Raw genomic sequence first — 115078 nt, 5'->3', positions numbered from 1 at the left:
ACAAGGCATACGACCAGGGCCTCGCGCTCCTGGCCGAGCCACAATCCGATGCCTTCAAGGGCGTCGTGGCGGACCGCCGCGGCGACCTGCTCGCCGCCCAGGGCAAGCGCGACGACGCGCGCGCGGCCTACAAGCTCGCGCTCGACTCGCTGTCGAACAGCGACAGTTCGGCGCGCCAGCTGATCCAGTTCAAGCTGGATGCGCTTGGCGGCTGAGCGTCCCGCGCGGCGCGCCGCGAGCCACGACCGCAAGGCGGTCTCCTTTAATCCAATTTCCTGAATGCTTCGTCCACCGATGAATCTGCTGAAACGTTACGCCGTGCCCGTTATCTGTGCGATGACCGTTCTCACGCTGGCGGCTTGCTCATCCACGAAAGACGAGCGCCGTGTGCCGACGCCGCTCACCGAGTTCAAACCCGTGCTCGACGTGCAGCAGTCCTGGTCGGCGAGCGTCGGCAAGGCGGGCCGCTACCTGTTCTCGCCGGTTGCGCTCGGCAATGCCGTGTATGCTGCCGGCACGAATGGCACGGTCGCCAAGATCGACGCGCAAACGGGCAAGGACGTGTGGCGCGTCAAGTTGCACGATGATCTGTCGGCGGGCGTCGGCAGCGATGGCACGCTCACCGCGGTCGGCGGCTTGAAGGGCGACGTGTACGTGCTAGGCGCGGACGGCAAGCAGCTGTGGACCGCGAAGGCGCCGGGCGAGATCATTACGCCGCCGCTCGTCGGCAACGGCCTCGTGATCGTGCGCACGATCGACGGCCAGATCGTCGCGTTCAACGCGCAAACCGGCGAGCAGAAGTGGAACTTCCGCAACCGCGCGGTGCCGCTGAACCTGCGCGTGTCGTCGGGCATGACGTTCGCAGGTGACGCGGCCGTGCTGGCCGGCTTCCCGGGCGGCTCGTTCGCCGCGATCAACTTGCAGACGGGCGACGCCTACTGGCAGACGCCGGTGTCGTATCCGAAGGGCGTGACCGAGGTCGAGCGTATCAACGACGTGACCGGCCCGCCCACGCTGGTGGGTTCGGAGACCTGCGCGGTGACGTTCCAGGGCCAGATTGGCTGTTTCGACGCCAACTCGGGCCGCGCGCTGTGGGGCAAGCCGTTCTCGAGCACGACCGGCCTCGCGCAGGATGAGCGCAGCGTGGTCGCCGCCGACGACTGGTCGGTCGTGTCCGCATTCGACGTGAACAACGGCTCGGTGCTGTGGAAGAACGACACGCTGAAGAACCGCGACCTGAGCGTGCCGACGCTGCTCGGCCGCGCGGCCGTGTTCGGCGACTACAAGGGCTTCGTGCATTTCCTGTCGACCGTCGACGGCACGCTCGTCGCACGAGTGAAGACCGACGGCAGCGCGATTACCGCGGCGCCGGTGCTGGCTGGCGACACGCTGGTCGTACAGACGCGCGACGGCGGCCTGTTCGGCTATCGTCCGCGCTGATCGCGATAGATGATGTCAGGCGCGCAGGCCGGCTTTGCCGGCCGCGCGCTTTTTAATTGAAGTCTGCGCCGGCTTTGGCGTGCGGCTCCTGCGTCGGGTTGCCATGCTGCCCGTCGCGTGATCGGGCAGGCTCAATAGAAAAAATCGCCGGACGGGGCTGGTCCGGCAAGTCGGATCGAGGCTGTGGCCGCCGGCATGCAAGGCGGCGCGTGCGCTCCGTCGACGGCCTTGCAAATTAAAGACGCCCTCGAACACGAGCGCGTCAGCCGTCGAGCAGCCCGGTCTGAAGCAGGCGCCCCCGGCGGCGTCTGTGCAGCCCACGCCCGTCCGCCTGGATGCGCATATCGATCGCGCATCCGGAGCAGGCTGAATTCGTGATAATTTCGTCAGAACGCCACCCCGTGGCGCCCGCCTGGCGTCGCTACGCGCGCGATCGGTTGCGATCCCGCGTTTCACCGTGAACAACATCAGATGAAACCCGTTATTGCCCTCGTTGGGCGCCCCAATGTGGGGAAATCCACGCTGTTCAACCGCCTTACGCGTTCGCGTGATGCGCTGGTTGCCGACCTGCCCGGTCTCACGCGCGATCGCCATTACGGCGAAGGACGCGCCGGCGAGCGGCCGTATCTGGTCGTCGACACCGGCGGCTTCGAGCCGGTCGCGAAAGACGGCATCCTGCACGAGATGGCGCGCCAGACCCGCCAGGCGGTCGAAGAGTCGGACGTCGTCGTGTTCATCGTCGATGGGCGCAACGGTCTCGCGCCGCAGGACAAGTCGATCGCCGACTATCTGCGCAAGGTCGGCCGGCCGATCTTCCTCGTCGTGAACAAGGCCGAGGGCATGAAGTACGCCAACGTCGCGGCCGACTTCTACGAACTCGGTCTCGGCGATCCGCGCGCGATTTCGGCCGCGCACGGCGACGGCGTCACCGACATGATCAACGAGGCGCTCGAAGTCGCGTATGCCGGTCAGCCGGAAGAGAGCGAGGAAGACAAGGAAGCGCGCGGCGTGAAGATCGCCATCGTCGGCCGGCCGAACGTTGGTAAGTCGACGCTGATCAATGCGCTGGTCGGCGAAGAGCGCGTGATCGCGTTCGACATGCCCGGCACTACGCGCGACTCGATCTACGTCGATTTCGAGCGCAACGGCAAGCCGTATACGCTGATCGACACGGCCGGCCTGCGCCGCCGCGGCAAGGTGTTCGAGGCGATCGAAAAGTTCTCGGTCGTGAAGACGCTGCAGTCGATCTCCGATGCGAACGTCGTGATCCTGCTGCTCGACGCGCGTCAGGACATCTCGGATCAGGATGCGCACATCGCTGGCTTCGTCGTCGAGCAGGGCCGCGCGCTGGTGGTTGGCGTGAACAAATGGGATGGTCTCGATCCGCATGTGCGCGAGCGCACCAAAGCCGACCTCGAACGCAAACTAAAATTTCTGGACTTCGCCAAATTCCATTTCATTTCCGCCGCGGAAAAAACCGGAATCGGGCCGCTGATGCGTTCGGTCGACGACGCGTACACGGCCGCGATGTCGAAGCTGCCGACGCCGAAGCTGACGCGCGCGCTGATCGAGGCGGTCGAATTCCAGCAGCCGCGCCGTCGCGGTCCAGTGCGTCCCAAGCTGCGTTACGCACACCAGGGCGGACAGAATCCGCCGATTATCGTGATTCACGGCAATGCGCTCGACGCGATCACCGACACGTATAAGCGGTACCTCGAAAATCGCTTCCGGGAAACTTTCAAGCTGACGGGGACTCCATTGCGAATAGAGTTCAGATCGTCGACGAACCCTTACGCGGACAAAGGCTGAAGCAAGCTGAAGCTGGTCTTAAACCTGGGCTGAAACCCGCGTGTATGCTGGGTTTGGCCGGGGGTCCCGGGCCCGCGCGTCGAAATGAAAATCAGCTATAGTGTAGCGGTTGGCGGCGGATCTCTTTTTCTTCGCCGTCAATTCAGTCAACCTGCAAAAAAATACGGAGTTTGCTATGAGCAACAAAGGGCAATTGTTACAAGACCCGTTTTTGAACGCACTGCGTAAAGAGCATGTGCCGGTGTCGATCTACCTGGTCAACGGCATCAAGCTTCAAGGGAACATCGAATCGTTCGACCAGTACGTCGTGTTGCTCCGGAATACGGTCACCCAGATGGTCTACAAGCACGCCATTTCGACGGTCGTGCCTGCCCGTCCGGTGAATTTCCACCCGGATTCCGAACAGTCCTAACCCTCGCCGCGGCCGGCACACTGTCGCCCGTTGGCGATCATTCCCGGCCGCGTCATTTTGATATCCTCCAATTTGATCAATGCAGCGCTCGTTGGCATCGACTTCGGCAAGATCGATTTCGAAGCCAGTCTCGAAGAACTCAGCCTGCTCGCGCAAAGCGCGGGCGCGAACCCCCTGGTCACCCTCACCGGACGCCGTTCCAGTCCCGACGCGAAGATGTTCGTCGGCAGCGGCAAGGCCGAAGAATTGCGCCTTGCGTGCGAAGCAAACGACATCGAACTCGTGATCTTCAACCATGCTCTGGCGCCTGCGCAGCAGCGCAATCTGGAGCGGGCGCTTAATCGGCGCGTGGTCGATCGCACCAGTCTGATCCTCGACATTTTCGCGCAGCGCGCGCGCAGCCACGAAGGCAAGCTGCAGGTCGAGCTCGCGCAGCTGCAATATCTGTCGACCCGGCTGATTCGCGCGTGGACCCACCTCGAACGTCAGAAGGGCGGTATCGGATTGCGCGGTCCAGGCGAAACGCAGCTCGAAACCGACCGCCGGCTGATCGGCGAGCGCATCAAGGCGCTCAAGATCCGCCTCGACAAGCTGCGCCGCCAGCATGGCACGCAACGCCGGGCGCGTAATCGCAACCAGACGATGTCGGTGTCGCTCGTCGGCTACACGAACGCCGGCAAATCGACCCTCTTCAACGCGCTGACCAAGGCGCAGGCGTATGCCGCCGACCAGTTGTTCGCCACGCTCGATACCACCTCGCGGCGCGTGTATCTGGGCGACGAAGCGGGGCAGGTGGTGGTGTCCGATACCGTCGGTTTCATCCGCGAGCTGCCGCACCAGCTCGTCGCCGCGTTCCGCGCGACGCTCGAGGAAACCATTCACGCGGACCTGCTGCTGCATGTCGTCGATGCATCGAGCGCGGTGCGGCTCGACCAGATCGATCAGGTCAACGAGGTGTTGCACGCGATCGGCGCGGACACGATCCGTCAGGTGCTCGTGTTCAACAAGATCGACGCGGTGCCAGAGCTGGCAGCCCGTGGCGACGCGGTCGAGCGGGACGAGTATGGTAATATTTCGCGCGTCTTTTTGAGCGCGCGCACCGGGCAGGGGCTGGATGCATTGCGCGCTGCCATCGCCGAAATCGCTACAGCCGAACCGCTTGCCGACATGCCGTTCGATGCGTCGCAAGATGACCGCGCGGCGCAACTGCGCGACGACCACAAGGTTCCAGAACTCGGGCACTGACCCGTTCCAATTGCACTGACCCGCTGTCTACTCTGGTGAACGAACACAGGTGAACGATTACAACGAGCGGAGTATCTGGCTGCGTATGCGCGCCTTGCTTTCACTGAACGATCCGCGTTGGGGCCGGGGCGACGGCAACGGCGACCGGCAACGGCCGAACGATCCGAAGCGACCGGCACGCGACGGTGAAGGTCCGCCCGATCTCGACGAAATGTGGCGTGATTTCAATCGCCGTCTGTCCCGGATTTTCGGGCGCAGGGGCGGCGGTGTCGGCGGTGGCCGTCCTGACAACGGCCGTGGCGCGCGCATCGGCGTCGGCATCGTGATCGGCGTGCTGATCGCGATCTATCTCGGCAGCGGTGTGTTCGTCGTGCAGGATGGCCAGGCGGCCGTCGTGCTGCAGTTCGGCAAGTATCGCTATACCGCGGCGCCGGGCGTGCACTGGCGTCTGCCGTTTCCGTTCGAGTCCCACGAGTTCGTCAATGTCGGGCAGATCCGCCAGGTCGAGATCGGCCGTAGCAATGTGGTGCGTCTCGCGAACGTGAAGGACGCGTCAATGCTCACGCACGACGGCGACATCGTCGACGTGCGCTTCGCCGTGCAGTACCAGGTGCGCAAGCCCAACGACTTTCTGTTTCGCAGCGTCGATCCCGATCAGAGCGTGATGCATGCCGCGCAGGCGGCGGTGCGCGGTATCGTCGGCGCGCAGAGCACTAGCGATATCCTCGATCAGGATCACGAAACTTTGCGCCAGCAGCTGATCGCGGCGATCCAGCAATCGCTCGATCAGTACCAGTCCGGTCTGGCAGTCACGGGCGTGACGATCCAGAGCGTGCAGGTGCCCGAGCAGGTGCAACCCGCGTTCGCCGACGCTGCGAAGGTGCACGACGAAAACGAACGCGCGAAACGCGATGCGCAGGCTTATGCGGCCGATCTTCTGCCGCGCGCGCAGGCCGACGTCGATCGTCAGGTCCAGGAAGCCAAAACCTATAGCCAGACCACGGTCGCGCAGGCGCAGGCCGAGGCCGAGCGCTTCAACCAGGTCTACGCCCAATACGCGAAGGCGCCGGCCGTCGTGCGCTTCCGCCTGTACATGGAAACCATGCAGCAGATTTACGCGAACGCGACCAAGGTGTTCGTCGACGCGAAGAACGGCAACAACGTGCTGTATCTTCCGCTCGACAGGCTCGTCGAGCAGAACCGCGAACGCCAGGCCGCGGCGGCGGGCGCCGCCGCTTCGGGTCCTGCTGTCGCGGGCGCGCCGCAAGCGGCGAGTGCGGCCGCGCCGTCGGCCGCGTCGGCCGCTGAGACCGGTGCCGCGGCAGGCTCCGCAGCCGCTGGCGCATCCGCACCCGCCGCTTCCGCGCCTGCGCCAGCGAGCCGGCCGAGCGCCGCGTCGCTGCGCTCGCGCGAAGCGTTCCGCAATCGCATGCGCGAAGACGACGTTCAATAAGGAGCGCACAAGAATATGAACCGAATCATTGCGCTCGTCGTCGCGCTCGTCATCGTGCTGTTCGCGGCAACGTCGATGGTGTTCGTCGTCGATCAACGGCATATGGCTGTGTTGTCCGCGCGCGGCGACGCGACGCCCACGCTGCTCGGCCCGGGGCTGCACGTGAAGCTGCCGCCGCCGCTGCAAACGGTCGCGTTCGTCGACAATCGCATCCAGTCGCTCGACGCACCCGACGAAGATCATTACGTCACGTCCGACAAAACCGATCTGCTGGTCAACCCGGTGATCAAGTTCCGCGTGACCGATCCGCTGAAGCTGATCGCCGAAACGAAGGGTGATCCGCAGAGTCTGCCCGACCGGCTCGCGCTGCTGTCGCGCGGCGCGCTCGGCGACGCGTTCGGCAAGTTCACGTTGTCCGACGCGCTCGCCAAACAACCGGCGATCGCCGAACAGGCCCGCGGTGCGATGGACAAGGGCGCGGCATCGCTCGGCGTATCGGTCGTGGATGTGCAACTCACGCGCGTCGATTTCCCGGCAGCGGTGGCCGACTCGGTATTCAAGCGCATGATCGCCGCGCGCCAGCAGGTCGCGGCGGACGAGCGAGCGAAGGGCGCCGCCGAAGCGAACCAGATCCGCGCGGACGCGCTCGCGAAGCAGCAGGCGGTGCTCGCCGACGGCCTCGCGCAGGCGCAGGGCATTCGCGGCGAAGGCGATGCAAAGGCCGCGGAGATCGCTGCCGAAGCGTTCGGCAAGGATCCGCAGTTCTACCAGTTTTATCAAAGCATGCAGGCGTACCGGAAGACCTTCAAGCCGGGCGACCTGATCGTGGTCGACTCCAGTAGCGAGTTCTTCCGCTTCATGCGTAGCCCGACCGGCGGCGTCGCCCCGGACGCTTCCGCGCCTGCTGCGCGCAAACGCTGATTACCGAAGGCCGCGGCATCCGCATCGCGGCCGCTTCACTCGCATGGATATAGCTGGTTCGTTATTGCTCGCGATCGCGCTGATGCTGATTATCGAGGGGATGTTTCCGTTCGTTTTTCCAACCGCCTGGCGCGACACGTTCCGTAAAATAGCGGAACGACCGCCGCATCAGATTCGTGTCGGAGGGCTCATCGTGATGTTGCTCGGGCTGGTTCTACTGTTCATCGCGACCTGAAGCCGGCTTGCTTGTCTGATGAACGCCGCGTGTTGCGGCGTGTTTTGCCGGCCCGAGCAAAACGCGTACTGACCTGCCACGCCGCCGCGCGTCGCGCGCGTGCCGCAAAGCGCCGCCCGAGCGTCTGTGTCAGCCGCCAGAATCAAGCCGCTCTACGTCATTCACACTCATCATCGGCGCTGCAAGACGCCGTGTTCAACGCCGTAGGACTGTATCGATGTCGACCTGGTTGCTTCCTGAGAATATCGCCGACGTGCTGCCGTCGGAGGCCCGCAAGATCGAAGAATTGCGGCGTCATCTGCTGGACCGTTTCCGCTCGTACGGCTACGAGATGGTGATGCCGCCGCTGCTCGAATACCTCGAGTCGCTGCTGACGGGCGGTGGGCACGATCTGAATCTGCGCACCTTCAAGCTCGTCGATCAGCTGTCGGGCCGCACGCTCGGTCTGCGCGCCGACATCACGCCGCAGGTCGCGCGCATCGACGCGCATCTGCTGAACCGCCAGGGCGTCACGCGTCTTTGCTATGCGGGCAACGTCGCGCATACGCGCCCGCGCGGCCTGCATGCGACGCGTGAGCAGATCCAGATCGGTGCGGAAATCTACGGCCACGCAGGGCTCGAAGCGGACCTCGAAATCCAGCAGCTGATGCTCGACGCGCTGCGTCTCGCCGGCCTCGCGAAGGTGCGTCTGGACCTGTGTCACGCGGGCGTGCTGGCGGCGCTGATCGAAGCCGAGCCGGCCGCCGAGGAACTCGGCCAGGCGCTCTACGACGCGCTGGCCGGCAAGGACGTGCCGCGCCTGGTCGAGATGACCGCGCAATTCTCGCCGGTGATTCGCGATGCGCTGCGCGCGCTGCCGACGCTGTACGGCGACGCGTCGGTGCTCGAAGAGGCCCGCGCGCGTCTGCCGAATTCACCGGCGATCGCCCGCGCGCTCGACGACCTCGCGTTCCTCGCGAGCCAGGTCGACGGCGCCGAAGTGATGATCGACCTCGCCGATCTGCGCGGCTACGCGTACCACAGCGGCGTGATGTTCTCCGCTTACGTGGACGGCGTGCCGAACGCGGTCGCGCGCGGCGGCCGTTACGACCACGTCGGTCAGGCCTATGGCCGCGCTCGCGCGGCAACCGGCTTTTCGCTGGATCTGCGCGAAGTCGCGCGGATCTCGCCGGTCGAAGCGCGCAGCAGCGCGATCCTCGCGCCGTGGCGGCACGACGAAGCGTTGCGCGTGGCGGTCGCGGCATTGCGCGATGGCGGTGAAGTGGTAATCCAGGCGCTGCCTGGCCACAAGCACGATCTCGATGAATTCGCGTTCGACCGGGTGCTGGTCGAGCGCAATGGCGCATGGGTGGTTGAACCGCGCGCTTGAGCCGCGCGTTCCGATCTACGCTGCCGGGGACCCGTCCCCCGACGTTCGCCCGAGGGCGGCGCAACCACCGCCCGAATCGCGCGCGGTCGAGCGACTCTGCGCGGCCGCGCATCCCTTCCAATACTCAACATAACGTGCATACCGTTGAGCGGAAACGGAAAAATTCCGGAAGCTTCCGCGAACCCAGGTAAAATACGTTTTTAACCAGCTTACGAAACAACATGTCTGCCAGCGCAGTGAATGTGAACCCCGGGCGCAACGTCGTCGTCGTGGGTACCCAATGGGGTGATGAGGGCAAGGGCAAGATCGTCGACTGGCTGACGGACCACGCTCAGGGCGTCGTTCGCTTCCAGGGCGGTCACAATGCCGGTCACACGCTTATCATCGGCGGCAAGAAAACCATCTTGCGTCTGATTCCGTCGGGCATCATGCATCCCGGCGTCGCGTGCTACATCGGCAATGGCGTCGTGTTGTCGCCGGAAGCGCTGTTCAAGGAAATCGGCGAACTCGAAGCCGCCGGCATCGACGTCCAGAAGCGCCTCTTCATTTCCGAAGCCACCACGCTGATCCTGCCGTACCACATCGCGATCGACCAGGGCCGCGAAGCGCGCCGCGGCGCGAGCAAGATCGGCACGACCGGCCGCGGCATCGGCCCGGCCTACGAAGACAAGGTCGCGCGCCGCGGCCTGCGCGTGCAGGACCTGTTCGACGCGCCAGCCTTCGCCGAGCGTCTGCGCGAAAACCTCGACTATCACAACTTCGTGCTCACGCAGTACCTCGGCGCTGCCGCGGTCGACTTCCAGCAAACGCTCGACACGATGCTGAGCTACGCCGACCGACTGAAGCCGATGGTCACCGACGTGTCGCGCCGTCTCTACGACGTCAACGCGAACGGCGGCAATCTGCTGTTCGAAGGCGCGCAGGGCACGCTGCTCGACATCGACCATGGCACCTATCCGTTCGTCACCTCGAGCAACTGCGTCGCGGGTGCCGCGACGGCGGGCGCGGGCGTCGGTCCGCAGAAGCTCAACTACATCGTCGGCATCACGAAGGCGTACTGCACGCGTGTCGGTTCGGGCCCGTTCCCGAGCGAACTGTACGATGCGGACAATGCCTCGCGCCAGGACCCGATCGGCCTCGAACTCGCCACCGTCGGCAAGGAATTCGGCTCGGTCACCGGCCGTCCGCGCCGCACCGGCTGGCTCGACGTCTCCGCGCTGCGTCGCTCGATCCAGATCAACGGCGTGACGGGGCTGTGTATGACCAAGCTCGACGTGCTCGACGGTCTCGACGAAGTGAAGCTGTGCGTCGGCTACACGATCGACGGCCACAACGTCGATCTGCTGCCGCGCGGCGCGACGGAAGTCGCGCGCTGCGTACCGGTCTACGAAACCTTTGCGGGATGGAAGGAAAGCACGGTCGGCATCAAGGAGTGGGACAAGCTGCCCGCCAACGCGCGTGCGTACCTGACGCGCGTGCAGGAAGTCGCGGGCATTCCGATCGACATGGTCTCCACCGGTCCGGACCGCGACGAAACGATTCTGCTGCGTCATCCGTTCAAGGTCTAAGCGATGCAAGGTGTACCCATGATCGCGATGAAAGATCCGCGCAACGACGACAAGAACCTGTGGGTCGGCTGGGACGAATATCACCGGCTGATCGAGATGCTCGCACTTGCCGTGCACGAATCGGGCTGGAAGTTCGACAAGATCCTGTGCCTCGCGCGCGGCGGTCTGCGCGTCGGCGACCAGCTGTCGCGCATCTACGATCTGCCGTTGGCGATTCTGGCAACGAGCTCTTATCGCGAGGCAGCGGGCACGCAGCAGGGCGAACTCGACATCGCGCAATACATCACGATGACGCGCGGCGAACTGCACGGTAACGTGCTGCTCGTCGACGACCTCGTCGATTCCGGCGTCACGCTCGCGCGCGTGCAGCAGCATCTGAAGGAACGCTATCCGGCCATCACCGCGGTGCGCTCGGCCGTGCTGTGGTACAAGGGATGCTCGAAGGTGAAGCCCGATTACCACGTGCAGTATCTGCCGACCAACCCGTGGATTCATCAGCCGTTCGAGGAGTGGGACACGGTGCGTCCGCATAACCTCGGCGCGTGGATCAAGCGCGGCATCGCCCAGGCCGATGAGGCGTCGGGCAATTGACGCGAAGCCGCGCGCCTCACGCTTTGTCGCATCGGATCTCGTGCGTCATCGCGGTGTCACAAAACGGAGCCCAGTCGGGCTCCGTTTTTTTATGCGTCACGCGCGGCGCCAGGACGTCCGCACCGCGGCAGGCGCGTCCATATCGCAGTGCTACACTGCGCGGACATCCACGTGGCGTATCCACAACAAGCCGGGCGGTACCGGATGGGCAGTTTAAAATAGCGGTCGTTTTTTCCGCCCGGGAACGGATTTCCTCGCGTCCATGACAGATAACAATCACGTACACAAACAGCCACTGCCTTCCCTTGCGATTGCCGCGATCGGAGTGGTGTTCGGCGACATCGGTACGAGCCCGTTGTACGCGCTGAAGGAAGCCTTCAGTCCGTCGCACGGCATCCCGTTGACCGATCAGTCGATCCTTGGGGTTATTTCGCTGCTGTTCTGGGCGATCGTGATCGTGGTCGGCGTCAAGTACGTGCTGTTCGTGATGCGCGCCGACAACAACGGCGAGGGCGGCGTCCTCGCGCTGATGGCGCTGGCGATGCGCTCGGTCGATCAGAAATCGAAAATGGCCGGCCTTCTGATGATGCTCGGCATCTTCGGCGCCTGCATGTTTTACGGCGACGCGGTGATCACGCCGGCAATCTCGGTGATCTCGGCGGTCGAAGGTCTCGAAATCGCCGCGCCGCATCTGGCGCATCTGGTGATTCCGCTGACCGTCGTGATCCTGATCGTGCTGTTCTGGATCCAGCGGCACGGCACGGCCACGGTCGGCCGTCTGTTCGGGCCGATCATGACGCTTTGGTTCCTCGTGCTCGCCGTGCTCGGCCTGTGGCACATCATGCAGTCGCCGAATGTGATCCAGGCGCTCAATCCCTACTACGCGTACACGTTCATGGCCGCGCACGTGCTGCAGGCCTACGTGGTGCTCGGCTCGGTCGTGCTGGTGCTGACCGGCGCGGAGGCGCTGTACGCGGACATGGGCCACTTCGGCGCGCAGCCGATCCGCATGGCGTGGTACGTGCTCGTGATGCCTTCGCTCGTGCTGAACTACTTCGGCCAGGGCGCGCTGCTGATGCACGACCCAAAGGCGATCGAAAATCCGTTCTTCCTGCTCGCGCCGGACTGGGCGTTGTTGCCGCTCGTCGTGCTGTCGACGGTCGCGACGGTGATCGCGTCGCAGGCGGTGATTTCGGGCGCGTACTCGCTGACGAGCCAGGCGATCCAGCTCGGCTACGTGCCGCGCATGAAGGTCCTGCACACGTCCGAACTCGCGATCGGGCAGATCTATGTGCCGGTCGTGAACTGGATGCTGCTGTTCATCATCCTGTGCATCGTGATCGCGTTCAAGAGCTCGGACAATCTGGCGGCCGCGTACGGTATCGCGGTGACGGCAACGATGGTGATCACGACGATCCTTGCCTGCGTCGTGATGGTGAAGGTGTGGAACTGGAACAAACTGCTGGTTGGGCTCATCATCGGCGTGTTCATGGTGGTCGACCTGGGCTTCTTCGGCGCGAACCTGCTGAAGGTCGAAGAGGGCGGCTGGTTGCCGCTGTGCATCGGCGGCCTGCTGTTCTTCCTGCTGATGACGTGGTTCAAGGGCAGGATGATCGTGAAGGAACGCACGGCCGCCGACGGTATTCCGCTGATGCCGTTCCTGCAAGGCCTGCTCGCGCATCCGCCGCATCGCGTGTCGGGCACCGCGATCTATCTGACCGGCAGCGATTCGCTCGTGCCGGTGAGCTTGCTGCACAATCTGAAACACAACAAGGTGCTGCACGAGCGCACGATCTTTCTGACCTTCGTCACGCGCGACATTCCGTACGTGAAGGACGCCGATCGCGTGACCGTGAAGGACATGAACGGTGGCCTGTGGCTGGTGAAGGCAGCCTACGGCTTTAACGAAACGCCCGACGTGAAGGCGGTGCTGCTCGACGTCGGCCGCACGCACGACATGAGCTTCGAATTGATGGACACGTCATTCTTCCTCGCACGCGAAACGGTGGTGCCGACGCAATTGCCGGGCATGTCGGTATGGCGCGAGCGTGTGTTCGCGTGGATGCATCAGAACGCCGCGAAGCCGACTGACTTCTTCAGCATCCCGGCTAACCGGGTCGTGGAACTGGGAACGAAGATCGAGATTTGACGGCTCGCGCGTGACGTGCGGGAGCGCAAACAAAAAGCCCACGCATTGCGTGGGCTTTTTGTTCATGCGCGCGTGCAAGCGGTTGAGCGCGCGACGCAGTCATGTCACGGACCGGAGCGCGTGCGACGACGTGCTCCGGTCCGTGACGCTCACTTCTGCTTGAGCTTCGCAAACGCAGCCGCCATCGCGCCGCCCGGCTCCGGTTCGCGCGAGCGTTGCGGCGCACCGCGTCCCGCTCCGCCGCGATTGAAGCTGCCGCCCGAGCCACCGCGATCCTGCTGCGCACCGCCGCCGCTGCGCGCGGCCGCTGCACCGGGTTCGTCGTCGAGACGCATCGTCAGTGCGATACGCTGGCGCTTCACGTCGACTTCGAGCACCTTGACCTTGACGATCTGACCGGCTTTCACGACCTCATGCGGGTCCTTCACGAACTTTGTCGACATCGCCGACACGTGCACGAGGCCATCCTGATGCACACCGACGTCGATGAACGCGCCGAACGCCGCGACGTTCGTCACGACGCCTTCGAGCACCATGCCCGGGATCAGATCGCTGACCTTCTCGACACCTTCGCGGAACGTCGCGGTCTTGAACTCGGGACGCGGATCGCGGCCCGGCTTCTCGAGTTCGACCAGGATGTCGCGCACGGTTGGAAGACCGAAACGCTCGTCGACGAATTCGGTGGGTGACAGTCCGCGTAACGCGTCGCGATTGCCGAGCACTTCGCCGACCTGCTTACTGATCTTCGCGAGGATGCGCTGGACGACCGGATACGCTTCCGGGTGCACCGACGAACGGTCGAGCGGATTCTCGCCGTTATTGATGCGCAGGAAGCCGGCAGCTTGCTCGAAGGTCTTGTCGCCGAGACGCGGCACCTTGCGTAGATGCTCGCGCGACGGGAACGGCCCGTTCGCATCGCGATAGTCGACGATGTTGCGCGCGAGCGTTGCGTTTAAACCCGACACCCGCGCGAGCAGCGCGACCGACGCGGTGTTCGCATCGACGCCGACCGCATTCACGCAGTCTTCGACGACCGCGTCGAGCGAGCGCGCGAGTTCGCGCTGGTTCACGTCGTGCTGATACTGGCCGACGCCGATCGCCTTGGGCTCGATCTTCACGAGCTCGGCGAGCGGGTCCTGCAGACGTCGCGCAATCGACACGGCGCCGCGCAGCGACACGTCCATGGCGGGGAATTCCTTCGCGGCAAGCTCGGACGCCGAGTACACCGACGCGCCGGCTTCGGACACGACGATCTTCTGCAGCTTCAGCTCCGGATGACGCGCGATCAGCTCGCTCGCGAGCTTGTCCGTCTCACGCGACGCGGTGCCGTTGCCGATGCTGATCAGCTCGGCCTGCGTTTGCGCGGCGATTCGCGCGAGCTTCGCGAGCGAGCCGTCCCAGTCGCGGCGCGGCTCGTGCGGGTAGATCGTGTCGGTCGCGAGCACCTTGCCGGTGCGGTCGACCACCGCCACCTTCACGCCGGTGCGCAAGCCCGGATCCAGACCGATCACGGCCTTCGGACCAGCCGGCGCCGCGAGCAGCAGGTCCTTCAGATTGCGCGCGAACACGCGGATCGCTTCGTGTTCGGCTTCGTCGCGCAGATTGGTCAGCAGCTCGTTTTCGAGGTGCGGCTGCACCTTCACGCGCCAGCACCAGCGGCACACGTCGGAGAGCCACTTGTCGGCGGGGCGGTTCTGATTGGCGATGCCGAAGTGCCGCGCGATCAGCGCTTCGCCCGGGTGCGGCACCTGCGCGTCGAGCTCTTCGCCGAGGCCGAGCTTGATCATCAGCACGCCGGCATTGCGGCCGCGGAACAGTGCGAGCGCGCGATGCGACGGCACCGTGCGGATCGTTTCGGCGTAGTCGTAGTAGTCGCGGAATTTCTCTTCTTCCGCCGTTTCCTTGCCTTCCACGACCTTCGACGACACCACGCCCTGGTTGAACAGATAGTCGCGCAGCTTGCCGAGCAGTTCGGCGGTCTCGCCGAACTGTTCGGAAAGGATGTCGCGCGCGCCGTCGAGCGCGGCCTTCACTTCGGCGACGCCTTTGTCCGCGTCCACGTACGCCGCGGCTTCGGCTTGCGGATCGAGCAGCGGATTGCCGAGCAGCGCGTCGGCGAGCGGCTGCAAGCCGGCTTCGCGCGCGATCTGCGCGCGCGTGCGGCGCTTCGGTTTGTATGGCAGATAGAGGTCTTCGAGCACCTGTTTGCTGTCGGCGCCTTCGATCGCGCCGCGCAGCTCGTCGGTGAGCTTGCCCTGTTCGTCGATGCTCGCGATGATTGCCGCGCGCCGGTCTTCCAGCTCGCGCAAATAGACTAGGCGTTCCTCGAGATTGCGCAGTTGCGTGTCGTCGAGATTGTCGGTCACTTCCTTGCGATAACGGGCAATGAACGGAACGGTCGCGCCTTCGTCGAGAAGTTCCACTGCGGCCGCGACCTGGCGCGGCTGGACGGACAGTTCGGTGGCGATGCGTTGGACGATCTTGAGTGCTACGGTTTCCGTCATAAGGTCTTGGTGTTCCTGCGGACTCAGTGATGGGCCGCGCGCGGGCGGCAAATCGGGGCAGGCCGGGCGTGCGCCGCGACCAGGTTGCTAGAGCGGGGCATTTTGCCATAAATGCCAAAGGGCTCAACCGTGGGGTGTTAGAATTTCGGGCATGTTCCGTTGACCCTCTACGACGTTGCCAATCTCCTTGTCCCTCAACCGCCTGGTCTCTTCGCTGGCGTCAGGTTCACTGCCGGGTTCACCGCCGGGTTCGTCTCAATTGCCGCTGGTTTCTTTGCGCTCGTTCGGTCGGTCGGCTCTAACGGCTGCCGCGTCGTGCGTGATCGCCGCAGCGCTCGTCGTGCCGGTGTCGGCCGTGGCGCAAAGTGCGACGCCGGCGCAAGGTACGGCGCCCGTCGCGGGCTCGGGCCCGCAAGCCGCCGCAACCGCCGACGGCCCTCAAAGCGCAAGTGACGTAGCCGTGCTGGACAAGTCGTTCGACGAGCGGCAACAGGTGCTCAATCAGCGCACCGACGACAACAACTATCAATTCGCTGTCGCGCAACACAACTGCTACAGCCGCTTCTTCGTCAATCACTGTCTGAACCGCGCGCGCGACGCGATGCGCAGCGTGCAGGCGGACATCCGCAAGGAACAGCTCGCGCTCGACGCCGAGCAGCGTGCGCAGCGCGCCCGTGAACGCGACGAACGCACCGCGTTGCGGCGCGCGCAAAACGAGGCGGAAGCGCCGCAACGTGCCGCCGAAGACGCGCGCAACGAGCAGGCGTATCAGGAAAAGCAGCGTCAGCACGCGCTCGATCAGGCGCAGCACAACGCCGAGGCGCCGCAGCGCGAAGCCAATGCGCAGGCCTACGCGGAGAAGCAACGTCAGCACGCGCTCGATCAGGCGCAGCGCAACGCCGCGGCACCGCAGCACGAAGCCAATGCGCAGGCCTACGAGGAGAAGCAGCGCCAGCACGCGCTCGATCAGGCGCAGCATGGTGTCACGCCTGCGCAGGCGGCGGCCAATCAGAAGGCCTACGACCAGAAGCAGAGCGACTACCAGCGCAAGCTCGAGGAAGCGCGTCGGCAGGGTGCGCAAAAGGCCGCGGAGCGCCAGCAGAAACAGGAGACTTTCGAGCGGAAGCAGGCCGAGGCCGCGCAGCACAAGCTCGATGTCGAAGCACGTCAAAAGCAGGCCACCGAGAAGGCCGGGCAGAAGCGTCAGGACGAGTTGAAGCAGCAACAGCTCGAAGAGCAGCAAAAGCAGCAACAAGAGCAACAGTAAGCGTGCTGTAGTGGCTGTATCGTAGAGTAAGCCGTGGCGGTCGTGGCCAGGGCCGCCGTAGTCGCCGTAATGCGTTTTGAGGCGGACAGCAACCTCAGGCATCGGACCGCGCGCACGCGGTTCGTGCCGCCGACCAGAGGAGGCGAGCATGCGCGATCGTCATCACGTCATCGACGCAAACACACTTCGCGACCGCATTCTGCAACTGGAATCGGAGCATAGTGGACTCGACCGGTTGATCGACCGGATGTCGGATGAACCCGGCATCGACGACTTCGAGTTGCAGCGCCTGAAAAAGCGCAAACTTAAAGTCAAGGACACCATCATCTTGCTGCAATTGCAGCTCGAACCGGACGCGCGCGCCTGAGTTCGCGGCCTGGCAGGCGCCGGGCGCGCAGCGCGCGAGCCGGACTTAGCAGGAACGCTTGCCTTGAATTCATCGCATGACACTTCATCCCGGGCCGCGCCGGACAACGCATCTGCTTCGGGCACGCCCGCGCCGCGCGCGGCAGCACCGGTGCCAGGTGTGTCGCTGAATGGGCGCCGCGCGAGCGAGCTCGACGACATCTTCGCCGACAACGGTCTGCTCGCACGGCAGATCGACGGTTATCGGCCGCGTGCGTCGCAGATCGAGATGGCGCGCGCGGTTGCCGCGGCGATGGAGGCGTCGGGCCGCGCGATGCCCGAGCCCGCGATGTTCGAGACGCAGAAGCGCCCGGCGCGGCGCCTGCAGCAGACCGGCGCTGAAGCCGTCTCTGAGTCGACCGGGAGCAACGCGCAAGCCGATGGCGTCGACGGTGGTGAGAATACGCTGATCGTAGAGGCGGGTACCGGCACCGGCAAGACCTATGCGTACCTCGTGCCGGCCATGCTGTGGGGCGGCAAGGTGATCGTCTCGACCGGCACCAAGCATCTGCAGGATCAGCTGTTCCAGCGCGACATTCCGACCGTGCGCGACGCGCTCGCGGTGCCGGTGTCGGTCGCGATGCTGAAGGGCCGCGCGAACTACCTGTGCCATTACTACCTGCAACGCACCGCGGACAACGGCCGTCTGCCGTCGCGCCAGGAGACCTCGTATCTGCAGGACATCGTGCGCTTCGCGAAGATCACGCGCACCGGCGACAAGGCCGAACTCGCGAGCGTGCCGGAAACGGCGCAGGTGTGGTCGATGGTCACGTCGACGCGCGACAACTGTCTCGGCCAGGAGTGTCCCCACTACAAGGACTGCTTCGTGATGCAGGCGCGCCGCGAAGCGCAGCAGGCCGATATCGTGGTGGTCAACCACCATCTGTTTTTCGCCGACATCATGCTGCGCGATACCGGCATGGCGGAGCTGCTGCCGACTGCGAATACAGTCATCTTCGACGAAGCTCACCAGTTGCCCGAAACCGCGACGCTGTTTTTCGGCGAGACGCTATCGACCGCGCAGTTTCTCGAACTCGCACGCGATTCGGTGGCCGAGGGCCTCGGTCACGCACGCGATGCGGTCGATTGGGTCAAGCTCGGCGCGACGCTCGAGCGCGCCGCGCGCGACGTGCGGCTCGCGTTCAAGGAAGACTCGGTGCGTCTGTCGATCGGCCAGCTGCCCGACGATCACCCGCTGTTCGCCGCGCTCGAGACGCTCGAGGCCGAGCTCGACGCGTTGGCCTCGGCGTTGGCGGGCCAGGCCGAGCGAGCCGAATCGCTCGGCGCGTGTTTGCGTCGCGCGCGCGAGTTGCAGGACGTGCTGAGCGGCTGGACCACGCCACCCACGAGTGCAGAACGCGACGCGGTTGCGACCCGCGAGGGTGACGCCAGCGCGGAGCGCGCCGATCCGAATGAAAAGGTGCGCTGGATCGAGGTGTTCTCGCACACGGTGCAACTGCACGAAACGCCGTTGTCGGTCGCGCCGATTTTCGCGAAGCAGCGCGCCGGCGTGCCGCGCGCGTGGATCTTCACATCGGCGACGCTGTCGGTGCGCGGCGACTTCACGCACTATGCGGCGCAGATGGGCTTGAACTCGAAGCGCTCGATGACATTGCCGAGCCCATTCGACTATCCATCGCAAGGACTTCTGTACGTACCGCGCAATCTGCCACAGCCGTCATCGCCGATGTTCACCGACGCCGTGTTCGATGCCGCATTGCCCGCGATCGAAGCCTCGGGCGGCGGCGTCTTCATGCTGTGCACGACGCTGCGCGCGGTGGATCGTATCTCGGCGAAGCTGCGCGACGCGATCGAGTCGCGCGGCTGGGACTATCCGCTGCTCGTGCAGGGCGATGCGAGCCGCACCGAACTGCTCGACCGCTTTCGCGCCTACGGCAATGCGATCCTGGTCGGCAGTCAGAGCTTCTGGGAAGGGGTGGACGTGCGCGGCGACGCGCTGTCGCTGGTCGTGATCGACAAGCTGCCGTTTGCGCCGCCGGACGATCCCGTGCTGGCCGCGCGGCTCGACGCACTGACGAAGAAGGGCTTGAGCCCGTTCGCCGTGCATCAGCTGCCGCAGGCCGTCATCACGCTGAAGCAGGGCGCCGGCCGGCTGATTCGCGCGGAGACCGATCGTGGCGTGCTGATGATCTGCGATACACGTCTCGTCGATAAACCTTATGGCCGCCGCATCTGGCAGAGTCTGCCGCCGTTCAAGCGCACCCGCGAGATCGACGTGGTGCGTGAGTTCTTTGAGGAGAGCGCTGGGCCAGCGGCGCCGGTTCGATAGGGGGATGTGTTCCACACATGCGACGAGCTCCGCAGCGGAAAGCGGCCCTGAATGACAAAACGCCACGGATGTGAATCCGTGGCGTTTTTCTTTGCCCGTTTGCGGCCCGCGCCGTTTCCGGCCAGCCTCCAAACGTTTCGTGCGCAGGCGCTGTAGCGGGAGCGCCGCTACAGCGCCGAACCGTTGCGGCTTACTGGCTTGCGCCTGCTGCCGGCGATGCTGCTTCAGCCGGCGATGCTGCCTCGGCCGGCGATGCTGCTTCGGCCGGCGATGCTGCTTCGGCCGGCGATGCCGCAACTGCCGGCGATGCTGCTTCAGCAGGCGATGCTGCCGCCGGTGCGGACGCAGCTTCCGACGGTGCAGCAGCCTGATCGTTGCTCTTGTTGCATGCAGCGAGTGCCACAACTGCCAACAGGGATGCTACGAGGAGGGATTTCTTCATGATCACGTCCTTTTATGGTTTAAAGGTAAGCAACAGCGCAAAATAAAACCGGTAATGTGCTCCAACACCGACCTGGGCCGCTGGTGGAGATGCTCTTTTGACGAGCTGGAATCTTCCCTACGGCTTGGGCGGAAATTATATGCACTTTCGTACTGACAGTCGATAAATGCGGGTCAATACGTTGTCTTTCTCATACAAAATTTCACCGTACGGTATAACAGGCGGGCAGAGTTACGCAATCTCGCCTACCTGTATCCAGCCCGCACAATACCACTCGTGTAGCAGTGCTGTCACCGATGAATCGTGTGATAGTGTTACAAAGCGTATCGCACTCATGCACCGCAGATTTGCGAGTTCAAACAGCCATTTTTTCACGCCGGTCCACGATATTTCTTCTCCATTTACGAAGAAAAAACGTCGTTCATACAACAGGTTAGTCTTGCGATCGAGCCGTAGACCGGATCTCGACGCCGCGCCGATGAAACGGGCTTCGTTGAGCGGCCGTTGCGGCGGATCGAAGACGACACTCGGCTTGGGTTCGCTGAGGTACGTGCCAAGGAACGACGCAATGTCCTGCTCATTCCATCGCACTTTAGCAAGCATCGCGCCCACCCGTTCGACGAGCGCCGCGGGCAACTCGGCCGGCTGTTCGACGGCGGCCTGCCGTGGGTCGCGATAAAGGGCGCCCGCCTTGCCCGTGGCCTCTCCGCGCTCGGCCAGGTGGTACAGGAACTGCGCGGTCAGCTCGCTTTCGGAGGGCGCGCGAAAACCGATCGAGCAGGTCATGCATTCGCCCTCGGCGATGCCGTCGTGCGCGATGTGCGGCGGCAGGTACAGCATGTCGCCGGGCTCGAGTACCCACTCCTGTTCGTGCTCGAAGTGCTGTAAAACCTTCAACGGCAAGCCGGGCTGCAGCGTCAGATCTTTCTGCGCGCTAATGCGCCAGCGGCGCTTGCCTTTTACTTGCAAAAGAAACACATCGTAGGAATCGAAGTGCGGGCCGACGCCGCCGCTATCGGTCGCATACGAAATCATCAGGTCGTCGAGACGCGCGTCCGGCACGAAACGGAAACGGTCGAGCAACGCGCGCGCGCGGTCGTCCTGCAGATCCACGCCCTGCACGAGCAGTGTCCATGCGCGCTGTTTGACGGACGGCAGTTCGTCGGGCGCGAACGGGCCGTGCTCCAGCTGCCATTTGTTGCGGAAGTGCGTGATCAGGCGCGCTTCGACGTCGTCCCGATCGGCCAGCTCGAACAGCTCGTCGCGCGACAGCGGCGCTTCGATGTCCGGAATCGCCTGACGGATCAGCAGCGGCTTTTTCTGCCAGTAGCGGCGCATGAATTGCGACGGGCTCAGATGGCCGAGAAGTGCGGTCGGAACGTCGGGCGAGGGCGGAAGAATGGGCCGCGTGGCCGGCTTTGCAGCAGACGGCGAATTGCGTGCCGAACCTGCATCGGCCGGGAGGTGGGTGGGCCGCCTGGGCATCGTATAATGTGAGTTGTATTCTGGAGAATCGAATGAAAATCGCAAAGAACACCGTCGTGTCGGTCGCCTACAAGCTGTCGGATGCGCAGGGCAATCTGATCGAGGAAAGCGAAGAGCCGATGGTCTATCTTCACGGCGGCTATGATGGCACGTTCCCCAAGATCGAGGAAGAGCTCGACGGCCACGAGGCTGGCTTCGAGACCCAGATCCAGCTTGAGCCGCAAGACGCGTTCGGCGAATACGATCCTGACCTTGTGAAGATCGAGCCGCGCGATCGCTTCCCGGAACCGCTCGAAGTCGGCATGCAGTTCGAAGGCACCCCCGAAGATGGCGACGAGGAAATCGATGCGCTGGTGTACGTGGTGACCGACGTCGCGGAAGACAAGGTCGTGCTCGACGGCAATCATCCGCTCGCCGGCATGGCGCTGCGTTTCGCGTTGACCGTCAAAGACGTGCGTCCGGCAACTGAAGACGAAATCCAGCACGAGCACGCGCATGGCGCGGACGGCCTCGAAGTTCTCGACGACGATGAAGACGAGGACGAAGAAGACAGCTCAAAACCGACCCTGCACTGAGCTTGCGGGCATGCGCGGTGTCGTCGCGGGGGCAGACGGCACCGATGCGGGCAACGCAGGCGAGGCTGGCAGTATCGAACCCGGCGGCATCGAGATAGCGGGCCCATAGTCGCCGCCGCCCTGGTCGGACGGGATGCGCGGCTGCTGCTCCTGCGACTCTCCAGGCGTCTGCAATACGGGCGGCAATTCCGACGCCGGCCCGAAACCTTCCACATTCGGCATCTCCGGCGCAACCGGCATCGACGCGCCGGATTCGTCGCGCGGCGATGCGGGCGGCAAGACCGGCGGCGTGGTGGGCAGCGGCATCTGCTTCGGCACGTCGCGCACGCTGACTCTGAACGGCGGCTTCCTGCCGAAATCCGCTTCTATCTGAATCCATTGGTTGAGACGATCATGCGGCGCGAGCGCAATGCGCGTGAGGTTCGTCACGACCATCCCCTTGTCGTTGCGTAGCGGCTGATCGATGACGAAACCGCCGGCCGGCCGGTCCTCGTCTGCATGAATGACGACCACGGGTCCGGGGAAAATCTGCGCGAGCTTGAGCAGACTGCGCTTGAATTCCAGAAAGCCGTCGCGGCGCGAGCTATGTGCGAAGTGCAGCCAGGCGAACCGTTCGGGTCGCTCGTAGCGCTCCGGGTCGAAGTCGCCTTGAATGAACACGACGATCGCGCGCGCGTCGCGGCGCTTCGCGTATTCGGCCGCGTGCTCGAGCCAGAATGCGTTGGCGATCACGCGATCTTCGAACTCGCCGTTGCGGCCGCCCGCGCTCAGGTAGCGGTTGTTCGGACCCGGCGCGTTCAGGCCGATGAAGACGATGTCGCCGGCTTTGGTGTTCGCTTTGTCGTTCGTTTTTTCGTTGACCACCCAGCGCACGTTTTCACGGAACGGGCGGAAGCGCGACACCTCGCTCTCGCGCGTCAACGCGATCGGGTTCTGCCCCATCGACGTTGGATCGGCGAACAGCGTTTGCCGCAACTGGTCGAGCCGCTCGACCGGATCGAAGCCGCCGGCTTCCGCCGTGCCGCAATCGACCCAGTCATGCTGGCCGGGGATAAAGAAGAGGGCAGTGCGCGAGCTGTCGAGCAGCGCGTGGCGGCGCTCGAACAGCGCGTCGCGGCAAACTTCCTTCGGCCCCTTCAGATTGCCGTCGTAGACGATGAAGCGCACGTCGCGCTCGCGGCCGATCGCCTCGAGCAGCCGTTGCGTGGCGGCTTCGTCGGCGGGGCTGTGCATCGTGCCGGAAATCACCGCGAACGCGAAGCGCGAGGCCTCAGCGTGCGCCGGCGCGGTCCATGCGCACACTGCCACGAGCACGACGATGCCGCCTGCCGGTGCGAGCACGTGGCGCAGCGCCGCGCGAAGCCCGCGCGGGCGCGGCGGGTGTCCCGGCGTGTCAGTGGTCCGCATCCAGCGCGACGGCCAGTTCATGCAGTTCGTACAGCAGATCGAGCGCTTCGCGCGGCCGCAGATCGTTCGGATCGATGCCGCGCAGACGCTCGACGAGTGTCTGCATCGCGGGCGACGCAGGCGACGCGGGCGTTGCGTCGCTCGCCGCCTCGTGGTCGTCGTCCGAGTCTTCGGCGAGCATGGCAGGCTGCGTGGCGAACAGATCGAGTTGCGGCGCGGGCTGCGCGGCCGATTGCTGCTCCAGATGCGCGAGATGCTTGCGTGCCGCGCGGATCACCGCGTTCGGCACGCCGGCGAGTTGCGCGACCTGCAGACCGTAGCTCTGATTGGCGGGCCCTTCGTTGACCGCGTGCAGGAACACGATGCCGTGCCCGTGCTCGACTGCCGACAGATGCACGTTGGCCGCGTGCGGAAACTCCGCGGGTAGTTGCGTCAGCTCGAAATAGTGCGTCGCGAACAGCGTGTAGCAGCCGTTGTGGGCGAGCAGGTGGCGCGCGATCGCCCACGCGAGCGCGAGGCCGTCGAACGTCGACGTGCCGCGGCCGATCTCGTCCATCAGCACGAGGCTTTGCGATGTCGCGTCGTTGAGGATCGCGGCGGCTTCGGTCATCTCCACCATGAAGGTCGAGCGGCCGCCGGCGAGGTCGTCGGCCGCGCCGATGCGCGTGAAGATGCGGTCGATCGGTCCGAAGGCCGCGCGCCGCGCTGGTACATAGCTGCCCACGCAAGCGAGCAGCGCGATCAGCGCGGTCTGCCGCATGAAAGTCGACTTACCGCCCATGTTGGGACCGGTGATCAACAGCAGCTTGCGCTCGGTCGCGAGTGAGCAATCGTTGGCGATGAACTGCTCGACTTGCGCCTCGACCACCGGATGACGACCCTGCTCGATGTCGATACCCGCGTTCGCCGAGAACGTCGGCGCAACCCAGTCGAGCGCGCGAGCGCGTTCGCCGAGCGCGGCCAGCAGATCGAGTTCGGCGAGCGCGAGCGCAACGCGCTGACAGTCGGGAATGAACGGCAGCAACGATTGCAGCAACGCGTCGTACAGTGCGCGTTCGCGCGCGAGCGCGCGTTCCTGCGCGGACAGCGCTTTGTCCTCGAAGGTTTTCAGCTCGGGCGTGATATAGCGCTCGGCATTCTTCAGCGTTTGCCGACGGCGATAGTCGTCCGGCACCTTGTCGGTCTGGCCGCGCGTGACTTCGATATAGAAGCCGTGCACCTTGTTGTACTCGACGCGCAGATTGCTGATGCCGGTGCGCGCGCGTTCGCGTGTTTCGAGATCGATCAGGAACTGTCCGCAGTTCTCCGAAATATCGCGCAGTTCGTCGAGCTCGGCGTCATAACCACGCGCGATGACGCCGCCGTCGCGCACCATCGCGGCCGGCTCTTGCGCGACCGCGAGCTTCAGCAAATCGGCGCACGCGTGCGGCGGTTCGAGCGCCGCGTCGATGCGCGCGAGCGAATCCGCGTTCGAGGCCACCGCTGCGAGCTGCGCGCGCAATGCAGGTAGCGCGATGAAGGTATCGCGCAGGCTCGACAGATCGCGCGGCCGCGCCGACAGCAGCGCGAGACGTCCGGTGATCCGTTCGATGTCCGAAATCTGCCGCAATGCGCTGCGCAAGGTATCGAGATCGGCGCCCGGCGGCGCGTCGAGCAACGCGCCGATCGCCTGCTGACGTGCCTGCGCCACCGCCGAATCGCGCGGCGGATGATGCAGCCAGTGCCGCAGCAGGCGGCTGCCCATCGTCGTGCAGCAGGTGTCGAGCAGCGAGCACAGCGTCGGCGATTCGGTGCCGCGCAGTGTCTCCGTGAGTTCGAGGTTGCGGCGCGTGGCGGGATCGAGGCCGATGTATTCGGATTCGTATTCGACCTTCAGGCTGCGCACATGGCGCAGTTGCTGGCCCTGCGTGGACGCCGCATACAGCAGCAACGCGCCGGCCGCCCCGCACGCGCAACCGAGCGAATGCGCGCCGAAGCCGTCGAGGCTCGCGACTTCGAGCTGGTCGCACAGGCGCTTCGTGCCCGAGGTGATATCGAAGTGCCAGGCCGGTACACGCTTGAGCGCGCTGGCGTTGACAGGCGGTGTCCAGCTGGTCGAATCGGCGGTGGCGTCGGCGACCAGAATTTCCGCGGGACGGATGCGCTCCAGCGCGGCGGCGACCTGATCGGGCGCGACTTCGGCGAGGCGCAGCGCGCCGCTCGCGAGATTGAGCCATGCGAGACCGACGCTCGTGGCGACACCGCGGCGATTGTGCGCGACGCCCAGCGCGAGCAGATAGACGTCGCTCTTGTCGGACAGCAGCGCGGCGTCGGTCAGCGTGCCAGGCGTAACCACGCGCATGACCTTGCGCTCGACCGGGCCTTTCGAGGTGGCCGGGTCGCCGATCTGTTCGCAGATCGCGACCGATTCGCCGAGCTTCACGAGCCTGGCCAGATACTGTTCGACAGCGTGATGCGGCACGCCGGCCATCTTGATCGGATTGCCCGCCGACGCGCCGCGCTGCGTGAGCGTCAGGTCGAGCAGGCGCGCGGCTTTTTCCGCGTCGTCGAAAAAGAGTTCGTAGAAGTCGCCCATCCGGTAGAACACCAGCGTGCCCGGATGCTCCGCCTTGATGCGCAGGTACTGCTGCATCATCGGCGTGTGTTGTGCGACGTCGTTGGCCGCTGCGGTTTGAATACCCATCCTTCGTGTCTTCTTGCGGTAGATGCTCAGGGCGTGAGTTTAACCCGCCGGCGCGGCGAGCGGACCCTGGCCGAACGGACGATGCCCAACACAAGAGCTGAATGTCAGCATGACCGATTCGATCAAAGCGGGGGGTGCGCGCCGTCGCGGCGGGTTACGGCCGTCGAGCCGAGCCTCGCGCTGTCATTGCTGGAGCACCGTGATGCATTCATTCCTCGATCATCGCCCGCATGTCCACCCTGCGTTCGTTCGCCGCGCTGCGGCGTTTCGCGAGCCACATCAGCAGCGTGATGAAGGTGCCGAACACGACGATGATCCACTGCGCGGGCATCTTCGCCGTGAGCAGCAGCGCGTACACGCCGAGCATCAGCAGCACCGCGAGGTTCTGGTTGAAATTCTGCACGGCGATCGAGTGACCGGCCGACAGCAGCGTCGCGCCGCGATGCTGCAGGATCGCATTCATCGGCACGATGAAAAAGCCCGACAACGCACCGAGCACGATCATCAGCGGATAGGCCAGCAGAATGTAGTAGGGCGCGACGTGCGTGCCGAAGCGCAGGCCCGCGCCCGCCGGGAACAGGTCCTTGTTGTAAAAGGCCATCGCGATCGCCACCGCGCCCGTCAGCACGCCGACCGGCAACACCTTCAGCGAGTGGCGCAATGGAATCAGCGCGGCCGCGCCCGCCGCGCCGATCGCGATGCCGAAGCCGGTCACGCCTTGCATCACCGCCGCCTTCGACAACGACAGCCCGAGGTTCACGTTCGCCCATTTGAGCACCAGCAACTGCATCGTCACGGCGGCGCCCCACATCAGCGTGGTCACCCACAGCGCGATCTGCGCGAGCTTGTCGGCCCACAGCACCCGGAAGCAGTGATGGAAATCGCCGACCAGCTTATTCGGCTCGGTCAGCCGGTTCGGATAGCGCGCGCCAGTGTCCGGAATGAAGATGTTGATCGCGGCGGCGATCGCGTAGGTGAGCATGACCGCGCCCATCGCGAGATCGGCGGCCGAGCGGATCAGCGGCATATGCGCACGCGTGACGAAATGCTCGAAGACGGTGCTGATCAGCGCACCGCCTAGCATCGTGCCGGCGATCGTCGACAGCACCGTCGCCGATTCGAGCCACGCGTTCGCCTGCACGAGCTTTTCGGCGGGCAGCAGCTCGGTGAGGATGCCGTACTTGGCGGGCGAATACGCGGCTGCGCCGAAGCCGACCACGCCGTAGGCGATCATCGGATGAACGCCCAGAATCATCATCAGGCAGCCGCTCGCTTTCAGCGCGTTGGAGATGAACATCACGTGACGCTTCTGCATCGAATCGGCGAACGCGCCGACGAACGGCGCGAGCAGCACGTACGAGATCGTGAAAAAAATCTGCAGCAGCGGCGTAACCCACGCGGCCGAGCGCATCACGGAAAGCAGGGCGATGGCGGCGATCAACAGCGCATTGTCGGCCAGCGACGAAATGAACTGTGCCGCGATGATCGTATGGAAGCCTTTTTTCATGGGGCAGATTGGAGGCTGCGCCCGGGGCGAAAGTCGGGCAGGGTCAAAGCGGCATGGAGCAGGGAACGGTCCCGGCCGAGTACCGCCCCGAATGACTTCCCGCTTTTTAGCACGACGCTCCGGACACTGGAGCGCCGCCAACAGAAAAGCGGCCGAAGCCGCTTTTCTTTGCAACCGTTATGCGTTGCCGCGGACCGGCCGCGGCGGCGCACCTTACGCCGACTGCTGACGCGTGCGGCTGTAGCGCGACAGGATTGGAACCATCTGCGCGTAGACCTTCGGGTTGCCCGCGACGACTTCGCCGACGTGCAGGAACTCCGAATCACCGGTGTAGTTGCCGACCAGGCCGCCGGCTTCGGTGATCAGCAGGCTGCCCGCCGCGACGTCCCATGCGTTCAGGCCCTGCTCGAAGAAGCCGTCCATGTGGCCGGCCGCGACGTTGGCCAGATCGAGCGCGGCGGCGCCCGGACGGCGCAGGCCGGCGCAGGCTTCGGTCATCTCGGCGAACTGACGGCCGTACGATTCGAGGCTGTCCTGCGCGCGGAACGGAAAGCCGGTGCCGATCAGGCAGTCGGCCAGGCGGTCACGCTTGGCGACGCGGATGCGGCGATCGTTGAGAAACGCGCCACGGCCGCGCGATGCGGTGAACAGATCGTTGCGGGTCGGATCGTAGACGACGGCCTGCGTGACGACGCCCTTGTGCGCGAGCGCGATCGACACGCAGTAGTAAGGGAAGCCGTGGATGAAGTTGGTGGTGCCGTCGAGCGGATCGATGATCCACTGGTATTCGGAATCGTGGTCCGACTTGCCCGACTCTTCGGCGAGGATGGCGTGATCGGGATAAGCGGTCTTCAGCGTTTCGATGATCGCCGCTTCGGACGCTTTGTCGACCTCCGTGACGAAATCGTTGTGCTGCTTTTTGCTGACCTGAATCAGATCGAGATCGAGCGATGCGCGGTTGATGATCTGAGCTGCGCGGCGCGCGGCCTTCACAGCGATATTGAGCATGGGATGCATAAACTGATCCTTGTGCCGGGGCAGCACGGCTGCCGGCCGGTAAATAAGCGCGAAACTGCGCTGACGGGCGCCGCAACGACGCAAAAACAGCACGGAACAGCAGACCGGCTATCAAACCGGAGAGCATTCCGTCGACGGAGACGAATTGAATAAGAACGGTGCGACCGGTTCGACGCAAGCTTCAGCAAACGTCGGCGCCGGACGCGAAAAGCGGTATTTTACCTGAGTCCGGGCGCCCTCGCGCATGCTCGCTCACGTGCGGCTGATGTACCGCACAGGCGCCCGCCGGTGCCGGTCCGATGCTGCGCCCTCGTCCGCGCGCGTGGCTCGCGCGTGCGCCTGATTCGGCATAAGTGCCCGTTGGCGCTACCATACGCGTCTTGAGTCCTAGCCAGCCGAGTTTCATCGTGGATCACACCCACCATTCCTCCGACCCCGCCGTGGCCGATTTGCGCGGCGGCTTCACGTCGACGCGTTTCGTGCTGGTCGAGCCCAGCCATCCGGGCAATGTCGGCGCCGCGGCGCGCGCGCTGAAAACCATGGGCTTTTCGCGGCTCGTGCTCGTGTCGCCGCGCGTGCCGAACGTGCAGAACGACCCCGAAGCGATCGCGATGGCGAGCGGCGCCGATGACGTACTCGCCTCCGTGCACGTGGTGCCGTCGCTCGCCGATGCACTGACTGGCGTGCACTGGTCGATTGCGCTGACCGCGCGGCTGCGCGAATACGGTCCGCCGCAATGGACGCCGCGTGCGGCTGCCGCCGCCGCTCACGCAGAGGCGATGCACGGCGAGATCGCGCTGGTGTTCGGCAACGAGCGCACGGGCTTGTCGAACGAGGACGTCGAGCGATGCAGCGCGATCGCGCATATTCCGGCCAATCCGGCCTATAGCTCGCTCAATCTCGCGCAGGCGGTGCAGGTGCTCGCCTACGAGCTACGCACCGCGTACCTCGGCGCCGACGAAGCGAGCGACGGCGCACCCACCGCGGGAGCACACGCGGCGCCGGCCGAATCCGCCGCTCCACGCGCGCAGATGGCGGCCAGCGACGAGATCGAGAGCATGTTCGCGCATCTGGAAAGCGCACTGGTCGCGCTCGAGTTTCTCGATCCGGCCAATCCGAAGAAGCTGATGTCACGGCTGCGGCGGCTCTTCGCGCGCTCGGGCCTCGAGCGCGAGGAGGTCAACATCGTGCGCGGCATCGCCAAGCACATCCTGCTCAAGACCCGGCGGACCGGCTGACGGTCCGTTGACCAGCCCGTGACGGCGCACCTGATGCGCCGCCTTCGTCTGACGACAACCTTGCAGGTGACGGGGACTTCCGGCAGGTTTCGCGCAATCGCCCTACAATCCACGAAACGTTAGAAGCAAAGCTGCCGCCGTGCTAAGCGGCAGCGATGCCGTTAGCTATGGCGCGAAACGCAGAGTCCCGCATGCGCAAACCGCGCGGATTCGCTCACGCAGACGGTTTTCCCCCAACAATACAGTCCCTGCCATGTTCACGAGACTTCGCGAAGATGTTGCCACCATCCGCGAGCGCGATCCCGCCGCCCGCAGCGCATGGGAAGTGCTTACGTGTTATCCGGGGCTGCACGCGCTCGTGCTGCATCGGATCGCTCACGCGTGCTGGCGCGCGAAGCGCCGCTGGCTCGCGCGTTTCGTGTCCCAGATGGCGCGCTTCATGACCGGCATCGAGATTCATCCGGGCGCGAGCGTCGGGCGGCGCGTGTTCATCGATCACGGCATGGGCGTCGTGATCGGCGAGACCGCGCAGATCGGCGACGACTGCACGATCTACCAGGGTGTGACGCTCGGTGGCACGTCGCTCACGCGCGGCGCGAAGCGGCATCCGACGCTCGAGCGTGGTGTGATCGTCGGTGCGGGCGCGAAGGTGCTCGGCGGCTTCACCGTCGGCGCGGACGCGAAGATCGGATCGAACGCGGTCGTGACGAAGCCGGTGCCCGCGCGTGGCACGGCGCTCGGCAATCCGGCGCGGATCATCGTGCCGGCCGCGGCGGCTGCGAACGGTGCGAACGGTGCGAACCCGAATGCGAACAACGCCGCGCGTGACGCGAAGCGCGGCAGCGAAATCAGCGCGTTTTGCGCATACGGCATCACGCCCAACGCGGACGATCCGGTTTCGCTCGCGATTCACGGTCTGATCGACCATGCGGCTACTCAGGCGCGACGTATCGATGAAATCGTCGATGCGCTCGAGCGGCTCGGCACGAGCCTCGAAGGTCTGCAAGGCGCGGATGCGGCGTTGCTCGATTTGCGGCGGCTATCGGCGGCGATCGCGGGGAAGGTGGAGGGGCTGGCGGGGGAGCGCTAGGTATCGGCGCCTCGGCAGCGCGAAGCGCACGCCGTACCCACGAGGTCAATCCAGCGGCAACGCTCGAATCCCGTCGGCATCGATCTTCAGATAGCCGCCCCGGCGCTCGCCGTGATCGAGATCCCAGTCGGGCAGAACCCAGCGCGTGCCGCCCGGCTCGCGATGCCGCGCGGGCAGATGGGTATGCCCATGAATGATCGTCGCGGTCTTCGATTTCCTGAACAGCGCGGCGACACCTTGCGGGGTCACGTCATACTTGATCGGCATCGGCCGCGTGCGGCCATGCTCGCTCTTCGAGCGCATGTTCTCGGCGAGCTTGCGACGCCAACGAAACGGCCACGCGAGAAACAGAATCTGCGCGAGTCGATTGCGCGCGAAACACCTGAACAACTGATAGCCGCGATCCGCGGTGCACAGACCATCGCCATGGGCGAGCGCAATGCGCGTGCCGAACGCGGTAATCACGAACGGATCGGGCAGCCAGATCGCGCCGGCCGCTTTCATGAAGCGCTTGCCCAGCAGAAAGTCGCGGTTGCCGTGCATGATGTAAAGCGCGATGCCGCGCTCGGACAGCGTGTGCAGCAGCGCCGCAATATGGGCGACGAACGGCTCGCTCAGCATGTCGTCGCCGACCCAGTACTCGAACAGGTCGCCGAGGATGAACACCGAGTCGGCCGCTTCCGCGCTCACGCCGATGAAATGCTCGAACGCGGCGACCGTGCGCGGAATCGCCTCGCTCAGATGCAGATCGGAGAGGAAGAAAAAAGGGCGCGCGGCGTGCGGGCGTTGGCCCTCGCCTGGCACGCCCGCGGCGACGCTTCGCAGCGGCGTCTCTTGCAGCATTGAAGGTGCCTGATTTCAGTTCAAAGGAGTCGACGCCCGCATGAGGCGCGACTCACTCACGGTTTAGCCGACGACGACAGCTTTTTCGATCACCACATCATCGACCGGCACGTCCTGATGGAAGCCCTTCGAACCGGTCTTGACCTTCTTGATCTTCTCGACCACGTCCATGCCTTCGACGACTTTGCCGAACACCGCATAGCCCCAGCCTTGCGGCGTCGGCGACGAGTGGTTCAGGAAGTCGTTGTCGTTCACGTTGATGAAGAATTGCGCGGTCGCCGAATGAGGGTCGTTGGTACGCGCCATTGCGATCGAGCCGTTCTCGTTCTTCAGACCGTTGTTCGCCTCGTTGGTGATCGGCTCGGCCGTCGGCTTCTGCTTCATACCGGGTTCGAAGCCGCCGCCCTGGATCATGAAGCCGTCGATCACGCGGTGAAACACCGTGTTGTCGTAGTGGCCGGCCTTCACGTAGTTCAGGAAGTTCTCGACCGACTTCGGCGCCTTTTCGGCATTCAGCTCGAGTTTGATGAGGCCGTGGTTCGTATGCAGTTCAACCATGATGGAATCCTTTGATGAACAGGTGGATAAAAGGCGCGGCGCGTCGTCATGTGCTGACGACCGGCCGCGCCGGGGCGTTGGTTGGGGCCGGACTTCGGCCGCGCGGGTTCGCTTGCCCGTTCGTTTTTACTTGCTCACCACCGTCGCCGACTGGATCACGACCGGCTTCTGCGGCACATCGCTCATCGGGCCGCGCGTGGTGGTGGGCGTGGCTTCGATGCGTTTCACGACGTCCATGCCGCTCGTGACCTTGCCGAATACCGCGTAGCCGTTGCCGTCCGGATTCGGGTAGTCGAGATTGGCATTGTCCACCGTGTTGATGAAGAACTGCGCGGTGGCCGAATTCGGGTCGCTGGTGCGCGCCATCGCGATCGTGCCAGCGGTGTTCTTCAGACCGGTGCGGCTCTCGAGCGGAATCGGCGCGCGCGTCGGCTTCTCGACGAAGCTCTGCGTATAGCCGCCGCCCTGGATCATGAAGCCCGGAATCACGCGATGGAAGATCGTGCCGCTATATTGGCCGGCTTTCACGTAGTCGAGGAAATTGGCGACCGTCTTTGGCGCTTTCTCGGGATACAGCTCGACGCGGATGTCACCCTCCGACGTCTTCAGCAGCACGGAAGGATGAGCGGCCTGCGAACCGGACTGCGCAAAGGCGGGTGCGTTTGCGATCAGGGCGGCGCTGCCGAGCGCCAACATCAACCATTTCATGAAAGTCCTCGGGGTTGGAGAAAACTTGCGGCAGGCAACGAGCCCGGCGCTCAGCGCGACGGCGCCATGTACGGCGGCATGGCGAGCGAGCCATTCGGGCCGCCGAACTGGAAGCTCGGGCTGTCCGTGATGTTCGACGTGGGGTGCGCGGCGGGCACGGTCGTCTGCTCGGCGGCAGGCTGTGACGCCGCGGCAGCGGGGGTTGCCGGCGACACGACCTTCTGGATATCCGCGAGACGCTGCGCGGTCCTCGGGCTCGCCTTGCCGAGGCTCTCCGCGCGACGGTACGCGGCATCGGCGAGGCGCAGATAGAGGTCACCGAGGTTCTCGAACGCGAGGCCGTAGTTCGGATTGACCTGGGTGGCCATCTCGAGCGCCGCGCGCGCTTCGGTCAGACGGCCTTGTCTCGCGAAGAGTGTGGCGAGGTTGTTGTACGGCTCGGGCAACTCGGGATACAGCTGCGTGAGTTCGGTGAACGCCGTGATCGCTTCGTCGTCGCGATTCAGATGCACGAGCACGTTTGCGCGTTTGAACTTCGCTTGTGCGTCGCGCGGATTCGCGGCGACGCGCGCATCGAGTTGGGTCAGCGCGGCTTGCCAGTTTTTCTGCGCGATCGACGCGTCGATTTCCGGCGTATTGTCACGCACGGCGGGGCCTTGCGGCATCACCGCGGTCTTCTGCGCATAAGCGCTCGCGACCGGCACCGCGGCAAGTGCGGCAACGACGGTGACGCGCCACGCGAGGGCACGCGCCGCTTCGAAAGTAACGCCACCGACAACGTTGCCAAACGCAGTCGCGGCGAGGGTCGCAGCGCTGTGCGCGCGGCCGCTTGAGTGTTTCATAGGCTCAGGTCTGGATGTTATACTCCGAGCCATTCTAACAAAAGGTCTGCGCGTTCCGTCGAACCGCCGACTGTCTTTTCGCCACTCGTGGCCGTCTCCGCCCGGTTCGCAGCCTGATCGCCGCACGAGGTGCGCCGGTTTCAGCTGTATGCGATGCACCCGTTATCCTGTTCGTTTCGCGGGTCGCGGCGCGCATGAAGCACAATGCGGACTTCTTTCGGCCCACGCACCGCTCTCTATGGAATCTCTGCGCATTTACAACACGCTCGCGCGTGACAAACAGACTTTCGTGCCGCTGCGCGAAGGTGTCGTGCGGATGTACGTCTGCGGGATGACCGTGTACGACTATTGTCACGTCGGTCATGCGCGCGTGATGGTCGTGTTCGACATCGTGCAGCGCTGGTTGCGTGCGCTTGGCTACAACGTGACTTACGTGCGCAACATTACCGATATCGACGACAAGATCATCAAGCGCGCAGTCGAGAACGGTGAAACCATCAAATCGCTGACCGATCGCTTCATCGCCGCGCTGCATGAAGACGCGGACGCGCTCGGCATCGAGCGTCCGGACATCGAGCCGCGCGCGACCGACTTCATTCCGCAGATGCTCGGCATGATCGAGACGCTCGAGAAAAACGGCTACGCCTACCAGGCGAGCGACGGCGACGTCAACTACGCGGTACGCAAATTCGCAGGCTACGGCAAGCTGTCGGGCAAGTCGCTCGAAGACCTGCGCGCTGGCGAACGCGTGGCGGCCAACGACGCGAAACAGGACCCGCTCGACTTCGTGCTGTGGAAGCAGGCGAAGCCCGAGGAACCGGCCGACAGCGGCTGGGATTCGAAGTACGGGCGCGGTCGTCCCGGCTGGCACATCGAGTGCTCGGCGATGGGCTGCACGCTGCTCGGTGAACAGTTCGACATTCACGGTGGCGGCCAGGATCTGCAGTTTCCGCACCACGAAAACGAGATCGCGCAAAGTGAGGCCGCGACCGGACAAACATTCGTCAATTACTGGATGCACAACGGCTACGTACAGATCGACAATGAGAAGATGTCGAAGTCGTTGAACAATTTTTTTACGATTCGCGAAGTGCTCGCGCAGTACGATGCAGAGGTGGTGCGTTTCTTCATCGCGCGCGCGCATTACCGCTCGCCGTTGAACTACAGCGACGTACATATCGACGACGCGCGCAATGCACTCGCGCGTTTGTACACGGCGTTGAAAGACGTGACGCCCGATAGCGCCGTGCTCGACTGGAACGAAGCGCACGCGCAGCGTTTCCAGGCGGCAATGAACGACGACTTCAACACGCCGGTGGCCGTGTCGGTGCTGTTCGAGCTGGCCACCGAAGTGAACCGCACGCGCGACCCCGCGCTGGCCCGTCAATTGCGCGCGCTTGGCGCGGTGCTCGGGCTGCTCGGACGCGAACCGCGTGCATACCTGCAGCAGGCAGCGGGTGCTGCAGCCGAAGGCGCGCTCGAGCCCGTCGCGATCGAAGCGAAGATCGCCGCGCGCATCGCCGCCAAGCAGGCAAAGGACTATGCGGCAGCAGACCGGATCCGGGCCGAATTGCTCGATGCCGGCGTTGCCCTTGAAGACAAACCCGGCGGGTTGACCGAGTGGCGGCGCGTGTGAGCGCACCTCGTACTTCCCTCTGAACGACTCGCCAGGCAGGAGGCAGGATGGCAACGGCCACGAAGACGCCGGCTAAACGCGCGGCGTCTCAAACCAGTGCGGCAGCCGCGGCATCGGCTGCCGCAGCATCGGCTGCCGCAGCTCAGTCGACTCGTGCGGGCGGCGGCGCGGTAGACAAAGCGCCCTCGAAAGCGGGCGGGGCGGCGGCGAAAGCCGACTCGGCCGCGGCAAAGAAGAACGCGGCCAAACGCTCGCTCAATGGCGCGGGCACTGAAGCTGCGCACGCGCCTGCGAAACGCGCGAAAACGGCGTCGCGGGCGAAGGGCAACGGTGCGTTGCCGGCCAAACTCGCGGCCGAGCTCGCCGGCGACGTGCAGGAACTCGCGCGCGACAAGAACGCGGGCGAAGTCGTGCGCAAGACGCGCGTATCGGCCACCTCGGCGAGCACGGAAAGCGCGGGCGGCGAAGCGGCCGGTGTCGCATCGCTCGCGAACGAAGTCGCGGTGCCGGTGCAGATCGGCGGTCTCGCGCCTGAGGTCACGCGTCCCGCGTATTGGGACAAGGCGTGCGCGGATCTCGTCAAGCGCGATCGCATTTTGAAGAAGCTGATTCCGAAGTTCGGCCCCGTGCATTTGCTGAGTCGTGGCGATCCTTTCGTCACGCTTGCGCGCTCGGTGGTCGGCCAGCAGATCTCGGTCGCGTCGGCGCAGGCCGTGTGGGCGAGGGTCGAAGTCGCGTGTCCGAAGCTCGTGCCGCAGCAGTTCATCAAGCTCGGTCTCGAGAAGCTGACCGCGTGCGGTTTGTCGAAACGCAAGGCCGAGTACGTGCTCGATCTCGCGAGGCATTTCGTGTCGGGCGCGTTGCACGTCGGCAAGTGGACGTCGATGGACGACGAGGCGGTGATCGCCGAACTCACGCAGATTCGCGGCATCGGCCGCTGGACCGCGGAGATGTTCCTGATTTTCAACCTGTCGCGTCCCGATGTGCTACCGCTCGACGACCTCGGCCTGATCCGCGCGATCAGCGTCAACTATTTCAGCGGCGAACCCGTCACGCGCAGCGAAGCGCGCGAGGTTGCCGCGAATTGGGAGCCGTGGCGCACGGTGGCGACCTGGTACATGTGGCGTAGTCTCGATCCGTTACCGGTCGACTACTAAAGAAGAACAGGAAACGAAGCCGTTTCAGAGACTATCGCGTATATGATATCGATAGTTGAGAAATGGTTTTGACATCGGCGCACGCGGTTAGAATACGCGCTGCCCGGTAAGTCCAAGGATTACAACCAATGAAGACCACGTTTCTGGATTTCGAACAGCCGATCGCTGAACTCGAAGCGAAGATCGAAGAATTGCGCTTCGTGCAGGACGACTCGGCCGTCGATATTTCGGAAGAGATCGAGCGGCTGTCCAAGAAGAGCCAGCAGCTCACCAAAGATCTGTATGCGAACCTCTCACCGTGGCAGGTTTCGCAAATCGCCCGTCATCCGCAGCGTCCGTACACGTTCGATTACGTAAGCGAGCTGTTCACCGACTTCCATGAACTGCATGGCGACCGCAACTTCGCGGACGATCTGTCGATCGTCGGCGGTCTCGCGCGGTTCAACGGCCAGGCGTGCATGGTGATCGGTCATCAGAAGGGCCGCGACACCAAGGAGCGCGCGCTGCGCAACTTCGGCATGCCGCGTCCGGAAGGCTATCGCAAGGCCGAGCGGCTGATGCGCCTCGCCGAGAAGTTCGGCCTGCCGATCTTCACGTTCATCGACACGCCGGGCGCGTACCCAGGCATCGGCGCGGAAGAGCGCGGCCAGTCCGAAGCGATCGGCCGCAATCTGTACGTGATGGCCGAGCTGAAGACGCCGCTGATCGCGACGATCATCGGCGAGGGCGGCTCGGGCGGCGCACTCGCTATCGCGGTGGGCGACAGCGTGCTGATGTTGCAGTTCTCGACCTACTCGGTGATCTCGCCGGAAGGCTGCGCATCGATCCTGTGGAAAAGCGCCGCCAAGGCACCGGAAGCAGCGGAGGCGCTCGGCCTGACCGCGCATCGTCTGAAGGCGCTCGGTCTGATCGACAAGATCGTCAACGAGCCGCTCGGCGGCGCGCATCGCGATCCGAAGGGCATGGCGGCGATGCTGCGCCGTGCGCTCGCCGATTCGCTGCGCCAGTTCCAGGGTATGAGCACCAACGACCTGCGCGAACGCCGTTTCCAACGGCTGATGGCGTACGGCAAATTCAAGGAAACGACGCCGGGCGCATAAGCCCGCGCGTTGGCCTGTCTCTTTCGTCCACCGGCGCTTTCCGCGCTAACGACGTGACCACCACCGCCGACTCATCCGCCGAGCGCCTCGTGATCGAGGCGCTCGGCGCCGCGCTGTCCGGGCTCGATTCGAACGCGCGCATTGCGGTGGCATTCAGCGGCGGCGTCGATTCGAGCGTGCTCCTCGATGCGGCGGTGCGCGTCGCGGGTGCGTCGCGCTGTATCGCGCTGCACGTGCATCATGGTTTGAGTCCACATGCCGATACGTGGCTCGCGCACTGCGAGGCTTTCGCGCGCGAACGTGGCGTCGAATTCGACGCGCGACGCGTGGATGTTTCGCGCGCGCCGGGCCTGAGCATCGAGGCCGCGGCACGCGACGCGCGTTATCGCGCGCTCGAAGCGATGTGCGCAACGCACGGCATTGGCACGCTATGGCTCGCGCAGCATGCGGACGATCAGGCCGAGACCGTGCTGCTGCAACTGCTGCGCGGCGCGGGGCTCGCGGGTCTCGCGGCGATGGCGCCCGGCTCGCTGCCGACAGGTGCGTCGACGACACGCGTGCGGCCGCTTTTGCATCTGCTGCGCGCGCAGCTCGAACACTATGCGAGCGCGCGCAAGCTGCGCTGGATCGACGACGAATCGAACGCGGACACGCGTTATGCGCGCAACGCCTTGCGTCATCAGGTGATGCCGGTGCTCGCGGTGCACTTCCCGGGCTATCGCGATGCGCTCGCGCGCACGGCCGCGCATTCGGCATCGGCGCAGCGATTGCTCGACACGCTCGCGCGCGCCGACATGGAAAGCGCGTCGCGCGATGAAGGACGCGCCCTCGCGCACGACGTGCTGCTCGCTCTCGACGACGATCGCGCGCTGAATCTGCTGCGCTACTGGATGCGTACGCTCGGCTTCGTCGCGGCATCGAGCGCGCGTGTCGCGGATGCACTGCGGCAGTTGCGCGAAGTGGCAGCGGGGCAGGACGGACATCGGCTGCGCATCGATCATGCGGGGCATGCGTTGCGCAGCTATCGCGGCCTCGTCTACTGGGAAGCCGGCGATAGCAGCGAACCCGCCGACGAAACCGCGCTCGTCGAGCGCGAGATCAGTGAACTCGCGTGGCAAGGGCAAGAGATCTGGCATTTGCCGCAATGGCGCGGCACGTTCGTGTTCGCGATGGTGGATGCAGCCGCTGCTTCCGACGTAGCCGACGCAGCGCACGCAGCACCACGTAACGAAGCATGCGACATGGTTCCCGTCAGCGTCCTGCAACGAGCCTCTCTAAGCGTGCGGGCGCGCCGCGGCGGAGAACGCATGCGCATCGGTGTGCCGAACACGCCCAGCCGCACGCTGAAGAACCTGTTTCAGGAGCGCGGCATTCCCGCATGGAAGCGCGACGTGCCATTGCTTTACGTTGGCGATGAACTGCTGTTCGTGCCGCTGATCGGCATGAATCGCGGGACTGTGCGCGACGCATCTCCGGAGCGCGAAGCGTGCGTGAAAATCGTCTGGCGCGAGGATCTGCTGATCGCCTGAGCGCCGGTCGGACAGTCGCGCAAGCCGTGCGTGCAGATGTCGAAAGCGTGAAACAGGGCGCAAATCAACGATAAAACAGGGCATTGCAGGCCTGATTCGACGCATTTGAGCGCTCGTTGCGTCTTGTCTTTTTGCCCCTAATCAGGTACTTTAGCTTGTTTGCCCGACCCGATTTCGCCGTCGCTTTTGTCGCTATCGGTCGTTAGTGCCGGCAGGCGTGCGTGATCCGTCGTCGCCGTTCAATTCCGATCAGCCATTTGCGATTTCATCCCGGGCAAATCCGCGCGTGCTGCACGCGTGCTGCATCTACGCCGCCACACACTTTGCCGCCGTTCACGAGACGTTGCGCCCCTGTGCTTTCTGTGCGGTCGTCTCCAGCGCGCCAGCGCGGTTTCTCTTCCAGTTCAGAACGACAATGGCACTCATCGTACATAAATACGGCGGCACCTCGATGGGCTCGGTCGAGCGCATCAAGAACGTCGCCAGGCGCGTCGCGAAATGGCACAAGGCCGGCCATCAGATGGTCGTCGTGCCGTCGGCAATGTCCGGCGAAACCAATCGCCTGCTTGGCCTCGCGAAAGAAATCACGACTCAACCGAGCCCGCGTGAACTCGACATGATCGCCGCCACCGGCGAGCAGGTCAGCTCGGGTCTGCTCGCGATCGCCCTGCAGGAAGCCGGCGTCGAAGCGGTCAGCTACGCAGGCTGGCAGGTGCCGGTCAAGACCGATAGCGCGTTTACGAAAGCGCGCATCAGCGACATCGACGGCGAGCGCGTCATGCAAGACCTCGCAGCCGGCAAGGTGGTCGTGATCACCGGCTTCCAGGGCATTGACCCGGACGGCCACATCACGACGCTCGGCCGCGGCGGCTCGGACACGTCGGCAGTCGCGGTCGCGGCCGCGCTGAAGGCCGACGAGTGCCTGATCTACACGGACGTCGACGGTGTGTACACGACGGACCCGCGCGTCGTTGAAGAAGCGCGCCGGCTCGACCGCGTGACGTTCGAAGAAATGCTGGAAATGGCCAGCCTGGGTTCGAAGGTGCTGCAGATCCGCTCGGTGGAATTCGCCGGCAAATATCAGGTGAAAACGCGCGTGCTGTCGAGCCTGACCGATCCGCTGATGCCACTCGACGAAGAAATGAAGTCGGGCACCCTGATTACTTTTGAAGAAGACGAGACCATGGAAAAAGCAGTCATCTCGGGTATCGCGTTCCAGCGCGACGAAGCTCGTATCGCCGTGATGGGCGTGCCCGACAAGCCGGGCATCGCGTATCAGATTCTCGGCCCGGTGGCGGACGCGAATATCGATGTCGACATGATCATCCAGAACCAGAGCGTCGAGGGCAAGACGGCATTCACGTTCACGGTTGGCCGCGGCGACTATGCGCGTGCAATGGAAATCCTCACCGGCACGGTAAAGGCGCACGTCCAGGCCGAGCAGGTGCTGGGCGACCCGAAGGTGTCGAAGGTGTCGGTGGTCGGCGTCGGGATGCGCTCGCACGTCGGCATCGCCAGCAAGATGTTCCGCACGCTGTCGGAAGAGGGCATCAACATTCAGATGATCTCGACCTCGGAGATCAAGATTTCGGTGTTGATCGACGAAAAGTACATGGAGCTCGCGGTACGCGCGCTGCATAAGGCCTTCGAACTCGATCAGGCATAAGTGGCGGGAAAAACGGGGCGCTCTAGAGCGTCCCGTTTGTTTTGTGGCGTTCATGTGAATGAATTGCGTGGTGAGACGCCACGTTGGCACAAATATGTTCGTCAGACATTGACCTTATCGGCCCGGCCCGCTATGATCTTGCCTTCGTCGCACTGACTCCCTGTGCGACAGAAAGTTTGGGAGACGTGGCCGAGAGGTCGAAGGCACTCCCCTGCTAAGGGAGCATCTGGGCCAAAACCTGGATCGAGGGTTCGAATCCCTCCGTCTCCGCCAGGAGCACCTCCCGGGGCATCTCACAATGTCCCGGACCAAACCCCGGAAGGCCGCCACATGGGCCTTCCGGGGTTTTTTCTTGTGCCGGACCTTCCCGCTCCATACCACCCAATCGCAAACAAAAGTATGGGTAGTAGTATGGGTAGAAAGGAGGCAGTCATGAGCACGATTTCACGCTCCATCCACCGTCTTTCCGCGCTCGGCGTCGCACGTCTGAAGCAGCCTGGCCATTACTGCGATGGCGGTGGTCTGTACCTTCAGGTGTCGGTGGCGCGTACGCGCTCATGGGTCTACCGCTTCAGGCGCAAGGGCCGGTTGCGTGAGATGGGCCTGGGGCCACTGCATGTCGTCTCGCTTGCCGATGCACGCGAGCTCGCAGCCCGCTACCGGAAGATGCTTTTCGAAGGTGTCGATCCGATCGAGGCGCGCCGTGCCGAACGCGCGCAGCAGCTTGCGATGGCCGCACATAACAAGACGTTTGATGAGTGCACCAAGGCATTCATCAAGGCCAACCGTGCAGGGTGGAAAAATGAAAAGCACGTGACGCAATGGGAGAACACCCTGGCCACTTACGCTTCTCCATTTTTCGGCCAGCTTTCCGTGCGCGATATCGATACAACGCTCGTCGTGAGTGTTCTCGAACCCATCTGGGAGGCGAAGCCCGAGACGGCCAGTCGCGTGAGGGGGCGCATCGAGTCGGTGCTTGACTGGGCAACCGCGCACAGGTATCGGGAGGGAGAGAACCCGGCACGATGGAAAGGCCATCTCGACAAAATCCTGCCTGCGCGCATCAGGGTGCGCAAGGTTCGGCACCATCCCGCGTTGCCCTTCGGCGAAGCGCCCGCATTCATGAAGGCTCTCAAGGCTCAGGATGGTCTCGCAGCACGCGCGCTGGAACTCGTGATTCTCACTGCGGGCAGGACCAACGAAGTGATCGGCGCGATACGCAGCGAGTTCGATCTCGATGCCGCGACGTGGACAATCCCTGCGGAGCGGATGAAGGCTGAGCGCCCGCATCGGGTTCCGCTGTCCGCGTCGGCTCTTGCGCTGGTTCGCCGCCTGCTTGATGAGACGGACGGAGAACTGGTCTTTCCGGGCGCGAAGAAGGGTAAGCCGCTGTCGAACATGGCAATGCTTACCGTCCTTCGCCGCATGAAGCGCGCCGACCTCACCGTGCACGGCTTTCGTTCGACCTTCCGCGACTGGGCCGCCGAATGTACGACGTACCCCAACGAAATGGCCGAAATGGCGCTCGCTCACGCGGTGGACGACAAGGTTGAGGCCGCCTATCGTCGAGGGGACATGTTCCAGCGACGCAGGCAGATGATGGATGACTGGGTGGCTTACTGCAGCCCGAAAGCGAAAGCAGCCTGATGTCGTGCGCGGATTGTCTGAGGCCTTGTCGGCGCGGCCGCTGCGAACAGGTAGGTTTCCTGGCGCACGCATCTCTCAGGGGCCGCAAGGATTAGTTTCGGGCAAATCGCGAAGTTTCGCTCTCTGGTGGCTTGCCGGTGGGAGGATTGCCCCGTCGTCCCTGGAGAGTGGGAACAGCAGGGAATCCAGGGGAAATCGCCTTCGGAGTGTGGCTCCGGATTTCCGCAATCCTGTTCCTCATCGCAAGTTTGCAGCGCCTTCTGCGACAAGCTAGATTGGCGATGTCCGGGGTTATCCGGACGTAGTCGGGAGGGCCAGAACAATGGACGAACAGATTGCCGAACGCGCTGGCGCGAGAGTGCGCCTGATTCGCCTTCGCGAGGTACGTACCCGCGTTGGCCTCGGTGCAAGCACTGTATACCGGTATCTGGCGGTCGGGAAATTTCCACGGCCGGTGGAGATTGGCGGCGGCAGAGTAGCATGGCTGGAAAGCGAGATTGACGCATGGATCGCTAACCGCATGGAGGCGGGACGGCGCGGGCCAGGATGAAGTGGCTTATTCTGGTAGTCCGAGTGCGATGTTGTCATCCGTGCAATAAACGTACCGTGCGTCGTACTGCCAGGTATTTTATGCGGGACGCCACCGACGCACGCAGTTGCTTGCTAGTCAAACAAAGGCGCCCCGGTTCTCCAGTACGGTATGGAACCATAGTGAACGGTAAGGGCACGCCCCAAGCGGCCTCACGAGCTTGATTCGTAAAGGCATTGAGCTTTCCTTCGCTGTACCTTGCTCCCATTCTAGGGTGATTCGTGTAGTTCGTCTGGCATTGCAAATTTCGCTACGAGGATTTGACGGTACACCAGCCCTCGGTCTTCGCGAGACAGGTGATATCACTCCTTCCAGACTTGGTTCGGTGCTGTTGCAGTGAGGTGGCGCTCCAGTTGATTGGGAACCACCGGCAAATTGTGGCTGATTGCGCCACGAAATAGGACAGTGCTAAGCTAAGTCATTACTTGTCGGAACGCGAATTGTTTCATAAAGCTTTCGAACATGACAAATGTAATCTCCGAACTAGGTTTTGTTTGCCCTAAGTGCGGCGTCCCGATGGAAGACTGTTGGGAAGTGCTCGCTGCGGGGGAGATTCACCGCCTAACTTGCCAGTGCTGCGGCACCGAGTATGACGGTTTGATTGTCGAATGTCTCGCTTGTGGATCTGAAGACTTTATCACGAGCGTCTCGATAATCGATCCCGAAGGGATCGCCTGCTCTTCGTGTGGTCATCGCAATCGCCCTGCCGGAGCCGATGATGAAGAGTCTTGTTTTTGAGCGCGGGCTCAATCTCGGTGGGGAACACGTCGTGCTCAGCCTTTTCCAAACGGCGCGCGGTTTTTCGCTTGAACGGCGGCTTATTGAAAGGGATCAAACAGCATCTGTCCAAGTGCTGCCGATTTCTGCGTTAGGCGATCTACACCGATTTGCAGACGCGGACCCGTATTCGGAGGAACTGGCTCCGTTGTATTACGAAGTTCGGCGTCACCTCGTAGAAAATCGCGTGGCCGAATAGCTACGCAAGCGCCTGAAGGGGTTGAGGAGGGTGAGGAAATGATTGCCCAACAGGCGCCCCCTGAAGTTGGCAGTCTCTTCGAAGAGCTCATGGTCGCCAAGGACGACTCTGAACTGGCAAGTTGCGTCAAATCAATCGTCACAGCGCTTGGCGGTGAGTCGTACGTGTTCGTTTCACTCCATCCCAGCGCGACAACGGCTATCCGTGCGACGCATCGCTTTCTCATTGGCTGCCGCCCGGAATGGTGTCAGATGTATAACGCCAATAAATGGTACATGACTGACCCGTTTCTAGAGTATGCGCGAAGCAACACCGCTCCAATAACGGGGTCCGAGATTGTCGCCGAAACACAAGGCCAGCGCGAAATGCTCGTCGCGGCAAGCAAACACGGCTTCAGAAGCGGGATCGTGGTGCCGGTCCACGCCAGCGCCACAGAGCGTATGGGTGTTCTGTACATCGGATCAGACGATAGCCAGGCTGTCGGGGAAAAGAGGCTGACCGTGCACCGATTGTATTTCAGAGCACTTGCCATGGAATTGCTCGATTGGTCCATCCGGATGACAAGACGCGAGATCCTTGAGGCGCATGGTATTACTGAAATGGATCTCCGCGTAGTGGGCTACCTTAAAAATGGATTTACTGCGGAAGACATTGCTCGCGAGATGGACATCTCCGTTCAGACCGTCTACGTAAACTATAGAAAAATAAAGGACAAGATTGGTGTTTCGCATATCTCAGAAGCGGTTAAGTTCGCGGAAATGAATGACCTTCTGGCGTAACTCGGGTAGAGCGTTTTGGCTCTCGCTCACTTTACCCACGGCTGCAGGCGCCCTCTTCTTTGTCGGACGCCCTTGGACATTTGTGGCTGTGGTCCTGTTCGTTGTTCCTGCGCTGGACGCAACGATAGGGCGAGGAGCTCCCAAGTCGGGACAAGCCATCGAGAAAACAGATGAAGATCAGGTACCTGCCTGGTTTGCTTTCTCTTGGGCCTTGGCACTCGGAATCGGTGCGTACCGTGCGTCAACTGCATCATGGGTGGAACTGGTCGGACTTGGTGTCGCGTGCGGAGTGTTAAGCGCTACCGCAATGGCACACCTGCATGAGCTTACGCACCGACCAGCCAGAATATGGCAGCACGTTAGTGACCTGGCATTCGTCGTTGCCGGCTATCCGCATTACCGGGTTGCGCACCAATTGCATCATCGACATGTTGGAAATCCGCAATTCGGTTCGACTGCTTCATTGGGCACGACGGTATGGTGTCATGTTGGACGCTCCTATGCAGCGGGGTTGCTCTCGTCGTTTTCGCGGCGTTCCCATCCGGGGGGAAAGGTACCGTATAGCCTTTTTCGAAATGCACTTTTCGCAATATTGTTGCTGGGCTTCGCCGCGCTTCTGCAATGGAAGATTGCGCTTTTCTACATCGGATACGCTGTTGTGAGCGTGTTTGTCGTTGAGGCAGTCGGGTACATGCAGCACTACGGATTCGATGCTGACATTTCGCGCACTGCGCTTACGTCGTGGGATGTTGACTTTTGGTTGTCGAACTGCCTACTCGTGAACAACGGCTTCCATAATGCTCACCATCAGGACGGTGAAACGCCATATCAGAGTCTCACCGCGCAACGAACCACTTTGCCGGGTGGCTACTTTCAAATGCTTTGGTTGACGCTTCTCTCGCCGTTCTGGTTTTCGATAATGAATCGACGAACGAAGGTCTTACTCAGGCGGAGGCGACGTCAGAGCGTCACTCTCAGAAATCAAACGTCTTGCGACGTTTGCGAGATACGATGAGTCAAGCGTTTCAAGTTGTATCTTGATGGCGTGCTCCGTATGCAAATAATTTTGCTTCGTCGAGCGAGTGTACGCAGGGTCGTAATAGTCGACCATGATGCTCTCGAAGAGAGCTTCGATCTCGCGGCGTTCAGCCATCGACGCCCACTTCTGTAGTGTCGCCCCGCTTACGAGTGCTTTTAGGTGGCCAAGTTGTGTGACTAGGCCCGTGGGGTCTCTTTCGAAGTGGGGATACTCGCGACGCCACATTGCAATTCTTTCGCGCATCGGGGTCTCGACGGCGAATAAACGTCCGCCATGCATTCTATGGAACAGCGCAGTCGGCAATTGGACGTGACCGATTCGCTTGCTTTCACTTTCGATCCAGATCTGCTTTGCCGAGTCCAGACGACTTATCTCGGCAAGCAAAAGGCTGTCAAAAAATTTCTGGCTTGGTTGGGCTCGCCCTGGAATTGCCCCAATGATCGAGCCGCGGTGCGAGGCAAGGTCCTCTAGATCGATGACCTGTGCACCTGCCGTCCGTAGCGCGAGTAGCAGTCGAGTTTTTCCGCATCCGGTGGGGCCAGAGAGCACATTGAACTGCAAGTGCGCGGGGACCTCTTCGAGAGTCTGACGCACCCAATTTCGATATCCTTTCCAACCAGTCGGCAGCCTGTCGACCTTGTAGCCGATGGTTTCCAGAGCGTCTGTCCAAAGTTTGCTTCGCTTCCCACCACGGAAGCAATAAACCAGGACTGACATTCGTCGATCGCTCCGAAAAAACGGAAGCTCGAGGTGCCGGGCGATGTTCTTTAGGGAGTAGGCGACACCGATCTGATACGCGCGCATCGGATTGGTGCGATGAGTAGTACCGACTTCCGCATACTCATCGTCGAAGACGACCGGAAGGTTTATGGCCCCAGGCAGATGGTCTTCGGCAAATTCGCGCGGGCTTCGTGCGTCGATAATCAGGTCAAATTTCTTGAGAGCATCCAAATCATACATATTTCGCCCTCTCTAGCATGGTATTTTGGAAAAGTCAATGCAAAATGGCATCGCCCCGATGCTAGGAGTGACGGATTAAACTCTCGCTTACTGAGTTTGTGAAGATAAGCCGATTTTACGTCGGTGGGACCAAAGCGTCACCCAACAAGAAAAACGCAGGGCGCGTCATTGCACAACAGGCCCAAGCCCGTCGATGAAGGAGACGGCCCATCTGGTCATGCGGGAAAGTTTTGAGCGGACCCGTCGGGGGGCAGAGAGTGATGCGGCATAACGCTGCAGCCAATGAGGACGATCATGGATCACTCACATAACGCGTGCCAGGCACCAGGCGCTTGCGACGGAATCGTCTCAAAGGCTACCTTCAACACATTGCAGCGGCGCGTGGACCGGGCCGAGGCCGATGTCCGCCGGCTAACCGAGCGGTTGCGAGAAAAGGATCGACAATTAGCTGAGATGGGGAAGGCGCTGCTGCGCACGGTAGCGTTGCATCATGCAACCGAGGAAGGGCTGGAGGAGGAAATTGACTCTCTACGTGCGATAATTCCAGTGTGGAAAGCCTGCCTGTACACGAGTGCGGGGCCGTCGGAGCAGTCCGACGGAATCACAATTCACCTGCCGTTCATCACCGAAATTCTGTCCGGGATGTTCGATATCATGCACACGTTCTGGTCGAGCTATGACGAGAACAATCCGCCCAAGTCGTCTGTGGTCGCGCATGCGATCGACAAACGATTAAACCTAAAGGGCCAGCCCAATGGAGAAGCGTCGCGCAGCGGACAGACGTACGCTTCTGCGATTCGGCCTGACTGGCTAAAAGAAGCTGATAGTCGTCATCACACGCGACCACGATCCTGACGGGGCGCTCTGACGGTAAGACGGGTTTGCCCGTCGCTTGATCCACTTGCTTGAATGGTCCCCGTAGTTCGCAGCTCTTGCTGGCGAAAGCACCGGGGTTCGTCATGGGCGAAACGGTACCATGTAGAGCAGGGCAGGCCAACTGCAGCGCGAATGGGTTGTACTTCGTGGGGCCGTTTCCGCGGCGGCCACCGTCCAGAGCCTTCATACGGCGTCGCTCTTTCCCAACGGCGTGACGGGAGAGGACCGCGTGGCTCCGGAAGGGGACCGGTTACGGGCAGCGCAGTTCTACGTCCAGTACGAACGGGTGGCAACAATGATCTTACGGACGATTCATACAGGTGGGGGCGAGTCCACAGGTCGGAGCAGGCAGCGTGTTGGTGTCGTGGGCGGGAATCCGTCGGCGGCCCTTAGGTACGACTACTACTTTCGAAGCGAATCGACGTTTACGCTGCACGGCGTTACGATGCAATAACACAGCGTGTCGTCAGGCAACACTTGGGCGCTGGTATGAGGACGAAGTTCTGGCGTCCCTGTCGATCCGCTGGTGTCTTGGCACGCTTGCCCGTTCGGCCGGCGCCAGTGAGGCGGAAAAGTCAAGCCTGTCGACTACTTCGTCGGCCGGATTTGTCCGGCCACCGTCTGCATCGGCCAGGCCGCGGGTATCGAGGCATCGAGCGAGGCGGGCTACGTCTCGCGATCCCGGATGGAGCACACGCCTTCGCGACCCATCTCACTTTGAGCCGTATCACCCGGACTCGACGAGCTGCGCAACGTAGCTTTCGAGCTATTGTCCCGGATCGGCACCGATCATCGTCGTTTCTCCTTCGTAATGCACCTATCCTGAATCGTTTAGTAACTCTTAAAGATACCGACTGGGGTTCGTCTCACATGGTGACCGGTCAGGCTTTCACGACGGTGCCTCCCGACGATAAGACGGGTTTGGCTGACGGACGCAATCGCTGCTTGAATGCCCTCTGTGGTCCGGCCATCCGGGCCGGAAAGAAAACACAGGAGGGCAGTCATGTCCGTCGAAGACAACGAATCTCGGGCGATATTGCGCCGCCGGCAGGTCGAAGCGAAGACGGGGCTATCACGCTCAACCATATACCGGCGCATGCGGGTCGGCACGTTTCCGTCGGCAATATCACTGGGGGGCCGGATGGTAGGTTGGCGCGCAACTGACATCGGGCAGTTTCTCGCGAATCCGGCGCGTTATCGGGCACCGGAGCCGGAACACCGGGACGATGCGGAGTCGTTGCCATGAGCCGCGACCTCGCCGAGGCGCCCCTCGCCCGTCGACTTGAGAACTGGGGAAATGTGTCACGCGGTGCCTATGATCCGATCGATGCGGCGCTGGTGACGAAAGCATGGCAGACGTTGCATCCGTCGCATCGGGAAATACTGAGGATGGTCTTTCTGTGGCATGCCGATCGCGAGGTTGTTTGCCGACGGCTGCGCATAGCCCGGCGGCCGGCGCAACGCTTCGACCTAGAACTCGCGGCAGCGCGTTTAGCGCTCGCGCAAGCCCTTGCCGGCAGGATGAAGGAAGTTGGTGCCAGCGGGCTACCTCCCGCCGAAGAAACATGAAACGCGCGAGCCTGTTTTCGGGCGATAGTGCCCCGGGCGGCCGGCATTTTACTGCGCGGCGTCGTTCCGCTGGAGGGTGTCGGTGTCGAAGCTCCAAGATGTGAAATTTTTTTGGGAACACGAGAGAACTCCATGGAACACGTGGGTAGATGGATAGGCGGAGACGCTCTCCCGGGCGCTTGCATTGCGTCTTGGGCTGAACTAGATTGAAGCCAACAATCTGATCCGGTCAACGTGCCCCGCACGACCGAGTACGCGTTAGCGGCCCCTCAGTTCGATGTCTATGCGACGACGTGGTGTGCCGTGACGCATTCGCAAAAAGCCTGCATCTGCAGGCTTTTCTGCTTTCTGGCGCTGATGCAATGATCCCCCGTTGAGCCCGCGGTCAGCCTCTCTGGCGCCGCGGGTTCCTTTTCTTCGCAGGTTCATCGACAGCGGGCGCGGCTGAGGACGATGAACCATGAAATCGCTTCTGATCATTTCGGCAAAGAGTAACTCGGGCAGGACGATGCTGACCTGCCTGCTTGCCCGTCACCTGCATCGCGTCAATCACTGGCGCGTGCTGGTACTGGACCTTGCCGAGCCGCCGCGCTGCGCACAGATGCTCGCCAGCGGGCAGCATGACGCGATCGGGTCCGGCAACCCGGTGCCGGACCCGCCCGGGCGCGCCCGACCCGCACCCGGCGGCTGCGTTCGCGTGTTCAGCGGCGACGCCGTCGACGGTCTGCGCTCGCGTGACGATCCCGCCCGCACCCGCTACTACGCGAACCTTCGTCATCTGCTATGCGTGGTGGCGCCGCGGTTCGACGTGTGCCTGATCGATACTCCCGTGCTGCCCGACCTGCGCGCTGTCTGTGCAGAGGCGCTGGTGGACGCGGTACTGAGCCCCATAGCGATGTCGCCGGAATGCGTCGACTGCGCCTCGGAAATCATCAACGGCACGTACGGGATCCGCAACGTCCGGGCGCGACTGAATCCGGCACTGCACTTTGTCGGGCTTCTGCCCGTCGTCGCAATCCCTGGACCGATGGAAGAAGCGTGGGTGAAGGTGATGGAAACGACGCTGCGTGAATGGCTGATCGCAGACCAGGCTTTTCCCCACGGATACGCCTGGCTGCCCCGCCTGACAGCTGTCGGGCGCGCCGCGGGTTCCTCAGTGCCGCGCGGCCGGCCAGCCGCGCAGGATGTCCGGGTAGCCGAATCCTCGCGGACAGTAGTCGCCTGTCTGGAGGTCCTCGCTCGCCGGCTCGATGCAATCGGGAACGGTGCAATGCCTGCCCTTCGTCGTGCAGAGGTGTGCGATGCATGACGCAGCCATCTCATTCGACATTGCCATCGCCGGCCGCGGGCTGCTGCGGGTGTTGCGCCGCTGGTTGATTGTCCTCGCCGCATTCGTCGGTGCATCAATCCTGGCGCCTGGCACTGCCCATGCCGACGACTGGGGTTGCCAGGTGATCCTGTGTCTCTCGAATCCCGGTGGCCCTGAGCAGTATGGCGAGTGTGTCCCGCCGATCGAGAGGCTGTGGACAGCCTTGCGCCAAGGCGATCCTTTTCCGGCGTGTGACTTCGGTGCAGGTGGCTCGCAGGGGACGTCGGCGGTGAACATCTTTGCGGGCACCGGGTACTGCCGCGAGGACCTGCTGTACTGGGGCGGCCCTAAGCAGAGTGAGCTGCTATGCAATGCGCGCGGCGCAATCAATGTCGAAATCGACGGCGCCCTGTACACGCGGGTGTGGTGGGACGCGGGAGGCGCAGACCGCACGATCACTGAGTTCTACGGAGCCGGCAGTACCGCTATCCCGTACGAGCCGACCCAGTCCGCACGTCTCTTTCTGGAGCGGGAGTACGAAAGCTCGGGCGGTCAGGGAGGTGGCGAATGATTCCACTCACCGCATTCCTGGCCCTGACACAGCAGTGCGCGCCGGCCGTGGCACCCGCCACGATGGCAGCCATCGTGCGGGTCGAGTCGGGTTTCAACCCGTACTCGATCGGGGTTGTCCATGGCCGCCTCGAGCGCCAGCCAGCGAACCTCAACGAGGCCGTTGCGACGGCGCGCGCGCTGGAGGCGGCCAGGTGGGATTACAGCGCAGGTCTCGCGCAGGTAAACCGGGCGAACTGGATCCGGTTCGGCCTGACGCCGGAGATCGTCTTCGATCCGTGCCGCAATCTCGCCGCCGGCGCGGCCATCCTCCAAGGCTGCTTCGAGCGCGCGCGGCACGAGTATGCAGGAGCGCAGGACGCATTGCGCGCGGGGCTGTCGTGCTACGCGAGCGGCGACTTTTCCACGGGATTTCGCACGGGCTATGTGCAGAGGGTCGTCGCCGAAGCTGCGCTCCCTGATCCGGTGGTTCCGGCGACTGCCGCCGACGTCCCGCCCATTCGCGTCATTCCGTCCAGTCCGCAGGGTGCGCGTTCCGGTCCGTCGCGCATCCCGGATGGAACGCCTTCGACCACCGGCCGCAGACGAAATCGCCAGACTGGTCTACCCGGCGACATGGCGCAGGAAAGCGCGGTCGTCTTCTGACCAAGCGAGACCCATGTGTGTAACAGGAGCAGCCCATGAAATCAGGACTACAAATCAAATGGAGAAATATTCCACGGGAGACGTGGATGCGTGGGTCGGCGCGAGCCGTCCGGCGCGGGCTCGCGATTGCGCCCCTGCTGGCACTGACGGTGACGCCGGCATATGCGCAGCTCTCTCAGGTCAACACTCTGCTGACAACGATCCAGACCACATTACTCAGCGTGGGTGCGGTGGTGTGCTCGATCTCAATCATCTGGGCGGGCTTCAAGATGATGTTCCAGCACGCGCGCTTTGGCGATATCGCCAACGTGTTCATCGGCGGCCTGTTCGTGGGCTGCGCCACGGTGATCGCAGCGATGCTGATCCCGACGAGCTGATCCGGAGGCGCACATGGACCAGCTCAGGGATCCCGTCTTCAAGGGCTGCACACGACCCGCGATGCTGTGGGGCGTGCCGCTTGTGCCGTTCCTGATGATGGGCGGCAGCATCCTGATTCCGGCGATCTGGGCGCTGCTCGCAAGCCCGCCGGTGGGCGTCGGCATCGTGCTGCTCCTCGTTCCGGTGTTCGTGACGATGCGTTCGGTCACGCGGCACGACGACCAGCGGCTTGCGCAGTGTGTGCTGTGTGTTCGTATGGCGTTTCGCCAGCGTAATCGCCGCTTGTGGGGCGCGCACACCTACGTGCCGGTTCGCGTCAAGAGGAGGGGCTAACATGGCTGCGCAACCGCACCTCATCGATGTGGCCGAACGCGAGGTCGTGCTCGCGGACTTCGTGCCGTTCTCATCGCACGTGACCGACCACGTGATCCGCACGCGGGAAGGCGACTATCTGCGCGTGTGGAAGATCGCCGGCATTGCCTTCGAGGCGGCCGATCCAGGTGACATCCTGGTGCGTCACGAAGGGTTCAACCAGCTCGTGCGCAGCCTGCCGGGTGGCCATGTGGGACTCTGGTCCCATCGGCTCCGCCGGCGCGTGACTGACCACTTCGCCACGCCTTACGGCAACCCGTTCTGCCAGGAGCTTGCCACACGGTACTACGCGAGCTTTGCGGGCTACCGGATGATGTCCAACGAGCTGTACCTGACGGTCGTCTACCGGCCGCACCGCACACGTCTGGGGCGCATCTTCAGTCACGCAGCCCGTCGCACCGCCGACGATATCAGGCGGGACGTGTATGAGGCGCTGAAGGTGATGGCGGAACTCGCCGCGCAGGTCGAATCGGGCCTGAAACCGTGGGATCCGGTGGCCCTTGGCGTCTACAGGAACCAGGTTCGCGACGCGAAGCGGATCCACCACACGCAGCGGCCCGTGCGTTTCTCGGCGGCACTGGCGTTTCTGGGTTATCTCGTCAACGCCGCCTGGGAGCCCGTGCCGGTGCCGTCAGGCCGCATTGCCGAGGCACTGCCGACGTCGAGACTTTTCTTCCGCACCGAGAAGGTCGAGATCCGCATGCCGGGCGCAACGCGCTACGCGGCGCTGCTCGACCTGAAGGACTACCCGGAAGAAACGGAGCCCGGGATGCTCGACGGTCTGCTCTACGGCGACTTCGAGTACATCGAGACGCAGAGCTTCACGATCCTTGACCGTCCCACGGCAAAGGAAGCGCTTGAGCGACAGCGCAACCAGCTGATTGCCGGCGAGGACGTCGCGGTGTCACAGGTCGAGGCGATGGACCAGGCGCTGAACGACCTGATCAATGGCGATTTCGTCCTAGGCGAATACCATTATTCGCTTGCCGTGCTCGGGGACCGCCCGGACGAGGTAGCGCGGCACGTGGCGAAGGCGCGCACGCAGCTCGCGGACGTGGGCGTCCAGACCGCGCTCGTCGACCTCGTGGCGGACGCGGCGTGGTTCGCGCAGCTGCCCGGCAACTGGCGCTACCGGCCACGGGAGGCGAAGCTCACCTCGCGCAATTTCTGTGGGCTCGCGAGCCTGCACAACTTCGCGACGGGCAAGCGCGACGGCAACCCGTGGGGCGAGGCAATCACCATTGTCAAGACGCCGAGCGGCCAGCCGCTCTATCTGAACTTCCACGCGACTCCGGAAAAGAAGGAATCGGCCGACGAGAAGGCACTCGCCAACACCCAGATCATTGGGCAGGCGGGCGGGGGCAAGACGGTACTTGAGCTGTTTCTGCTTGCCATGGCGATGAAGTATGGCGTCACGGGCGTTGTCTACGACAAGGACCGCGGTACCGAGATCGCGATCCGCGCGGTGGGCGGCCGCTACACCGTCTTTCACCGGGGTGTCCCGACGGGGCTCAATCCGTTCCAGCTCGAACCGGACGAGGCGGTACTGGATTTCTGGGAGCGCCTCGTGCACCGGCTCGTCGACACGGGTGCACCGCTTTCGGCCAGGGATGAGCTCGACGTTTCGCGTGCCGTGCGGGAAGTGGCCCGCATGGCACAGCCGCTTCGGCGCCTGTCGATGGTGCGGCAGCTGATGCCCAACGTGGGCGAGAACAGCCTGCATGCGCGACTGACCAGGTGGTGTGCGGGCGGCCGGCTCGGCTGGGTGCTGGACAACCCGTCGGACCTGCTGGATTTCAGCCACAACCAGCTCTTCGGCTTCGACGATACAGAACTGCTGGACGATCCGGAGGTGTCGACGCCGGTGACGATGTACCTGCTGCACCTAACCGAAAGCCTGATCGACGGGCGGCGCTTCATCTATGTGATGACCGAGTTCTGGAAGCGCCTCGGGGACCCGGTATTTACGGATTTCGCGAACAACAAGCAGAAGACCATCCGCAAGCAGAACGGTCTGGGCATCTTCGACACGCAGTCGCCGGCGGACGTCCTGCGCAGCCCTATCGCGCGGGCGCTCATCGAGCAGACCGCGACATTCTTCTTCCTGCCCAATCCGCGGGCGGACTACGACGACTACGTGCACGGCTTCAAGCTCACCGAGGCCGAATTCAATATCGTTCGCACGCTTGAGGAGAACAGCCGCCTGTTCCTTGTCAAGCAGGGACACCACTCGGCGATCGGCAGACTGGATCTCGGCGGACTCGGCGACGTGCTCGACGTGCTGTCGGGTACGACGGACAACGTCGAACTGCTCGACGGCATCCGTGCCGAGGTGGGCGACGAACCCGCTGCGTGGCTTCCCGTGTTTCATGAACGGCTGGCGCGACGGCGTGCTGCGGGAGCCGCCCTGAACACGCTGGCCCCGCGTGTGTCGGGAAGAGGTACACGATGAGCGGCCTTTTCACAGCGGTCGGCGGCACGCTCGAAAACGGCATGTCGACGTACGTCACGAGCGTGTCGTCGGCGCTCTCCAGTGCGCTGGTGCCGGTCGTCACGACGGCGCTTACGATCTGGATCATCGTGTACGGGTTCGCCGTGGTGCGCGGCGAGGCCCATGAGTCGGTACCCGCCTTTGCGTGGCGCGGGATGAAGGTGGCCATCATGCTCGCCTTTGCACTCGGTGCGGGCATCTACCAGTCGCAGGTAGTTACTGCGGTGGAGGGCGCTACCTCAGGCCTGGCCCAGACGATCCAGACGGCGGCCGCGAATGCCGGGGCGGGTAATGCCGGCTGCGGAACGGTGAGTGGCGCCAGCGTGACGGGTACGAGCGCGTCCTCCATTTACCAGACCCTCGACTGCTATGACCGGCAGATCGACATCGTGATGGATGCCTACTTCAACAAGGCGACGCACGAAGGCTTCAGCATGGCGGGCATCGTGGCGGGCATCGGCGATTTCTTTTGCGGGCTGGTAGCCGCGCTCGGTGCCTCGGTCTTCCTGATCGTCCTCGCATTCGAGGTGCTGATGGCGAGGATGCTTCTGGAGCTGGTGCTTGGGCTTGGCCCCCTGTTCATCGCATGTGGCGCATTCAGCCCGACAGCCCGCTTCTTCGAGGCATGGACCGCGAAGATTGCGAACTACGCGCTGTTGCAGGTACTCATTGCGGCGTTTCTGGGCATGGCGCTGACCGCGTTCTCCGCCGATCTCGCGCCGTTCCAGGTGACGACCTCGGCACCCGATGCGAATGCGTCCTCGCTGACAGCGGCTGTTCACAGCGCACTCGACAGCGCAGCGTCCTGGGGAGCGGGACTGGGCATGTGCGTCACGGGCCTCCTGCTGGCCACTGTCGGATGGCAACTGCCTGCGGTCGCGTCCGGTCTGGCTGGTGGCGCCACCCTGTCGGGGTTTGGCGCATTCGTTGCGGGATATGCCGCACGCCAGGCGCTTCGCGGCGTCGGTGCCGTCATGCGCTTCGGGCACGGTCCACGCCGGCCGGGCGGAAAGATTTCGGATGGCGGAGCGGGAAGCGGTTCGATGCCAGCCTACCAGCGTGCGGCCCGCGAGCACCTGGGCGATCGGGGAAACGATGGAGAGTCTGCATCATGACCACCTCACATGTACGGCGCGCTCTGATAGCAGGCGCAATCGCCGCGACCGGCTGCCTGTCTTCCGTGGTTCGTGCCCAGGGCATTCCTGTGTTTGACGCACAGAACGTTGTGCAGGCGATCGCGACTGTCGGGCAACTGAAGGAGGAAGTGCAGCAGGAGCTCCAGCTGTATCAGTCGCTCAGTGGCACCCGTGGATTTGGGTCCCTGATGAGCAATCCGGTTCTGTCGAACTCGCTGCCATCGAACTGGCAGTCCGTTTACACGGCGATCGGGAACGGCGGATATGCGGGTCTCACCGGCAGTGCGCAGACGCTGCGCTCGGCGAGCGAGATCTACAACTGCGAGGACCAGAGTGGTGTCGACCAGCAGGTCTGCCAGCGCGCGCTCAACAAGCCGTTCCAGGACAAGGCATTCGGCACACAGGCGTACCAGACGGCGCTCCAGGAGCTCGACCAGATCCAGGGCCTGATGCAGCAGATCGACGTCACGCAGGACCAGAAGGGGATTTCCGAACTGCAGGCTCGCATCCAGATTGAGAGCACGGCGGTCGGCAACGAAATGACGAAGCTGCAGCTTTTCAGGATGCTCGCCGATTCCGAAGACCGGCTCATCGCCGGGCAGCAGCAGGAGCTCGTCTTCAAGCACGCCGGCAATACCGCGCGGTTGCAGGACCAGATGGTACCCGCAAGCTTTGGAAACTGAGTTCGGCAACTGAGGAGATTGACATGGTCCGTTCCATCGCTGCGGTTGTTGTCGTGCAGTTAGTAATGCTCATTAATGGGTGCGCCGGCAGCCCACCTGAACCCGTCCTGCCGGATGGCTCGCACCGTGTTCCGGTGAACCGCGTGCCACCCGTTCCCCCACCGGATGGGGGCAGTCATGAGCAGTGACCGTGACTATCGTCGGGCGCTCGATTTCGAGGTGTCGGTCACGCACCTGCAGGAGCGGTCCGAGCGTCGGGCATGGTACGTGGCCGCGACCTCGGTCGTGGTGGCCATCCTGTGTGCCATCGCATTGGCTGTGATGATCCCCTTCTATCGGCTCGTGCCACTGCCCATCGAGGTTGACCGGCTGACGGGCGAAGCGCAGGTGATCGACGTGCTGGACGCGAAGCACATCCCTATGCGCGACACCGAGGACAAGCACTGGGTCGAGGTGTACGTGGGCTCGCGCGAGCGTTACGACTGGGGCCTGCTGCAGATGGACTACGACCGCGTGCTCGACATGAGCGACGACCGGGTCGCGCGTGATTACCGGGCGATCTACGGCGGACCGGACGCGCTGGACCGGCAGCTTGGGGCAAACGCACAGCGGCGCATCCGCATCCTCTCGACGACGCTCGTGCCGGATGAACCGGGGCATGCCGTCGTGCATATCGAGCGCACGACGTGGAAGAACGGTATCGATAACGTGGAGCCGCCGCAGCGTTTCGTCATCACGTTGGCCTTCACGTACCGGCCATCCGTCTTTACACGCGAGCGCACGGCGATTGAAAACCCGTTCGGCTTCAGGGTGACGGCTTACAGTCGCGATCCCGAATACACCCCTGCGACGTCATCGCCGGCGTCACAGTCGGTCCCGGGAGGTGTGCGATGAGACTGTACAACCTGGTGAGAACCGTTGTGCTGGGGGCCACGCTGGCAGCGCTCTGCGGTGGCGCCCGCGCGTACGACGTGCCCGGCTGGTCCAGCGACCCGCGTGTGCGGCAGGTCGTGTACCGGCAGGACGAGGTGGTGCGGATCATCGCACAGCGCGGTTTCGCGACGCACATCGCGCTCGATCCGGCCGAGCACGTTCTCGTCGTGGCCCCTGGCGACCGGGACGGATGGCAGGTGGTCGCAAACCGGGGTGAGCACGACGTCTACCTCAAGCCCCAGCTCGCCGCGCACGACACGAACCTTGAGGTCCGCACCGACCGACGCAGCTACAGCTTTGACCTCGTGGTGCTGCCGCTCAGGGCCCGGTTCGCCAACGACGAGAAGATGTATCGCATCACCTTCGTCTATCCCGACACGCAAGCCGCGAAGACAAAGGCCGTCGATGATGCTGCCCTCGTACGCGCGCGCCTGGACCAGTCGCCGGTGGTGCGCAATACCGCCTACTCGATGCAGGTGATGCCGAATTCGGAGGATATCGCGCCTACTGCGGCGTGGGATGACGGGCGCTTTACCTATATCCGCATTCCCAACAACCGACGTATCCCTGCGATCTTCCGCGTGGCCGGCAACGACAGCGAAAGCGTCGTCGACCGGCAGATGGAAGACGACGTGATCGTCGTGCATGAGCTCGCGCGACGTTTCGTGCTGCGTCTCGGTGACGAGGTGGTCGGTCTGTGGAACGACGCGTTCGACGTGGACGGGGTGCCGCCTGCGGATGGCACGACGGTGAGCGGTGTGAAGCGTGTCCTGCGGAGCGACGGCCATGAATGAGGAAACGCCGCGCAATGTGATTGCGCCCGAGGTTGTGTCCGAGGGCGACACCGCAAAGGTCGCAGGAACCATAAACGGTGACCTTGCGAACCAGCCAGCCGATCGTGGCATGCCGGAGCTGGGGCAGCAGGGTGGTCGGCCCCGTGCCTGGTGGCTTGCGCCGCTCGTGGTCGTAGCGGTCTTGATCGGCGGAGCGGTCTGGACGATACACGGGTTTCTCGAGCGGCACGATGCGGCTGAAAAGGCCAGACGAGACGCCGTGCAGGACCAGCCGTCCCAGGGGCGGGTGTTCGGCGACGGGACCGTAGCGGCATCAGCAGTTGCCGCAGTGCCAGGCAGCCCGGTCACAGCGAGTGCCGCGGCGTCGGCCCCCGTTGCCGCCGCGACGCCCCACACTCCTGTCCATACCGCGCCGGCTCGCAGCTATTACGACGCGCCGCTGCTCGCCACCGGAAGCACAGGCGGAAGCAATGGTCCCGCCAACGCAGCGGCGGAGCTTGCCGCATCAACACCGGGCGTTTCACCGGGCGCGACTGCTGTGATGGTCAGCCAGCCCCAGGGCAGCAGTCCGCTTGCCCAGGCGCTGACGCCGACCGTGACGCCGAAAGCGCGCGCGGGCTTTCTGGGCAACCGCAGTCTGGTCCTTGCAGAAGGCGCCAAGATCGACTGCGTGGGAGATACCGCGTTCGATTCGACCCAGGCGGGTATCTCGACCTGCACGGTGACGAAGAACGTCTATTCGGATGACGGCCATGTGGTGCTGATTGAACGCGGTTCGCAGATCAACAGCGAGTACCGCTCGAACCTGGCGCCTGGGCAGAAGCGGGTGTTCATCCTCTCGGCCCGCATCAAGACCCCCGAAGGGGTGACGGTCGAGATCGATTCACCGGCCGCGGACGCGCTCGGACGCATGGGCGTGAGCGGCTATGTCAACAACCATTGGGGCGAACGGATCGGCGCGGCCATGCTGCTCGGCATGACGCAGGACGCGATCGGCTATCTCGCGACGCGTGGCGGCAACAGCAACGGCTCGGTGGTGTTCGAGAACACGCAGCAGCAGGGCAATGACATGGCCTCACGTGTACTCGATAGCACCATCAACATCCCGCCCACGCTGTCGCAGAACCAGGGGGCCGAGTTCACGATCGTCGTCGCGCGGGACCTGGACTTCAGTGCGGTCTATGCGCTCGATCCGGAGGGCTCGCGATGAACGCGCCGGCCCACATCCTGAGCGACGCACCTGTGTCAGCCGATGTCCCACTGCCGAGGCTGGCAGAGGACGCGTCGGTACGCGAGCTCATGCGGCCGTTCGCGGGGCTGCTCGATGACCCGACGGTCACGGAGCTGGTGATCAACCGGCCACAACGCGTGCTGACCGAAACCCATCTCGGATGGCATGTGCACGACTGCACGGACCTTGATTTCGAGCGCCTGATGTCGTTCGCGGTCGCGATTGCCACGCTCACGAACCAGGAGGTCTCGGCGCTGCATCCAGTGCTCTCCGCGCTGCTGCCAGGTGATGCGCGCATCCAGATCGTGATCCCGCCGGTGGTACCTCCGCGTACCGTGTCGGTGACGATCCGTCGTCCCTCTTCGCGCGAGAAAACGCTCGATGCGTATGCAGGCGAGGGCCTGTTCGCGCACACCACGTGGCGCCGCCCGGCTGGACTTGATGAGGCGATGCCGGCGCTACGGCCTCTCGATCGCGAACTCGCCAGGTACCTCGAAGCGCGTGATTTCCCGGCCTTCTTCGAGCGGGCGGTGCGCGGGCGGCTGAACCTCGCGATCGTGGGCAACACTGGCTCGGGCAAGACGAGCTTCATGAAGGCGCTGTGCCGGTACATTCCGGCCACCGAACGCATCGTGACGATCGAGGATGTGCGCGAACTCTTCATACGCCACATCGAGAACTGCGTGCACCTGATCTACAGCAAGGGTGGACACGCTCAGGCGCGGGTGACGCCCGCGGACCTGGTCGCCAGCACGATGCGCATGCGCCCCGACCGCGTACTGCTCGCTGAACTGCGCGGCAGCGAGGCGTACGACTTTCTGAAGCTCCTGACCACGGGCCATTCGGGCTCGATCACGAGCTACCACGCATCGAGCGCCCCGGTCGCGATCGAGCGGTTCGCGCTGATGGCGAAGGAACACCCGGAAGCCTCGACGTGGGATGACGCGGCACTGCGCCGGCTGCTCTTCATGACGATCGATGTGGTGGCGCACATGGATGCCACGGCTCTTTTTGATGAGTCAGGTGAGCAGACCGGCCGGCGATGGTCGATGACGGAAATCTGGTTCGATCCGCTGCGTCGCCATCAGGCGGATTTCCGGTGAAAGGAGAGCAGGCCATGGGCATCGGAAAGGCAACCGGAACGGTACGCACAACCAGCAGGGGGGCCGGGTATCACGCGGTGCGCGCGTTGGTCACGCTCGCGATTGTGGCGACTGCTGCTGCCGGTCTGATCCTCGCCCTCTGGCTGGCGTCGTTTTTCTTCGTCGCGAGCCAGCATGCCAATCCGCTTCATGCCGGGTTTCATGCCTGGCCGGATGCGGCGCTGACCTGGTACGACGGACGCCTGCCAGGGCAGGGGCGGCGGCTTGCTGGCACCGCGCTGTTCGGCTTCCTGCTCGCGTTTGGTGCGCCGGCGCTTGGCGCTTACACGCTGCTGGATCGCTCCGGCCGCCGGCGTCTTTATGGCAGCGCGCGGTTCGCAAACGAGGCGGACATCCGCCGGGCAGGGCTGCTATGAGCACGGTGACGACATCAGAAGCATTCAGCGGCCCGCCGCTGGTCGTGGGCGTCTGGCGTGGCCGCTACCTTCGGTTCACGGGCCAGCAGTTCGTGCTGCTTGCGGCGCCAGCACGGTCGGGTAAGGGCGTCGGCATCGTGGTGCCCAACCTGCTGAGCTACCCGGATTCGGTGGTCGTGCTCGATATCAAGCAGGAGAACTTCAACCTCACGGCAGGGTTTCGTCGCGCACACGGCCATGACGTGTACCTGTTCAATCCGTTTGCCGAGGATGGCCGTACGCACCGGTATAACCCGTTGTCGCCGATCCCGGACGGGGTGTTCCGCGTCGGCGATATTCTTGCAATCGGATACGCGCTGTATCCGGTCGGCGGTCACGACGACTTCTGGAAGGATCAGGCCCGCAACCTGTTTCTCGGGATCGTACTGCTGCTATGCGAGTGGCGCGATGCGCGCCGCAGCGGCGACACCGATGTGCCGGACTATCCGGTGACCATGGGCGAGGTGCTGCGGCAGTCGTCCGGTAACGGCATGCCCGTCAAGGTGTATCTCCAGCAGGCGCTGCTGCAGAACCGGCAGCTGCTCACCGGTGCGTGCGTCGACGCGCTGAACCGCTTTCTTGCGAACGACGACAAGGTCCTTGCGAGCATACTCGCGACGTTCAATGCGCCGCTGACGATCTGGGCCAATCCGATCGTTGATGCCGCGACGAGCGCCAATGACTTCGACCTGCGCGACGTGCGCAGGCGCCGCATGTCGGTGTATGTCGGCATCACGCCGGACCATCTGGCCGAGGCCGCGCTGGTCGTCAACCTGGTGTTCTCGCAACTTGTCAATCTGAACACTCGGCAACTGCCCCAGGACAACCCGGAGCTGACGGTACAGTGCCTGATGCTGATGGACGAATTCACGTCGGTCGGCAGGATTCACATCATCGCCCGCGCTGTCGCCTATATGGCGGGATACAACCTGCGGCTGCTTTCGATCGTGCAGTCGATCTCACAGCTTGAATCGGTCTATGGCCGCGCGGACGCGAGGACTTTCGTCACGAATCACGCGATGCAGATCATCTACGCACCACGTGAGCAGAAGGATGCGAACGAATACTCGGAGATGCTCGGCACCTTCACGGACCGCTCGCGCAGTGTGAGCCGGTCGACCGCGATCTTTGGCGGCCGGGGCGGCTCGAGCGAGAGCTTCTGCGAGCAGCGCCGGCCCCTGCTGTTGCCTCAGGAACTGAAGGAACTGGGGCGCGAGAAGGAAATCATCCTGCTCGAAAACACGAAGCCGATCCTGGCCGAACGGATCTGCTACTGGCGTGATCCGGTGTTCACCTCCCGCCTGCGCACGGCGCCAGCCATCCCGGCGATGGATCTCGTGCGTTTTGTGGCTCAGGTCGAACGGCGCGTGAGGGATGTGCAACCCGACGACGTGGATGAAGCCGGCGTGATGCACATTCCGCCGGAGTATCTGGAAGTGCTCCAGGCCTGGGATCCGCGCGACCTGCCACGGCACCTTAACGACATGAGCGACGACGAGGCCGCCGCCTATGCCGAGCGGCATTTCATGCTGCTAGGGGTGCCGGCTGCGCGCATTGCCGTCGCGGCGCGGCGGCTGTCGCCGTCTGATCTCGATGTCGCGGAACTGCGCCCCTCGGATGGCACGCTTAGGCGGAAGTCTGCGCGCGCCGCGGGCGCATCTCGCACCCAGCGCGGGCGAGCTGCATCGCATGTGGGTGACAGTTCGAATGTCGTGCCGCTTCACCGAGAACGCCAATGAATGCCCGGTACCTGAGTGAAGAGGAGCGTGCGCGCGCGGCACTGGCCACGATTCCAGCCGAAGACTACACCACCTGGGTCGACATGGCGTTCGCGCTCAAGCAGGGATTCGGCGCGGCCGGCTTCGACATCTGGGACGAATGGAGCCGCACCGCCCACAACTATAGCGAGCGTGCGGCGCGGGTGACGTGGCGCTCGGCCGGAGAGTCGGGCGGCAAGACACTCGCGTCGCTCTTCTGGCTGGCGCAGCAGCACGGCTTCGATGTCAGGGCGTCGCGCGCGGCGATGGAACCGACGGACCGACCGCGCGTGCCATCAGCGCGTCCGTCCGTGGACCAGGCGCAGCAGGAGGGCATAGTTGAGGCGCGTGTGCGTTCGCGACAGGCGGCCGTCGCGCGGGAGGCACTGGCGATCTGGAAGTGGGCACGGCCGGTGGGGCCCGGACATCCGTATCTCGAACGCAAGCAGGTCAGGGCTGTCCCCACGCTGCGCGAACTCGAGGCCGAGGAACTGCATGCGCTGCTCGGATATGCGCCGCGCAGTGCCGAGGAGCCGCTCACCGGCCGCGTGCTGGTGGTGCCGGTCCGCATCGGCGAGACCCTTTCGACACTGGAACTGATCGATGCCGAAGGACGCAAGTCTGCGCTGGCCGGTGGTGCCAAGTCGGGCGGCTACTGGGTGGTTGAACCGGGCCAGTTTCGCGAGGGTGCGGTCACGCCGATCCTGATCGCCGAAGGGGTGGCAACGGCACTGGCAGTCTGGCAGGCGACCGGCTGGTTCAGCGTCGCCGCGCTGTCGAGCGGCAACCTGCGGCCGGTGGCAGCGATGTGGCGCGGCCGTTACCCGGAAGGGGAGATCGCGGTGCTCGCCGATCTCGGTGCCGGGTATGAACATGCGAAGCAGGCCGCGCTCGGCACGTCGTCGCTGCTGGCAGAACCGCACTTTGCACCGGAGGCCCGCATTGTCGGCGAGATGCCGACTGACTTCGATGACATGACCGTGCTGTCCGGATCCCGTGCCGTTGGTGAGCTTTTAAGGCAGTCACTCTACGAGGCGCCTGGGCGGGCGGTTGTGGATGCGGAGGTGACTGGACAGGCCATGGCTGAAGACGGATCGGGCGATGCACTGAAGGAGGGTGAAATGGGTAACGTGAAAGAGAAGCTCGTGGGTGACGCAGAGGCGTCGGGCCGGCGTCGTACCTCGCGTCGGCGGGCGGCGAATCAGGACGCGCCAGGACTGGCGCTGCAGGAAAACCCGGCGCCTGCAGCCGGGCAGGCACAGTCCCAACCGCCGGAACAGGACCGGCGCGTGACCAAGGCGCCGAACGTTGAGTCTCCACCAGCGCGTGCGCCGGATGCGCCGGTGCGCCGTCAGGTGGGCGAACCGCTGTATGGACTCGACGAGGTGCCGGGCGAGATCAAGGCGCTGGCCCAGCATCGTTTCGGCGCACAGATCCGCATGGCGACGCCCCGTGAGAATGGTGGTCCGTACCGTGGCGAGGTGTTCAACACCGAGCACTACCTGATCCAGGAAGTGTCGACGCGTAGCGTGGTATTCCACGCGAAGGCGAGTGTGGAATTCGTCTCGGACCGGCTGCGGTGGATGGACGAAAACCAGCGCCTCAATGGGGCGGAGGTGCAGGTTGGCTACGACGGCAACCACGGGAAGGTGTATCCGTGGGACCGTGCGCGCGATCTGTTCGAGCGCACGGTTGCATCCCTGAAGAAGTCCGCACGCGAGGTGGGTTTCGGCAACGACCTCGATGCGACACTCGACCAGTTGCAGGGCGTGTCATGGACGCGGGTGAGGGAAGCACGGGCAGCCGCCCTCGCGCAGTCGAAGGAGCGCGCCGGCCGCGAACAGGGTGAAGGGCAGCAACGCTGATCGCGCGCGACGCTGTGTCAGCCAGCGACCAGAGGGAGATCCATGATGGATGAAACCACAACCTCGACCGGCACGCCTGCGGACGATCCGGTTATCAACGTGATCGAACCAGATCCGCCGCCGCTTCAGGATCCGCAGGGCGGCGCTGCGGGCGCAGACCGCTTCGACCAGACGGCGGCCGATGCGCTGGGCGCACGCCGGCGCCGCGAGTTCGATGCCGCGCGGGCGCGGCTGCGCGATCAGGCCATCCAGGCGGAGGCCCCGCCGCAGGTTGCGGCACGGCAACCGACATCGGAAGCGACGCCGCTTGGCAGCGACGATGCGGCCGCCATGCGATGGGCGCCGCTTGGGAATCCGCCAGAGACAGTGCGAAAGCGCTACCTGCGGGCGGGCAATCAGTATTTCCTGAAGGATGCGCCGCATCAGCTCGCATTCGAGGACATCGGTCCCTGCCTGGTGACGGAACACAACCGGCCGGACGTCGTTGAGTCGATGGTGGACATGGTTCGTGCCAAGGCCTGGGGGCGCGTGCGGGTGTCAGGCCACGAGCAGTTCCGGCGCGAGGTGTGGGTCCGGGCGATGCTGCTCGGCATCGAGGTGAGCGGATACGAGCCGAAGGCAGTCGACCTGGCGCGTCTGGCCGAAGGTCGTCGTGACCGGATGACGAACCGCATTGACGTGTCGCAAACGGCTGAGGCTGCGCGGGTTCCTGCGGATTCTCCGAAAGCGCCTGCGGTGACGGCTGGTCCCGCGGAATCGCAGGCGGCGCAACCAGCGAAGCGCGATGCCTCCCGGCAACTGGAGAAGGGCGCCGCCGCGCGACCGGCGGCTGGCGAACCGCCGCATGCTGCTCCAGCCGCCGAAACCGGGCCACACGTTGCTGAATCTGAGGGGCAGGAGCGTCAGCGCTACGTGGGCGAACTGGTCGAGTACGGCGGCGCGCCCTATCAGCACAATCCTGCGCGCAGTGACTCGTATTACGTTGTCTATCGCGATGCGGGTGGTGCGGACCGTGTCGTCTGGGGTGTGGATCTGGAGCGGGCCGTTGCGGAGTCCGGCGCACTCCCCGGACAGCAGGCGATGCTTGAAAACCTTGGCCGGCGTCTCGTGACGGTGATGGTGCCGGTTCTCGACGCGACGGGAAATGTGATTGGCGAAGAGGAAAAGGAGGTCTATCGCAATACGTGGCAGGTCGATGTCGTGGGGAATGAGCCGACGCAGTCGCGTCGCGAGGCGTCCGACAGTAGGGGCGAGGCGGGAAGGAGCGGGACTGCGCGGCCGGTAACTCCGCAGCACACCCAAGCCGTGCGGCGTGAAACTCCCGTCGCGTCACCCGAAGAGCACGCCGTGCAGATGGCTGTACTGACCGCCGCGATGCGGCAGCAGGGTTTCAGCGAGCCATCCATTACGCGCGTGCAGCAGCACGCGCAACGGCTGCTGGCCGCGTTCGTGGCGGAGGGCGTCACCGTGCCGCGACCGCGCGTGTTTGATCCCGAGGCCCCTTCCGCACGGAACCGCCGCACTCGCACGGCAGCGCAGCGCGTCCCGACCCGCGAGGTCGAACGTTGTCCGGCAGAACCGGCGCCTCCGTCCCTGTAGGAGCACGCGCATGACCACGCGTATGCGACTGTGTGTGGATCTCGGGCCGGCGAAGTCACGCTGGGAGGCGTGGTGCATCCTTCACGGCGTCACGGCGGCCGATGGTGTGCGGCAACTGGTCCACGGTGTGCTGGGGCAGGACGAGTCGCCGGACGGGTTCGCCGGGCATGAAGGCCATTTTCCGGTCGACGGGCATCGCGAACGCATCGAAGTTCGCCTCACACAGGAGGAACTCGAAGCGGCCCGACAGCGTGCATTGGCAAGTGGACTGAATGTCAACCGCTGGGTGGTTGCCGTGATCCGCGCGCAGCTTGTGCACGAGCCGCAACTGGGCGAGCGGGAGATGCGACTGCTTGCAGATTCAAACCAGCATCTGGCCACGATCGTGACGTTGCTCGGACGGTTGCAGGCGCATGGTGATGCGCGCGACGCGGCGCACATGACGCACATGATCGAGGGCGCCCGTGCCGTGATCGATACGCACTTGCGTGCAGTCATGCTGGTGTTGCGCGCCAATCTCGATCGCTGGAGCCGCTAGCATGCCTTTTCCGAAGACATACGTCGATCAGATGCTGCTGAACTGGGGTGACCGGCTCTTTCACGATCCGCTGCGGCACGTGCGGGCGCCGCGTGTGTCGCGCGGCGAACTCCAGCGGGATGTGCGACACATGCGCGAGCAGCTCGCCCGCACGCTCAGGCGTATCCCCGAGGTGATGGTCAAGATCACGAACAAGACGTCGAGCGCGCAGGGCATGGGCGCTGTGCGCCGTCATCTGCGCTACATCTCGCGCAACGGTAAGGTGGAACTCGAGGACCAGGACGGGATGACCGTGCTGGGTCGCGAGGCGCTGCACGATCTCGCGGATGCGTGGCACCTCGGTGGATGGGGTATTCCAGAGGAAAGCCGCAGGCGGGAGGTGTTCAACGTTTTGCTGTCAATGCCACCGGGGACGGACCGGCAGGCGGTGCGCAACGCCGCGCGCGCGTTCGCGGCTGCGGAATTCGGTGACGGCAGACGGTATGTCTTTGCGGCGCACGATGACGAAGCGCACCCGCACGTGCATCTGAGCGTGCAGGTACGCGGGCCGGACGGCAGGCGGCTCAACCCGCGCAGGAAGGACCTGCAACGTTGGCGCGAACGGTTTGCCGGGCAGTTGCGGGAGCACGGCGTTGAGGCAAACGCGACGCCGCGACTCGCCCGTGGCGAAACGCGGCGCTATCCGAAACAGGCTGTCGTGCATCTGAGCGCGCGCGGAGAAATACCACGTTACTGGCGATCGGGGCTGGACGAGCCGACCCGCCTTGCCTTGTGGCACGCACACGCTGGGCCGCTCGAAGCATGGCAAGGCGTCGTTCACGCGATGGCTGGCTCGCAGAGTGCTGATGACCGGAGCCTGGCGGAAATGATCACAGACTTCGTGCAGACGATGCCGGTCCAGCACGACCGGCCCGACACCGGACGCACCGGCCGGAATGAAGGAATACGTCGGCGTAGCTCAATGCGTGAGCGTGGATTACGTCGCACGGACCGCGGTGAGACCCAGCAGGAACTGTTTCTGGACGACCTGGATGTCCGCGTGGAGCGGTGAGCAGAGGAGATGTGAATGGCGATGCCGATCATTCTGTGGATAGGCGGCAAGCGGCGGCTCGCGGACATACTCATTCCGCGGTTTCCGGCCCACAGCTGTTACGTTGAGGTCTTCGCGGGTGCAGCGGCGCTCTTCTTCATGCGGCCGCCCGCGGCGGTCGAAGTCCTGAACGACGTGAACGATGAGCTCGTGAACCTGTACCGCGTGGTGCAGCATCACCTCGAAGAGTCACACACTGACCGACATCCAGCGTGCAGCGCGCTTCTACTACCTCCAGCAGAACTGATTCGGCGGCCGGGTTGAAGGGCGGACTTTCGGTACCGCGACGACCTCGTCGCCGGGGCTCAATCTGTTGCGCCTGGAGGGGACGCTTTCGGCGGCCCATCTCAGGGTGTCGGGAGCGTATATCGAAAAGCTGGACTGGCATGCCTGCATGGACCGATACGATCGGCCACACACTTTTTTCTATCTTGCCCCCCATACTGGGAAACAGAGGGCTGCGGCCTGCCGTTTGAATTTGAACAGTACGAGCGTATGGCGGGAATGCTGGGCGGGTTGCGGGGCGGGCGATCCTGACGCTCAATAACGACCCGGCGATGAGGGCGTTGTTCGCGCAGTTTGATATGGAATGCGTCGATATCCAGTACACCGTTGGCGGTGTAGGAAATACCGCGCCGCGCAGCGAACTCATTATCTACAGCGGGGACCGGTCGAAAGACCCTGTCGGACCATTCTGACATTGGTAACGGCGCCAGTTTGAGCGCGTCTGGCGCCGCGCTTCGACTCACGTTCTGGTGTCAGCGATCCATGAGCAGTGCGGGGCCCGCCTTGTACGAGGCGACCAGCACGAAAACCATGCCCATGATCAGCAACGGAAAGCTGTAAAGTGCGAGCGGAAAAAACAGGAGCAGTTGCAGCGTTGAGCCACCGATGCCGTGGACGAGATCGGTGTCGCGGATATTCTCGTACAGCAGCCACGCAACGGCGGCAAGCCCGAAGACCATCAGGACGATTCCGTCGGATGTTGTCGTGTGCTGAAGGTGTGCTTTCCCCCAGAAATAGAAGCCCCACCAGAGCAGATTGATCGCGATGGCGGTGAGCCAGAACCCGCGTGTTGTAAAGAAGGAATGGCCGAACCGGCGCCGGCAGTGCCGGTTGAACAGCTGGAGGCCTTTTGCGACAGCGACGACGATAGCGACGATCAGCGCGAGTTTCAGCCAACCCATGATTCGCTCCTTCAGGCACGCATTGCGGCATAAACCTGCTCCGGTCAAGACATGGGCTCAGGCAGGAGCGAGGTTTCATCTGCCAAATATAGACGTTTGACTGACGAATGCAACGTGATCGATTCAGATGCGGAAGCGCGACTGCCGCGGCGATCTGCCAGGCGCCAGATCTGGCAGGAAGTGGAAACGCGTCTGGCGAAGGAGATTCCTGGTGACAGGCTTCATCCGGTCGCCGGCGTCGACGTTCGATTCGACAGGGATTCGGACAAGACGACAAGAAGTCCAGTGGCATCGTGGCGCGTAGGCTTCAGCTCGTGCAAAGGAACGGGCTTGAAATCTTCGGTTGAAGTCTCAGGAGCGTCATTGATCAGGGGCCCGTTTTGCGCAGTCCCTTGGTTTTCCCAATAGATAATCGCTGGTACGCCGTACGGGATTCGAAGCTGTGACCAACGGATTAAAAGTCCCGTTCGCGGTAAACGGGCGGAAAGTTAAGTTAAATCAATGACTTGCAGTGGCTGTCGTCCACTAACCGACTATGCTTTAAGCCCTTTTGAGGGCAATTTCTGCCTGCTTTGGTCAAGTTTCGGTCAAGGTCGCCTTCGACGATTGCCAGCCCGCCCGTGCACTCGCCATCAAGGCCACCCACGATGCGCCAATTTCCCGTTTGTGCGTGGCTTTACGGACATTGTCAGTTGCCCGCACCACATGCTGTCGATCCATAGCGGCGGTAATCCAACCCAGGCAGCAATTGTTGTATTAGCGGGAGGGGCGACAGGCCTCCTATTTAGTTCGTAGTCCTAATGTAGGCGGCCGTGTCTTCATAAGAGGTCATTTCGGTAGCCAAAGCTTCTGTCTTGGATCCGGCACGAGTCGGTTGTCCGGGCGGAATGTCAGCCCCCTTCGTGAAGACTAGGAGCTGCTTGAATAGGGAACTATTAACGTAGGAAAACCTATCCTAATAGCCAGATCTGGCGCCACATTTTCGCAAACACATCGGCAGCGCACGCGTGTCAACGCCAGTCGGCTGTCGAACTGTGTGCAGATAGTTCGTCGATTGTTATCGCAAAGTCCAGCGGATGCACGTAGCGACCGCCGTACGGCTTGTTGCCCTTTATCCCCGATATCTCAAGGCGTCCACGAGAAGCCTGAAAGCAGGCGATGCATGGCGCCGGTGGGGATAGTAGAGATGGTATCCCGGCAGGTCGGGCGTGAACCTTCCCAGGACCCTCACGAGCCGCTCGGCGTCGAGACAGGGCTGGACCTGGTCGAGCGGCAGATAGGCAAGGCCGTGGCCGTCGAGCGCCGCATCAAGGATGAGATCGATGGTATTCAGCACAAGCTGACCATCAACCCGGACACGTGCTTCGCGACCTCCGCGTTTCAGTCGCCATGCGTTTACCGTGCCCGACGTTGGCAGGCGTAGATTGATGGCCCGGTGGTCGATCAGTTGAGCCGGTGACGTCGGCATTGGGCTGTCGCGAAAGTATTCCGGCGAACCGACGATCGCCATCGGAATGTCGGGGCCAATCCGCATCGCGATCATGTCCCTGGCGATCTCCCCGCCGAGGCGTACTCCGGCATCGAAGCGGTCGGCCACGACGTCTGCCAGCCCGTAATCGACTGTGACCTCGACGTTGATGTCCGGGTTTCCAACAAGCAGCCGCCGCATTGCCGGAATGAGGATTGTTTTGGCTGCGTGTTCCACGGTTGTGAGCCGAATGGTGCCAGACGGACGATCACGCAGGTCACCCAATGAGGCGATTGCCGCGTCCAGGTCGTGCAGCATGGGGCCGAGGGTCGCGAGAAGCCGCTCACCGGCTTCCGTGGGCGCCACGCTTCGGGTCGTGCGCGAGAGCAGGCGCAGGCCGAGGCGCTCTTCAGTGCGACGCACGATTTGGCTAAGCGCAGACTGTGCCATACCGAGGCGGGCGGCCGCCTTCGTGAAACTGCGCTCTTCTGCCACAACTACGAACACCGTTAGATCCGCGATCTCGTCCCGCCGCATAAGGTTTTCTCCCGCATCGAATTGATTTATCACAGGCATGATAGGCCCCATCGATATTGGGCGTCTAATCAAACCAATCCTTCTGGTCTACATTGGATGGCGTCGGTCCTGAACCGAAGCGCTGGTCTAGATCAAGAGGAGCCTGATTGTGGGCAAAGTAACGTTCGCCAATTCGTGTAACAAGGCGATCGCCATGTCGGCGGTGGTCAACTTTCCGGAAGGATTCGACGAGAACCGTGTGTATCCGGCGATCGTGGTGTCACATCCGGGCGGCGGCGTGAAGGAGCAAACCGCGGGCACCTATGCGAAGAAGCTTGCGGCGCACGGTTTCGTGACCATTGCCTACGACGCGTCCTATCAGGGCGAGAGTACCGGCGAGCCGCGCCAGCTTGAAAACCCCTACATCCGTACCGAGGACATCAGCGCGGTGATCGATTACCTGGCGACGCTGCCGTACGTCGACATGAATCGCCTCGGGGCGATGGGCATCTGCGCGGGAGCCGGATATGCCGCCTGCGCCGCGATTCAGGACCGTCGGATCAAGGCCGTCGGCACCGTGAGTGCCGTCAACATCGGTACGCTGTTCCGCAATGGCTGGGACAACAGTGGAAAGTCCATCGACGCATTGCCAAACATCGAAGCGGGCTCCAACGCCCGAACCATGGATGCCCGCGGTGCGGCTTTGGCCACGATGCCGCTTGCGCCCCTGCGGGAGCAGGACGCCCCGAACGAGGAGATGCGTCAGGCTTGGGAGTACTACCACTCGGTCCGCGCGGAGTGCGCCACGGCGCCGGGTTTCGCCACACTACGCAGCCTGAACCAGATCGTCACCTACGACGCCTATCACCTGGCCGACATCTATCTGACGCAACCGCTGTTGATCGTTGCGGGCAGTGAAGCGGGCAGCAGGTGGATGAGTGAAGAACTGTTCGATCGTGCTGCAAGCAAAGACAAATCTTTTCATGTTGTCGACGGCGCCAATCATATGGACCTGTACGACGTGTGCAGGTTTGTTGAAGAAGCTGTGTCGGTGCTCGCACCGTTCTTTTTGAGCAGGCTACCCGTGATGGAAGTGGCGAGCCGGGCATCGCGGGGAGAAGGCCATGTCCGCCAGATTCCCAGCGGGCGCTTTCCACCGACCGCACGAGGCGGCAGACGATCTGCAACAAATATCTGATTCACAGGAGAGTTTAATGACCAGGACTGTTCTCATTACCGGCGCGGCCTCGGGGTTTGGCGAAAACCTCGTCCACAAGTTTGCTGAAAAGGGCTGGAACGTTACTGCCACGATGCGGGATATCAACAAGGCGCCCGTCAGCTTCGCGAAGCTGTCCAATGTCCATGTGACGCGACTGGATGTGCGCGATGAAGCCAGCATCCTTGAGGCACTTGCCAGCAGCGAGCAGCGCTTCGGTGCGCTCGATGTGCTCGTGAACGCGGCGGCCAAGGTGCTTGGAGGCACCCTCGAGGAACATACGATCGACCAGGTCAGGGACCAGTTCGAGACCAACGTGTTCGGAACGCTGGCCGTGACCCGTGCTGTCCTGCCCGGCATGCGCGCGCGGGGTTCGGGCCACATCCTCAACTTCTCGTCTGCCGCTGGGGTGATCGCCATGCCCCTCATACCCGCATACGCGGCCTCGAAGTTCGCGATCGAGGGCTATAGCGAGTCTCTCGCCTTCGACCTTGCGCACCTTGGTGTCATGGTCACGATTGTCGAGCCTGGCTACTTCGAAACGGAGCTTGGCAGCAAGGCCGAAGCCCCGGCACAGAGGATCGAGGCTTATGCCCCTGCCGCTGAGCTGCGTGGCGCGATATTCGACTACACGCCGGGGAACCTCGACGGCGCCAGTGAAGCCATCGTGTCCATCGCGGGCTCGAAGCACGCACCTGTGCGCCTGTATGTAGGGCACGGTCTCGACTCCGTGCGCAAGCGCTATCAGGAACATCTTGATGCGTGGAAGCAGAACGAGTCCATTACCCGCTCGACCCTTTGACCTTGGGAGGCTCACCAATGAAGACCTGGTTTATTACCGGAGCCAGCCGTGGATTCGGCCTTGAAATCGCCCGTGCTGCCCTGGCGGCGGGAGATCGGGTCGTGGCCACCGCGCGCAAACCAGAACAGCTCGAATCCGTCCTCGCCGGAGACCGACTGCTGGTGCTACCGCTCGACGTCACCGATGAGCTTTCGATCCGCTCCGCGGTTGACAGGGCTGTCCAGAAGTTCACGCGCATTGATGTACTCGTCAACAACGCCGGCTACGGTCAGCTGGGAGCATTCGAGCAGCTGTCGGCCGCAGCAATCGACAGGCAGTTCGCCACGAACGTCTTCGGCGTGTTCGCCGTAACCCGGGCGATCCTGCCGGTTATGCGCGAGCAGCGCTCGGGCCATGTGCTCACAGTGTCGTCTATCGGCGGTCTTCTCAGTACGCCGGGGGCGTCGATCTACTGTGCGTCCAAGTTCGCACTGGAGGGCTGGTCGGAAGGGTTGAGCGGGGAACTCAAGCAGTTCGACATCAAGGCGACGCTGATCGAGCCCGGTGCCTTCCGTACGGATTTCCTTGATGCCACCTCGGTTTTGCACGGGGACGTCCTGATTCCGGACTACGAGGCTTATCGCAAAACCCTTCAGGCCACGTTCGACGGGGCGAACTACAAGCAGCCGGGAGACCCCGCCAGGCTCGGCGAGGTCGTGGTGGCGCTGGTGCAGTCGAAAGAGCCGCCGGTGCGTCTGGCTATCGGGACCGATGCTTACGAAGGCGTGATCACGCGCGCAAGCCGGGACCGCGAACTGGCCAACGAGTGGCGCAGTGTGTCGGTTTCGACTGACTTCTCAGAATAATTAGCAACACGAAATCGTGCAAATCGGCCAGTTGCCCGATACGAAACAGGAAGTGCACTGGCCGACGAGGCGTAGCGGAACCTCTGGACGAACTGTCGTCAGTCATTGCCCGAGGCCGCCCGCGATACCTACTTAACCCGATCAACCACGAAGGAAATCTGTCATGCGACACGACGTCAAATTCCCCAGCAGCGGCCTGAGCATTGCCGGCCATCTCTATGTTCCCGAAAACGCGTCCGGTCCCCTGCCGGGCATCGTCATCGGCCACCCCATGGGCTCGGTGAAGGAACAGAGCCCGTCCAACTATGCGGAGCGCCTGGTCAAGCAGGGCTTCGTCATTCTGACTTTCGATGCGGCCTATCAGGGTGACAGCGAAGGCTCTCCTCGCGGGCTGGAAGATCCGATCCAGCGCGCCGAAGATGTCAAGAGTGCGGTTTCTTACCTCTCGATCCGGCCGGAAGTTGATCCGCAACGCATCGGCGCGCTCGGCATCTGCGCTTCGGGTGGCTATGTGCCGTTCGCGGCCCAGACCGACCACCGGATCAAGGCCGTTGCCACCGTGGTCGGCGCGTGCGTTGGCATCCTCTGGCGTGAAGGCATGGACGGAAAGCAAAGCCCGGACGTGCTGCAGAAGCAGCTCGACGAGGCGGCTGTCGACCGCACTAACGAAGCGAAAGGCGAGCCGGTCCGGATGGCGCAGATCGTGCCGGCGACCGACGAGCAGGCAAAGTTCTTCCCCGAGAAGAGCATGTTCCGCGAGGCCTACGACTACTATCGCACACCGCGTGGCCAGCATCCCCACTCGACCAATCAGTGGGTCGCGCGCAGCGTCGACAAAATCGCGCAATACGATTCCTATGCCCTGGTCGATCTCATTGCTCCGCGACCACTTCTGATGATCGCGGGAACCGAAGCTGATACGCAGCGCTTCAGCGTGGAAACGATAGAGAAGGCAAAGGGGCCGAAGGAGCTGTTCTGGATCGAGGGCGCGTCACATGTCGACCTGTACGACAAGCCCGAGTATGTCGATCCCGCCTCCGTGAAGCTCGTTAGCTTCTTCAAGCAGCATCTCGGTTAAGCGGACCGCGCCATCGCACAGGTGTTCCAGGGTGGCGCAGGCTCCTCTAATAATCGTCATTATGTCCGGCGCGATTGTTCAACCCGCGCCGGCATGGTGAGTTCCAGTCCGCTTCGTCCCGGTTGCGATTCACGGAGTAGTTTCATGCCTAAAGCACAAGACATCGCCTTTCTATTTCTCGATTTCCAAATCGACGTCATCCCTGCAGCGAAAACTCTGCCGCTGGAGCGCCTTCAAACATCGGTGGGCGCATTGGCGACGCTAGCCAGGGATTTTGGAGCACCGGCATTTATCTCGACCATACCGACCGGCGCGGAGACGAAGCTCATCCCCGAACTTCAGGTCGACGGGCTTTCGGCGACTATGGTCACCCGCAATGGGCCGCATCTATTTGGCCACGCGGAGTCCGCTCAACATATCAGCGCGCTGAAGAGACCGGTGCTCGTGGTCGGCGGTGTCCTGACCGAAATCGCTGTCCTCAATGCTGTTTTAGGTGCACGAAACGCCGGCTACGAAGTGCACGTAATGATCGACGCTTGCGGTGGATGGAGCGAGCGCACCGAATCTGCGGCCATCGAACAGATGCGCGCGGCCGGCGCGGTTATCTCCTCGACGCTCACGCTGTCGACGAGTCTGCTCGAGACCTTCTCCTCGCCGGATAGCGCTGCCGTTTTCAAGGCTATTGGTGCACTGCTCGGCTGAGCGCTTGCGCCAGGCCCGGGCGCGGTGCGACCGTTGACCGCATAGATGGCATCACATAGATACGCAATATTATTTTCAGGAATTTCCCTCATGAACAAGCTCTCAGTCGCGCCGTTGTTCCAGCCGTTCAAGCTCAAGTCCCTGACGTTGAAAAATCGCATCGTCATGGCACCCATGACGCGCTCATTCGCTCCCGAAGGTGTCCCTGGCGAGAACGTCGCGGCCTATTACCGGCGCCGCGCCGAAAACAACGTGGGCCTGATCCTTTCCGAAGGCACCGTGATCGATCGCCCCGCGTCGAGCAACGACCCGAACATCCCTCTTTTCCACGGGACGGCGGCACTGAACGGCTGGAAGCAGGTGATCGACGACGTCCACGCCGCGGGCGGAAAGATGGGCCCGCAGATCTGGCACGTCGGCTCGTTGAAAAGCCCGATGACTGCATGGGAGCCGGGCGTGCCCGTGGAAAGCCCGTCGGGTCTGGTCGGCCCGGGCGACAGCCGTGGCAAGGCGATGAGCGATGAGGACATCGCCGACACCATCGCCGCTTACGGGCGCGCGGCGGCGGATGCCAAACGTCTGGGTTTCGACGTAGCCGAGATTCATGGCGCGCATGGCTATCTCATTGACCAGTTCTTCTGGGCCGGTAGCAACCAGCGCACCGACAGGTATGGCGGCAGCACCATCGAGGAGCGCTCGCGCTTCGCATCGGAGGTGGTGAAAGCCGTGCGTGCAGCCGTGGGCGAAGACTTCCCGATCATCCTGCGCCTTAGCCAATGGAAGCAGCAGGACTACTCGGTGCGCCTGGCTGACACGCCCGAGCGTATGGGTGCGTGGCTTACTCCGCTAGTCGAGGCCGGCGTAGACATCCTGCACTGCTCGCAACGCCGTTTCTGGGAGCCGGAGTTTCCCGAAATCGACGGCGACGCAGGCCTCAACTTTGCGGGCTGGGCCAAGAAGCTCACCGGTGCGGCCACGATCAGCGTTGGCTCAGTCGGGTTGGGCAGCGATCTCACGGCCTCCTTCAGCGGCGAAACAGCGGCGCCGGCGAGCCTGGATGCCCTGGTACAGCGTATGGAACGTGAGGAATTCGACCTGATCGCGGTGGGTCGTGCGCTGCTCGGCGATCCCCGGTGGGTAGCGAAAGTGCTGGGCGGCGCACACGACGAGTTGAACAGTTTCAGTGCGGCCGCGCTGGCCGAGCTGGTCTGAACCCTTACCGCCGCAGGGTCTCGCGTCGCCGTATTTTAACTTCCGCGCCTTGCTTGCCCTGAAGCTTGCGGGTCCGAGTACATCCGAAAGCACTATCGGGTGTACTCGATCCGCAAGCTCCGGGAAAGCCCGCTCTCTGCAAACAATCCAACTGGATCTCGCACGGTCCGCCGACGCCGGTAAAGGTTCATTCGAACCTTACGCGGTAGCCACGGCTGGTTGTCGCTGATCATAATCAAATCGATTCTTATGACGCAACGAACATCGCCACTCTTCCAGCCGTTTGCATTTGGGAACGGCGTTGCCCTTCGCAATCGCTCCGTCATGGCGCCAATGACGACCTGGTCCGCCAATGCCGACGGCACGGTGTCCGATCAGGAGGTGGCCTACTATCGCGCCCGAGCCGAAGGCGTCGGCATGATTGTGACCGGCTGCACCCACGTGACGGCAAACGGCATCGGGTTTACCGGTGAATTCGCTGCTCATGAGGACCGGTTTATCCCGAGTCTGCGCCGTCTCGCGCAGGCGGCAAAAAGCGGTGGTGCGCCGGCAATCCTGCAGATCTTCCACGCTGGCAACAAGGCCGTGCCGCATCTGGTTCCGGACGGTCGGGTGGTCAGTGCCAGCGCGCTAAAGGCGCCCCCTGGTCCGTTCAACGACGGCGAAGTCACCAGTCAGGTCCTCACTCACGACGAAATCGTGGAAATCATTCGTGCGTTTGGAGAGACAACACGCCGCGCCATCGAGGCAGGGTTCGATGGCGTTGAATTGCATGGCGCTCATGGATTCCTCATTCAGAACTTCTTTTCGCCATTTTTCAACCAACGTCACGACGAATGGGGTGGCTCTCTGGAAAACCGTATGCGCTTTCCACTCGCGGTCGTGCGTGAAGTGCAGCGCGTAATCGCGGAACATGCCGGGCGGCCCTTCCTGCTCGGTTATCGCTTGTCACCTGAAGAACCCGGCGAAGGCGCACTGCGGATGGACGACACTTATGTCCTGATTGACGCGCTGATCGAGAGCGGTGTCGATTACATCCACGCCTCGCTCTTTGACATCCCGAATGCGAGGCCGCTGGACTATACGGGCGAGCATACGATCGCCGAGTTGATTGTTGAACATGTCGGTGGCCGCATACCTCTAGTTGCAGCTGGCTTGATCCGCACGCCTGATGAAGCCGGCAAGTCCCTGGCATCGGGGCTTTCGCTGGTCGCGATCGGACAGGCGCTGGTGATGAATCCGGATTGGGTCGAGCTTGCGAGCGATGGCCGGGCGGCGGAGATTGCCACCACACTGGATCCGTCGCGAGTGCCAGAACTGACGATTCCGGACAAGCTGTGGGAAGTGATTCAGGCAGCGAAGGGTTGGTTTTCGCTGGATTCCCAAGCGGTGGTTGCTGAATGAGCTGACGAAAAGTGTCCGGGAAGGTGGCCGGAGCTCAAACTCCGGCCAGCACGCCGTCCCTTTACATCCTCACGATGGGGAAACCGAGCTCCTGGAGGAGCAATACTGAAATGAACGCGCTGTCATTGGTTAGCCATCACCTGTGCCCTTTCGTCCAACGTGCCGCAATCGTGCTTGGGGAGAAAGGCATAGCATTTGATCGGATCAACGTTGATCTGTCAGAGAAACCCGAATGGTTTCTGAAAAAATCTCCAACCGGCAAGGTACCTCTTTTGATCGCGTCGCGCCCCGACGGTGGTGAAGCTGTTCTCTTCGAAACCACGGTGATATGCGAGTTCCTTGAAGAGTCGCAGGAAGGTACGCCGATGCACCCATCAAATGCCTTTGACCGCGCGCGCGATCGAGCATGGGCGGAGTACATCTCATCGATGTACGCGGACGTCTGGCTGATGCTCAACGCGAACGATATGGAAGTTTTCGAAAGCAAAAAGACCACATTCCGTGCAAAGATCGGTCAGATAGAGGGCGAAGCTTCCTCTGGACCGTACTTCAATGGCAAGTTTTTCAGCATGGTTGACGCTGCCATGGCCCCACTGAGTCGTTTTTTCGATTGTCTCCCTGCGGATCGTACGACAGTATTTTTTGAATACGCTCCGAAGATTGAGAAGTGGCGACAAACGTTGATGTCCCGACCCAGCGTTGCAGCAGCGGTGGGCGCCGACTACGCGGTTCGTTTTCGGGAACAGCTTTCCAGGCAACATGCGCTGATCCTGCAATAGGTGCGTGGCTCTCGCCAAAACGCCGCAGCATTGATTCACTCCTAGATTGCGGGGACGAACCGAAAAATCGGTTGCGCCGTCATGAGGCATGAAAGTTTGGCGCGACCGGAGCGGACGCCTAGTGTCAGTTTGGACGCGATACGGTCGGCCGTAGATGACCGACTACGTCTCATGCGCTTTGCACTGTGGCGGGGAGCATCGTAGCGCGGCGTCCAGCAGAGTGTGGCCGAGACCGACGATTCGCAACCGGCCGAGCGTTGTGACACATTTACTGTCGAAACAGTGACAGATTGAATGTGGTCTACGCCGGGCGGCGGACATTGCCACCGCACCGGATATGTCGCGACTGCCGGAGTTAGCGATCCCGGACCAGTTGTGGAAGGTGATTCAGGCGACGGAGGGTCGGTTTTCGCTCGATACGCAAGCGTTGGCTGCTGAATGAGCTGACAAAGTGTCCTGGAAGGCTCGATGAGGTTCGCCAGGACAGTCTTGTCGAGCCGTCCCGGCGCCCTTCGGCTTTGCGATGACGATCCAGATCGAGCGGGCTCTCGAAATAGTCCGGTGAGGCATGCAGCCTTGATGCCAACTCGCGCTACGCAACGCGCGATGGACGCCGCGACGCAGATGGCTTCCTGTACAGTGAGACACAGCGCCTCGCGCATCGACGATCGTCCTCGACCGCACTTAGGCATGATCTATTAGAAGCGTGGTTCGCCCATTGCTGCGTTTCGTGCTGGGGCGGCTTCCAGACCACGCTCACGGTCAAAGTATTTCTGCTTCGCCGTTGTTAAGCACCACGACGTCGCGCTCCAACGCACGTGCCCGGAAGTGTAGAGGCTTTCCCGTACCGGCTGGCAACCACATTTCCACGCGAACCGTTTCTCCGGGGAATATCGGCGTGGAAAAACGCGCGTATAGCATCTTGAGTCTTGCCGCCTCGTATTCGCAAACGCTGCGCAGGATCGCATGACCGGCAATGCCATACATTGCGAGACCATGCAGAATGGGACGCTCGAAGCCTGCTGCGCGCGCAACTTCTGGGTCCACGTGAAGCGGATTCGGATCCCCGTTCAATCGATAAAGCAGCGCGGCATTGGGATAAACCGGCAAATCGCAGACGATGTCAGGCTCCGTTTCGGGCACGGCCGAAGGCGGAGAAAGAGGCGGGTCGCTTGGTTGCCCGCGAGCGGAAAACCCCCCGTCCCCGCGGCAAAAGTTCAACTGCTCGACCTTTGCCAGCAGTTGGCCGGTCTTCTTGTCGATGACGTCCCGCTCCATCAACACCTGCGCACCTTTGCCTTCGCCTTTGTCGACGACTGCCTTGACGTGAGTCCGGCCGATGATCGTCGTGGCTGCAGGCAGGGGACGAAACAGTCGTACGCGTTGCTCGCCGTGCACGACCTTGACCCAGTCGATGCCGCTTTCAGGCTGCCTCATCCATTGACCAGGAAAGCCCAATACGGCAGCCATGGTGGGAGCAACCGACAACTCGGGCCCATAAGTGAATCTGAGCGCGCGGCGGTCGAGCGGGGCAAACCCGAACCCCACGCTGAGCGCATACAGCGCACTATCGCGCTCGGTGTAGGTGTGTTCGACATCGCCGAACGGCCAGTTCTTCAAAGTCTGATAATCGATCGCCAACTCTGCCTCCGTTTCTTGATGCGACCAGTCCCAGGCGATCAGGTCAGATAGGGTCCCAGCTGAACACATCGCCGGAGCGATCCATCGGAACGAACGACGCCTTCAGTGACGGCATGCCGTGCTCGGCGATCGATTCCGGCGTCCAGCCATCGCTGCGGTGCACCGAGCGGATGGGGCGCGGCTGGCTCATCAGGAAAATCTCGTTGTTCCGCACGGTGAAGATCTGGCCGTTGACATCGCGGGAACCGTTGCTCGCCAGATACACAGCGAGCGGGGCAATTTTCGCCGGCGTCATCTGCTTGATCTTTTCGACGCGGGCCGCCTGTTCGGGCGTGTCGGTCGGAATCGAACTCACCATGCGGCTCCATGCGAACGGGGCGATGCAGTTCGATCGTACATTGAATTTGCCGAGGTCCAGCGCGATCGACTTCGAGAGCCCGGCAATGCCCATCTTCGCGGCGTTGTAATTGGCCTGCGCGAAGTTGCCGATCAGGCCCGAGGTGGACGTCATGTGCACGAAGGCGCCGCTCTCCTGATCCTTGAAATGCGGCGCGGCCGCGCGGCTTAGATTGAAGGTACCGTACAGATGGACCTTGAGCACCGCATCCCATTCTTCATCGGACATCTTGTGGAAGAAGCGGTCGCGCAGAATGCCGGCGTTGTTCACGATGCAGTCGATGCGGCCGAACGTGTCCAGCGCTTGCGTGACGATGCGCGTGCCGGCTCCGTTGTCCGCGACGCTGTCGGCGTTGGCGACCGCTTCACCGCCAGCCGCGCGAATTTCGGCTACGACGCGTTCGCCCGGCGAACTATCGTGTCCGGTGCCCTCGAGTGAGGCGCCGATGTCGTTGACGACCACACGTGCGCCATAGCGCGCCATCAGTAGCGCGATATCGCGACCGATGCCGCCACCCGCGCCTGTCACGATGACGACCTTTCCTTCCATCATGTTGTTGCCTGTCATGAGTGTCTCCATTCTGCTGGTGCATGCCGGCACACAAGGTTGATTAACCACGTCTGCCTGCGTGAACTTCGATGCGTTCGGAAATCCGATCAACCAGCACTCAGAATGCGGGCCGCGGCCGAACGCTGTCAACGCGACGGGAAATGACATTCCGTACTTCGAAACACACGGGCTGTCATGGGCGCGGGATGGATAAGAAGAACAGGAGGATGCGTCCACTTGAAGGGCGTACTGGCTGATTCAAAGTACGGAACATCTCGACGAAGGCCGTTGACGCTCGACTGTGCCGGCTCGCACGATGACTGCATGACGAAGTATCCGGAGAGACAAGGAACCATGATTCGCGATATCGAAACGATGAACGTACTGCGCGACAACATTGCGCGCTTCGTACGTGAGCGTCTGATCCCCAATGAACAACGCGTGGCCGACACCGACGAAATTCCTCAAGACGTCGTCGACGATATGAAGACCATGGGCCTGTTCGGCCTGACGATCCCTGAGTCGTACGGCGGCCTCCAGCTAACGATGGAAGAAGAGGTGCTGGCGATGTTCGAACTGGGCCGCGCATCGCCGGCGTTTCGCTCGCTGATTGGCACCACGGTCGGCATCGGCTCGCAGGGCATTCTCTTCGACGGCACCGAGGAGCAGAAGGCGCGGTATCTGCCGCGTTTGGCGACCGGCGAGATCATCGCTTCGTTTGCATTGACCGAGCCTGAGGCAGGTTCCGATGCCGCATCGCTGCGTACGACCGCGATTCGCGACGGCGATCACTACGTCGTCAACGGCACCAAACGCTACATCACAAACGCACCGCAGGCCGGCATCTTCACGCTGATGGCGCGCACCAACCCGGAAGACAAAGGGGCAGGCGGCATCTCGGCCTTCATCGTAGAAGCGGGCACGCCGGGCATGAGCTTCGGTAAGCGTGACAAGAAGATGGGGCAACGCGGCTCGCACACGTGCGACGTCATCTTCGAGAACTGCCGCGTCCCTGCGGAGAACCTGATCGGCGGCGTCGAAGGGAAGGGGTTCAAGACTGCGATGAAGGTGTTGGACAAGGGTCGGATCCACATCGCGGCGATTTGCGTGGCCGTCGCGCAGCGAATGCTCGACGACGCGTTGCTCTATGCGATCGAACGCAAGCAGTTCGGTCAGCCGATCGGCGAATTCCAGTTGGTGCAGGCCATGCTCGCGGATAGCCGGGCCGAACTCTACGCGTCGCGTTGCATGGTGCTTGACGCCGCGCGCCGCCGCGATGACGGGCAAAGCGTGAGCACCGAGGCGTCGTGCGCGAAGCTGTTCGCCTCTGAAATGTGCGGACGCGTTGCGGACCGTGCAGTTCAGATTCACGGTGGCGCGGGTTACATGAGCGAGTACGGGATTGAACGGTTTTATCGGGACGTACGCCTGTTCCGGATTTTCGAGGGCACCACCCAGGTTCAGCAACTGGTCATTGCCCGCAACATGCTGCGCGAAGCGAAGGCGTAGTCGACGAAGCGAGCGAAGGGCGGCACGATATGGCTAGGAGGCACAAATGGACACGGCGCGGAACTCATTGCGCGATGCAGTGGAACGATGGTTGACCCCGAATAGAGCGATCCCGTTTCGTGTGCGCTCGTTTCGGCGCACCGAATGCAAACGATGTGTGAAGATCGAAGCCCGGGTGCCGACGGGACAGGTCGCGATCTGCTTCTTTCAACACGACGATGGAGCGTGGCAAGTCTTCCCGCCGTTTCCGCGTCGCGTGACAATGCGCGTCGCGTAGTCGGTGCGGCTGGCGCCGGAGAAATAACGGCGCAAGCCGCTCCATGTTCGGCGCAGCGAGATTGTCACCGCGCCATGAAAGCGAATGGACGCTCGTGCATTTGCCAAAGATTCATGTCACGAAGACCTGCACGATAACTCGTGACTCGTTGGCATGCTATTCATCGGTTTCTTCAGGTACCCACTGACCAAAGCCCATTGATTGCCCCGGTAGGCGAATCGACGATGCGAGGCCGAGATCGCCTAAACGCGCGTCGTCGGTGGGCGAGGCGATCGAACACCAATACGGGTGTCGCGTTCCGTACTGTGGGTGCCAGTTGCCAACCGATCCCCACCCGCTTTTCGGCTTAACTCAAGGGTTTTCCTGCATAGTTGCCATATCTTCATTAGAATATTCATTTCAAAGTACGGAACGCGATGCCCGTTTGGTTGACGCCGCCGAGGCGAGATCCTGTAATTCATGACATCGGACACATAAGAAGGTTGAGGGGCGGATCAGGTATCAAATGCCAGCGCCATCGATCCGAGTGAGCAGATCATTGCCGTGTCGAAGGCCACGTAACACAAACGGAGCGATCGATGTCGTCGCAAGCAAAGCAGGATATTTCGTCCCTTTCCGGGCGGGAAGTCGCCCGCTGGGAAGCGGTATCGATCGAAGGCGGCAAAGTTGGGGAAAGAGGACGCAGCGAGCGGACGATGATTGTGCCGCTTGCCCGAAGTCTCGCGATCCTGGAGGCATTTACGCCACAGGAGCCGTGGCTCGGAAATCAGGAGCTCGTGCACGAGACAGGCATTCCCGCGCCGACGGTTTCGCGCATGCTCCGCTCTCTCGTCGCGCTAGGTTACTTGCGCTATTCACCGGAGCATCGAAAGTACCGGCTTGCGGCGCCGGTTTTGTCACTGGGTTATGCGGCCATCGCACACTCGAATGTTCAGCTTCTTGCACGGCTCGAAATGCAGTCATTCGCAAACGCGAGCGAGACGTACGTCGTGCTGGGCACGCGCGATCGTCTCGACGTGATCGTGCTCGAAACCTGTGCGAGCAAACCGGCGTCCCTGGATCTCAAGCTGGGCGCAGGCACGCGTCTGCGCATTGCGTCGTCGCCAATGGGCTGGGCGTTGCTTGCTGCTCTGCCGGAACTTGAGCGCTTTTATCTGCTCGGCAACGTGGAAAGGAAAGCCGGACGGGACTGGCCTCATCTGCGACGGCGGATCAGTGAAGGAATCTCGCAGGTGCACAACGTCGGCTATTGCATGTCGCTCGGCGAATGGGAGCCGGATCTGACAATTCTGGCCGCGCCGTTGATCATTCAGGACCATACGCCGCTCGTGCTTGCGTGTATTGGCAGGAGCGTCAAGCTCGGGCGTGCTCGCGTCGAGCGGGAACTGGGCCCTCGGCTGGTTGCCGCGGCTCAATCTCTGCAGGAACAAGCGGTTTTGATGGACTGAGGCGAACATGACTACTACGGACGCGCAAAGAAACATCACGTTGACCGTCGAACGCGGACTCGAGGTGCTGTGCGCCTTCCGCGCCGCGCGTTCGCCGCTGTCCAACGCCGAACTGGTCCGACGCACCGGACTTCCGAAGGCGACCGTGTCTCGCTTGACGACGACGCTGATCTCGGTCGGATATCTTCGCAGGGTAGGCGGCGGACGTCAGTTTGAATTGAGCGCGGGCGCTTTGAGCATCGGCCATGCTTATCTGGAGGCGAATCCGATGACGCGCATCGTCAATCCGGTCATGCAGAAGTTGGCCGACAAGCTGGATTTGTCCGTCGCGCTGGCCATTCCGCACCATCTCGACATGCTGTATATCGCATGGCGCGCGAGCGGCAAGATCGCGACGCTGCGGCTGGGAGTCGGATCGCTGCTCCCGATAGAATCGACGGCGGTCGGCCGTGCCTACCTGTATGCGCTCCCGCAGGCTGAGCGTGAACCGCTCATCGCGGAACTGTTGGAGGCGGCCGGCGACCATGCGGATGTTGTCCGCAAGAATCTCGACACCGCATTCGACGATCTCCGAGAATCAGGAGTGTGCATGGCGGTCGGCGAGTACCAGCGAAACGCGTACGGGATCGCGCTTCCGTTGGTGATCGGACGATCGCATACATTGATGACGCTGAACTGCGGGGCGGTGGAATTGGTTCCGGACATGATGGCGATTCGGAAACGAGTCATTCCGGAATTGAAGTCCGCCGCCGTCAGGCTGACCGAACTTCTTGTGGACGTCGACTGCGAGCCCTGATATCGGACCTAAATTGTTTGCAATAAGGGTCCGGTCGTAGGGCTGCTTACGCCTTTATAGCGCTGCTGTCAGTTCCGGTACGAGCGTGAATAGGTCGCCGACGAGGCCGTAATCGGCGACGCTGAAAATCGGCGCTTCCGGATCCTTGTTGATCGCGACGATGACCTTCGAGTCCTTCATGCCGGCCAGATGCTGGATCGCACCCGAGATGCCGACCGCGACATACAGTTGCGGCGCAACGATCTTGCCTGTCTGGCCGACCTGATAGTCGTTCGGCACGAAGCCCGCATCGACGGCCGCGCGCGATGCGCCGAGCGCCGCGCCGAGCTTGTCCGCGAGAGGTTCCAGAACCTTCGTGTAGTTCTCGCCGCTGCCCAGACCCCGGCCACCCGACACGATGATCTTCGCGCTCGTCAGTTCCGGACGATCGAGCTTCGTCACTTCGCGGCTGACGAACTGCGAGATGCCCGCGTCGGCTGCCGCCTCGATCTTCTCGACTGCTGCGCTGCCGCCAACGGCGGCGACTGCGTCGAAGCCGGTCGAGCGCACGGTGATGACCTTGACCGGATCCTGAGACTGAACCGTCGCGATCGCGTTGCCCGCATAGATCGGGCGTTCGAACGTGTCGGCGCTATCCACTGCTGTGATGTCGCTGATCTGCGCGACGTCGAGCTTCGCGGCGATACGCGGCGCGATGTTCTTGCCGTACCCAGTGGCCGGCGCGAGGATGTGCGTGTAGTTCTTCGCGATGTCCAGCACGGTCGCTTCGACGTTTTCCGCGAGGCCCGCGGCGAGTTGCGGCGCGTCGGCGAGCAGCACTTTGGAAACGCTGGCGATCTTCGCTGCCGCATCGGCCGCAGCCTGCGCGTTGTGACCCGCGACCAGCACGTGAATGTCACCGCCGATCTTCTGTGCCGCCGCGATCGTGTTCAGCGTCGCGGCCTTGATCGACGCGTTGTCGTGTTCTGCAATTACCAGGTTCGTCATATCTCGTGTCTCCTCACAGCACCTTCGCTTCGGTCTTCAGCTTCTCGACCAGCGTCTTCACGTCCGGCACCTTCGCACCGGCGGAGCGTTTTGGCGGCTCGGCGACCTTCAGCGTTTTCAGACGCGGCGTGACATCGACGCCGAGCTCTTCGGGCTTGAGCCTTTCCAGCGGCTTCTTTTTCGCCTTCATGATGTTCGGCAACGTCACGTAGCGCGGCTCGTTCAGGCGCAGATCGGTCGTCACCACGGCGGGCAGCGTCAGCGACAGCGTTTCGGCACCGCCATCGACTTCGCGCGACACCGTCGCTTTACCGTCGGCAACCACCACCTTCGACGCGAACGTCGCCTGCGGCAGGTTCGCGAGCGCCGCGAGCATCTGTCCGGTCTGGTTCGAATCGTCGTCGATGGCCTGTTTGCCGAGAATGACCAGCGACGGCTGTTCTTTGTCGACTAGCGCCTTCAGCACCTTGGCAACCGCCAGCGGTTCCAAGCCAGCATTCGCCTCGACGAAAATCGCACGGTCTGCGCCAATTGCCAGCGCCGTGCGCAGCGTTTCCTGAGCCTGCGTGACACCGATCGATACGGTAATCACTTCCGTCGCTACGCCCGCTTCCTTCAGTCGCACTGCCTCTTCCACCGCGATTTCATCGAACGGATTCATCGACATCTTTACGTTTGCAATGTCGACACCCGTGCCGTCCGACTTCACGCCGACCTTCACATTCGCGTCGACCACGCGCTTGACCGGGACCAATACTTTCACTCTGTGCCTCCTTTGTGTCCAACACTCCGCTTTCAATTTTGCGGACCTTGAATCGTACCTGTTTTGCTTCAGCGACAAATCGTCTAGCCGCGCGTGAGCCGCCATACGTGCCTCGGGATCAACAGTGTCGGTCGACGGGTTGGCGCGTCAATATCGCCCGATCAATGATTCCGTACTTCAAAAACCGCACGGTGCCTGCTTATCCACCTCGGTAAGCCCAGTTTTCGCGGTTGAGATAATGCGGCGTGCCGCCCGCATTTCGACGGACGGAACAACGTCGACGCCCGCATTGACGTCTCCATGTGCAGCGGACACGATTGACCTGCATCTCGACCGCGCTCGAAGCACGGCATGCGGCCCCCCGGTGTTCAGGCAGGCGATCTATGAAACTGGATCTTGAAGGGCGATCAGTCCTCGTTACCGGTGCTTCGCAAGGAATCGGAGCCGGCATTGCGAAGGCCTTCGCACGAGAGGGCTGCCGCTTGTGCCTCGTGGCCCGCTGCGCTGAAAAACTGGAATTGGTGGCGCAAGAGATTGTGTCGAGCTGGGACGTTGACGTCGATGTGCTCGCGATCGACATGACCGGGCAAGGCGCAATTGCGCGAGTGGCCGAATTTGCACGAGGCGTCGACGTGCTGATCAACAACGCGGGAAGCATCCCGGCGGGCACGCTTTGGGATGTCGACGAGGCGCAGTGGCGTAGCGGCTGGGAGCTGAAAGTATTCGGCTACATCAACCTCATCCGCGCGCTTTATCCGGAAATGGCCGCGCGTCGCCGCGGTGTGATTCTGAACAACATCGGCAACGGTGGAGAGAATTTCGATTTCAACTACATCGCCGGTTCGACTGGTAATGCGGCGCTGATGGCATTCACGCGCGCGCTGGGGGGCCGTAGCCTCGCGGACGACGGCGTTCGCGTAGTCGGCGTGAATCCGGGCCCAGTGGAAACCGAGCGCGTCAGGAAGGTGCTGAAGGGCCACGCGCAACGTGAGCTCGGCGACGAATCGCGCTTCGTCGAATTACTCAAGGGTTATCCGCTCGGCCGTGCAGCGACCGTCGACGAGATTGCGGAGCTCTTCGTTTTCCTGGCGTCCAGTAAGTCGAGCTACACATCGGGAACGATCGTCACGGTTGATGGCGGCATCACGTCGCGCCGATCGGTGAGTCAAACATAAGGAGGAAGTATGTCTGAGAGCAACAAGGAGACGTCCACGTACGGCTCTTATTCGAGTCTTGCGTTCGATCGTCCCGAGAGCGGGGTCCTGCGTATCACGCTGAATCGCCCGGAGCGGCTCAACGCGCTCGACGCACGCGGGCACGATGAACTGGCTCGGGTGTGGCGCGACGTCGATGAGGATGCGAGCGTCGGCGCCGTGATCCTATGCGGCGCGGGGAAATCGTTCTCCGCCGGCGGCGACTTCGACATGGTGGAAGAAATGATCGATTCGTTCGACGCACGCGTGCGCGTGTGGCGCGAATCCAAGGATCTCGTCTACAACATCATCAACTGCTCGAAGCCGATCGTGTCCGCGATTCACGGCTCGGCGGTCGGCGCCGGTCTTGTCGCCGCGCTGCTTGCGGACATCTCGGTCGCGGGCCGCTCGGCACGCCTCGTCGACGGACATACGCGACTGGGCGTGGCCGCAGGCGATCACGCGGCGATTATCTGGCCGTTGCTCTGCGGCATGGCGAAGGCCAAATATCACCTCATGCTCTGTGAACCCGTGAGCGGCGAGAAGGCGGAGCAAATCGGGCTTGTATCGGTCGCGGTGGACGACGCGGACGTGCAGGAGATGGCGCTGTCGATCGCGACGCGGCTCGTGAGCGGCGCGCCTTCGGCAACCCGCTGGACCAAGTACGCGCTCAATAACTGGCTGCGTCAGGCGGGGCCGATTTTCGATGCGTCCCTCGCGCTTGAAATGCTTGGCTTCGGGGGCGCCGAGGTGTGCGAAGGTGTGAAGTCGTTCCGCGAGAAGCGTGTGCCCGAATTTCCCGTGGATACGCCGGTTTCCCCGGCGCGCTGTGCATAAGAAAGGATAACGAATGATGGCGAAGGTTCTGGAAGGCATTCGTGTTCTCGATTTCGGGCGCTATATCGCCGGCCCGTTCTGCGCGGCCCTGCTTGGGGATTTCGGCGCTGACGTGATCCGGATAGACCGGATCGGCGGCAGCGAGGATCGCTTCGTGATGCCGGTGACCGAGGGCGGCGAAGGGGCAGTCTTTCTGCAGTCGAATCGAAACAAGCGCTCGTTGACGCTAGATATCGATTGCCCACAGGGACGAGAGGTCGCGCAGCGGCTGATTCGCACCGCGGACGTGGTTGTCGCGAACATGCCGCCGAAGACGCTGGCGAACCTTGGCCTCGATTACGAATCCTTGTGTGCGGTCAAGCCGGATATCGTCCTGACGGCGTCGTCCGCATTCGGAACGCACGCGGATGCGGCGCATCGAGTCGGATTCGACGGGGTGGGGCAAGCAATGAGCGGCGCGGTGTATCTGTCAGGCATGCCCAACAACCCGGCGAAAGCGATGGTGCCGGTGGTGGACTTCGCGACCGCCATGTCATGTGCGCTCGGTACGGTCATGGCGCTGTACGAGCGTCGCAAGAGCGGCAAGGGGCAGGTCGTGGAAGGCTCGCTGCTGCAGACGGCATTAACCTTCGCGAGCGGCGTACTAATCGAGGAATCGGTTTTGAGCCTCGATAGGCAAGCAACCGGCAATCGCAGCCCAAGCTATGGGCCATCGGATATCTTCCGTACCGCGGATGGCTGGATCATCGCGCAAGTGATCGGACAATCGTCGTTCAAGCGATGGGCGCACATGGTCGGCGCCCCCGAACTGATCGACGATCCGCGCTTCAGTGACGATGTGAGCCGTGGTGAGAACGGGCAGATATTGAGCGAGATGATGTCGCAGTGGTGCGCGGCACGCAACCGCGCGGAGGCGCTCGACGCGCTGGAGAAGGCCAAGATTCCGGCCGGCCCGGTCTATTCGCCGCGCGAAGCACTCGACGATCCGGTGGTCCGAGCATCGAAGGCATTCGACTGGGTCGATTATCCGGGGCTTTCGCGTTCCGCGCCGATCGTGTTGTCGCCCACCACTTTGTCGCGCACGCCGCCAACGATCGAATCGCGTCCGCCGACGATCGGTGAGCACACGACCGAGGTTCTGCGCGAGGTCGGCTACAGCGATTCGGAGATCGCTGCGCTTCGCGACCTGGGCGTGGCGTAAGCCGATGCGACGAGTGGCGCCGAACATCGCGGCGGCCGCGGCCTGTCGGCGAGCCGTCTTCGCTCGGCGTGCCTCGGTGCATTCCTGCGACCAACTGAACAACCGACGTGCAGCAGGAATTCAAAATGTCGCTTAACTCACCATTTCCGGCGCAGTCTTATCTGTTCGTGCCGGGCAGCCGGCCGGACCGCTTTCAGAGCGCCCTGACGAGCGGCGCCAATGCCGTCATCGTCGATCTGGAAGACGCGGTCGAGGCCGCGGCAAAGGACTCGGCCCGCGCGTCGGTCGCCGCATGGGTGTCGCGCAGCCGTCCTGTGCTACTGCGAATCAATGGCTGGGGTACGCCCTGGTTCGAAGCAGACGCAAAGCTGGCGTCCCTGGATGGCGTGGCGGGCATCGTGCTTCCAAAGACAGAGCACGCGTCCGACGTGGTCAACCTGGTTTCGTTGGCGCGACGCAGGCTACCCGTTTTTCCGCTCATCGAAACGGCTGTCGGCATGTTGTCGGCTATGGAAATTGCCAAGGCGCCCGGCGTGGAACGGCTGATGTTCGGCACGCTCGATTTCATTGCCGAAATGGGCATGCAGGAAGATCGCGAGGCGTTGAATCCGTATCGCGCACAGCTTGCGTTGATCTCGCGCGCTGCGGGGCTGGAGCAACCGGTCGACGGCGTCACGCCCGACATCAACGACGCCGAGCGATTGATCGCCGATGCCACGAACGGAAAGAGAATTGGTTTCGGTGCGAAGCTGTGCATTCATCCGAAGCAGATCGCGGCCGTCCATGGGTGTTATCGACCCGATGAACAGCAACTCGCGTGGGCGAAGCGTGTCGTGGAGGCGATGGCGCAATCCGGCCCCGGCGCGATCACTGTAGACGGAAAAATGGTCGATCGACCGGTCTTGTTGCGCGCCCAACGACTGCTTGCGTCGGCTGCGGGCTCGCTGCAGACGTAATTCGCTCAGGCGCGCGCGCTTTTAAACGCGGATTTGCCGCTATCAACGCAGTGAAAAATGGCCAGCCGTCATGACGCGGCCAGTTTCCCAACGGGACCGGAGTCTGTCGCATTCTCACATTTCTCGAAATCAGCATATGTCTCACCGCAGCATCATCGAGCAGTACGGCCCGCGTGAATCGATGGAATATGACGTCGTGATCGTCGGCGGCGGCCCTGCGGGCCTGTCGGCGGCGATTCGTCTGAAGCAGCGCGCTGCCGAACAAGGCGCTGATATTGGCGTATGCGTACTCGAAAAAGGCTCTGAGATCGGGGCTCATATCCTGTCGGGCGCCGTGATGGACCCGCGCGCGATCACCGAACTGATCCCGGACTGGAAGAAAAAAGGCGCGCCGCTGACAGTCGACGTGACCGAAGACCGCTTCCTGTTCCTGTCGGCAACGGGCGCGAAGAGCGTGCCGACGTGGGCGCTGCCGGACAATTTCAAGAACCACGGCAACTACGTGATCAGCCTCGCGAACGTGACGCGCTGGCTGGGTCAGCAGGCCGAGGCGCTCGGCGTCGAGATATTCCCGGGCTTTCCGGCGGCCGAAGTGCTGTACAACGACGACGGCTCGGTCAAGGGCGTCGCGACCGGCAACCTCGGCATCGGCAAGGACGGCGAACCGACCGAAAACTTCCAGCTCGGCATGGAGCTGCACGCGAAGTACACGCTGTTCTGCGAAGGCGCGCGCGGCCACCTCGGCCGCCAGGTGAACGAGAAGTTCAAGCTGCGCGACGGCGTCGATCCGCAGGTGTACGGCATCGGTATCAAGGAGCTGTGGGAGATCGATCCCGCCAGGCACAAGCCGGGTCTGGTGATGCACACGGCCGGCTGGCCACTCGAAAACGACACGTACGGCGGCTCGTTCCTCTACCACATGGACAACAATCAGGTCGTGGTCGGCTTCGTGGTCGGCCTCGGCTATTCGAATCCGTATCTGTCGCCGTTCGAGGAATTCCAGCGCTACAAGACGCATCCGGCGATCCGCGCGATTCTCGAAGGCGGCAAGCGCGTGTCCTACGGCGCGCGCGCGATCACCGCGGGCGGCCTGATGTCGTTGCCGAAGCTGGTGTTCCCGGGCGGTGCGCTGGTCGGCGACGACGCGGGCTTCCTGAACGCGTCGCGCATCAAGGGTTCGCACGCCGCGATCAAGACCGGCATGCTCGCCGCCGATGCCGCGTTCGACGCCGTGCAGGCCGGCCGTCAGTCGGACGAACTGAGCGCTTACCCGGAAGCGTTCAAGACCTCGTGGCTCTACACGGAGCTGTATCGCGCGCGTAACTTCAAGCAGTGGATGAGCAAGGGTCTCTACCTCGGCACGCTGATGGTCGGTCTCGAGCAGAAGCTGCTCGGCGGCAACGTGCCATGGACGCTGCATCACCAGCATTGGGATCACGAGATGCTGAAGCCGGCGTCGCAGTGCAAGCCGATCACGTATCCGAAGCCGGACGGCAAGCTGACGTTCGATCGCCTCTCTTCGGTGTTCATCTCGAACACGAATCACGAGGAAAACCAGCCGGCGCACCTGACGCTGAAAGATCCAACCGTGCCGGTCAACGTGAACTGGCAGACCTATGCGGGACCGGAGGCGCGTTATTGCCCCGCTGGCGTGTATGAGTTCGTGAAGAACGACGAAGGCAACGAATGGCTCGTGATCAACGCGCAGAACTGCGTGCATTGCAAGACGTGCGACATCAAGGATCCGACGCAGAACATCGTATGGGTCACGCCGGAAGGCGGTGGCGGTCCGAACTATCCGAATATGTAATGCGGTGGGCGCCGCGTCTTCGCGGCGCTTTTCGTCTTTAAGTGTTTGCGCCGCTGTGAGTGGGTAGACGTAGAAATGAGGTTTGCTGAGGCAGCACCGAGTCCAATGGACAGCCATGCAGGGACGCAGCCCGCTTCTTCCGCGCTTCCCCGAACATCGGAGAGGCATAAGCTAGTCAATGCTACACGACGCCCCAGTTGCGCAGCCCGGCAATGCGACTCTCGTCATGCCCAACCCGTGCAGGATCGCATTGGTTTGTTCACCGAGCGCCGCACTGGCGCATCTCCGGCTCATTCCGAGCCGTCAATCGTGGCGGATCGAGGGCCGGCACGCGCGCGCAGTTGATCGGTTCCAGGCAGCGCGCATGTCGTTCACCCGAGCGTTCGCGATACCAGCCTCTTTCAGACGCACAACGACCTCTCCGCGCTCAACTTGGAGACGGCAGTATGGCAGTATGGATCACCGATTAGGGTCGCTGCATTGCGCCGGGCGGGAGATTCCGCACGAGAACGTCCGCCTGCGCGAGCAACTGAAGAACGATGTTCACTGCGTCGGGCTGTTTGACGTCGAGCGTCAGACTCTCATGCAAACGATTGGCCCATACGAAGTGGACGCAAGGCTCGACACGCGTTCAACACAATCGCGCACGAAGTCGCCGGTGATACCTGAAAGGGGACCCATGATGCTTCTCCGTCAGAACGAACGCGGCAAGTCGAGGACGTGTTCCGCCACGTACGACAGGATCAGGTTCGTTGAGATAGGCGCAACCTGATAGAGGCGCGTCTCGCGGAACTTGCGTTCGACGTCGTATTCGCACGCGAAGCCGAAGCCGCCGTGGAACTGCAGACAGGCGTTGGCCGCTTCCCACGATGCATCAGCTGCGAGCAGTTTCGCCATGTTGGCCTGCGTACCGCAAGACTCGTGCGCGTCGTAGCGCCGGGCGGCTTCGAAACGCATTAGGTTCGCTGCCTCGACGTTGACGTAGGCGCGCGCAATTGGAAACTGCACGCCCTGATTCTGGCCGATCGGCCGGCCGAACACGACGCGGTCCTTCACATATTGCGAGACCTTGTCGATGAACCAATAGCCGTCGCCGATACATTCCGCAGCGATCAGCGTGCGTTCCGCGTTCAGACCGTCAAGAATGTACTTGAACCCTTTGCCTTCTTCACCGATCAGGTTTTCCGCCGGGATCTCGAGATTGTCAAAGAACAGTTCATTCGTTTCGTGGTTCACCATGTTCGGAATCGGACGAATGGTGAGCCCTTTGCCAACCGCCTCATGAAGATCGACGAGAAAGATCGACATGCCTTCGCTCTTCTTCTTGACGTCGGCGAGCGGTGTGGTGCGCGCGAGCAGGATCATCATGTCCGAGTGCAGCACGCGCGAGATCCATACCTTCTGTCCGTTGATCACGTAGCGGTCGCCTTTGCGCACCGCCGTCGTCTTGATCTTCGTCGTATCGGTGCCGGTTGTTGGTTCCGTTACGCCCATCGATTGCAGGCGCAACTCGCCCGATGCGATGCGCGGCAGATAGCGCTCCTTCTGCGCGTCCGAGCCGTGGCGTAGCAGCGTGCCCATGTTGTACATCTGTCCGTGGCACGCGCCGGAATTGCCGCCTGAACGGTTGATCTCCTCCATGATGATCGACGCCTCGGTGAGCCCAAGGCCCGAACCGCCATATTCCTGCGGAATCAGCGCCGCGAGCCAGCCGGCCTTCGTCAGCGCGTCAACGAAGGCTTCAGGATAGCCGCGCTCTTCGTCGACCTTGCGGAAGTACTCCGCCGGAAACTGGCTGCACAGGTCGCGAACGGCTTCGCGAAGGTCTTGATATTGATCGGTTGCATGATTCATCGAGTGCATCCCAAAGAAATGATTGAAAATCAGGCGAGCGTCGCACGCGCGGACATCGTGAGCCAGCCTTCGTGATCCTTTGCCCACAGTTCCACCGACTTTCCATCGGGAGACAACTGGCCGCACACCGACAACGAATGGCCGAGAAACGTTGGACGAACCGCCTTGAACGCGTATTCGCGAACGACGGCGTCAGGCAGAGAACGAGAAAGCAGATCGAGCAGCAGCGTCGCAATCAGGGGGCCATGAACGACCAGATCGGGATAGCCTTCAGCGTCGCGCGCATAAATTTTGTCGTAGTGGATGCGATGGCCGTTGAAAGTCAGCGCGGAGTAGCGAAACAGCATTGGCTCGGACGGCAGAATCTCGCGTTGCCAATGCGCGTTAGTGGGAGCTGGTTGCGGGCGTGGCAACGGCGCGCCGGCTTCTGCGGGTTCGCGGTAGACAATGTCCTGTTCTTCGCGAATGACCGCTTGGCCGCTGACTTCGATCACATGCTCGATGGTGACGAACGCGAGCCGGCCACTACGTCCCGCCTTATTCTCGATTGACAATACGCGGGAGGTACGTGCCGCGGCGTCGCCGATTCGTAGCGGGTCGTGGAAGAAAAGACGTCCGCCGGCGGCCATCCTGCGCGGCAACCCGAGGTCGGGAAGAAAGCCGCCGATGCGTGGATGGCCGTCCGCTCCCAGATCGGACTGCTGCGCGACGGACCAAAAATAGAGCCAATGCCAGATGGGCGGAAGTGCGTCGCCGAGATTGAAGCCGGTGTTGCGATCGAGCGTCGCGGCGAGGGCGGTGGCGGGAGCCGGAGAGATCAGATCGTGAGCGACCTGAGTGGCGCCGTCGAGGCGGTTTGCGTGGGATTCGTTCATGGCTGTCTCAATGGCTGCATGCGTGGCTGCATGCGAGCCGCTTTGGAATGGTATTTAGCCGACTGTATGTGAACGGCCGTTGCAACGGAAATACCAATTGAACGTGCCTGCCATAGATGTATCCTATGGCATCACATTTGACCGCCTGCACCATGGACATTCGCCAACTGCGCTATTTCGTCAGCATCGTCGAATATGGGAGCCTCGGCAAAGCGGCGGAAAAGCTCTACGTCGCCCAGCCGTCACTGAGCCATCAGGTCGCGAAGATCGAGGAGGATCTGGGCGTCGCGTTGCTCGTGCGTAGCCCGCAGGGAATGAAGCCTACGCCGGCTGGACAAGCGCTGTATCGGCATGCCAGGCTGGTGCTGCGGCAGATGGATCAGTTACGGCAGGAGGTCAAGGCGGACGCGGGCGTGGAGTCTGGCACGGTTGCGGTTGGGTTTCCCACCACGATGACGTCGTTGCTTGCCACGCCCGTATTCGAGCGAGTCAGAGCGCGCTACCCGGGCATCCACCTGCAATTCTTCGAGAGCATGAGCGGGTACATCAACGAACTGCTGGCGAATGGGCGGCTCGATCTGGCGATTCTCTTTCGCGAATCTAATACGCCCGGCATCACCGCCATGCCGCTATTCGACGAAGAGCTGTACGTGCTCGGCGAACCGGGTGGCGATGTCGCGCCGCGAGCGCGGACCTGCGGCCTTGCGTCTCTCGCCGGCGCATCGCTGGTCGCACCGAGCGTGTCGAACGGGCTGCGTCTGCTGCTCGAACGCGCATTTGCGCGCGAGGAGACACCGCTGAATATCGTTGCCGATATCGATTCGTTGCCGACCCTGTTATCCATCGCTTATTCGGGCGCGGCATGCACCATCCTGCCAGCATCCGCGCTTGCATCACGCGATCTCGCGAGCCGGCCAAAAATGCGCCGAATCGTGGACCCGGAACTCAGTCGGCCAGCCAGCCTGTGCTGGTCGAACACCGCGCCCGTCATGTCGGCGACGCTGGCTGTGCGGCAGATCATCGTGGAAATGATCGTTGAATTGACCGAAAGCGGGGCGTGGACGGGCATTACGTTGCGCCCGCCTGTAGACCCGCATTGATATTGCGAAACGCCTACACGCACCAAAAACGCTTGAACATCGAATGCAGCGCTGTTGCAGGGCGCGTTTATTCAGATCGCTCATCTTGTTCAGCTTTGACTGTCTGGATTGATCCTTAAACTGTTCCTCACTGTTCCGTACAGTGAGAGCGGGATTGGCCCGTCTAATGGAAATCCATAGCTTGCGCGCGAACAATCTCCATGCCGAACGTTGCGGTTCGGCGACGACGCGTCCTTAGTTTGGGCCGTGGCGCGTGCGTTGATCGGAACGCATGATGCGCACTTTTGGTTTTTCGTCAAAGTACGGAACAGTCATGGAAGCCGCGTTGACGCTCGAATAGGGCGATGATGCAATGGGCTTAACGTGCTTCGGCAAACCTGGCGATGATGGAATCGCGATTGGTGAGCAGACGATTCTGAGCGGACGGCTTGGAATGTAGTGATCGGCAGGGTGGGGAAGTTTTATTTGTAATTAGCTAATCATAGTAAATACGAGAAAAACTCTTCACCGGTCGGCCGGCAGCGTGCTGTTGCTGAAAATAACCATACCGGGTCATTGCCCGGAGGAGACGAAATGAGACGAGTGACACCTGCGCTCGGTCCCGCATGAACTCCGCGGAACTCACCCTGTTGGAAGGATCGAATGCAACTGCATCGGTCGGCCGTGGTCTGGATCTCTCCAGCCTGATCCGCCCCGGCGACACGGTGATGTGGGGGCAGTCGCATGCCGAGCCCGTTACGCTGATGCGTGCGCTCGTCGCACAGCGGGATCGGCTGCGGCGCATCCGCATCTTTCTCGGCATCGGCCTCGCCGATGTGTTGACTCCCGAGCATGCCGACGCGTTCGATTTTCTCGCGTATTGTGGCAGCGGGTCTAACCGCAAGCTGGCGCGCGCGGGCGTACTCGACATTCTTCCCGCTCATTATTCGCAGCTTCCGGGGTTGATTCGAAGCGGCGCGCTGCGTATTGACGTCGTGATGCTGCAGGTGTCGCCGCCGGACGAGCACGGACGCTATAGCCTCGGACTGGCGCGCGAATACCTCGTCGAAGCGGTGAAGAACGCCCGCGCCATCATCGCCGAAGCTCATCCCGATGTGCCGTGGACATATGGCGAGCCATACCTGCAGGCGTCCGACATCGATCTTCTGATTGAATCGGACGTTCCGTTTCCGGCCGGACCGGCTTCCGTCCCCGGTCCTGTGGAGCTGGCGATTGGCCAACATGTGGCGACCCTCGTGGAAGACGGCGCCACATTGCAAACAGGCATTGGAGCAATTCCCGACGCGGTGCTTGCGCAACTCCGAAACAAACACGACCTCGGCGTCCATACCGGCAGCATCGGAGACGGCATCGCGGAACTCTGCGAAGCGGGCGTCATCACGAATGCGCGGAAGACCATCGACGAGGGGATCACCGTCGGCGGAGTTGTCATCGGTTCCGAACGCGTTCGCCGCTTCGCGCACTGCAATCGTGCGCTAGCGCTGCGCGGCACGGAATACACGCACAACCCGGACGTGTTGCGCAGGATCGACCGGTTCGTCGCGATCAATTCGGCCGTGGAAGTGGATCTGACTGGGCAGGTGAACGCCGAGGTTGCGGCGGGCACCTATGTAGGGGCGGTCGGCGGCATCGGCGATTTTCTTCGCGCGGCGCAGTTCAGCCATGGAGGCGTGCCGATCATCGCTCTGCCGTCGACGGCGGGCCGCCACAGCCGGATCGTGGTGCAGCTTTCGGGGCCGGTCACCATACCGCGAGGCGATGCGTGCGTGATCGTCACCGAATACGGCGTCGCGGATTTGCGAGGTCTCTCGCTTCGCCAACGTATTCCGAAGCTGATCGCCCTTGCGCATCCCGATCACCGGGAGCGGCTGGAACGAGAAGCGCGGACAAATCGTTGAGAAGCACTGCAAATGAGCTCGGGCCGATGTCCATCTTCGACGGCTCCCACCCGTCGACCTCCCATCCGACGAGATGACGGAGCGGCACGCACTCGAGTTCGTCCAGCTTGTCCTCGGCGACGATCAGGCAAGCCGCGGCGGCGGTGTTCTGCTGACTGGCGTTGTCCGCCGTCGCCCGAAACAGGTCGCGCATCACCTCGACAAGCGTCTTGGTTAGCCATTCCGACCCAATGCGCTCCACCTCGTGAGCCGACTGCAAAGACGTGCCTTTCAAAATCATGCGACGCGTGATCGGCCGCGTCTACTGTAGCTTGCCGCTGAGTGATCTGTCGTCGCAGGGCAACCCGACGTCTCTCCACAAGATCTGCACGGTGGTTCGTAAGTTGGGAGAACGCGGCTTCAGCAAGCTGAGCGCTGTTCCATCTAGTTCCGTTGTACGGAATATTCAAGCGGCAGTTGCGAGAGGCGAAAGAGTTGGATGGTCCAATAGATTCACAATACAAGGAGACACTCGTGATGCGCCTCATAGCAGCTGCCGTTGCCATTCTATCTTCCTCCCTCGCGCTCGCACAAACGGGGGGAGAACCAATCAAGATCGCCGCTTCCTTCGACCTGAGCGGACCGGCCGCCAGCTATGGGCAGATGGCCCAGAACGGCGCGCAGTTTGCCGTGGAGGTGTTGAATAAGCGCGGCGGCGTGCTAGGCCACCCCGTAGTCCTCAATATTCAGGATAACGGAACGAACCCTCAGCGCGCGGTAAGCCAGGCGACCGCAATGGTACGCGATGGCGCCGTGTTCCTGATCGCCCCGCAGATTTCGGCAAGCACCCTGGCGGTGAGCAAGACTGTATCGGCGAAAATGAAAGTGCCAATGTGCGTGTCGGTGTCGCGCACCGTTGATACGACGATGAAGGACTTCCAGCCCTACATCTTCTCAGTGGTGCCCAATCAGTACATGGCTCTCCGCGCGGTGGCCATTCGCGTCGCAAAGCAGGGCCACAAGCGCGTCGCCCTCATCAGCAACGATAGCGCCGGCGGACGAAGTTCGGTGGAGCAGTTGATCGGCTTCCTCAAGGAAGAGAATCCGCAAATTCAGGTTGTAGCGGAGGAGTACACGCCCCTTGGGCTGCAGGACTTCACCGCGACGCTGAATAAGGTGGCTGCAGCGAAACCGGACTGGGTGTTCTCCGGCCATTTCGGCTCGGATGTGATAACCCTGTCCAAACAGGGCAAGGCCATGGGGTTTTTCAAGCCGGGGCAGTTCTTCACCTTGTACGACTCGGAGACCCTGAAGTCGCTCGGCGCGGATGCAGTGCTCGGGTCCGAGGGCTACGCGGCGGCGCCGATGAATTACATGACGAAGATGGGCCCGGAATCGCGCGATTTCGTCGAACGATACAAGGCGCGATATGGCCAATATCCAGGGGACGACGCCAGCATGACTTACGACTGCGTCATGACTTGGGCGCAGGCGACAACTATGGCGAAGTCAACCAAAGCGGATGACGTGATGAAGTCTATCGTCTCAAACGAATTCGACTCCACTCGTGGCAAGTTCCGTTTCGGCAAGATCGATCACATGGGTGAGGTTCCCACTTTCATTGGCAAGGTCGTGGACAGCAAGGAATTTGCCCAACCTGTCCTTGAAGTCGAGGAGGCTATCCCGGGCTCATTGTCACGCGCCCCGGATGCGGTAATCCTGAAATCCCGGCAACAGTAGGAGGTGCCACAACATGAACTGGCAACTGCTAGCCGCGCAGGTGGTAGCGGGCGTCGCCAATGGCGCGCTGTATTTTCTCGTGGCTTCGGGCCTTACGTTGCTGTGGGGCGCACTGGGCGTAGTGAACATGGCTCATGGCTCCTTCTTCATGCTGGCGGCGTTCGGCGCCGCCGCCTGTATTCGCCTCTGGGGCCCGGAATTCGGCTTGCTCGCTGCTCTGGTAATCGTTCCCGCACTGGTGGCGCTGCTCGCTGTCGGCCTGGAGACCACGCTGTTCCGTCGCGTGTACGGCTATGGTCTTTGGGGCCAGTTGTTGCTGACTTTCGGCCTGTTGCTGGTTATCAACAACCTGGTACGTATCGTGTTCGGTGCGCAGGCCCTCTCGATGTCACCCCCACGGCTGCTGTCGGGATCCGTCGAGTTTGCGGGGATCCGCCTGGCGACCTATCAGCTGGCCATGTTGGTCGTGACCGCCGCGGTGGCGTGGTACCTCTGGCGGGTCCTGAACAAGAGCCGCACCGGACGTCTGATCCGGGCCGCCGTTGATGATCCGCAGATGCTGGAGGGAGTCGGGGTGGATGTGCGGCGGCTTCGAACGAAGGTGATGGCGATAGCCGCCTTGCTCGCAGGCATCGCGGGCGTCATCGCGGTGCCCCGCGGCGCGATCAATCTGCAGTTGGATGTACAGATGATCGTGATCGCGTTCGCGGTAATTGTCATTGGCGGTCTCGGCGCGGTCTGGGGCAGCCTCGCGGCAGCCGTCCTGATTGGGGTGGCGGAAACGGTGTCTACCCTATTCATGAAAACCGGCGGCGAGATGGTGATTTTCGCCGTAATGGTTGTCGTGTTGTTGGTGCGGCCGACCGGTTTCCGCACCATTGTTGGCAGGGAGTAAGCCATGGAACGATTCACTCCCGCCCGCTTCTGGACACTTCTTGTAATTTGCGCCGTCCTTGCGCTTGCGCCCCTGATCCTCCCAGCTTCGCTCTTGCCGGAGGCCACTCGCGTGGTGATCCTGGCGGGTACGGCAATGAGCTTGAACGTGCTCGTAGGTTCGACGGGATTGATTTCGTTAGGGCAAGGCATGTTCCTGGGGTTGGGCGCATATATCGTGTCGGTCGGCACTCTGAAATTTGGGTTGGGGTTCTGGTCCGCAGCGGCACTGGCGCTTGGCATCTCTGTCCCGATGTCACTGTTGACCGCCTTAGTCACGCTGCGGGCTCGGCACCTTTTCTTCGGCCTCCTTACGCTCGGGTTAGGGCAGGTTGCATTTGTGTATGTAGCGAGCAGCTACACGCTAACGGGTGGGGACGATGGTCTCATCGGTGTGCCGATACCATCATGGCTGGATGGTGACATCGCGCATCACTATGCGAGCGTCTGCGTCCTGTTGGTGGTCTGCTTACTGCTCCTGCGACTACTGGCCTCGCCCTTCGGCGTAATGCTTGGGGCGGTACGCGACAACAGGGACCGGGTTGCCGCAATCGGCGCCAACCCGAAGCTGTATGAAATCGCAGCCATGGTCATCGCTAGTGTGCTCGGAACGCTGTTCGGGGTGGTCTGGGTGCTCGCTGAAGGAAGCGTGGAGCCGAGCATCGTGTCCTGGATGACGAGTGCCATATTGCTCAACATGGTCGCGATCGGAGGGCGCACCTGGTTCTTCGGACCGTTGCTCGGTGCGGTGTTGTTGGAGGCTTCTCGCGCAGCGGTGCAGGTGCACTCGGCGCACTCCGATCTGGTGGTGGGCGGCGTGGTAATTCTGTGTGCCTTGCTCTGCCCGGAAGGAATCGGATCGCTTTTCAAGAAGATCGTGTGGTCGAGATCACGGCAACCCCTGGCCAAGCCGGATCCGGCGGCAGCACGGCAGCCGCTGGCTGGAGAACAGCGATGAGCGCCGTACTCGAAGCGTCGAACCTGTGCAAGTCCTTCGGCGATTTCACTGCGGTGGACGGGGTTTCGCTGACCGTGCACACGGGGGAAGCGGTCGCCATCATCGGGCCTAACGGGGCGGGAAAAAGCAGCCTCTTCGATCTACTCACCGGGCGCAAGATGCCGGATGCGGGCGAGATACACCTCTTTGGAAAGCCGGTTACCCGGCAACCGCCGTGGCGGCGGGTGAAGCAGGGGCTCGGTCGCTCCTTCCAGCTCAGCAGCTTATTCCCGGCGTACTCCGCGCGTGAGAATGTGCAGGTCGCGCTGATGGCCGCGAACAGCCTGAGTTGGAATGTGTTCCTGCTCGCAACAAAAACGCTGCGTGCGGAAGCCGATGACTTGCTCGATCGTGTCGGGCTGTCGGCAAAGGCACACGTGCGCGCCGGCGAACTGTCGCACGGCGATCTGCGCACCTTGGACCTGGCCGTGGCCTTGGCAACACGGCCCAAAGTCCTGCTGCTGGACGAACCCACCGCAGGAATGGGCCGGGAGGAGTCACGCGAGTGTCTCGCCCAGATCCGCGCAATCACCAGGCGGGAGAAAATTCCGATCGCCTTCGTGGAGCACGACATGGACGTAGTGTTTTCATTTGCCACTCGAGTGATTGTGCTCGTGGCAGGCAAGGTTCTGATTGACGCGCCGCCCGAGCGCGTGCGCGCGGACGAGCGCGTGAAGGAGGCGTATTTTGGCGAAGACTTCTGAGGAGGTCCTGCGCGTTGAAGCGCTGGAAGCGGGATACGGCTCCGTACGGGTAATTCGCAATGCAGCGATCGCCGTGCATGCCGGCGAGGTGGTCGGGCTGCTTGGAAGAAACGGCGCGGGTAAGACGACCTTTATCAACGCGATTGCCGGTCTACTGGCCTGCGCGAGCGGAAGTATCGTGCTCGCAGGAAGGGAGGTGTCTGAGTTGCCGGCGCATCGCCGCGTGGGAGCGGGCGTCACTATCGTCCCTAGCGGTGGGCGGCTGTTCAAGTCGCTGACAGTGGAAGAGAATCTCGCCATCGGCGTGCCGCATCCCGACCTGCAAAAAGTCAGCGAGATCTTTGCGCTCTTTCCCGAGCTCTTGCGCCTGCGGTCAAGATATGCCGGCAAGCTGTCCGGCGGCGAGCGCCAGATGGTCGCCATCGGGCGCGCCTTGATGCTCAACCCCAAGCTGCTGCTAATGGATGAGCCGAGCGAAGGCCTGGCACCGATCGTGGTGCTGCGCCTTGCCGAGTCGATCAAAGCCTTGCAGGCCAGAGGCGTTGGCATCCTCGTTGCCGAGCAGAATGTCAAATTCACCGACCTGGTCTGTCAGCGCTGGTACGGAATCGACAAAGGCGCGATCACTGACAGACAACCGGCGGCAATGCTGCCCCGCGCCTGATTCCATCTGCACTCGGGTGTGTTAATCAGCCATCACATTGCTGCTGCGACACAAATGCCCCTCGGCAATCATTGTTATGGGGAAACCGATTCAGGCCACTGTGCAACCTCCACATCTCGCTCGCGTCACTGCATTTCGCATGATTCCATTGTTTGAGGCCATCAACGCGAGGCGTGAATCACCGATCAAGATTCGCCAGAACAAGTTTCTGCAACGTTGTCGAGCAAGATCATCCGGCGATCAAGCGACGCACTCGGCCCGTGGTTAGCTTCCAGACTTTTCGTTGTGCCCGGCATACTGTCAGAACCAAATGCGTGCTTCTTATTCGGTCCATGTGTACAGATTCGGGAACTGGCCGCTCGTGCTGATGACCGTCGTCCTCGTCTCGAGGTACGGATCGAGTGCATGGATGCCGTTCTCGCGGCCCCAGCCGCTGACTTTGAATCCCCCGTAGGGCGTCGACCAGCGCAGGAACGAGTACGTATTGACCCACACCATGCCCGCCTCGATACGGTTCGATACGCGATGTGCGCGTCCGACGTCGCGTGTCCACAGACCGGCGGTGAGACCGTATGGCGTGTCGTTCGCAATCGCGATCGCTTCGTCCTCGCCATCGAATGGAATCAGCGACGCAACGGGGCCAAAAATTTCGTCGCGGGCGATTCGCATCTGGTTCGTCACGCCGGCGAACACGGTGGGTTCGACGAAGTATCCGGGTGCAAGGGCCGGCGTAAGGACACGGCTGCCGCCCGTGATCAGCTCGGCGCCGTCCTGCTTGCCGAACTCGATGTACGAGAGAGTCTTCCGGAGCTGCTCTTCATGCGCCTGCGGGCCCATATGGTTGGTATCGACCGATGGTAGACCGACACGCACGGACTTTGCACGCGTGCGGAACGCGTCGACAACGCGGTCGTAGATCGGGCGCTCGACGAGTACGCGTGAACCGAGCGCACAACTCTGTCCGGTCAGGCGCCACGCCGATGCTGTCGCGGCATTGATCGCATTGTCGAGATCGGCGTCGGCAAAGATAATATGCGGCGCCTTGCCGCCGAGTTCGAACGTGAAGCGCTTCAGATTCTCGGCGCCGTCGCGCACCATGTGTTTCGCGGTCTGGCTCGCGCCGGTAAAGGAAATCTTGTTGACGTCCGGATGCTTGACGAGATGCGCGCCCGCCGTCCGTCCGAAACCCGGCACGACATTGAACACGCCGGGCGGAATGCCGGCTTCGTGCATCAGACGCGCGAGCTCCAGCGCTGAAACGGGCGTCTGCTCGGCGGGCTTGACCACGACCGCGCAGCCGGCCGCTAACGCCGCGCCGATCTTGAGGCAGGTCGCAAGCAGCGGTGCATTCCAAGGAATGATCGCGCCGACTACGCCGATCGGCACACGCGTCGTAAACGCGTGCACGCTGTCGTCGATCGGGATTGTGGTGCCCTGCGCTTTGTCCGCGAGCGACGCGAACCACTGATACCACTGGACCTGTGCAGTGAGGCTTGCCCGGTGTTCGCGCACCAGATTGCCGTTGTCGCGCGATTCGATGACCGCCAGCTCGGGGATCGCCGCGCTGAAGAGATCGGCGAAGCGGCGCAGCAAGGCCGCCCTTTCGTGACCGGGCATCCGGCGCCACGGGCCGTTGAACGCTTGCCGCGCCGCGGCGACCGCGCGGTCGATGTCCTGCGGGCCGCCCATCGGTGCAACGGCCCACGGCTTGCCGGTGGCGGGATCGATGCTCTCGATGAGTTCACCGTCGAGCGGCTTCACCCATTCGCCGTCGATGTACAGATGTTCGTAGCGCTGCAGCGATGTGTCGCTTGCGGGGGCGAATGATTGGTTCGACATTCGATGCTCCGGGAAAGGTGCTGTTTGGTTCGGAAGATTGCCTTGCGCATCGGGAGAAGAGCCGCGCAGATCTATTTGCGGGCTTCCTCGACAACCGCCTTCGACGGACGCGTGATGCTAGCGGCCACCACCTCGTCGATATCGAGCACCGGCTGACCATATTGGGCGCTCTTGACCATTTTGCCGATGTAGACCGGCACTTCGGCTTCGTGATCGTACTGACCGAAGCGGACCTTCCCGCGCAGCAAGTCGAAGGCGTTCGTTTCGATCGCCCGCATGACCGCATCGGCTTGCGTCGATTTCGCGGTAGTGACTGCCTGCGCCCAAGTCATCACGCAGTCATAGCCGACGCTTGCCCAATCCGACGGATAGTTGCCTGTATGGGCTTTGAACTGCGAGACGAAATCCTTCGCCTGCGGCGTTTTCTCCAGATAGTTGAATGGCGCATATTGATAGGCTTCTGTGCCGAGCGGCGCGTCGTCGCCGAGGATCTTCAGTGTGTTCGCATCGACCACCGTCATGAAGTGATTGTTGATCTGCTTGAAGAAGCCCAGTGCGTTGGCCTGTTTCGAAAACGTGACGAGGTCCGCGCCGTAGATCTGGGCCCACACATAGTCGGGCTTCGCCGCGAGGATCTTGTTGATGCTCGCGGTGTAGTCGATTGCGCCGAGTTTCGGATATTCCTCGACGACGATCTGTGCCTGCGGGTTCATCTCTTTGAGGAACGCCTTGAACCGTGTAGCGGCCGAACGTCCGCCCGCGTAGTCGGGCACGAGCAGCGCGTAGCGCTTGTACGACTGTTTCGCGAGCCGCGTGGTGACGGCGCGCATCAGCATGTAGGTCGTTGGCGCCATCGAAAAGACGTAGGGCTGATAGTCCTTCATCGTGATCTCCTCGGCGGCCGAGATGGCGACACACATCGGCACCTTCAGCTTCCCGGAGACCATTTTGCTGACGGCGATAGTGCTGCCCGAACTGGTCGGCGAGAGCAATAGAGCCGCGCCCGGCTGGACGAGCGCGCTGGCCTGGTTGATTGCACGTTGCGGATTGGTGCCGTTGTCCTGCTTGTCGAATGTGACCGGTTGTCCGAGTACCCCACCATGTTTGTTCAGACTGTCGATCGCGAACTGAATCCCGGCAAGCGACTGTTCGCCGAGGTCGGAAGCGGGGCCACTGAGATCGAGCGAGCCGACGATTCTTACCGGCATCGCGTCTTGCGCACATGACATGGTGCTCGACAGGGCGAGCAGGAGGCCGGCAAGTGATATGCCGGCGCGGAGAAATGAAAGTCGCTTCATTGCGATGTCTCCTCGTGTTGGTTTGTGATCTGTTGTAAGTCCGTTAGATGCGCGAGGACAATCTCGGTGAATCGATCGTTCCACGCCTTGAAATTGAAGCAATGCCGGTCTGCCGCAGACGTACGCTCACCTCGGGTCACAAACCTAACAACTGATAGATTGACATACGATTCAACGCATCGATCCGTGCGGGAAATCGGGTCGGCATACCCAGACACATGCTTCACTCGCACCGACACCGAAGCGAGCGACGAACAGTTCGTATCGGCGCGTCCGCAGAGTGCGGTGAAGAGGCTCCGCAGGCAGATGACAACCACCAGAATATTGCGTCGATCGAAGACATCGACCAGTCGGCCGACAACGGGCGCCGCCAGCATATAGGCGGAGACGAGTGCGATGCCCTGGACCGGACTCCACTGGGGTGCCGGAGATCGGCAGCGAATGCCGAATCGGATCGACCAGAAGACTAAGCAGTTGACGATTGATGTATGCCAGCGAATACGAGAAAGTGAGAAGCGCGAGCACATACGATGAGCTGCTGCGGTCGATCTATATCAGCCGGGCTATCTGAATTTAAATAGGAAATCGAATCAAAGGCGAGCTGAAAACCAAGACGCGGGCAGATGAATGTCCGAATCCTGCGACGCGACGGATATCCACTCGCGCCGCAGGCTGGAGCAGTAAATTCTCCAGTTGTGGGTCACGCTGTCTCGAACAACGCGGCCAGACCCTGACCACCGCCGATGCACATCGTCTCGAGACCGTAACGTGCTCCACGCCGCTTCAACTCATACAGCAACGTCGCCATCATCCGCACACCCGTTGCGCCGATTGGATGGCCGAGTGAAATACCCGAGCCGTTCACGTTCAGGCGTTCGCGGTCGTCCCAATTCCAGCCCTTCAGCACAGCGAGCGCTTGCGCAGCGAACGCTTCGTTCAGTTCAACGAGATCGACGCGATCGAACGAAAAGCCGGTGCGGGCGAACAGGCGTTCGACGGCAGGAACCGGGCCGATGCCCATCTTCGACGGCTCGCACCCGGCGGCCGCCCATCCGACGAGATAACCGAGCGGCGCCAACTCGAATTCGTCCAGCTTGTCCTCCGCGACGATCAGGCAAGCCGCGGCGGCGTCGTTCTGCTGGCTCGCGTTACCCGCCGTCGTGATGCCGTCCTTCATGAGCGGCTTGAGCTTGGCAAGCGTATCTGACGTCGTATCGGGGCGAATGCCTTCATCGCGCGAGAACATTACCGGTTCCCCCTTTTTATGGGGAACGGCGATCGGCACGACTTCGTCATTGAACTTGCCCGTTTCCCATGCGGCGGCGGCGCGCTCGTGACTACGAGCGGCAAAGCTGTCGGCCTCGGCACGCGAGATACCGTATTCACGCGCGAGGTTCTCCGCCGTTTCGACCATGCCCGAGATATAGCCGAAACGTTCCTCCGGCTGCGAGCGTTCGCGGCCGCGTTCGAGGCGGTCGTGAAAGCGCGCCGAACCGGAGCGCTTGCCCCAGCGCATGTCGGTCGTGTAGTACTCAATGTTGCTCATGCTTTCGACGCCGCCGGCCAGCACCACATCCGCCGCGCCGCTCTGAACCATCATCGCGGCGGTGGCGATGGCCTGCAACCCGCCGCCGCAACGACGATCGAGCTGCATTCCAGGCACGCTGATCGGCAGACCTGCGTTCAGCGCCGCCCATCGACCGATGCAGGGCGTTTCGCTGTTTGCATACGATTGCGCGAACACGACATCGTCGATACGCGACGGATCTATTTTCGCGCGCGCGAGTGTGGCCTTGATGACCGCATCCGTCAGGCCTTCTACCGGGATGTTGCGCAGGGATCCGCCGAACGTACCCACCGGGGTTCGAACGGGTGCAACAATAGCTGCTCGTCTCATGAAAATGTCCTTCTGCGTTGTAAGTGGCATGCGTGCGATTGGATATGGCGAGGCATGTCGAATGTTTGTTCACATTGCGGGGCGTGCTAACTGAGCGTCAACGCGGGCCCAGAAAGATTTCCGTACTTCGATACGACGACGGTCCCGAGGACGGTGAAACCGGAAGCAAACATACGGCTCATGCAGGTACGGAGCGCATTTTTGCGCAGGCTCCCGTCATTCCGTTGCACGGAACACGCCGATTCGCCGCGTTGACTTGGCAACGCGGGCGGATCACGATGGACAAGACAATGATCAGGCCGATTCCCGGCTTTACCTTACCCGCCTGGAACTTCAATGAGTGAACATAGGATGAATGTGTGGAGACCAACGGCCGACGATATCGCAACGTCGAATGTCACTGCACTGATCGAGCGTCTAGGACTCGAGGACTACGACGAACTGTTGGCCTTCTCGAACGCCCAACCCGAACACTATTGGCGAACCGTCGTCGATTTCTGTGGGATCGTATGGGACGTCGATTACCACACGTATGCCGATCTCTCCGCGGGCAAGGAGTTTCCGAAGTGGTTCCGCGGCGGACAACTGAACTGGGTCAAGACTGCCCTGAAGTGGGCGGACGATCCAGCCACCGTGCAACAGGACGCAGTCGTCGCCGAGCGGGAAGACGGCTCGATTCAGCGCGTGACCTACGGTGAGTTGGCGCAGCGAGTCGCATCGTTCGCGGCAGGCCTGAAGGCGCATGGCGTGAAACGTGGCGATCGCATTGGCTTGCTGATGGAGAACGGCGTCGAGGCGACTGTTACGTTGCTGGGCATTGCGTGGGTTGGCGCGGTTGCGGTGCCGCTCTTCAGCGGGTTTGGCGTCGACGCGATCGTGTCGCGGCTGTCGTCATGTTCCGCACGCTTATTGATCGCCACGACGGGCTTCTCGCGTCGCGGCAAGTGGGTCGATACGCGCAAGCTGGTCGACGAAGCGTTGACGCGCTTGCCGGATATCGACACTGTTATCTGGAAACGCGTGGCAGAGTCGATCCATTTCGACGCAAAGGTGCTCGACTGGCGCGAGGTCGCCGACGCGCAACCGGACCCGGAAGTCGAGCGGATGTCGCCTGAAGACCCGTTCATGGTGATCTACACATCCGGAACGACGGGCAAGCCCAAAGGGGCGGTGCATACGCACGGCGGCTTCCCGCTGAAGATCGCGCACGACTCGGCCGTGCATTTCAACGTCAAGCAGGGCGACGTGTTTTGCTGGCCCGCCGACATGGGCTGGATTGCCGGCTCGCTTGTGATGTCGAGCGCGTTGCTGCGCGGTGCGACACTAGTCTGCTATGACGGCGCACCCGACTTTCCGGACTGGTCGCGTATGTCGCGTCTGATCGAGCGTCATCGCATTACGCATTTCGGTTCGGCGCCAACATTGATCCGCGGTCTCGCGGCCAACGCCGGGATCGCCATGCAAGGCGATGTGTCTACAGTGCAGTTGCTGATCACCGCCGGTGAGGGCATCGATCCGGAGCATTTCGTCTGGTTTCAGGAAGCGTTCGGCTCGGGGCGCCGCCCCGTCATCAACTACACGGGCGGCACTGAAGTATCGGGCGCGTTGCTCGCGAGCGTCGTCGTCAGACCGATCGTGCCGAGCGGATTCAACACGGCGTCTCCATCGGTGGAGGTCGACGTCGTCGGGCCGACCGGGGAATCGCTGGTCGACCGCATCGGCGAGTTGTCGGTGCATGCACCGTTCGTCGGCATGACGCAATCGTTCTGGCAGGACAACGAGCGCTACCTCGATTCGTACTGGAGAACGATTCCAGGCATCTGGGTGCACGGCGATCTGGCGATGCACCGCGAAGACGGACACTGGTTCATGCTCGGCCGATCCGATGACACGATCAAACTGGCCGGCAAGCGAGTCGGCCCGGCCGAGATCGAAGAGGTGCTGCTTGAACTGCCAGAGATTGCCGAAGCAGCGGCGATCGGCGTCGACGATGCCGTCAAGGGGCAGAAGCTCGTCGTGTTCGTCATCCAGACGGCAGGATCGCACGTGTCACAGGTTGCACTTGAACAAAGTCTCGCCAAGCATGTCGACGGCAGGCTTGGGCGGCCGTTCCGTCCATCCGCGGTGCATGTGGTCGCGCAACTGCCGAAGACGCGCAGTTCGAAGATCATGCGGCGCGTGATTCGCAGCGTTTATGCGGGACAGCCTCCGGGAGACTTGTCGTCGCTCGATAACCCGGGTGCGCTGGATGACATTCGTCGTGCCGCGGGGCGTTGAGTTGCGTTGGGCGCTGCGCTGATCGCGGTGCTCGGGCCGGCAGCGGCAGCGCTTGCTGTTGCCGGTCTGGTTGAGGAAAGGGCAGCGCGGGGCCGGCAGCGTTGCTGTTCGGATCAGAAGCGCGTCGTTCCTTGGGCCGCCACGGACCTATGCAGCGAAGCCGGGCACGTTGTTAGGATTGTCCGAAAGCGAGGCAACCGGAACATTGCGTGCGAGGAATTGAACGGCCGCCTTTCCGAATACGTCGTTGCGGTCTCCTGCCACCATATGTCCGGCTTCCGCGACGTTCACGTATTCCGAGTGCGGGCAGAGTTCGAGGAATTCGCGCACACCCGCTTCACTGACGACATCGGAACTGCCGCCGCGCACCAGCAACGTTGGCAGCGTCAGTTGGCGCGCGCAAGCCGCCAACCGCTCGTGACGCGTGCGCAGATCGATGGTGCCGGCGAGGAATCTCGGATCCCAATGCCACCGGTAACGTCCGTCGTCACAGAAGCGGACGTTCTTGGACAGGCCGTCGAGATTTCGCGGGCGCGCTTGAGTCGGGCGATATTGACCGATCGCGTCGGCGACTTCCTCGAGCGAGCCGAATCCGTCGGGACTTTGCTGCATGAACGTGTGAATTCGGGCGACGCCGGCGGGCTCGGTATAAGGCACGATATCGACGAGGATCAACGCGCTGGTGTCGATCTGGCGCTCTCCGGTTGCAACGAGGCTAGTGCCGCCGCCCAGCGAGGCGCCGACGAGCACGGGGCGTCTTGCGCCGAGCGCCGCTACGACACACGTGAGATCGCGCACCAGTGCGTCCTGGCTGTAGTCGCCGTCGCGAGCCCAGTCGGAATCCCCGTGCCCGCGGGCATCGTAGGCTACGGCACAATAGCCGGTCTTGCCGAGCAATTCGCCGGTTCCGCCCCACGCGTGGCGGGTCTGGCCGCCACCATGCAGCAAGACGACGAGTGGGCCATCGGCATGACCCCACGTGTCGCCCGCGAGCCGGACGCCACCGGAACCTTTCCATATGTGCATCGGCTCCGGGGTGCCGGGAAGGCGGTTTCCTGCTTTCATCGTGATCCTCATGGTTGGGTGGGTACGGCATGTGGCTAGCGTGCGGCGGCCGGACGTCTTGCTGAACGGCGCGAACGGACAGGCTGCTGGCCTGCGAACGAAGATGCCGAGACGGGCGGCATTCTCCGCGCCCTCGTCAAACTTCGCCGGTGGCAGCAAATGTGTCAACTTAGACGATCGCGTTGTTCCGTACTTTGATAGAACGAGGGCGGTCGTTGATCGAGTATCGCGCTGGGTTCGGCGGATGGCAGTTACTGGCCGCGCGGCACGAGCCGTTCGCTGGACACGTCCCGGGCGCTCAGGTAGTTTCTCCGCACTTCGTCGAGTCCCGTCTTAGGCGGCACCGACGAGATCGCGGTCGATACGTATCGGTGACCGCGCTGCTGCAACCCCGCGACAGGTCTCGCTCGGGACCTTCGGAAGCCTCGCCACGTGACGGAGTGCGAGGCGAATTCATCGCAGGAAAAGGATCAATGGACACGCTACACATGATGCGGATATTTGTTCGCATCGCAGAAGAGGGCAGCTTCACGGAGGCAGCTCAACGTCTGAATATCACCAACGCCAATGCGTCGCGGTCGATCGCGCAACTGGAGGCGCATCTGCGCACGCGCTTGCTCAACCGCAGCACGCGCCGCGTCGCGCTCACCGAGGCGGGGCAGCGCTATCTGGAACGATGCGAGCGAATTCTCGCCTATGTCGAGGAGGCCGAGGCCGAAGCCGCGGATGCGCATGCCCGGCCTTCCGGAAAGTTGCACGTGCACGCGACGTCGAGTTTCGGCCAGACATACGTGTTACCCGCGGTTATGCGCTATCGGGAACAGAATCCCGCGGTATCGGTCGAGTTGACGTTATCGCAGCACGTGCCGGACCTCCTCGACGAGGGCTATGACGTCTCGCTTCAATTGAGCATGACGGATTTGCCCGACTCGGGGTTTGTATCGCATCGACTCGGCGACTTGCCCAGCGTGCTCTGCGCCGCGCCGGCCTATCTGAGCAAACATGGCACGCCGCACTCGGTGGAGGAGCTTCGCGGGCACGCTTGTCTGCAGATCGTCGCATCCGTGTTTCCGCGTGATCGCTGGCATTTGGAGGGACCCAATGGCCGGGAAACGTTTGAATTTCCGCCGGCAGATTTTCAGGTGAACGCGATCGATGCTCTGAGTGTTGCGCTGAGGGCGGGCGTCGGCATCGGCTCGCTTCCCATGGCGACGGCGATGCCGGCGCTGCGCAGTGGTGCGCTGGTTCGCGTGCTGCCCGACTATCAGTTGCAGAATCTGACCGCGTACGTCCTGTATGCGTCGCGCCAGTACCTCGACGCGAAGATCGGGACATTCGTCCATTTCCTCCGGGAAGCCGTTCCGCAGGCGCTCGCGGCCGACAAGACGGCATTGTGCATGTACGGCAAGCAATAGTCCGATGCATCGGCAGGTCGGTCGTTCTAGGGGCGCGGCTGTCGCCTCCGCGGTCGGCCATTTCGACAGCTGGCTTGCATGGCAAAAGTAAGATATAGGCGGCGCTGTTCGACGACCTGCTCACAAGGATTCTTGCGGGGAGATGGCGATATTGCGCGGTGCAGGGTGTTCGTTCTCAGCCGCATCAATTCCGGTTAGACTTGGTTCAATCGGAAGAACGGCACATTGGAAAGCGTCGCGGATCAGCTCTGCACGATGTTCTTCGAGGGCGTTAAGCCTGCTACCAAGCCACGGCGGACCGCGCGCAAGATAGAGGTCGCCGCTTCGTCCTGAACCGGTGGCGCCAGCGGCTCTGCGGCGCGCCGGAAGCATTCTCCAGCGGCGGGTTCAACTATATGCAACCGCGCGGCGCGTCGCCGACTGATCGGCGCGCGCTTGGCGAACG

General features: G+C 62.6%; 101 protein-coding genes, 1 tRNA gene and 3 pseudogenes (2 of these 105 only partly in view). 77 read left to right on the top strand and 28 right to left on the bottom strand.

Annotated elements, in window-relative coordinates; translation table 11 throughout:
* From HDG34_RS01970 to HDG34_RS01915, 12 genes are all read left to right on the top strand, one after another.
* Positions 1-215, top strand: partial view of a tetratricopeptide repeat protein gene (locus HDG34_RS01970; RefSeq protein WP_090800729.1) — the 3' end only. The gene continues 415 nt to the left of window position 1, outside the view; only the last 215 of its 630 coding nucleotides appear in the window; its start codon lies off the left edge, out of view; its stop codon occupies positions 213-215.
* 79 nt (positions 216-294) lie between these two features.
* Complete coding sequence (bamB, locus tag HDG34_RS01965; protein ID WP_184057293.1) at positions 295-1440, top strand: outer membrane protein assembly factor BamB; 1146 nt, start codon at positions 295-297, stop codon at positions 1438-1440.
* A gap of 471 nt (positions 1441-1911) precedes the next feature.
* Positions 1912-3249 carry a ribosome biogenesis GTPase Der gene (der, locus tag HDG34_RS01960; protein ID WP_184022435.1) on the top strand — a complete coding sequence of 446 codons (1338 nt, stop codon included), beginning with the start codon at positions 1912-1914 and terminating at the stop codon, positions 3247-3249.
* A gap of 175 nt (positions 3250-3424) precedes the next feature.
* Positions 3425-3661: an RNA chaperone Hfq gene (gene hfq / locus HDG34_RS01955; RefSeq protein WP_006051315.1), complete on the top strand. Its 237-nt coding sequence runs from the start codon at positions 3425-3427 to the stop codon at positions 3659-3661.
* Between the two features lie 30 nt (positions 3662-3691).
* Positions 3692-4906, top strand: a complete 1215-nt coding sequence (hflX, locus tag HDG34_RS01950; RefSeq protein ID WP_184057291.1) for a GTPase HflX — start codon at positions 3692-3694, stop codon at positions 4904-4906.
* Between the two features lie 49 nt (positions 4907-4955).
* Positions 4956-6359 (top strand): FtsH protease activity modulator HflK, encoded by a 1404-nt coding sequence (gene hflK, locus HDG34_RS01945; RefSeq protein ID WP_184057289.1) that lies wholly within the window; start codon positions 4956-4958, stop codon positions 6357-6359.
* A 15-nt stretch (positions 6360-6374) separates the two neighbouring features.
* On the top strand, positions 6375-7280 hold the full coding sequence (gene hflC / locus HDG34_RS01940) for a protease modulator HflC (protein WP_184057287.1): 906 nt from the start codon (positions 6375-6377) through the stop codon (positions 7278-7280).
* 43 nt (positions 7281-7323) lie between these two features.
* Complete coding sequence (locus tag HDG34_RS01935; protein ID WP_090800720.1) at positions 7324-7515, top strand: DUF2065 domain-containing protein; 192 nt, start codon at positions 7324-7326, stop codon at positions 7513-7515.
* A 217-nt stretch (positions 7516-7732) separates the two neighbouring features.
* Positions 7733-8884 carry an ATP phosphoribosyltransferase regulatory subunit gene (locus tag HDG34_RS01930; RefSeq protein WP_184048948.1) on the top strand — a complete coding sequence of 384 codons (1152 nt, stop codon included), beginning with the start codon at positions 7733-7735 and terminating at the stop codon, positions 8882-8884.
* 221 nt (positions 8885-9105) lie between these two features.
* Complete coding sequence (locus HDG34_RS01925) at positions 9106-10452, top strand: adenylosuccinate synthase (protein ID WP_090800717.1); 1347 nt, start codon at positions 9106-9108, stop codon at positions 10450-10452.
* A gap of 18 nt (positions 10453-10470) precedes the next feature.
* Positions 10471-11043 (top strand): phosphoribosyltransferase, encoded by a 573-nt coding sequence (locus HDG34_RS01920; protein ID WP_167368598.1) that lies wholly within the window; start codon positions 10471-10473, stop codon positions 11041-11043.
* Between the two features lie 262 nt (positions 11044-11305).
* Entirely contained in the window at positions 11306-13192 is a 1887-nt protein-coding gene (locus tag HDG34_RS01915) for a potassium transporter Kup (protein WP_090800715.1), read from the top strand.
* A 149-nt stretch (positions 13193-13341) separates the two neighbouring features.
* Here the strand turns inward: HDG34_RS01915 and HDG34_RS01910 are convergent, their stop codons facing one another.
* Positions 13342-15696 (bottom strand): Tex family protein, encoded by a 2355-nt coding sequence (locus HDG34_RS01910; RefSeq protein ID WP_184057286.1) that lies wholly within the window; start codon positions 15694-15696, stop codon positions 13342-13344.
* 319 nt (positions 15697-16015) lie between these two features.
* On the opposite strand from HDG34_RS01910, the gene HDG34_RS01905 reads away from it, so the two are divergent.
* The 3 genes from HDG34_RS01905 (at position 16016) to HDG34_RS01895 (ending at position 19658) form a co-directional block, all read left to right on the top strand.
* Positions 16016-16963: a hypothetical protein gene (locus tag HDG34_RS01905; protein ID WP_184057284.1), complete on the top strand. Its 948-nt coding sequence runs from the start codon at positions 16016-16018 to the stop codon at positions 16961-16963.
* A 148-nt stretch (positions 16964-17111) separates the two neighbouring features.
* Complete coding sequence (locus HDG34_RS01900; RefSeq protein WP_013089766.1) at positions 17112-17330, top strand: DUF465 domain-containing protein; 219 nt, start codon at positions 17112-17114, stop codon at positions 17328-17330.
* Positions 17331-17393: 63 nt separating this feature from the next.
* A complete protein-coding gene (locus HDG34_RS01895) occupies positions 17394-19658 on the top strand; it encodes an ATP-dependent DNA helicase (protein ID WP_184057283.1) in 2265 nt (754 codons plus the stop codon).
* Between the two features lie 190 nt (positions 19659-19848).
* On the opposite strand, the gene HDG34_RS38850 is transcribed toward HDG34_RS01895, so the two are convergent.
* The gene (locus HDG34_RS38850) at positions 19849-20100 is read right to left on the bottom strand and encodes a hypothetical protein (protein WP_167368596.1); all 252 of its coding nucleotides are present in this window, start codon (positions 20098-20100) and stop codon (positions 19849-19851) included.
* Between the two features lie 231 nt (positions 20101-20331).
* Entirely contained in the window at positions 20332-21585 is a 1254-nt protein-coding gene (locus HDG34_RS01890) for a cupin domain-containing protein (protein ID WP_184057281.1), read from the bottom strand.
* Between the two features lie 32 nt (positions 21586-21617).
* Between HDG34_RS01890 and HDG34_RS01885 the strand changes: the two genes are divergently transcribed.
* On the top strand, positions 21618-22160 hold the full coding sequence (locus HDG34_RS01885; protein WP_184048969.1) for a peptidylprolyl isomerase: 543 nt from the start codon (positions 21618-21620) through the stop codon (positions 22158-22160).
* Here the strand turns inward: HDG34_RS01885 and HDG34_RS01880 are convergent.
* The 4 genes from HDG34_RS01880 to HDG34_RS01865 form a co-directional block, all read right to left on the bottom strand.
* Positions 22140-23588 (bottom strand): hypothetical protein, encoded by a 1449-nt coding sequence (locus tag HDG34_RS01880; RefSeq protein WP_260320975.1) that lies wholly within the window; start codon positions 23586-23588, stop codon positions 22140-22142. The genes HDG34_RS01885 and HDG34_RS01880 overlap by 21 nt on opposite strands.
* Entirely contained in the window at positions 23554-26250 is a 2697-nt protein-coding gene (mutS, locus tag HDG34_RS01875; protein ID WP_184057279.1) for a DNA mismatch repair protein MutS, read from the bottom strand. The genes HDG34_RS01880 and mutS overlap by 35 nt, the downstream gene beginning before the upstream one ends.
* A gap of 208 nt (positions 26251-26458) precedes the next feature.
* Entirely contained in the window at positions 26459-27757 is a 1299-nt protein-coding gene (gene lplT / locus HDG34_RS01870; RefSeq protein WP_184057277.1) for a lysophospholipid transporter LplT, read from the bottom strand.
* Positions 27758-27970: 213 nt separating this feature from the next.
* Positions 27971-28774, bottom strand: coding sequence for an inositol monophosphatase family protein (locus HDG34_RS01865; protein ID WP_184057275.1), 804 nt, complete (start codon positions 28772-28774; stop codon positions 27971-27973).
* Positions 28775-29181: 407 nt separating this feature from the next.
* Between HDG34_RS01865 and HDG34_RS01860 the strand changes: the two genes are divergently transcribed.
* Both HDG34_RS01860 and cysE read left to right on the top strand, forming a co-directional pair.
* On the top strand, positions 29182-30012 hold the full coding sequence (locus HDG34_RS01860) for an RNA methyltransferase (protein WP_090800702.1): 831 nt from the start codon (positions 29182-29184) through the stop codon (positions 30010-30012).
* Between the two features lie 253 nt (positions 30013-30265).
* Positions 30266-31102, top strand: coding sequence for a serine O-acetyltransferase (gene cysE, locus HDG34_RS01855; protein WP_184057273.1), 837 nt, complete (start codon positions 30266-30268; stop codon positions 31100-31102).
* Between the two features lie 45 nt (positions 31103-31147).
* Here the strand turns inward: cysE and HDG34_RS01850 are convergent, their stop codons facing one another.
* From HDG34_RS01850 to HDG34_RS01835, 4 genes are all read right to left on the bottom strand, one after another.
* Positions 31148-31945, bottom strand: a complete 798-nt coding sequence (locus HDG34_RS01850; protein ID WP_184057271.1) for a UDP-2,3-diacylglucosamine diphosphatase — start codon at positions 31943-31945, stop codon at positions 31148-31150.
* Positions 31946-32008: 63 nt separating this feature from the next.
* The gene (locus HDG34_RS01845) at positions 32009-32503 is read right to left on the bottom strand and encodes a peptidylprolyl isomerase (protein WP_090800697.1); all 495 of its coding nucleotides are present in this window, start codon (positions 32501-32503) and stop codon (positions 32009-32011) included.
* 126 nt (positions 32504-32629) lie between these two features.
* Complete coding sequence (locus HDG34_RS01840) at positions 32630-33211, bottom strand: peptidylprolyl isomerase (protein ID WP_184022474.1); 582 nt, start codon at positions 33209-33211, stop codon at positions 32630-32632.
* Between the two features lie 50 nt (positions 33212-33261).
* Complete coding sequence (locus HDG34_RS01835) at positions 33262-34053, bottom strand: tetratricopeptide repeat protein (RefSeq protein ID WP_184057269.1); 792 nt, start codon at positions 34051-34053, stop codon at positions 33262-33264.
* 238 nt (positions 34054-34291) lie between these two features.
* On the opposite strand from HDG34_RS01835, the gene cysS reads away from it, so the two are divergent.
* From cysS to HDG34_RS40045, 11 genes are all read left to right on the top strand, one after another.
* On the top strand, positions 34292-35689 hold the full coding sequence (gene cysS / locus HDG34_RS01830) for a cysteine--tRNA ligase (protein WP_184057267.1): 1398 nt from the start codon (positions 34292-34294) through the stop codon (positions 35687-35689).
* A gap of 47 nt (positions 35690-35736) precedes the next feature.
* Positions 35737-36846: a DNA-3-methyladenine glycosylase gene (locus tag HDG34_RS01825; RefSeq protein WP_184057265.1), complete on the top strand. Its 1110-nt coding sequence runs from the start codon at positions 35737-35739 to the stop codon at positions 36844-36846.
* A gap of 128 nt (positions 36847-36974) precedes the next feature.
* Entirely contained in the window at positions 36975-37946 is a 972-nt protein-coding gene (locus HDG34_RS01820) for an acetyl-CoA carboxylase carboxyltransferase subunit alpha (RefSeq protein ID WP_184057263.1), read from the top strand.
* Positions 37947-37999: 53 nt separating this feature from the next.
* Positions 38000-39475 carry a tRNA lysidine(34) synthetase TilS gene (tilS, locus tag HDG34_RS01815; RefSeq protein WP_184057261.1) on the top strand — a complete coding sequence of 492 codons (1476 nt, stop codon included), beginning with the start codon at positions 38000-38002 and terminating at the stop codon, positions 39473-39475.
* A 415-nt stretch (positions 39476-39890) separates the two neighbouring features.
* Positions 39891-41141 carry an aspartate kinase gene (locus HDG34_RS01810; RefSeq protein WP_090800687.1) on the top strand — a complete coding sequence of 417 codons (1251 nt, stop codon included), beginning with the start codon at positions 39891-39893 and terminating at the stop codon, positions 41139-41141.
* 179 nt (positions 41142-41320) lie between these two features.
* Positions 41321-41414, top strand: a tRNA-Ser gene (locus HDG34_RS01805).
* Positions 41415-41573: 159 nt separating this feature from the next.
* On the top strand, positions 41574-42788 hold the full coding sequence (locus HDG34_RS01800; RefSeq protein WP_184057401.1) for a site-specific integrase: 1215 nt from the start codon (positions 41574-41576) through the stop codon (positions 42786-42788).
* A gap of 322 nt (positions 42789-43110) precedes the next feature.
* Entirely contained in the window at positions 43111-43338 is a 228-nt protein-coding gene (locus HDG34_RS01795; protein ID WP_184057259.1) for an AlpA family transcriptional regulator, read from the top strand.
* Between the two features lie 757 nt (positions 43339-44095).
* Positions 44096-44353, top strand: coding sequence for a hypothetical protein (locus HDG34_RS01790; RefSeq protein WP_116142094.1), 258 nt, complete (start codon positions 44096-44098; stop codon positions 44351-44353).
* Positions 44354-44391: 38 nt separating this feature from the next.
* Entirely contained in the window at positions 44392-45132 is a 741-nt protein-coding gene (locus HDG34_RS01785) for an autoinducer binding domain-containing protein (protein WP_184057255.1), read from the top strand.
* A complete protein-coding gene (locus tag HDG34_RS40045) occupies positions 45116-46147 on the top strand; it encodes a fatty acid desaturase (RefSeq protein WP_184057253.1) in 1032 nt (343 codons plus the stop codon). The genes HDG34_RS01785 and HDG34_RS40045 overlap by 17 nt, the downstream gene beginning before the upstream one ends.
* Here the strand turns inward: HDG34_RS40045 and mnmH are convergent.
* Complete coding sequence (gene mnmH / locus HDG34_RS01775) at positions 46073-47131, bottom strand: tRNA 2-selenouridine(34) synthase MnmH (RefSeq protein WP_184057251.1); 1059 nt, start codon at positions 47129-47131, stop codon at positions 46073-46075. The genes HDG34_RS40045 and mnmH overlap by 75 nt on opposite strands.
* Positions 47132-47425: 294 nt before the next feature.
* Here mnmH and HDG34_RS01770 point away from each other — a divergent pair, with 294 nt between their 5' ends.
* From HDG34_RS01770 to HDG34_RS01665, 22 genes and pseudogenes are all read left to right on the top strand, one after another.
* Positions 47426-47986, top strand: coding sequence for a hypothetical protein (locus HDG34_RS01770; RefSeq protein WP_184057249.1), 561 nt, complete (start codon positions 47426-47428; stop codon positions 47984-47986).
* A gap of 970 nt (positions 47987-48956) precedes the next feature.
* The gene (locus tag HDG34_RS01765) at positions 48957-49253 is read left to right on the top strand and encodes an AlpA family phage regulatory protein (RefSeq protein WP_409259236.1); all 297 of its coding nucleotides are present in this window, start codon (positions 48957-48959) and stop codon (positions 49251-49253) included.
* A complete protein-coding gene (locus HDG34_RS01760) occupies positions 49250-49576 on the top strand; it encodes a hypothetical protein (RefSeq protein WP_184057246.1) in 327 nt (108 codons plus the stop codon). The genes HDG34_RS01765 and HDG34_RS01760 overlap by 4 nt, the downstream gene beginning before the upstream one ends.
* 460 nt (positions 49577-50036) lie before the next feature.
* Complete coding sequence (locus HDG34_RS01755; protein WP_184057244.1) at positions 50037-50885, top strand: ParA family protein; 849 nt, start codon at positions 50037-50039, stop codon at positions 50883-50885.
* Complete coding sequence (locus HDG34_RS01750) at positions 50878-51456, top strand: hypothetical protein (RefSeq protein WP_184057242.1); 579 nt, start codon at positions 50878-50880, stop codon at positions 51454-51456. The genes HDG34_RS01755 and HDG34_RS01750 overlap by 8 nt, the downstream gene beginning before the upstream one ends.
* On the top strand, positions 51453-52100 hold the full coding sequence (locus tag HDG34_RS01745) for a lytic transglycosylase domain-containing protein (protein ID WP_184057240.1): 648 nt from the start codon (positions 51453-51455) through the stop codon (positions 52098-52100). Before HDG34_RS01750 ends, HDG34_RS01745 begins: the two co-directional genes overlap by 4 nt.
* 35 nt (positions 52101-52135) lie before the next feature.
* Positions 52136-52477: a TrbC/VirB2 family protein gene (locus tag HDG34_RS01740; RefSeq protein ID WP_184057238.1), complete on the top strand. Its 342-nt coding sequence runs from the start codon at positions 52136-52138 to the stop codon at positions 52475-52477.
* Between the two features lie 13 nt (positions 52478-52490).
* Positions 52491-52811, top strand: a complete 321-nt coding sequence (locus HDG34_RS01735; RefSeq protein ID WP_184057236.1) for a type IV secretion system protein VirB3 — start codon at positions 52491-52493, stop codon at positions 52809-52811.
* A 1-nt stretch (position 52812) separates the two neighbouring features.
* On the top strand, positions 52813-55302 hold the full coding sequence (locus tag HDG34_RS01730; RefSeq protein ID WP_184057234.1) for a VirB4 family type IV secretion/conjugal transfer ATPase: 2490 nt from the start codon (positions 52813-52815) through the stop codon (positions 55300-55302).
* Positions 55299-56456, top strand: coding sequence for a type IV secretion system protein (locus HDG34_RS01725; RefSeq protein ID WP_184057232.1), 1158 nt, complete (start codon positions 55299-55301; stop codon positions 56454-56456). The genes HDG34_RS01730 and HDG34_RS01725 overlap by 4 nt, the downstream gene beginning before the upstream one ends.
* Entirely contained in the window at positions 56453-57160 is a 708-nt protein-coding gene (gene virB5, locus HDG34_RS01720; protein ID WP_184057230.1) for a P-type DNA transfer protein VirB5, read from the top strand. Before HDG34_RS01725 ends, virB5 begins: the two co-directional genes overlap by 4 nt.
* A 177-nt stretch (positions 57161-57337) precedes the next feature.
* On the top strand, positions 57338-58054 hold the full coding sequence (locus HDG34_RS01715; RefSeq protein ID WP_184057227.1) for a virB8 family protein: 717 nt from the start codon (positions 57338-57340) through the stop codon (positions 58052-58054).
* Positions 58051-58887 (top strand): TrbG/VirB9 family P-type conjugative transfer protein, encoded by an 837-nt coding sequence (locus HDG34_RS01710; RefSeq protein ID WP_184057226.1) that lies wholly within the window; start codon positions 58051-58053, stop codon positions 58885-58887. Before HDG34_RS01715 ends, HDG34_RS01710 begins: the two co-directional genes overlap by 4 nt.
* Positions 58880-60097 (top strand): type IV secretion system protein VirB10, encoded by a 1218-nt coding sequence (virB10, locus tag HDG34_RS01705; protein ID WP_184057223.1) that lies wholly within the window; start codon positions 58880-58882, stop codon positions 60095-60097. The genes HDG34_RS01710 and virB10 overlap by 8 nt, the downstream gene beginning before the upstream one ends.
* Positions 60094-61221, top strand: a complete 1128-nt coding sequence (gene virB11, locus HDG34_RS01700) for a P-type DNA transfer ATPase VirB11 (RefSeq protein WP_184057220.1) — start codon at positions 60094-60096, stop codon at positions 61219-61221. Before virB10 ends, virB11 begins: the two co-directional genes overlap by 4 nt.
* Positions 61222-61235: 14 nt before the next feature.
* Positions 61236-61637, top strand: coding sequence for a hypothetical protein (locus tag HDG34_RS01695; RefSeq protein WP_184057218.1), 402 nt, complete (start codon positions 61236-61238; stop codon positions 61635-61637).
* On the top strand, positions 61634-63415 hold the full coding sequence (locus tag HDG34_RS01690; RefSeq protein ID WP_184057216.1) for a type IV secretory system conjugative DNA transfer family protein: 1782 nt from the start codon (positions 61634-61636) through the stop codon (positions 63413-63415). Before HDG34_RS01695 ends, HDG34_RS01690 begins: the two co-directional genes overlap by 4 nt.
* Positions 63412-65298 (top strand): PriCT-2 domain-containing protein, encoded by a 1887-nt coding sequence (locus tag HDG34_RS01685; RefSeq protein WP_184057214.1) that lies wholly within the window; start codon positions 63412-63414, stop codon positions 65296-65298. The genes HDG34_RS01690 and HDG34_RS01685 overlap by 4 nt, the downstream gene beginning before the upstream one ends.
* Before the next feature lie 42 nt (positions 65299-65340).
* Positions 65341-66897: an LPD7 domain-containing protein gene (locus tag HDG34_RS01680; protein ID WP_184057212.1), complete on the top strand. Its 1557-nt coding sequence runs from the start codon at positions 65341-65343 to the stop codon at positions 66895-66897.
* Between the two features lie 10 nt (positions 66898-66907).
* The gene (locus HDG34_RS01675) at positions 66908-67435 is read left to right on the top strand and encodes a plasmid stabilization protein (RefSeq protein ID WP_184057210.1); all 528 of its coding nucleotides are present in this window, start codon (positions 66908-66910) and stop codon (positions 67433-67435) included.
* A 1-nt stretch (position 67436) separates the two neighbouring features.
* Positions 67437-68486 (top strand): relaxase/mobilization nuclease domain-containing protein, encoded by a 1050-nt coding sequence (locus HDG34_RS01670; RefSeq protein ID WP_184057208.1) that lies wholly within the window; start codon positions 67437-67439, stop codon positions 68484-68486.
* A gap of 15 nt (positions 68487-68501) precedes the next feature.
* Positions 68502-69223, top strand: a pseudogene (locus HDG34_RS01665) (DNA adenine methylase).
* A 60-nt stretch (positions 69224-69283) separates the two neighbouring features.
* Here the strand turns inward: HDG34_RS01665 and HDG34_RS01660 are convergent.
* Both HDG34_RS01660 and HDG34_RS01655 read right to left on the bottom strand, forming a co-directional pair.
* A complete protein-coding gene (locus HDG34_RS01660) occupies positions 69284-69712 on the bottom strand; it encodes a hypothetical protein (RefSeq protein ID WP_184057206.1) in 429 nt (142 codons plus the stop codon).
* A 1111-nt stretch (positions 69713-70823) separates the two neighbouring features.
* Positions 70824-71756, bottom strand: a complete 933-nt coding sequence (locus HDG34_RS01655) for a LysR family transcriptional regulator (protein ID WP_311734716.1) — start codon at positions 71754-71756, stop codon at positions 70824-70826.
* Positions 71757-71865: 109 nt separating this feature from the next.
* On the opposite strand from HDG34_RS01655, the gene HDG34_RS01650 reads away from it, so the two are divergent.
* The 8 genes from HDG34_RS01650 to HDG34_RS01615 all read left to right on the top strand — a co-directional run bounded on the left by HDG34_RS01650 (position 71866) and on the right by HDG34_RS01615 (position 79734).
* Complete coding sequence (locus HDG34_RS01650; RefSeq protein WP_184057204.1) at positions 71866-72894, top strand: alpha/beta hydrolase; 1029 nt, start codon at positions 71866-71868, stop codon at positions 72892-72894.
* A gap of 16 nt (positions 72895-72910) precedes the next feature.
* Entirely contained in the window at positions 72911-73714 is an 804-nt protein-coding gene (locus tag HDG34_RS01645) for an SDR family oxidoreductase (protein ID WP_184057202.1), read from the top strand.
* A gap of 17 nt (positions 73715-73731) precedes the next feature.
* Positions 73732-74559 (top strand): oxidoreductase, encoded by an 828-nt coding sequence (locus HDG34_RS01640; protein WP_184057200.1) that lies wholly within the window; start codon positions 73732-73734, stop codon positions 74557-74559.
* Between the two features lie 163 nt (positions 74560-74722).
* Positions 74723-75637, top strand: coding sequence for an alpha/beta hydrolase (locus HDG34_RS01635; protein ID WP_184057198.1), 915 nt, complete (start codon positions 74723-74725; stop codon positions 75635-75637).
* A 144-nt stretch (positions 75638-75781) separates the two neighbouring features.
* Positions 75782-76339 (top strand): isochorismatase family protein, encoded by a 558-nt coding sequence (locus HDG34_RS01630; protein WP_184057196.1) that lies wholly within the window; start codon positions 75782-75784, stop codon positions 76337-76339.
* A 90-nt stretch (positions 76340-76429) separates the two neighbouring features.
* On the top strand, positions 76430-77551 hold the full coding sequence (locus tag HDG34_RS01625; protein ID WP_184057194.1) for an NADH:flavin oxidoreductase: 1122 nt from the start codon (positions 76430-76432) through the stop codon (positions 77549-77551).
* A gap of 249 nt (positions 77552-77800) precedes the next feature.
* Positions 77801-78955, top strand: coding sequence for an NADH-dependent flavin oxidoreductase (locus tag HDG34_RS01620; RefSeq protein WP_184057192.1), 1155 nt, complete (start codon positions 77801-77803; stop codon positions 78953-78955).
* Between the two features lie 110 nt (positions 78956-79065).
* Positions 79066-79734 carry a glutathione S-transferase family protein gene (locus HDG34_RS01615; protein WP_184057190.1) on the top strand — a complete coding sequence of 223 codons (669 nt, stop codon included), beginning with the start codon at positions 79066-79068 and terminating at the stop codon, positions 79732-79734.
* Positions 79735-80496: 762 nt separating this feature from the next.
* Here the strand turns inward: HDG34_RS01615 and HDG34_RS01610 are convergent.
* Both HDG34_RS01610 and HDG34_RS01605 read right to left on the bottom strand, forming a co-directional pair.
* A complete protein-coding gene (locus HDG34_RS01610; RefSeq protein ID WP_184057188.1) occupies positions 80497-81375 on the bottom strand; it encodes a MaoC/PaaZ C-terminal domain-containing protein in 879 nt (292 codons plus the stop codon).
* Positions 81376-81418: 43 nt separating this feature from the next.
* A complete protein-coding gene (locus HDG34_RS01605) occupies positions 81419-82324 on the bottom strand; it encodes an SDR family NAD(P)-dependent oxidoreductase (RefSeq protein WP_184057399.1) in 906 nt (301 codons plus the stop codon).
* A 351-nt stretch (positions 82325-82675) separates the two neighbouring features.
* Here HDG34_RS01605 and HDG34_RS01600 point away from each other — a divergent pair, with 351 nt between their 5' ends.
* The 3 genes from HDG34_RS01600 to HDG34_RS01590 all read left to right on the top strand — a co-directional run bounded on the left by HDG34_RS01600 (position 82676) and on the right by HDG34_RS01590 (position 86351).
* Positions 82676-83830, top strand: a complete 1155-nt coding sequence (locus HDG34_RS01600; RefSeq protein WP_184057397.1) for an acyl-CoA dehydrogenase family protein — start codon at positions 82676-82678, stop codon at positions 83828-83830.
* Positions 83831-84685: 855 nt separating this feature from the next.
* Positions 84686-85555, top strand: coding sequence for an IclR family transcriptional regulator (locus HDG34_RS01595; RefSeq protein WP_184057186.1), 870 nt, complete (start codon positions 84686-84688; stop codon positions 85553-85555).
* 7 nt (positions 85556-85562) lie between these two features.
* Complete coding sequence (locus HDG34_RS01590; RefSeq protein WP_184057184.1) at positions 85563-86351, top strand: IclR family transcriptional regulator; 789 nt, start codon at positions 85563-85565, stop codon at positions 86349-86351.
* A 54-nt stretch (positions 86352-86405) separates the two neighbouring features.
* Here HDG34_RS01590 and HDG34_RS01585 read toward each other — a convergent pair whose 3' ends face one another.
* Positions 86406-87338 (bottom strand): electron transfer flavoprotein subunit alpha/FixB family protein, encoded by a 933-nt coding sequence (locus tag HDG34_RS01585; RefSeq protein WP_184057182.1) that lies wholly within the window; start codon positions 87336-87338, stop codon positions 86406-86408.
* 13 nt (positions 87339-87351) lie between these two features.
* Positions 87352-88101, bottom strand: coding sequence for an electron transfer flavoprotein subunit beta/FixA family protein (locus HDG34_RS01580; protein ID WP_184057180.1), 750 nt, complete (start codon positions 88099-88101; stop codon positions 87352-87354).
* Positions 88102-88484: 383 nt separating this feature from the next.
* On the opposite strand from HDG34_RS01580, the gene HDG34_RS01575 reads away from it, so the two are divergent.
* The 5 genes from HDG34_RS01575 (at position 88485) to HDG34_RS01555 (ending at position 94098) form a co-directional block, all read left to right on the top strand.
* Complete coding sequence (locus HDG34_RS01575) at positions 88485-89276, top strand: SDR family oxidoreductase (protein WP_184057396.1); 792 nt, start codon at positions 88485-88487, stop codon at positions 89274-89276.
* Between the two features lie 9 nt (positions 89277-89285).
* Complete coding sequence (locus HDG34_RS01570; RefSeq protein ID WP_184057178.1) at positions 89286-90131, top strand: enoyl-CoA hydratase/isomerase family protein; 846 nt, start codon at positions 89286-89288, stop codon at positions 90129-90131.
* Between the two features lie 16 nt (positions 90132-90147).
* Positions 90148-91332 carry a CaiB/BaiF CoA-transferase family protein gene (locus HDG34_RS01565; protein ID WP_184057394.1) on the top strand — a complete coding sequence of 395 codons (1185 nt, stop codon included), beginning with the start codon at positions 90148-90150 and terminating at the stop codon, positions 91330-91332.
* Between the two features lie 125 nt (positions 91333-91457).
* Positions 91458-92288, top strand: coding sequence for a CoA ester lyase (locus HDG34_RS01560; RefSeq protein ID WP_184057176.1), 831 nt, complete (start codon positions 91458-91460; stop codon positions 92286-92288).
* 136 nt (positions 92289-92424) lie between these two features.
* Positions 92425-94098: an electron transfer flavoprotein-ubiquinone oxidoreductase gene (locus tag HDG34_RS01555; RefSeq protein WP_184057174.1), complete on the top strand. Its 1674-nt coding sequence runs from the start codon at positions 92425-92427 to the stop codon at positions 94096-94098.
* Positions 94099-94564: 466 nt separating this feature from the next.
* Here HDG34_RS01555 and HDG34_RS40040 read toward each other — a convergent pair whose 3' ends face one another.
* The 3 genes from HDG34_RS40040 to HDG34_RS01540 form a co-directional block, all read right to left on the bottom strand.
* Complete coding sequence (locus HDG34_RS40040) at positions 94565-94687, bottom strand: CoA transferase (RefSeq protein ID WP_409259235.1); 123 nt, start codon at positions 94685-94687, stop codon at positions 94565-94567.
* A 104-nt stretch (positions 94688-94791) separates the two neighbouring features.
* Positions 94792-95952, bottom strand: a complete 1161-nt coding sequence (locus HDG34_RS01545) for an acyl-CoA dehydrogenase family protein (RefSeq protein ID WP_184057173.1) — start codon at positions 95950-95952, stop codon at positions 94792-94794.
* Positions 95953-95981: 29 nt separating this feature from the next.
* Positions 95982-96827, bottom strand: a complete 846-nt coding sequence (locus HDG34_RS01540; protein ID WP_184057171.1) for a MaoC family dehydratase N-terminal domain-containing protein — start codon at positions 96825-96827, stop codon at positions 95982-95984.
* A 152-nt stretch (positions 96828-96979) separates the two neighbouring features.
* Between HDG34_RS01540 and HDG34_RS01535 the strand changes: the two genes are divergently transcribed.
* On the top strand, positions 96980-97927 hold the full coding sequence (locus tag HDG34_RS01535; RefSeq protein ID WP_184057169.1) for a LysR substrate-binding domain-containing protein: 948 nt from the start codon (positions 96980-96982) through the stop codon (positions 97925-97927).
* Positions 97928-98634: 707 nt separating this feature from the next.
* On the top strand, positions 98635-99825 hold the full coding sequence (locus HDG34_RS01530; protein ID WP_260320989.1) for an acetyl-CoA hydrolase/transferase family protein: 1191 nt from the start codon (positions 98635-98637) through the stop codon (positions 99823-99825).
* Between the two features lie 19 nt (positions 99826-99844).
* On the opposite strand, the pseudogene HDG34_RS38845 reads toward HDG34_RS01530, so the two are convergent.
* A pseudogene (locus tag HDG34_RS38845) lies at positions 99845-99997 on the bottom strand (acetyl-CoA C-acyltransferase); the annotation flags it as partial.
* Positions 99998-100341: 344 nt separating this feature from the next.
* Here HDG34_RS38845 and HDG34_RS01525 point away from each other — a divergent pair.
* The 6 genes and pseudogenes from HDG34_RS01525 to HDG34_RS01500 all read left to right on the top strand — a co-directional run.
* Positions 100342-101544 carry an ABC transporter substrate-binding protein gene (locus HDG34_RS01525; protein ID WP_246529973.1) on the top strand — a complete coding sequence of 401 codons (1203 nt, stop codon included), beginning with the start codon at positions 100342-100344 and terminating at the stop codon, positions 101542-101544.
* 13 nt (positions 101545-101557) lie between these two features.
* Positions 101558-102439: a branched-chain amino acid ABC transporter permease gene (locus HDG34_RS01520; protein WP_184057163.1), complete on the top strand. Its 882-nt coding sequence runs from the start codon at positions 101558-101560 to the stop codon at positions 102437-102439.
* Between the two features lie 3 nt (positions 102440-102442).
* Positions 102443-103435, top strand: coding sequence for a branched-chain amino acid ABC transporter permease (locus HDG34_RS01515; RefSeq protein ID WP_184057162.1), 993 nt, complete (start codon positions 102443-102445; stop codon positions 103433-103435).
* On the top strand, positions 103432-104178 hold the full coding sequence (locus HDG34_RS01510; protein ID WP_184057160.1) for an ABC transporter ATP-binding protein: 747 nt from the start codon (positions 103432-103434) through the stop codon (positions 104176-104178). Before HDG34_RS01515 ends, HDG34_RS01510 begins: the two co-directional genes overlap by 4 nt.
* Positions 104162-104842 (top strand): ABC transporter ATP-binding protein, encoded by a 681-nt coding sequence (locus HDG34_RS01505; protein WP_184057158.1) that lies wholly within the window; start codon positions 104162-104164, stop codon positions 104840-104842. Before HDG34_RS01510 ends, HDG34_RS01505 begins: the two co-directional genes overlap by 17 nt.
* 154 nt (positions 104843-104996) lie before the next feature.
* A pseudogene (locus HDG34_RS01500) lies at positions 104997-105135 on the top strand (IS6 family transposase); the annotation flags it as partial.
* 28 nt (positions 105136-105163) lie between these two features.
* Here HDG34_RS01500 and HDG34_RS01495 read toward each other — a convergent pair.
* The 4 genes from HDG34_RS01495 to HDG34_RS01480 all read right to left on the bottom strand — a co-directional run bounded on the left by HDG34_RS01495 (position 105164) and on the right by HDG34_RS01480 (position 109876).
* On the bottom strand, positions 105164-106681 hold the full coding sequence (locus tag HDG34_RS01495; RefSeq protein WP_184057156.1) for an aldehyde dehydrogenase: 1518 nt from the start codon (positions 106679-106681) through the stop codon (positions 105164-105166).
* Positions 106682-106752: 71 nt separating this feature from the next.
* Positions 106753-107979 (bottom strand): ABC transporter substrate-binding protein, encoded by a 1227-nt coding sequence (locus HDG34_RS01490; RefSeq protein WP_184057154.1) that lies wholly within the window; start codon positions 107977-107979, stop codon positions 106753-106755.
* A complete protein-coding gene (locus tag HDG34_RS01485) occupies positions 107976-108506 on the bottom strand; it encodes a hypothetical protein (protein ID WP_184057152.1) in 531 nt (176 codons plus the stop codon). Before HDG34_RS01485 ends, HDG34_RS01490 begins: the two co-directional genes overlap by 4 nt.
* A 173-nt stretch (positions 108507-108679) precedes the next feature.
* Entirely contained in the window at positions 108680-109876 is a 1197-nt protein-coding gene (locus HDG34_RS01480) for an acetyl-CoA C-acetyltransferase (RefSeq protein ID WP_184057150.1), read from the bottom strand.
* A 336-nt stretch (positions 109877-110212) separates the two neighbouring features.
* Between HDG34_RS01480 and HDG34_RS01475 the strand changes: the two genes are divergently transcribed.
* Positions 110213-112153, top strand: a complete 1941-nt coding sequence (locus HDG34_RS01475; protein WP_260320970.1) for an AMP-binding protein — start codon at positions 110213-110215, stop codon at positions 112151-112153.
* 147 nt (positions 112154-112300) lie between these two features.
* On the opposite strand, the gene HDG34_RS01470 is transcribed toward HDG34_RS01475, so the two are convergent.
* The gene (locus tag HDG34_RS01470; protein ID WP_184057148.1) at positions 112301-113218 is read right to left on the bottom strand and encodes an alpha/beta fold hydrolase; all 918 of its coding nucleotides are present in this window, start codon (positions 113216-113218) and stop codon (positions 112301-112303) included.
* A gap of 473 nt (positions 113219-113691) precedes the next feature.
* Here HDG34_RS01470 and HDG34_RS01465 point away from each other — a divergent pair, with 473 nt between their 5' ends.
* Positions 113692-114633: a LysR family transcriptional regulator gene (locus tag HDG34_RS01465; protein ID WP_184057146.1), complete on the top strand. Its 942-nt coding sequence runs from the start codon at positions 113692-113694 to the stop codon at positions 114631-114633.
* A 387-nt stretch (positions 114634-115020) separates the two neighbouring features.
* Here HDG34_RS01465 and HDG34_RS01460 read toward each other — a convergent pair whose 3' ends face one another.
* A protein-coding gene (locus HDG34_RS01460; protein ID WP_260320987.1) for an alpha/beta fold hydrolase crosses the window boundary here: on the bottom strand, positions 115021-115078 show its final stretch. The gene runs 812 nt beyond the window's last position; 58 of the gene's 870 nt are visible here — the last part of the coding sequence; the start codon falls outside the window, past its right edge; the stop codon is at positions 115021-115023.

This window comes from Paraburkholderia sp. HC6.4b (genome assembly GCF_014200875.1).
Lineage (GTDB): Bacteria > Pseudomonadota > Gammaproteobacteria > Burkholderiales > Burkholderiaceae > Paraburkholderia > Paraburkholderia tuberum.
Note: the sequence above shows the minus strand (reverse complement) of the source record. Positions and strands in the feature narration are given on the sequence as shown.

What these genes read in the sequence shown, in the direction of transcription:
- HDG34_RS01765 (WP_409259236.1), top strand. Translation starts at nt 48,957, where the DNA reads ATGCCCTCTGTGGTCCGGCCATCCGGGCCGGAAAGAAAACACAGGAGG.
- HDG34_RS01710 (WP_184057226.1), top strand. Translation starts at nt 58,051, where the DNA reads ATGAGACTGTACAACCTGGTGAGAACCGTTGTGCTGGGGGCCACGCTG.
- HDG34_RS01535 (WP_184057169.1), top strand. Translation starts at nt 96,980, where the DNA reads ATGGACATTCGCCAACTGCGCTATTTCGTCAGCATCGTCGAATATGGG.
- HDG34_RS01770 (WP_184057249.1), top strand. Translation starts at nt 47,426, where the DNA reads ATGGATCACTCACATAACGCGTGCCAGGCACCAGGCGCTTGCGACGGA.
- mutS (WP_184057279.1), bottom strand. Translation starts at nt 26,250, where the DNA reads ATGGGTATTCAAACCGCAGCGGCCAACGACGTCGCACAACACACGCCG.
- HDG34_RS01800 (WP_184057401.1), top strand. Translation starts at nt 41,574, where the DNA reads ATGAGCACGATTTCACGCTCCATCCACCGTCTTTCCGCGCTCGGCGTC.
- HDG34_RS01835 (WP_184057269.1), bottom strand. Translation starts at nt 34,053, where the DNA reads ATGAAACACTCAAGCGGCCGCGCGCACAGCGCTGCGACCCTCGCCGCG.
- HDG34_RS01925 (WP_090800717.1), top strand. Translation starts at nt 9,106, where the DNA reads ATGTCTGCCAGCGCAGTGAATGTGAACCCCGGGCGCAACGTCGTCGTC.
- HDG34_RS01760 (WP_184057246.1), top strand. Translation starts at nt 49,250, where the DNA reads ATGAGCCGCGACCTCGCCGAGGCGCCCCTCGCCCGTCGACTTGAGAAC.
- HDG34_RS01755 (WP_184057244.1), top strand. Translation starts at nt 50,037, where the DNA reads ATGAAATCGCTTCTGATCATTTCGGCAAAGAGTAACTCGGGCAGGACG.
- HDG34_RS01655 (WP_311734716.1), bottom strand. Translation starts at nt 71,756, where the DNA reads ATGCCTGTGATAAATCAATTCGATGCGGGAGAAAACCTTATGCGGCGG.
- HDG34_RS01820 (WP_184057263.1), top strand. Translation starts at nt 36,975, where the DNA reads ATGAAGACCACGTTTCTGGATTTCGAACAGCCGATCGCTGAACTCGAA.
- hflC (WP_184057287.1), top strand. Translation starts at nt 6,375, where the DNA reads ATGAACCGAATCATTGCGCTCGTCGTCGCGCTCGTCATCGTGCTGTTC.
- HDG34_RS01785 (WP_184057255.1), top strand. Translation starts at nt 44,392, where the DNA reads ATGATTGCCCAACAGGCGCCCCCTGAAGTTGGCAGTCTCTTCGAAGAG.
- HDG34_RS01630 (WP_184057196.1), top strand. Translation starts at nt 75,782, where the DNA reads ATGCCTAAAGCACAAGACATCGCCTTTCTATTTCTCGATTTCCAAATC.
- HDG34_RS01570 (WP_184057178.1), top strand. Translation starts at nt 89,286, where the DNA reads ATGTCTGAGAGCAACAAGGAGACGTCCACGTACGGCTCTTATTCGAGT.
- HDG34_RS01790 (WP_116142094.1), top strand. Translation starts at nt 44,096, where the DNA reads ATGAAGAGTCTTGTTTTTGAGCGCGGGCTCAATCTCGGTGGGGAACAC.
- HDG34_RS01530 (WP_260320989.1), top strand. Translation starts at nt 98,635, where the DNA reads ATGTGGGGGCAGTCGCATGCCGAGCCCGTTACGCTGATGCGTGCGCTC.
- virB10 (WP_184057223.1), top strand. Translation starts at nt 58,880, where the DNA reads ATGAATGAGGAAACGCCGCGCAATGTGATTGCGCCCGAGGTTGTGTCC.
- HDG34_RS01520 (WP_184057163.1), top strand. Translation starts at nt 101,558, where the DNA reads ATGAACTGGCAACTGCTAGCCGCGCAGGTGGTAGCGGGCGTCGCCAAT.
- HDG34_RS01620 (WP_184057192.1), top strand. Translation starts at nt 77,801, where the DNA reads ATGACGCAACGAACATCGCCACTCTTCCAGCCGTTTGCATTTGGGAAC.
- HDG34_RS01485 (WP_184057152.1), bottom strand. Translation starts at nt 108,506, where the DNA reads ATGTGCTCGCGCTTCTCACTTTCTCGTATTCGCTGGCATACATCAATC.
- HDG34_RS01900 (WP_013089766.1), top strand. Translation starts at nt 17,112, where the DNA reads ATGCGCGATCGTCATCACGTCATCGACGCAAACACACTTCGCGACCGC.
- HDG34_RS01890 (WP_184057281.1), bottom strand. Translation starts at nt 21,585, where the DNA reads ATGCCCAGGCGGCCCACCCACCTCCCGGCCGATGCAGGTTCGGCACGC.
- HDG34_RS01930 (WP_184048948.1), top strand. Translation starts at nt 7,733, where the DNA reads ATGTCGACCTGGTTGCTTCCTGAGAATATCGCCGACGTGCTGCCGTCG.
- HDG34_RS01495 (WP_184057156.1), bottom strand. Translation starts at nt 106,681, where the DNA reads ATGTCGAACCAATCATTCGCCCCCGCAAGCGACACATCGCTGCAGCGC.
- HDG34_RS01695 (WP_184057218.1), top strand. Translation starts at nt 61,236, where the DNA reads ATGGGCATCGGAAAGGCAACCGGAACGGTACGCACAACCAGCAGGGGG.
- HDG34_RS40045 (WP_184057253.1), top strand. Translation starts at nt 45,116, where the DNA reads ATGACCTTCTGGCGTAACTCGGGTAGAGCGTTTTGGCTCTCGCTCACT.
- virB5 (WP_184057230.1), top strand. Translation starts at nt 56,453, where the DNA reads ATGACCACCTCACATGTACGGCGCGCTCTGATAGCAGGCGCAATCGCC.
- HDG34_RS01555 (WP_184057174.1), top strand. Translation starts at nt 92,425, where the DNA reads ATGTCTCACCGCAGCATCATCGAGCAGTACGGCCCGCGTGAATCGATG.
- HDG34_RS01730 (WP_184057234.1), top strand. Translation starts at nt 52,813, where the DNA reads ATGGCTGCGCAACCGCACCTCATCGATGTGGCCGAACGCGAGGTCGTG.
- HDG34_RS38850 (WP_167368596.1), bottom strand. Translation starts at nt 20,100, where the DNA reads ATGAAGAAATCCCTCCTCGTAGCATCCCTGTTGGCAGTTGTGGCACTC.
- HDG34_RS01690 (WP_184057216.1), top strand. Translation starts at nt 61,634, where the DNA reads ATGAGCACGGTGACGACATCAGAAGCATTCAGCGGCCCGCCGCTGGTC.
- HDG34_RS01480 (WP_184057150.1), bottom strand. Translation starts at nt 109,876, where the DNA reads ATGAGACGAGCAGCTATTGTTGCACCCGTTCGAACCCCGGTGGGTACG.
- bamB (WP_184057293.1), top strand. Translation starts at nt 295, where the DNA reads ATGAATCTGCTGAAACGTTACGCCGTGCCCGTTATCTGTGCGATGACC.
- HDG34_RS01645 (WP_184057202.1), top strand. Translation starts at nt 72,911, where the DNA reads ATGACCAGGACTGTTCTCATTACCGGCGCGGCCTCGGGGTTTGGCGAA.
- HDG34_RS01540 (WP_184057171.1), bottom strand. Translation starts at nt 96,827, where the DNA reads ATGAACGAATCCCACGCAAACCGCCTCGACGGCGCCACTCAGGTCGCT.
- HDG34_RS01750 (WP_184057242.1), top strand. Translation starts at nt 50,878, where the DNA reads ATGCATGACGCAGCCATCTCATTCGACATTGCCATCGCCGGCCGCGGG.
- HDG34_RS01635 (WP_184057198.1), top strand. Translation starts at nt 74,723, where the DNA reads ATGCGACACGACGTCAAATTCCCCAGCAGCGGCCTGAGCATTGCCGGC.
- HDG34_RS01825 (WP_184057265.1), top strand. Translation starts at nt 35,737, where the DNA reads ATGGCAACGGCCACGAAGACGCCGGCTAAACGCGCGGCGTCTCAAACC.
- lplT (WP_184057277.1), bottom strand. Translation starts at nt 27,757, where the DNA reads ATGAAAAAAGGCTTCCATACGATCATCGCGGCACAGTTCATTTCGTCG.
- HDG34_RS01595 (WP_184057186.1), top strand. Translation starts at nt 84,686, where the DNA reads ATGTCGTCGCAAGCAAAGCAGGATATTTCGTCCCTTTCCGGGCGGGAA.
- HDG34_RS01640 (WP_184057200.1), top strand. Translation starts at nt 73,732, where the DNA reads ATGAAGACCTGGTTTATTACCGGAGCCAGCCGTGGATTCGGCCTTGAA.
- HDG34_RS01585 (WP_184057182.1), bottom strand. Translation starts at nt 87,338, where the DNA reads ATGACGAACCTGGTAATTGCAGAACACGACAACGCGTCGATCAAGGCC.
- HDG34_RS01660 (WP_184057206.1), bottom strand. Translation starts at nt 69,712, where the DNA reads ATGGGTTGGCTGAAACTCGCGCTGATCGTCGCTATCGTCGTCGCTGTC.
- HDG34_RS01605 (WP_184057399.1), bottom strand. Translation starts at nt 82,324, where the DNA reads ATGATGGAAGGAAAGGTCGTCATCGTGACAGGCGCGGGTGGCGGCATC.
- HDG34_RS01885 (WP_184048969.1), top strand. Translation starts at nt 21,618, where the DNA reads ATGAAAATCGCAAAGAACACCGTCGTGTCGGTCGCCTACAAGCTGTCG.
- HDG34_RS01565 (WP_184057394.1), top strand. Translation starts at nt 90,148, where the DNA reads ATGGCGAAGGTTCTGGAAGGCATTCGTGTTCTCGATTTCGGGCGCTAT.
- HDG34_RS01740 (WP_184057238.1), top strand. Translation starts at nt 52,136, where the DNA reads ATGAAATCAGGACTACAAATCAAATGGAGAAATATTCCACGGGAGACG.
- HDG34_RS01680 (WP_184057212.1), top strand. Translation starts at nt 65,341, where the DNA reads ATGATGGATGAAACCACAACCTCGACCGGCACGCCTGCGGACGATCCG.
- HDG34_RS01675 (WP_184057210.1), top strand. Translation starts at nt 66,908, where the DNA reads ATGACCACGCGTATGCGACTGTGTGTGGATCTCGGGCCGGCGAAGTCA.
- HDG34_RS01510 (WP_184057160.1), top strand. Translation starts at nt 103,432, where the DNA reads ATGAGCGCCGTACTCGAAGCGTCGAACCTGTGCAAGTCCTTCGGCGAT.
- HDG34_RS01560 (WP_184057176.1), top strand. Translation starts at nt 91,458, where the DNA reads ATGTCGCTTAACTCACCATTTCCGGCGCAGTCTTATCTGTTCGTGCCG.
- HDG34_RS01795 (WP_184057259.1), top strand. Translation starts at nt 43,111, where the DNA reads ATGGACGAACAGATTGCCGAACGCGCTGGCGCGAGAGTGCGCCTGATT.
- HDG34_RS01670 (WP_184057208.1), top strand. Translation starts at nt 67,437, where the DNA reads ATGCCTTTTCCGAAGACATACGTCGATCAGATGCTGCTGAACTGGGGT.
- HDG34_RS01465 (WP_184057146.1), top strand. Translation starts at nt 113,692, where the DNA reads ATGGACACGCTACACATGATGCGGATATTTGTTCGCATCGCAGAAGAG.
- HDG34_RS01935 (WP_090800720.1), top strand. Translation starts at nt 7,324, where the DNA reads ATGGATATAGCTGGTTCGTTATTGCTCGCGATCGCGCTGATGCTGATT.
- HDG34_RS01880 (WP_260320975.1), bottom strand. Translation starts at nt 23,588, where the DNA reads ATGAACTGGCCGTCGCGCTGGATGCGGACCACTGACACGCCGGGACAC.
- virB11 (WP_184057220.1), top strand. Translation starts at nt 60,094, where the DNA reads ATGAACGCGCCGGCCCACATCCTGAGCGACGCACCTGTGTCAGCCGAT.
- HDG34_RS01545 (WP_184057173.1), bottom strand. Translation starts at nt 95,952, where the DNA reads ATGAATCATGCAACCGATCAATATCAAGACCTTCGCGAAGCCGTTCGC.
- HDG34_RS01515 (WP_184057162.1), top strand. Translation starts at nt 102,443, where the DNA reads ATGGAACGATTCACTCCCGCCCGCTTCTGGACACTTCTTGTAATTTGC.
- HDG34_RS01490 (WP_184057154.1), bottom strand. Translation starts at nt 107,979, where the DNA reads ATGAAGCGACTTTCATTTCTCCGCGCCGGCATATCACTTGCCGGCCTC.
- der (WP_184022435.1), top strand. Translation starts at nt 1,912, where the DNA reads ATGAAACCCGTTATTGCCCTCGTTGGGCGCCCCAATGTGGGGAAATCC.
- HDG34_RS01600 (WP_184057397.1), top strand. Translation starts at nt 82,676, where the DNA reads ATGATTCGCGATATCGAAACGATGAACGTACTGCGCGACAACATTGCG.
- HDG34_RS01525 (WP_246529973.1), top strand. Translation starts at nt 100,342, where the DNA reads ATGCGCCTCATAGCAGCTGCCGTTGCCATTCTATCTTCCTCCCTCGCG.
- cysS (WP_184057267.1), top strand. Translation starts at nt 34,292, where the DNA reads ATGGAATCTCTGCGCATTTACAACACGCTCGCGCGTGACAAACAGACT.
- cysE (WP_184057273.1), top strand. Translation starts at nt 30,266, where the DNA reads ATGTTCACGAGACTTCGCGAAGATGTTGCCACCATCCGCGAGCGCGAT.
- HDG34_RS01840 (WP_184022474.1), bottom strand. Translation starts at nt 33,211, where the DNA reads ATGAAATGGTTGATGTTGGCGCTCGGCAGCGCCGCCCTGATCGCAAAC.
- HDG34_RS01920 (WP_167368598.1), top strand. Translation starts at nt 10,471, where the DNA reads ATGATCGCGATGAAAGATCCGCGCAACGACGACAAGAACCTGTGGGTC.
- hfq (WP_006051315.1), top strand. Translation starts at nt 3,425, where the DNA reads ATGAGCAACAAAGGGCAATTGTTACAAGACCCGTTTTTGAACGCACTG.
- HDG34_RS01575 (WP_184057396.1), top strand. Translation starts at nt 88,485, where the DNA reads ATGAAACTGGATCTTGAAGGGCGATCAGTCCTCGTTACCGGTGCTTCG.
- HDG34_RS01745 (WP_184057240.1), top strand. Translation starts at nt 51,453, where the DNA reads ATGATTCCACTCACCGCATTCCTGGCCCTGACACAGCAGTGCGCGCCG.
- HDG34_RS01865 (WP_184057275.1), bottom strand. Translation starts at nt 28,774, where the DNA reads ATGCATCCCATGCTCAATATCGCTGTGAAGGCCGCGCGCCGCGCAGCT.
- HDG34_RS01725 (WP_184057232.1), top strand. Translation starts at nt 55,299, where the DNA reads ATGAGCGGCCTTTTCACAGCGGTCGGCGGCACGCTCGAAAACGGCATG.
- HDG34_RS01845 (WP_090800697.1), bottom strand. Translation starts at nt 32,503, where the DNA reads ATGGTTGAACTGCATACGAACCACGGCCTCATCAAACTCGAGCTGAAT.
- mnmH (WP_184057251.1), bottom strand. Translation starts at nt 47,131, where the DNA reads ATGTATGATTTGGATGCTCTCAAGAAATTTGACCTGATTATCGACGCA.
- HDG34_RS01850 (WP_184057271.1), bottom strand. Translation starts at nt 31,945, where the DNA reads ATGCTGCAAGAGACGCCGCTGCGAAGCGTCGCCGCGGGCGTGCCAGGC.
- HDG34_RS01715 (WP_184057227.1), top strand. Translation starts at nt 57,338, where the DNA reads ATGAGCAGTGACCGTGACTATCGTCGGGCGCTCGATTTCGAGGTGTCG.
- HDG34_RS01735 (WP_184057236.1), top strand. Translation starts at nt 52,491, where the DNA reads ATGGACCAGCTCAGGGATCCCGTCTTCAAGGGCTGCACACGACCCGCG.
- HDG34_RS01810 (WP_090800687.1), top strand. Translation starts at nt 39,891, where the DNA reads ATGGCACTCATCGTACATAAATACGGCGGCACCTCGATGGGCTCGGTC.
- HDG34_RS01615 (WP_184057190.1), top strand. Translation starts at nt 79,066, where the DNA reads ATGAACGCGCTGTCATTGGTTAGCCATCACCTGTGCCCTTTCGTCCAA.
- HDG34_RS01475 (WP_260320970.1), top strand. Translation starts at nt 110,213, where the DNA reads ATGAGTGAACATAGGATGAATGTGTGGAGACCAACGGCCGACGATATC.
- HDG34_RS01685 (WP_184057214.1), top strand. Translation starts at nt 63,412, where the DNA reads ATGAATGCCCGGTACCTGAGTGAAGAGGAGCGTGCGCGCGCGGCACTG.
- HDG34_RS01910 (WP_184057286.1), bottom strand. Translation starts at nt 15,696, where the DNA reads ATGACGGAAACCGTAGCACTCAAGATCGTCCAACGCATCGCCACCGAA.
- HDG34_RS01625 (WP_184057194.1), top strand. Translation starts at nt 76,430, where the DNA reads ATGAACAAGCTCTCAGTCGCGCCGTTGTTCCAGCCGTTCAAGCTCAAG.
- HDG34_RS01470 (WP_184057148.1), bottom strand. Translation starts at nt 113,218, where the DNA reads ATGAAAGCAGGAAACCGCCTTCCCGGCACCCCGGAGCCGATGCACATA.
- HDG34_RS01590 (WP_184057184.1), top strand. Translation starts at nt 85,563, where the DNA reads ATGACTACTACGGACGCGCAAAGAAACATCACGTTGACCGTCGAACGC.
- HDG34_RS01915 (WP_090800715.1), top strand. Translation starts at nt 11,306, where the DNA reads ATGACAGATAACAATCACGTACACAAACAGCCACTGCCTTCCCTTGCG.